This window comes from Gillisia xinjiangensis (assembly GCF_046298265.1).
Classification (GTDB): domain Bacteria; phylum Bacteroidota; class Bacteroidia; order Flavobacteriales; family Flavobacteriaceae; genus Gillisia; species Gillisia xinjiangensis.
In genome coordinates this window covers 346,029-461,371 of the sequence record NZ_JBKAHK010000003.1, presented here as the reverse complement: position 1 = coordinate 461,371, position 115,343 = coordinate 346,029, and the positions used below count along the sequence as shown (strand labels likewise).

Annotated in this window: 103 protein-coding genes, 5 tRNA genes and 1 other RNA gene (1 of these 109 only partly in view); 87 read left to right on the top strand and 22 right to left on the bottom strand. The window is 37.5% G+C overall.

Going from position 1 to position 115,343, the window contains the following annotated elements; genetic code table 11:
- The 17 genes from ACKGJN_RS07110 to ACKGJN_RS07030 all read left to right on the top strand — a co-directional run.
- Positions 1-103: the final stretch of an FkbM family methyltransferase gene (locus tag ACKGJN_RS07110; RefSeq protein ID WP_409538762.1), read on the top strand. 629 nt of this gene lie to the left of the window's left edge; 103 of the gene's 732 nt are visible here — the last part of the coding sequence; its start codon lies off the left edge, out of view; its stop codon occupies positions 101-103.
- The gene (locus ACKGJN_RS07105) at positions 100-894 is read left to right on the top strand and encodes a glycosyltransferase (protein WP_409538761.1); all 795 of its coding nucleotides are present in this window, start codon (positions 100-102) and stop codon (positions 892-894) included. Before ACKGJN_RS07110 ends, ACKGJN_RS07105 begins: the two co-directional genes overlap by 4 nt.
- 48 nt (positions 895-942) lie before the next feature.
- Complete coding sequence (locus tag ACKGJN_RS07100; protein ID WP_409538760.1) at positions 943-2,229, top strand: ABC transporter ATP-binding protein; 1,287 nt, start codon at positions 943-945, stop codon at positions 2,227-2,229.
- The gene (locus tag ACKGJN_RS07095; protein WP_409538759.1) at positions 2,211-2,945 is read left to right on the top strand and encodes an FkbM family methyltransferase; all 735 of its coding nucleotides are present in this window, start codon (positions 2,211-2,213) and stop codon (positions 2,943-2,945) included. Before ACKGJN_RS07100 ends, ACKGJN_RS07095 begins: the two co-directional genes overlap by 19 nt.
- Positions 2,942-4,642, top strand: coding sequence for an FkbM family methyltransferase (locus ACKGJN_RS07090; protein WP_409538758.1), 1,701 nt, complete (start codon positions 2,942-2,944; stop codon positions 4,640-4,642). The genes ACKGJN_RS07095 and ACKGJN_RS07090 overlap by 4 nt, the downstream gene beginning before the upstream one ends.
- Before the next feature lies 1 nt (position 4,643).
- Positions 4,644-5,933: a glycosyltransferase gene (locus tag ACKGJN_RS07085; protein WP_409538757.1), complete on the top strand. Its 1,290-nt coding sequence runs from the start codon at positions 4,644-4,646 to the stop codon at positions 5,931-5,933.
- A 13-nt stretch (positions 5,934-5,946) separates the two neighbouring features.
- Entirely contained in the window at positions 5,947-7,059 is a 1,113-nt protein-coding gene (gmd, locus tag ACKGJN_RS07080) for a GDP-mannose 4,6-dehydratase (RefSeq protein WP_409538756.1), read from the top strand.
- Between the two features lie 139 nt (positions 7,060-7,198).
- Positions 7,199-8,152: a GDP-L-fucose synthase family protein gene (locus ACKGJN_RS07075; RefSeq protein WP_409538755.1), complete on the top strand. Its 954-nt coding sequence runs from the start codon at positions 7,199-7,201 to the stop codon at positions 8,150-8,152.
- On the top strand, positions 8,145-9,005 hold the full coding sequence (locus tag ACKGJN_RS07070) for a glycosyltransferase family 2 protein (RefSeq protein ID WP_409538754.1): 861 nt from the start codon (positions 8,145-8,147) through the stop codon (positions 9,003-9,005). Before ACKGJN_RS07075 ends, ACKGJN_RS07070 begins: the two co-directional genes overlap by 8 nt.
- Before the next feature lie 18 nt (positions 9,006-9,023).
- On the top strand, positions 9,024-9,920 hold the full coding sequence (locus ACKGJN_RS07065) for a glycosyltransferase family 2 protein (RefSeq protein WP_409538753.1): 897 nt from the start codon (positions 9,024-9,026) through the stop codon (positions 9,918-9,920).
- 131 nt (positions 9,921-10,051) lie between these two features.
- Positions 10,052-11,215, top strand: a complete 1,164-nt coding sequence (locus tag ACKGJN_RS07060) for a glycosyltransferase family 4 protein (protein ID WP_409538752.1) — start codon at positions 10,052-10,054, stop codon at positions 11,213-11,215.
- Positions 11,216-11,251: 36 nt separating this feature from the next.
- A complete protein-coding gene (locus tag ACKGJN_RS07055; RefSeq protein WP_409538751.1) occupies positions 11,252-12,097 on the top strand; it encodes a glycosyltransferase family 2 protein in 846 nt (281 codons plus the stop codon).
- A 46-nt stretch (positions 12,098-12,143) separates the two neighbouring features.
- On the top strand, positions 12,144-12,926 hold the full coding sequence (locus ACKGJN_RS07050) for a class I SAM-dependent methyltransferase (RefSeq protein WP_409538750.1): 783 nt from the start codon (positions 12,144-12,146) through the stop codon (positions 12,924-12,926).
- Between the two features lie 42 nt (positions 12,927-12,968).
- Entirely contained in the window at positions 12,969-13,784 is an 816-nt protein-coding gene (locus ACKGJN_RS07045; protein ID WP_409538749.1) for a hypothetical protein, read from the top strand.
- Positions 13,785-13,920: 136 nt separating this feature from the next.
- The gene (locus ACKGJN_RS07040; protein ID WP_409538748.1) at positions 13,921-14,709 is read left to right on the top strand and encodes a class I SAM-dependent methyltransferase; all 789 of its coding nucleotides are present in this window, start codon (positions 13,921-13,923) and stop codon (positions 14,707-14,709) included.
- 170 nt (positions 14,710-14,879) lie between these two features.
- On the top strand, positions 14,880-15,836 hold the full coding sequence (locus ACKGJN_RS07035) for an O-fucosyltransferase family protein (protein WP_409538747.1): 957 nt from the start codon (positions 14,880-14,882) through the stop codon (positions 15,834-15,836).
- Positions 15,837-15,900: 64 nt separating this feature from the next.
- The gene (locus tag ACKGJN_RS07030) at positions 15,901-16,836 is read left to right on the top strand and encodes a glycosyltransferase family 2 protein (protein ID WP_409538746.1); all 936 of its coding nucleotides are present in this window, start codon (positions 15,901-15,903) and stop codon (positions 16,834-16,836) included.
- Position 16,837: 1 nt separating this feature from the next.
- On the opposite strand, the gene wecB is transcribed toward ACKGJN_RS07030, so the two are convergent.
- Entirely contained in the window at positions 16,838-17,911 is a 1,074-nt protein-coding gene (wecB, locus tag ACKGJN_RS07025; RefSeq protein WP_409538745.1) for a non-hydrolyzing UDP-N-acetylglucosamine 2-epimerase, read from the bottom strand.
- 177 nt (positions 17,912-18,088) lie between these two features.
- Here wecB and ACKGJN_RS07020 point away from each other — a divergent pair, with 177 nt between their 5' ends.
- From ACKGJN_RS07020 to ACKGJN_RS06910, 23 genes are all read left to right on the top strand, one after another.
- The gene (locus ACKGJN_RS07020) at positions 18,089-19,339 is read left to right on the top strand and encodes a glycosyltransferase family protein (RefSeq protein ID WP_409538743.1); all 1,251 of its coding nucleotides are present in this window, start codon (positions 18,089-18,091) and stop codon (positions 19,337-19,339) included.
- Between the two features lie 5 nt (positions 19,340-19,344).
- Complete coding sequence (locus ACKGJN_RS07015; protein ID WP_409538742.1) at positions 19,345-20,490, top strand: glycosyltransferase; 1,146 nt, start codon at positions 19,345-19,347, stop codon at positions 20,488-20,490.
- A gap of 11 nt (positions 20,491-20,501) precedes the next feature.
- The gene (locus ACKGJN_RS07010; protein ID WP_409538741.1) at positions 20,502-21,653 is read left to right on the top strand and encodes a glycosyltransferase; all 1,152 of its coding nucleotides are present in this window, start codon (positions 20,502-20,504) and stop codon (positions 21,651-21,653) included.
- A 1-nt stretch (position 21,654) separates the two neighbouring features.
- Positions 21,655-22,731 (top strand): glycosyltransferase family 2 protein, encoded by a 1,077-nt coding sequence (locus ACKGJN_RS07005; protein WP_409538740.1) that lies wholly within the window; start codon positions 21,655-21,657, stop codon positions 22,729-22,731.
- Positions 22,732-22,782: 51 nt separating this feature from the next.
- Complete coding sequence (locus ACKGJN_RS07000; RefSeq protein WP_409538739.1) at positions 22,783-23,373, top strand: class I SAM-dependent methyltransferase; 591 nt, start codon at positions 22,783-22,785, stop codon at positions 23,371-23,373.
- A gap of 373 nt (positions 23,374-23,746) precedes the next feature.
- On the top strand, positions 23,747-25,285 hold the full coding sequence (locus ACKGJN_RS06995; RefSeq protein ID WP_409538738.1) for a glycosyltransferase family 2 protein: 1,539 nt from the start codon (positions 23,747-23,749) through the stop codon (positions 25,283-25,285).
- 230 nt (positions 25,286-25,515) lie between these two features.
- On the top strand, positions 25,516-27,384 hold the full coding sequence (locus ACKGJN_RS06990; RefSeq protein WP_409538737.1) for an asparagine synthetase B family protein: 1,869 nt from the start codon (positions 25,516-25,518) through the stop codon (positions 27,382-27,384).
- A complete protein-coding gene (locus ACKGJN_RS06985) occupies positions 27,374-28,378 on the top strand; it encodes a glycosyltransferase family 2 protein (protein ID WP_409538736.1) in 1,005 nt (334 codons plus the stop codon). The genes ACKGJN_RS06990 and ACKGJN_RS06985 overlap by 11 nt, the downstream gene beginning before the upstream one ends.
- 67 nt (positions 28,379-28,445) lie before the next feature.
- Positions 28,446-29,507 carry a glycosyltransferase family 4 protein gene (locus ACKGJN_RS06980; RefSeq protein WP_409538735.1) on the top strand — a complete coding sequence of 354 codons (1,062 nt, stop codon included), beginning with the start codon at positions 28,446-28,448 and terminating at the stop codon, positions 29,505-29,507.
- Between the two features lie 59 nt (positions 29,508-29,566).
- Positions 29,567-30,376, top strand: coding sequence for a class I SAM-dependent methyltransferase (locus ACKGJN_RS06975; RefSeq protein ID WP_409538734.1), 810 nt, complete (start codon positions 29,567-29,569; stop codon positions 30,374-30,376).
- 154 nt (positions 30,377-30,530) lie between these two features.
- Positions 30,531-31,346, top strand: coding sequence for a glucosamine inositolphosphorylceramide transferase family protein (locus tag ACKGJN_RS06970; RefSeq protein WP_409538733.1), 816 nt, complete (start codon positions 30,531-30,533; stop codon positions 31,344-31,346).
- Entirely contained in the window at positions 31,337-31,522 is a 186-nt protein-coding gene (locus tag ACKGJN_RS06965; RefSeq protein ID WP_409538732.1) for a hypothetical protein, read from the top strand. Before ACKGJN_RS06970 ends, ACKGJN_RS06965 begins: the two co-directional genes overlap by 10 nt.
- Before the next feature lie 5 nt (positions 31,523-31,527).
- The gene (locus ACKGJN_RS06960) at positions 31,528-32,754 is read left to right on the top strand and encodes a glycosyltransferase family 4 protein (RefSeq protein ID WP_409538731.1); all 1,227 of its coding nucleotides are present in this window, start codon (positions 31,528-31,530) and stop codon (positions 32,752-32,754) included.
- Positions 32,755-33,197: 443 nt separating this feature from the next.
- A complete protein-coding gene (locus ACKGJN_RS06955; RefSeq protein WP_409538730.1) occupies positions 33,198-33,605 on the top strand; it encodes an endonuclease domain-containing protein in 408 nt (135 codons plus the stop codon).
- Between the two features lie 764 nt (positions 33,606-34,369).
- Entirely contained in the window at positions 34,370-35,440 is a 1,071-nt protein-coding gene (locus tag ACKGJN_RS06950; RefSeq protein ID WP_409538729.1) for a glycosyltransferase, read from the top strand.
- Positions 35,433-36,797, top strand: coding sequence for an O-antigen ligase family protein (locus tag ACKGJN_RS06945; RefSeq protein ID WP_409538728.1), 1,365 nt, complete (start codon positions 35,433-35,435; stop codon positions 36,795-36,797). Before ACKGJN_RS06950 ends, ACKGJN_RS06945 begins: the two co-directional genes overlap by 8 nt.
- A complete protein-coding gene (locus tag ACKGJN_RS06940; protein ID WP_409538727.1) occupies positions 36,754-37,767 on the top strand; it encodes a glycosyltransferase family 4 protein in 1,014 nt (337 codons plus the stop codon). The genes ACKGJN_RS06945 and ACKGJN_RS06940 overlap by 44 nt, the downstream gene beginning before the upstream one ends.
- Positions 37,767-38,780 carry a glycosyltransferase family 4 protein gene (locus tag ACKGJN_RS06935; RefSeq protein ID WP_409538726.1) on the top strand — a complete coding sequence of 338 codons (1,014 nt, stop codon included), beginning with the start codon at positions 37,767-37,769 and terminating at the stop codon, positions 38,778-38,780. Before ACKGJN_RS06940 ends, ACKGJN_RS06935 begins: the two co-directional genes overlap by 1 nt.
- A gap of 36 nt (positions 38,781-38,816) precedes the next feature.
- Positions 38,817-40,214 carry a sugar transferase gene (locus tag ACKGJN_RS06930; RefSeq protein WP_409538725.1) on the top strand — a complete coding sequence of 466 codons (1,398 nt, stop codon included), beginning with the start codon at positions 38,817-38,819 and terminating at the stop codon, positions 40,212-40,214.
- 505 nt (positions 40,215-40,719) lie between these two features.
- Entirely contained in the window at positions 40,720-40,941 is a 222-nt protein-coding gene (locus tag ACKGJN_RS06925; RefSeq protein WP_409538724.1) for a DUF433 domain-containing protein, read from the top strand.
- Between the two features lie 12 nt (positions 40,942-40,953).
- Positions 40,954-41,283 carry a DUF5615 family PIN-like protein gene (locus ACKGJN_RS06920; RefSeq protein WP_409538723.1) on the top strand — a complete coding sequence of 110 codons (330 nt, stop codon included), beginning with the start codon at positions 40,954-40,956 and terminating at the stop codon, positions 41,281-41,283.
- 655 nt (positions 41,284-41,938) lie between these two features.
- Positions 41,939-42,151: a DUF2683 family protein gene (locus tag ACKGJN_RS06915; protein WP_409538722.1), complete on the top strand. Its 213-nt coding sequence runs from the start codon at positions 41,939-41,941 to the stop codon at positions 42,149-42,151.
- A complete protein-coding gene (locus ACKGJN_RS06910) occupies positions 42,136-42,414 on the top strand; it encodes a Txe/YoeB family addiction module toxin (protein ID WP_409538720.1) in 279 nt (92 codons plus the stop codon). The genes ACKGJN_RS06915 and ACKGJN_RS06910 overlap by 16 nt, the downstream gene beginning before the upstream one ends.
- A 271-nt stretch (positions 42,415-42,685) precedes the next feature.
- On the opposite strand, the gene lnt is transcribed toward ACKGJN_RS06910, so the two are convergent.
- The 4 genes from lnt to ACKGJN_RS06890 all read right to left on the bottom strand — a co-directional run bounded on the left by lnt (position 42,686) and on the right by ACKGJN_RS06890 (position 47,686).
- Entirely contained in the window at positions 42,686-44,272 is a 1,587-nt protein-coding gene (gene lnt / locus ACKGJN_RS06905; protein WP_409538719.1) for an apolipoprotein N-acyltransferase, read from the bottom strand.
- A 527-nt stretch (positions 44,273-44,799) separates the two neighbouring features.
- Positions 44,800-45,489, bottom strand: coding sequence for an acylneuraminate cytidylyltransferase family protein (locus ACKGJN_RS06900; protein WP_409538718.1), 690 nt, complete (start codon positions 45,487-45,489; stop codon positions 44,800-44,802).
- 540 nt (positions 45,490-46,029) lie between these two features.
- On the bottom strand, positions 46,030-47,187 hold the full coding sequence (gene neuC, locus ACKGJN_RS06895) for a UDP-N-acetylglucosamine 2-epimerase (protein ID WP_409538717.1): 1,158 nt from the start codon (positions 47,185-47,187) through the stop codon (positions 46,030-46,032).
- Between the two features lie 214 nt (positions 47,188-47,401).
- Positions 47,402-47,686: a GIY-YIG nuclease family protein gene (locus ACKGJN_RS06890; RefSeq protein WP_409538716.1), complete on the bottom strand. Its 285-nt coding sequence runs from the start codon at positions 47,684-47,686 to the stop codon at positions 47,402-47,404.
- A 128-nt stretch (positions 47,687-47,814) separates the two neighbouring features.
- Between ACKGJN_RS06890 and arsD the strand changes: the two genes are divergently transcribed.
- The 7 genes from arsD to ACKGJN_RS06855 all read left to right on the top strand — a co-directional run bounded on the left by arsD (position 47,815) and on the right by ACKGJN_RS06855 (position 55,793).
- The gene (gene arsD / locus ACKGJN_RS06885; RefSeq protein ID WP_409538715.1) at positions 47,815-48,381 is read left to right on the top strand and encodes an arsenite efflux transporter metallochaperone ArsD; all 567 of its coding nucleotides are present in this window, start codon (positions 47,815-47,817) and stop codon (positions 48,379-48,381) included.
- 31 nt (positions 48,382-48,412) lie between these two features.
- The gene (gene arsA, locus ACKGJN_RS06880; protein ID WP_409538714.1) at positions 48,413-50,200 is read left to right on the top strand and encodes an arsenical pump-driving ATPase; all 1,788 of its coding nucleotides are present in this window, start codon (positions 48,413-48,415) and stop codon (positions 50,198-50,200) included.
- Position 50,201: 1 nt separating this feature from the next.
- Entirely contained in the window at positions 50,202-50,537 is a 336-nt protein-coding gene (locus tag ACKGJN_RS06875) for an ArsR/SmtB family transcription factor (RefSeq protein ID WP_409538713.1), read from the top strand.
- A gap of 326 nt (positions 50,538-50,863) precedes the next feature.
- The gene (locus ACKGJN_RS06870; protein ID WP_409538712.1) at positions 50,864-51,742 is read left to right on the top strand and encodes an arsenite methyltransferase; all 879 of its coding nucleotides are present in this window, start codon (positions 50,864-50,866) and stop codon (positions 51,740-51,742) included.
- Positions 51,743-51,776: 34 nt separating this feature from the next.
- Positions 51,777-52,412 carry an arsenate-mycothiol transferase ArsC gene (locus tag ACKGJN_RS06865; RefSeq protein WP_409538711.1) on the top strand — a complete coding sequence of 212 codons (636 nt, stop codon included), beginning with the start codon at positions 51,777-51,779 and terminating at the stop codon, positions 52,410-52,412.
- Positions 52,412-53,467 carry an ACR3 family arsenite efflux transporter gene (gene arsB, locus ACKGJN_RS06860; protein WP_409538710.1) on the top strand — a complete coding sequence of 352 codons (1,056 nt, stop codon included), beginning with the start codon at positions 52,412-52,414 and terminating at the stop codon, positions 53,465-53,467. Before ACKGJN_RS06865 ends, arsB begins: the two co-directional genes overlap by 1 nt.
- Positions 53,468-54,107: 640 nt before the next feature.
- Positions 54,108-55,793, top strand: coding sequence for a formate--tetrahydrofolate ligase (locus ACKGJN_RS06855; RefSeq protein ID WP_409538709.1), 1,686 nt, complete (start codon positions 54,108-54,110; stop codon positions 55,791-55,793).
- Between the two features lie 229 nt (positions 55,794-56,022).
- Here ACKGJN_RS06855 and ACKGJN_RS06850 read toward each other — a convergent pair whose 3' ends face one another.
- Positions 56,023-56,250, bottom strand: a complete 228-nt coding sequence (locus ACKGJN_RS06850) for a GIY-YIG nuclease family protein (RefSeq protein WP_409538708.1) — start codon at positions 56,248-56,250, stop codon at positions 56,023-56,025.
- 308 nt (positions 56,251-56,558) lie between these two features.
- On the opposite strand from ACKGJN_RS06850, the gene ACKGJN_RS06845 reads away from it, so the two are divergent.
- Both ACKGJN_RS06845 and ACKGJN_RS06840 read left to right on the top strand, forming a co-directional pair.
- Positions 56,559-56,822, top strand: a complete 264-nt coding sequence (locus ACKGJN_RS06845) for a helix-turn-helix transcriptional regulator (RefSeq protein WP_409538707.1) — start codon at positions 56,559-56,561, stop codon at positions 56,820-56,822.
- A gap of 3 nt (positions 56,823-56,825) precedes the next feature.
- Complete coding sequence (locus ACKGJN_RS06840; RefSeq protein WP_409538706.1) at positions 56,826-58,097, top strand: type II toxin-antitoxin system HipA family toxin; 1,272 nt, start codon at positions 56,826-56,828, stop codon at positions 58,095-58,097.
- A gap of 332 nt (positions 58,098-58,429) precedes the next feature.
- Here ACKGJN_RS06840 and ACKGJN_RS06835 read toward each other — a convergent pair whose 3' ends face one another.
- Complete coding sequence (locus tag ACKGJN_RS06835; protein ID WP_409538705.1) at positions 58,430-59,995, bottom strand: Fic family protein; 1,566 nt, start codon at positions 59,993-59,995, stop codon at positions 58,430-58,432.
- An 84-nt stretch (positions 59,996-60,079) separates the two neighbouring features.
- Between ACKGJN_RS06835 and ACKGJN_RS06830 the strand changes: the two genes are divergently transcribed.
- A complete protein-coding gene (locus ACKGJN_RS06830; RefSeq protein ID WP_409538704.1) occupies positions 60,080-60,307 on the top strand; it encodes a hypothetical protein in 228 nt (75 codons plus the stop codon).
- Between the two features lie 176 nt (positions 60,308-60,483).
- On the opposite strand, the gene ACKGJN_RS06825 is transcribed toward ACKGJN_RS06830, so the two are convergent.
- Positions 60,484-60,978, bottom strand: coding sequence for a DsrE family protein (locus tag ACKGJN_RS06825; RefSeq protein WP_409538703.1), 495 nt, complete (start codon positions 60,976-60,978; stop codon positions 60,484-60,486).
- Between the two features lie 418 nt (positions 60,979-61,396).
- Positions 61,397-61,795: a transfer-messenger RNA gene (gene ssrA, locus ACKGJN_RS06820) on the bottom strand.
- A 192-nt stretch (positions 61,796-61,987) separates the two neighbouring features.
- On the opposite strand from ssrA, the gene ACKGJN_RS06815 reads away from it, so the two are divergent.
- The 3 genes from ACKGJN_RS06815 (at position 61,988) to ACKGJN_RS06805 (ending at position 65,500) form a co-directional block, all read left to right on the top strand.
- Positions 61,988-63,214 (top strand): NAD(P)-dependent oxidoreductase, encoded by a 1,227-nt coding sequence (locus tag ACKGJN_RS06815; protein ID WP_409538857.1) that lies wholly within the window; start codon positions 61,988-61,990, stop codon positions 63,212-63,214.
- Positions 63,207-64,040 (top strand): endonuclease/exonuclease/phosphatase family protein, encoded by an 834-nt coding sequence (locus tag ACKGJN_RS06810; RefSeq protein ID WP_409538702.1) that lies wholly within the window; start codon positions 63,207-63,209, stop codon positions 64,038-64,040. The genes ACKGJN_RS06815 and ACKGJN_RS06810 overlap by 8 nt, the downstream gene beginning before the upstream one ends.
- A gap of 152 nt (positions 64,041-64,192) precedes the next feature.
- Positions 64,193-65,500 (top strand): hypothetical protein, encoded by a 1,308-nt coding sequence (locus tag ACKGJN_RS06805; RefSeq protein ID WP_409538701.1) that lies wholly within the window; start codon positions 64,193-64,195, stop codon positions 65,498-65,500.
- A 74-nt stretch (positions 65,501-65,574) separates the two neighbouring features.
- Here the strand turns inward: ACKGJN_RS06805 and ACKGJN_RS06800 are convergent, their stop codons facing one another.
- The 4 genes from ACKGJN_RS06800 to kdsA all read right to left on the bottom strand — a co-directional run bounded on the left by ACKGJN_RS06800 (position 65,575) and on the right by kdsA (position 70,327).
- On the bottom strand, positions 65,575-66,432 hold the full coding sequence (locus ACKGJN_RS06800; RefSeq protein ID WP_409538700.1) for a universal stress protein: 858 nt from the start codon (positions 66,430-66,432) through the stop codon (positions 65,575-65,577).
- 11 nt (positions 66,433-66,443) lie between these two features.
- Positions 66,444-68,066 (bottom strand): BCCT family transporter, encoded by a 1,623-nt coding sequence (locus tag ACKGJN_RS06795; protein ID WP_409538699.1) that lies wholly within the window; start codon positions 68,064-68,066, stop codon positions 66,444-66,446.
- A 71-nt stretch (positions 68,067-68,137) separates the two neighbouring features.
- Positions 68,138-69,289, bottom strand: coding sequence for a hypothetical protein (locus tag ACKGJN_RS06790; RefSeq protein ID WP_409538698.1), 1,152 nt, complete (start codon positions 69,287-69,289; stop codon positions 68,138-68,140).
- A 219-nt stretch (positions 69,290-69,508) separates the two neighbouring features.
- On the bottom strand, positions 69,509-70,327 hold the full coding sequence (gene kdsA / locus ACKGJN_RS06785) for a 3-deoxy-8-phosphooctulonate synthase (RefSeq protein WP_409538697.1): 819 nt from the start codon (positions 70,325-70,327) through the stop codon (positions 69,509-69,511).
- Positions 70,328-70,483: 156 nt separating this feature from the next.
- On the opposite strand from kdsA, the gene ACKGJN_RS06780 reads away from it, so the two are divergent.
- Positions 70,484-70,969: a DinB family protein gene (locus tag ACKGJN_RS06780; protein ID WP_409538696.1), complete on the top strand. Its 486-nt coding sequence runs from the start codon at positions 70,484-70,486 to the stop codon at positions 70,967-70,969.
- Positions 70,970-71,428: 459 nt separating this feature from the next.
- Positions 71,429-73,228: a translational GTPase TypA gene (gene typA / locus ACKGJN_RS06775; RefSeq protein ID WP_409538695.1), complete on the top strand. Its 1,800-nt coding sequence runs from the start codon at positions 71,429-71,431 to the stop codon at positions 73,226-73,228.
- Between the two features lie 166 nt (positions 73,229-73,394).
- Here typA and ACKGJN_RS06770 read toward each other — a convergent pair whose 3' ends face one another.
- Complete coding sequence (locus ACKGJN_RS06770) at positions 73,395-74,078, bottom strand: cell division ATP-binding protein FtsE (RefSeq protein WP_409538694.1); 684 nt, start codon at positions 74,076-74,078, stop codon at positions 73,395-73,397.
- Between the two features lie 164 nt (positions 74,079-74,242).
- On the opposite strand from ACKGJN_RS06770, the gene ACKGJN_RS06765 reads away from it, so the two are divergent.
- From ACKGJN_RS06765 to ACKGJN_RS06750, 4 genes are all read left to right on the top strand, one after another.
- A complete protein-coding gene (locus tag ACKGJN_RS06765; RefSeq protein WP_409538693.1) occupies positions 74,243-77,263 on the top strand; it encodes a tetratricopeptide repeat protein in 3,021 nt (1,006 codons plus the stop codon).
- Positions 77,264-77,295: 32 nt separating this feature from the next.
- Positions 77,296-79,023: a TonB-dependent receptor gene (locus tag ACKGJN_RS06760; protein ID WP_409538692.1), complete on the top strand. Its 1,728-nt coding sequence runs from the start codon at positions 77,296-77,298 to the stop codon at positions 79,021-79,023.
- Positions 79,024-79,360: 337 nt separating this feature from the next.
- A complete protein-coding gene (locus tag ACKGJN_RS06755) occupies positions 79,361-80,488 on the top strand; it encodes a hypothetical protein (RefSeq protein WP_409538691.1) in 1,128 nt (375 codons plus the stop codon).
- Between the two features lie 75 nt (positions 80,489-80,563).
- Positions 80,564-82,195 (top strand): amidohydrolase, encoded by a 1,632-nt coding sequence (locus ACKGJN_RS06750; protein ID WP_409538690.1) that lies wholly within the window; start codon positions 80,564-80,566, stop codon positions 82,193-82,195.
- A gap of 244 nt (positions 82,196-82,439) precedes the next feature.
- Here the strand turns inward: ACKGJN_RS06750 and ACKGJN_RS06745 are convergent, their stop codons facing one another.
- Complete coding sequence (locus tag ACKGJN_RS06745) at positions 82,440-83,219, bottom strand: hypothetical protein (RefSeq protein WP_409538688.1); 780 nt, start codon at positions 83,217-83,219, stop codon at positions 82,440-82,442.
- A gap of 73 nt (positions 83,220-83,292) precedes the next feature.
- Positions 83,293-84,030, bottom strand: a complete 738-nt coding sequence (locus ACKGJN_RS06740; protein ID WP_409538687.1) for a class I SAM-dependent methyltransferase — start codon at positions 84,028-84,030, stop codon at positions 83,293-83,295.
- Positions 84,031-84,041: 11 nt separating this feature from the next.
- Between ACKGJN_RS06740 and ACKGJN_RS06735 the strand changes: the two genes are divergently transcribed.
- The gene (locus ACKGJN_RS06735) at positions 84,042-84,536 is read left to right on the top strand and encodes a YkgJ family cysteine cluster protein (RefSeq protein WP_409538686.1); all 495 of its coding nucleotides are present in this window, start codon (positions 84,042-84,044) and stop codon (positions 84,534-84,536) included.
- A 9-nt stretch (positions 84,537-84,545) separates the two neighbouring features.
- On the opposite strand, the gene ACKGJN_RS06730 is transcribed toward ACKGJN_RS06735, so the two are convergent.
- Both ACKGJN_RS06730 and ACKGJN_RS06725 read right to left on the bottom strand, forming a co-directional pair.
- Positions 84,546-84,686 (bottom strand): PLDc N-terminal domain-containing protein, encoded by a 141-nt coding sequence (locus tag ACKGJN_RS06730; protein WP_409538856.1) that lies wholly within the window; start codon positions 84,684-84,686, stop codon positions 84,546-84,548.
- 93 nt (positions 84,687-84,779) lie between these two features.
- Complete coding sequence (locus ACKGJN_RS06725; protein WP_409538685.1) at positions 84,780-86,045, bottom strand: exo-beta-N-acetylmuramidase NamZ family protein; 1,266 nt, start codon at positions 86,043-86,045, stop codon at positions 84,780-84,782.
- A 10-nt stretch (positions 86,046-86,055) separates the two neighbouring features.
- Here ACKGJN_RS06725 and ACKGJN_RS06720 point away from each other — a divergent pair, with 10 nt between their 5' ends.
- Positions 86,056-87,291, top strand: a complete 1,236-nt coding sequence (locus ACKGJN_RS06720; protein WP_409538855.1) for an ABC transporter permease — start codon at positions 86,056-86,058, stop codon at positions 87,289-87,291.
- Positions 87,292-87,372: 81 nt separating this feature from the next.
- On the top strand, positions 87,373-88,353 hold the full coding sequence (locus ACKGJN_RS06715) for a PLP-dependent cysteine synthase family protein (RefSeq protein ID WP_409538684.1): 981 nt from the start codon (positions 87,373-87,375) through the stop codon (positions 88,351-88,353).
- Between the two features lie 10 nt (positions 88,354-88,363).
- Here ACKGJN_RS06715 and ACKGJN_RS06710 read toward each other — a convergent pair whose 3' ends face one another.
- The 3 genes from ACKGJN_RS06710 to ACKGJN_RS06700 form a co-directional block, all read right to left on the bottom strand.
- Complete coding sequence (locus ACKGJN_RS06710; protein WP_409538683.1) at positions 88,364-88,744, bottom strand: hypothetical protein; 381 nt, start codon at positions 88,742-88,744, stop codon at positions 88,364-88,366.
- A 119-nt stretch (positions 88,745-88,863) separates the two neighbouring features.
- Complete coding sequence (locus tag ACKGJN_RS06705) at positions 88,864-89,094, bottom strand: hypothetical protein (protein ID WP_409538682.1); 231 nt, start codon at positions 89,092-89,094, stop codon at positions 88,864-88,866.
- 169 nt (positions 89,095-89,263) lie between these two features.
- The gene (locus ACKGJN_RS06700; RefSeq protein ID WP_409538681.1) at positions 89,264-89,827 is read right to left on the bottom strand and encodes a hypothetical protein; all 564 of its coding nucleotides are present in this window, start codon (positions 89,825-89,827) and stop codon (positions 89,264-89,266) included.
- A gap of 78 nt (positions 89,828-89,905) precedes the next feature.
- Between ACKGJN_RS06700 and ACKGJN_RS06695 the strand changes: the two genes are divergently transcribed.
- The 25 genes from ACKGJN_RS06695 to ACKGJN_RS06575 all read left to right on the top strand — a co-directional run bounded on the left by ACKGJN_RS06695 (position 89,906) and on the right by ACKGJN_RS06575 (position 113,265).
- A complete protein-coding gene (locus ACKGJN_RS06695) occupies positions 89,906-90,598 on the top strand; it encodes an SGNH/GDSL hydrolase family protein (protein ID WP_409538680.1) in 693 nt (230 codons plus the stop codon).
- A gap of 80 nt (positions 90,599-90,678) precedes the next feature.
- Positions 90,679-91,962 (top strand): DUF2851 family protein, encoded by a 1,284-nt coding sequence (locus ACKGJN_RS06690; protein ID WP_409538678.1) that lies wholly within the window; start codon positions 90,679-90,681, stop codon positions 91,960-91,962.
- A gap of 16 nt (positions 91,963-91,978) precedes the next feature.
- The gene (locus ACKGJN_RS06685) at positions 91,979-92,209 is read left to right on the top strand and encodes a PspC domain-containing protein (RefSeq protein WP_409538677.1); all 231 of its coding nucleotides are present in this window, start codon (positions 91,979-91,981) and stop codon (positions 92,207-92,209) included.
- A gap of 213 nt (positions 92,210-92,422) precedes the next feature.
- On the top strand, positions 92,423-94,501 hold the full coding sequence (locus tag ACKGJN_RS06680) for an amino acid carrier protein (protein ID WP_409538676.1): 2,079 nt from the start codon (positions 92,423-92,425) through the stop codon (positions 94,499-94,501).
- Between the two features lie 13 nt (positions 94,502-94,514).
- Complete coding sequence (locus tag ACKGJN_RS06675) at positions 94,515-95,393, top strand: ComEA family DNA-binding protein (protein ID WP_409538675.1); 879 nt, start codon at positions 94,515-94,517, stop codon at positions 95,391-95,393.
- A 154-nt stretch (positions 95,394-95,547) separates the two neighbouring features.
- The gene (locus tag ACKGJN_RS06670) at positions 95,548-96,705 is read left to right on the top strand and encodes an acyl-CoA dehydrogenase family protein (protein WP_409538674.1); all 1,158 of its coding nucleotides are present in this window, start codon (positions 95,548-95,550) and stop codon (positions 96,703-96,705) included.
- Positions 96,706-97,005: 300 nt separating this feature from the next.
- Complete coding sequence (rpsU, locus tag ACKGJN_RS06665) at positions 97,006-97,200, top strand: 30S ribosomal protein S21 (RefSeq protein ID WP_409538673.1); 195 nt, start codon at positions 97,006-97,008, stop codon at positions 97,198-97,200.
- Between the two features lie 183 nt (positions 97,201-97,383).
- Positions 97,384-98,271, top strand: coding sequence for a tyrosine-type recombinase/integrase (locus ACKGJN_RS06660; protein ID WP_409538672.1), 888 nt, complete (start codon positions 97,384-97,386; stop codon positions 98,269-98,271).
- Positions 98,272-98,304: 33 nt separating this feature from the next.
- Positions 98,305-98,610 (top strand): ribosome hibernation-promoting factor, HPF/YfiA family, encoded by a 306-nt coding sequence (gene hpf / locus ACKGJN_RS06655; RefSeq protein WP_409538671.1) that lies wholly within the window; start codon positions 98,305-98,307, stop codon positions 98,608-98,610.
- 94 nt (positions 98,611-98,704) lie between these two features.
- A tRNA-Thr gene (locus ACKGJN_RS06650) sits at positions 98,705-98,778 on the top strand.
- Positions 98,779-99,009: 231 nt separating this feature from the next.
- Positions 99,010-99,094 (top strand) — tRNA-Tyr (locus ACKGJN_RS06645).
- A gap of 64 nt (positions 99,095-99,158) precedes the next feature.
- Positions 99,159-99,234 (top strand) — tRNA-Gly (locus ACKGJN_RS06640).
- 224 nt (positions 99,235-99,458) lie between these two features.
- A tRNA-Thr gene (locus ACKGJN_RS06635) sits at positions 99,459-99,530 on the top strand.
- A gap of 60 nt (positions 99,531-99,590) precedes the next feature.
- Complete coding sequence (gene tuf / locus ACKGJN_RS06630; protein WP_409538670.1) at positions 99,591-100,778, top strand: elongation factor Tu; 1,188 nt, start codon at positions 99,591-99,593, stop codon at positions 100,776-100,778.
- Between the two features lie 58 nt (positions 100,779-100,836).
- A tRNA-Trp gene (locus tag ACKGJN_RS06625) sits at positions 100,837-100,909 on the top strand.
- Between the two features lie 16 nt (positions 100,910-100,925).
- Positions 100,926-101,123: a preprotein translocase subunit SecE gene (secE, locus tag ACKGJN_RS06620; RefSeq protein WP_409538669.1), complete on the top strand. Its 198-nt coding sequence runs from the start codon at positions 100,926-100,928 to the stop codon at positions 101,121-101,123.
- 10 nt (positions 101,124-101,133) lie between these two features.
- On the top strand, positions 101,134-101,685 hold the full coding sequence (nusG, locus tag ACKGJN_RS06615; protein ID WP_409538668.1) for a transcription termination/antitermination protein NusG: 552 nt from the start codon (positions 101,134-101,136) through the stop codon (positions 101,683-101,685).
- Between the two features lie 77 nt (positions 101,686-101,762).
- Complete coding sequence (gene rplK, locus ACKGJN_RS06610; RefSeq protein WP_409538667.1) at positions 101,763-102,200, top strand: 50S ribosomal protein L11; 438 nt, start codon at positions 101,763-101,765, stop codon at positions 102,198-102,200.
- Between the two features lie 19 nt (positions 102,201-102,219).
- Entirely contained in the window at positions 102,220-102,918 is a 699-nt protein-coding gene (gene rplA, locus ACKGJN_RS06605; RefSeq protein ID WP_409538666.1) for a 50S ribosomal protein L1, read from the top strand.
- An 11-nt stretch (positions 102,919-102,929) separates the two neighbouring features.
- Positions 102,930-103,451, top strand: a complete 522-nt coding sequence (rplJ, locus tag ACKGJN_RS06600; protein WP_409538665.1) for a 50S ribosomal protein L10 — start codon at positions 102,930-102,932, stop codon at positions 103,449-103,451.
- A gap of 56 nt (positions 103,452-103,507) precedes the next feature.
- Positions 103,508-103,882 carry a 50S ribosomal protein L7/L12 gene (gene rplL, locus ACKGJN_RS06595; RefSeq protein ID WP_409538664.1) on the top strand — a complete coding sequence of 125 codons (375 nt, stop codon included), beginning with the start codon at positions 103,508-103,510 and terminating at the stop codon, positions 103,880-103,882.
- 130 nt (positions 103,883-104,012) lie between these two features.
- On the top strand, positions 104,013-107,825 hold the full coding sequence (rpoB, locus tag ACKGJN_RS06590) for a DNA-directed RNA polymerase subunit beta (RefSeq protein ID WP_409538663.1): 3,813 nt from the start codon (positions 104,013-104,015) through the stop codon (positions 107,823-107,825).
- A gap of 82 nt (positions 107,826-107,907) precedes the next feature.
- On the top strand, positions 107,908-112,209 hold the full coding sequence (gene rpoC, locus ACKGJN_RS06585; protein ID WP_409538662.1) for a DNA-directed RNA polymerase subunit beta': 4,302 nt from the start codon (positions 107,908-107,910) through the stop codon (positions 112,207-112,209).
- A 212-nt stretch (positions 112,210-112,421) separates the two neighbouring features.
- Positions 112,422-112,736 (top strand): DUF3467 domain-containing protein, encoded by a 315-nt coding sequence (locus ACKGJN_RS06580; RefSeq protein WP_409538661.1) that lies wholly within the window; start codon positions 112,422-112,424, stop codon positions 112,734-112,736.
- Positions 112,737-112,803: 67 nt separating this feature from the next.
- Positions 112,804-113,265, top strand: a complete 462-nt coding sequence (locus ACKGJN_RS06575) for a GNAT family N-acetyltransferase (RefSeq protein WP_409538660.1) — start codon at positions 112,804-112,806, stop codon at positions 113,263-113,265.
- A 388-nt stretch (positions 113,266-113,653) separates the two neighbouring features.
- On the opposite strand, the gene ACKGJN_RS06570 is transcribed toward ACKGJN_RS06575, so the two are convergent.
- The gene (locus tag ACKGJN_RS06570) at positions 113,654-115,240 is read right to left on the bottom strand and encodes a peptide chain release factor 3 (RefSeq protein ID WP_409538659.1); all 1,587 of its coding nucleotides are present in this window, start codon (positions 115,238-115,240) and stop codon (positions 113,654-113,656) included.
- Positions 115,241-115,343: the final 103 nt, after the last annotated feature.

The following is a 115,343-nucleotide window of genomic DNA, read 5'->3' as shown; positions in this document are numbered from 1 at the left end:
TTTAATTGCCTCTAAGAAACTTTTAATTGACCAGGGATATTCAATATTTAAGGAAGGAATTGATACATTAGGAATAGATTTGCACCGAATTAAATTAATATGAGCATCCCTAAGCAGATACACTATTGTTGGTTTGGAAATAAAAAAAAGCCTCAATTAGTAAAAGATTGTATTTCCAGCTGGAAAAAATATCTTCCGGAATATGAAATTAACGAATGGAATGAAAGCAATACAGATTTAAATCATCCTTTTTTAAAAAAGACATACAAACTAAAAAAATGGGCTTTTGTTTCCGATTTTGTTAGACTTAAAGTATTATATGATTTTGGCGGTATTTACTTAGATACAGACATGTTAATACTCAAACCATTAGATAGTTTTTTAGGGGATAGATGTTTTTTTAGTGCTGAAAATGATACGTATATTAATGCAGCTATTTTTGGAACAGAGAAGAGCCATCCTTTTATAAAAGAATGTCTTCTAAAATATGAAGATATAAAATTGAAGAATGAAACAAATTGGGAAGCGATTTGCATTCCAAGAATAATAACGCAGGTGTTTCGTGAAAAATATGGTTTTGTACTAACTTTAAATAAAAAAATAGAATTTAAAGATATTGTAATATATCCATCCCCCTATTTTTATCCCTTAAATTATTTCGACAGGAAAGATATAGGAAACTATAAAAATTATTTAAAAATGGAAAGTCATGCAATACATTTATGGAATTCATCCTGGATTGAGCCTTATGAGTTTCATTATTTAAGAAAAAGACAGTATGTTAAAGGATTAAAAATAGTTATTAATAATGTAGCTACTCATCGAAAAATTAGTTATTTCTATTTTAGAAAAATATTAAGCTCTATTAAAGAATCTTTTTTTATTTCCGGTTAAACTGACCAAAACTAACGCCCCTCCCAAGGGGATTATTATCTTCGAAAAATGAGTGCTATTTTAAAAGCTGAAAATATTTCAAAACAATACCGCCTGGGTATGGTTGGCACCGGCACGCTTAGCCACGATCTAAACCGTATTTGGGCATCAATTCGCGGGAAAGAAGATCCCTATTTAAAAGTAGGTGCGGTAAACGATCGCAGCATAAAGGCTACTGAGGATTATGTTTGGGCTTTGCGTGACATCAATTTTGAGGTAAAGCAGGGCGAGGTTTTGGGAATTATTGGTAAAAATGGTGCGGGGAAAACTACCCTGCTTAAAATATTATCAAGGGTGACTTCCCCTACTACAGGCAGTATAAAAACAAAAGGTCGAATAGCTTCCCTTTTAGAAGTAGGTACCGGTTTCCACCCTGAACTTACCGGCCGGGAAAACATCTTCATGAACGGGGCGGTACTCGGAATGACCAAAAGTGAAATTAAAAGAAAACTGGATGAGATCATAGATTTTTCGGGCTGTGAGATGTATATAGACACGCCGGTAAAACGTTATAGCAGCGGGATGACGGTACGCCTTGGGTTTGCGGTGGCTGCGCACCTTGAACCGGAGATCTTGGTGGTAGATGAGGTGTTGGCCGTGGGCGATGCCGAATTCCAGAAAAAAGCCATTGGTAAAATGCAAGATTTATCTATTGGCCAAGGCAGGACGGTGTTGTTTGTTAGCCATAATATGGCTAGTGTGAAGAGTTTATGTTCCCGTTCCATTGTTTTGGAAAACGGAATATCAGTTTATGATGGAGCTACAGAAGATGCAATTAATTATTATTTGTCAAATGAACAAGAAATAATTCCTGAAGATCTAATATCAATTAAGGATAGAAGTGGAACAGGAATTGTGAAATTCCAAAGTTTTCATATTGAACATTCCAACGGACAAATAATTGCAAATATATTAAATGGAGATCCTATTAAATTTTCTTTTAAGGTTGATGTAAGTAATCTCACTAATATTTCAAATATTGACTTGGGCTTTTCTATTCATACCCCGGACGATGAATTAATAACAGTACTCTATAATTCTTATCAGAATAAAACGATACAAGTTAGAGAGAATGGTGAATATATAATTCAATGTGTTATTCCAGATTTATCCTTAAATGAGGGACATTATATTGTGAAAGGACGTATTGAATGTGATAAAGTAGAATCTGATTGGCCAAAGGTGCCATTGGGTAAATTTAATGTTGTAAAAGGTGATTTTTACAGGACTGGAAACCTAGGTTTTAATGGGAAATCAAAACTTCTAATCAAAGGAGAATGGGATTTAAAAAAGTAAAAAAATTTATTTTAAGGATCACGCCTAAAAAGGTTTTAAATCTTTATCAGGAACCGATTAAGAATAAACATAGAGAAATAGATATATATTCCACTCTTTCTTACTCACAGGAAGGTGAAGATCTGATTTTAAAAAGAATCTTTGAAGGTCAAAAAACCGGTTTTTATGTCGATGTTGGCGCTCATCATCCAAAACGGTTTTCTAATACTTACCTATTTTATAAATTAGGTTGGCGAGGCATTAATATAGATGCAATGCCTGGCAGCATGAAACATTTTAAAGAAATTCGACCTAATGATATTAATTTGGAAGTAGCAGTTTCAGATAAAAAAGAGAAACTAAAATATTACATGTTTAATGAGCCTGCCTTAAATACTTTTTCCAAACAAGAAGTAGAGAAAAAGGATGGAAGGGGTAACTATAAGGTTATTGATGAAGTTATAATTGATACAATTCCTTTATCTGAACTTTTAAATAAACATTTAAAAGATAATGAGCAGATTGATTTTCTGAATATAGATGTTGAAGGCCTGGATCTTGATGTTTTGCATTCGATAGATTGGTCAATACATCAACCAAAAACCATTTTGGTTGAAGAATTAAATAATCAAATTGAAAAAATATATGGAAGTGAAATCTTTAAATTTTTAAAGTCGAAAGATTATATTCTTATTGCTAAAACTTTTAATACATTGATTTTTCTCAAAAAAGGATGAACAAATCATTAGCCCCCATCATATTATTCGTTTATAATCGTCCCTGGCATACGGAAGAGACGCTGGAGGCTTTAATGAATAACGAACTTGCAAATCAAAGTACATTATATATTTATTGTGATGGCCCTAAAGCTGATGCTTCGGAAGAATATTTAAATAAGATCAAAGAAGTTAGAAATTTAATTCGTAAAAAGAATTGGTGTAAAGAGGTTGTAATCATTGAAAGGGACTCAAATCTTGGTTTAGCGAATTCTGTTATTAAAGGAGTTTCTGAGGTTATTGAAAGGCACGGAAAAGTTATTGTGTTGGAAGACGATATTTTAACAGGGAAGTATTTTCTTAAATTCATGAATGATGGACTTGAGATTTATGAAAACGATGAACTAGTTTATGGTGTTTCTGGGTATTGCTTCCCTCATTCAAAAAAAAATCAAGAGAAAACCTACTTTTTACCTATAATGAGCTCCTGGGGTTATGGTACATGGAAAAATCGTTGGAATAAGATAAATTTTAGTGGGGAGGAACTTTTAAATGAAGTAGTTTCCGAGAAATTAGTAAATCAATTAGATTTTGGTGAAATACAATTTTATCGAATGCTTCAAGATCAGGTGTCAGGTAAAAATGATTCCTGGGCGGTACGATTTTATGTTTCAATGTATTTGAATAACGGGGTTTTTCTATACCCAAATTCAGCGCTATTAAAAAATATAGGCTTTGATGGTTCTGGGGTGCATTGCACATTTGATTCTTCAAAAATTCACGAAGGCCCTTTTGATAATAACATTGATATTCCAGTTAAAAGAGAAAAGGTGGAGGTGAAAAGAAAAATTTCGCAAAATTTTCTAGACAAGGACAAAATTAAGGAAAAAAAAATTCGTCGTATTGGAAGAAAATTCCGAAGATTAATAGCACCAGAAATAATTCAACTTTTAAAGCGCAAATCTAATATTCTAAAAAAAGAAACGAAGGTGTTAGAGATACCCCGGTATACAAAAACATCTGTTCAATTAGAAGGAAGGCGAATTTATATTCCTGATATTGCTTCTTTTCGTTTTATGCACAAAGAAATTTTTGAACAAGAAATTTATAAATTCAAAACTTCTACCCTTGAACCATATATAATTGACGGAGGGGCTAATATTGGGTTAGCAACTATTTACTTTAAAAAATTATACCCATTATCAAAAATCGTCTGCTTCGAACCAGATCCGGAGATCTTTAAAACGTTAAAACAAAATATTGGTGTTTTTAACTTTAGGCAAATAGAATTGATCCAAAAAGGACTTTGGAATGCCAACTCAAAACTATTTTTCAAATCGGAAGGTGCGGATGCTGGATTAATTGCTGAAATTGATAAAAATAATTCTACTCCTGAAAGTGAGATAGAAGTAGTCTCCCTAAAACCTTATTTACAACAACCGGTAGATTTTTTGAAGTTGGATATTGAGGGGGCGGAAACGGTTGTTCTGAGGGATATTCAAGATGATCTTGGTAACATCAAAAGAATTTTTGTGGAGTATCATTCTTTTGTTGGTCAATCCCAAACATTAAATGAAATTATAGAAATTCTTACAAAAGCAAAGTTTAGGTTACATATTTCTTCACCAGGTCTTGCAAGTATATCGCCATTTATGAATCTAAATGTGTATAATAATATGGATATGCAATTGAATATTTACGGATATAAAGAAAATTGAATTGAAAATTTTAATTGTAAATACTTTTGATAATGGCGGAGCAGCCAATTCGTGTAAGAGATTACATCTTGGTTTACTTTCCAAAAATATTGAATCAAATGTCTTACTCAAATCAAGACAAAACAACTGGCCCAATTCTTTTATTTATAAATTCAAGTTACCTGCAAAATGGTCTTCAACTTCTGATAAAATTAAAAATAAAATAAAAAGGATTTTAAAGGAGTTAAAGCTTTATGATCCCAAACAAGTTCATAAAAATGAAAATCAAAAATTTTTAAATAGAAGACCAAAAGGTCTTGAAATGTTCAGTTTTCCTAATTCAGGAATTGATATAACTCAAACAGATTCATACAAAGAAATAGACATCATCAATTTACATTGGGTGGCCAATTTTTTAGATTATAACTCTTTCTTTGAAAAAAATATTAAGCCGGTTGTTTGGACTTTACACGATATGAATCCTTTTAGCGGTGGAGAGCATTATGAAGAGAAATATTTAGGAATTGATAACTTTGGATCTCCAATAAGAAGGCAAGTTTCGGAAGAAGAAAAAACAGTTGCGAAGAAAAACATTAAAATAAAAAAACAAGCGTTATCAAAGGTTAATAATTTGACAATAGTGGCTCCTTCTGAATGGTTAGCAGAAGAAGCAAGAAAAAGTGAAGTATTCAAGAACTACCCTGTTCTTTGTATCCCTTATGGCTTGGATGCTGAAATATATACACCGAGAGATCAAGATTATTCAAGAGATTTGTTAGGTATTCCAAAGGATAAGAAGGTTGTATTATTTGTTGCAGATTCTATCAGCAATAATAGAAAGGGATTTGTCTATCTTAAAAGGGCGTTGCAACAATTATCAAATAAGAATGTTGTTTTGTGCGCCATTGGCCAAAAAAACAGTGAATTGGAATCAATGGATAATATTCTCGAATTAGGACCTATTTATGACGAAAGATTGATGAGTGTTGCGTATTCTGCCGCTGATGTATTTGTGATACCTTCATTAATGGATAATTTACCAAATACCGTTTTAGAATCCATTATGTGCGGTACGCCAGTAATTGGATTTCCGGTGGGAGGTATTCCTGAAATGATTATCGATGGGAAAAACGGATTATTAACTAAGGAAATAAGTATTAATTCATTCGTTGAAACTTTGACAGATTTTCTGGATAAACCGGAAAGGTTTGACAAGGATGAAATAAGAGCTGATGCTTTAAAAAAGTATGACCAGAAAATTCAAGCTGAACGATATATAAGTTTATTTAAGGAAATTAATGGACAAGTATAAAGAAAACAATTCAATGAAAACAGCCCTTATTACAGGAATCACAGGACAAGACGGTGCGTATTTAGCGGAATTCCTGCTAAAAAAGGGCTATACAGTTCACGGAATAAAAAGGAGAAGTTCTTCTTTTAATACAGACAGGATAGACCATTTGTACCAGGACCCGCACGAGAAGGATATCCGCTTCAAACTGCATTATGGAGATTTGAGTGACGCCATGAACCTTACCCGAATTATCCAGGAGGTGCAACCCGATGAGATCTACAACCTGGGAGCCATGTCTCACGTAAAGGTGAGTTTTGACACCCCGGAATATACCGGGAATATCGATGGTTTGGGAACTTTGAGGTTGCTTGAAGCTGTCCGCCTGTTAGGGCTTGCCAAAAAGACCCGGATTTACCAGGCATCTTCATCAGAATTATACGGCAAGGTGCAGGAAGTGCCACAAACCGAGAAAACGCCTTTTTATCCGCGAAGTCCGTATGGAGTCGCAAAATTGTATGCCTACTGGATCACGGTGAATTACCGGGAAGCTTATGGAATGTTCGCCTGCAACGGGATTTTGTTCAATCACGAATCGCCCTTGCGTGGAGAAACCTTCGTAACCCGAAAGATCACCCGGGCCGCGGCCAGGATCGCATTGGGAATGCAGGAAACTTTGTTTTTAGGAAATCTCAACGCAAAACGCGACTGGGGTCACGCCAAAGATTACGTGGAGGCAATGTGGTTGATGCTGCAGCAGGAAACACCTGAAGATTACGTGATCGCCACCGGGGTAACCACTTTGGTACGGGATTTTGTGAGGTTGGCTTTTGCTGAGGTTGGGATCAACCTGACTTTTAAAGGAGAAAATGAAAATGAAACAGGATCGGTGAAAGCCTGTTCAAATCCTGAATTTCAGTTGCCCATTGGGAAAGTGGTGGTGAAGATAGATCCAAAATATCATCGGCCAACAGAAGTGGATCTGCTGATAGGCGATGCAAGCAAATGCAGGAAAAACCTTAACTGGGCACCAAAACACACCCTTGCTCAATTAGTGCAGGAAATGATGGAAGCAGATATGAAGTTGTTTCATAAGGAGAAGTATTTAAGGGATGGAGGACATGATACGTTGAATTATAATGAATAAAAAGTTTAGTGTTTAACGTTCAACGTTCAAAAAAACAAAAAACAAAGTCCAAATCAGTGTAATTCGTTTTTAATTCGTGAAATTTGTGTTTTTGAAAATCCGCGTAATTCGTTTTAATTCGTGAAATTCGTGTTTTCCCATGGAGAAAACTTCTAAAATATACATCGCAGGTCATACGGGAATGGTTGGGTCTGCCATTTTTAGAAAGTTGAATTTGGAAGGTTACTCTAATCTAATTTTGAGAACCTCTAAGGAACTCGATCTAATAAATCAGCAATCTGTAATTGATTTTTTCGAAGAGGAAAAACCGGAATATGTGTTTTTGGCGGCGGCGAAAGTGGGGGGAATAGAAGCTAATAATACCTATCGGGCGCAGTTTTTATATGAAAATATGATGATCCAGAACAACGTGATCCATCAAAGTTATGTGCACGGGGTTAAAAAATTATTGTTTTTGGCATCTTCGTGTATATACCCAAAACTGGCGCCACAACCCATAAAGGAAGCTTATTTACTCACCGGAGAGCTGGAATTCACCAATGAACCATATTCCATCGCTAAAATTGCCGGGGTAAAAATGTGCGAAAATTACAACCGGCAGTATGCCTGTGATTTTATTTCGGTAATGCCAACCAACCTATACGGCCCAAATGATAATTACGACTTTGAAACCGCGCACGTTTTGCCCGCTTTATTGCGTAAATTCCACGAAGCTAAGGTGGAGGAAGCTAATACAGTTGAAGCCCGCAGTGAGCCTGTCGAACTGTGGGGAACTGGCACTCCAATGCGGGAATTTTTACACGTAGATGATCTGGCCTCAGCCTGTTTTCATTTAATGCAGACTTACCATGGAAATACAAGCCTGAACATTGGGACAGGAAAAGACATTTCGATAAAAGAACTCGCGGAACTTATCAAAGAGCTCGTGGGATATAACGGGGAAATAGTTTGGAATAAAGACAAGTCCGATGGCACGCCACGGAAGCTGCTGGATGTTTCATTAATTCACGGGTTGGGGTGGAAACATAGAATTGAGCTGGAAGATGGGATACGGGAGGTGTATAAGAATAAATTCATAAATCAATATGCCTGAAAAGCCTTTAATATCAATAATAACTGTCAATCTAAATGATCTTGAAGGTCTCAAAAGAACGATGACCAGTGTGTTTGAGCAAACTTTCAAGGAGTTTGAATACATCATTATTGATGGGGGGTCCACTGACGGAAGTAAGGAATATATTGAAAGGCACAGCAATAAAATTGATACCTGGGTAAGCGAAAAGGATTCCGGGATTTACAATGCCATGAATAAAGGGATTAAAGCTGCTTCCGGGGAATATTTGTTGTTTTTGAATAGTGGAGATACTTTTTATAATATGAAAGTGCTTTCGAAAGTAAATGAATATGTTAAGGACGATTGGGACATACTTTTTGGAAACGTACAGCTTTATGGGCATTCAAAGAAGGAATTGAATAAATTAGTAATTTATCCGGAGAAACTAACTTTTAGTTTTTTCTTCAGCAACACTATCATTCATCAGGCAGCTTTTATAAAAAGGGAATTGTTTGATGAAGTTTTTTATTATAATGAAGATTTAAAATTTGTGTCCGATTGGGAATTTTTTTTATGTGCGATATGTAAATTTAATTATTCTTATAAAAAACTTGACTTTACTGTCACCAATTTTAATATGAATGGATTTTCTAGTGATCCGGTTAATAAAAAAAGTCTGAATAAAGAAAGGGAACTTTGCCTAAAAACCCATTTTCCATTAATGTTGGAAGATTATAAAGAATTATTTCAATTAAGATTACAGCTAAATATTCCCAGTGTCAAGGCATCTTTGGAATTAGAGGATTTTATAACCGCAAGGAAAATTAACCGTACAATAGTCCATTTCTTATTAGGGATTTCAAAGTTAAAGAATGGAAAATTTGAATTGTAATGAATAATGGGAAGTCTTGTGTCAATAATAATCCCCACATATAACAGAGCTCATTTTTTAGGAGAAACTCTGGAAGCGGTAATCGCCCAAACCTACCAGAATTGGGAGTGTATTGTGATAGATGATGGTTCTTATGACAATACGGAAGAAATTATTAGTTCATATTCTGATAAAGATCAGCGAATTAAATTTTATCCTCGTCCGGCAACCAGGAAAAAAGGTGCGAGTGCCTGCAGGAATTTCGGTCTGGAAAAATCTAAAGGTGAACTTATTCAGTTCTTAGATTCAGATGATCTACTGGCAAATGATAAGTTGGAAAAACAAGTGAAATTATTCAAGCCGGATGATTTAACTTTATTAACCTGTAAATGGGGCGGATTTGAGGAGAGTTCCAATTTAACCAAACGCTTTAAGTATAAATATAATTCCTATAGAAATTTTAAAAAAGGAGCGAATCTACTCAATTCATTTGGAAATTATAATGAATATTTCCCCTCACATGTCTATTTAACTCCTAAAATCCTTATTGAAAAATCAGGATTATGGAATGAAAGTTTGACCAATAATGATGATGCTGAATTTTTTTCCCGGGTTATTTTAAATGCAACCAAAATAATTTTCTCTCCTGAAGCATCTGCTTATTATAGATATGATAGTGCGGATAAATTAAGTGAACTTAATAGCGAAGAAAAAGTTAAAAGCGCCATTACCAGTTGGAAGTTGATCGAATCTCATTTAAGGGAGAAATATCCTTATGGCAATATTAAATATGTTAGAACTGGAAAACTTATTTTATATAATGCCATTATAAAAGCTTTCCCGGCTATGGTGTCCACAGAAAGGGAATTTTTTGCAGGCAGAAAGGATTATAATACATACTTTTATCAATTTTTAAAGAAATTCAAAGTTAAATAAAAGCGTCAAATTCCCTTATATTTAGATTTTTACTATTTCTTATCATTCAATTTAATAATTTATCTCAGTCATTGAAAAAATCTATTCTCTTTAAAATTTGGAAATTCCCTCAGCTTTCTGAAACTTTTATAGTGAACCAGATAGTTATGGCTATTAAAATGGGTTATGGAGTAAGGATTTTAACAGGGGAACTCACCGATATTTCCGTAAATGCCAACTTTAAACTTTTTGAGGAATATAAACTGAGTGAAAAAATTATTATTGAAGATTATAAAATTCCACAGCAAAAATCAACTCGTATTTTTAATGCAGCCTGGCTTTTGATAAAAAATGTTTCCTTATTGCCACATTTTATAAAGTATTATAAGCAATCGGATAAAAAAGGACTATTACCGCTTTACGAATTCTTTTTTTATAAGGACTTTCGAAAATTTGACACAATTCACATTCAGTTTGGCACAAACAAACACCCGGTGGATATTATGAAAAAAACCGGCTATTTAAAAAGTCGAATAATTGTGAGTTTTCACGGGCACGACCTGTATTTCCCAATAAACAACCGTATTCCTAATAATGGTTATTATGACCGGTTGTTTGAGGCAGCTGATTATTTGGTTGCCAATACAGCTTTTTTAAAGGAAAAATTATTGGCACTTAGCGCCCCGGAAAAGAAAATTGAAATTATTCCGGTTGCTGTAGACACCAGCATTTTTAAGCCTGGTAAACCTGATAATAATAAATCAGGAATTACAAGAATTCTTAGTGTAGGTCGTTTAGAAATATTTAAAGGACATCATTTGGGAATAGAGTGTATATCCAAATTAGTGAAAAGGGGATATGATCTTCAATATTCAATTGTTGGCTCCGGTAGTCAGGATGAAGTGTTAGAACAACTAATTCAAAAATCTGGTCTTACCAATCATATAAAATTGTTAGGAAGCAAATCTCAGTCAGACATTAGTCGATTGCTTCCAACACAGGAAATCTTTTTAATGACTTCCATTACCGATCCCAATTATGGAGTAGAAAGCCAGGGGCTTGTTACCGCTGAAGCACAGGCTTGTGGGCTTCCGGTTGTTGCCTTTGACTCGGGTGGAGTTAGATATACCTTGATAGATGGGGAGACCGGTTTTCTATGTAAGGAAAAAGATCTTGATTGTTTTACAGAGAAAATCGAAATCCTTATAAGTAACGATGTATTAAGGAAAAACATGGGTTTAAATGCAGTTGAGTTTATTGAAAGAAAATATTCAGAAAATTCAGTTTTAGATAAATGGAGAAACATTTACGTTTAAAAGCAGTTCCCTATTTTAGCACTAAATTCACTACAGATGCATTCTGAAAAAATATCCATAGTAATTGCTTGTTACAATGATCATATATTTATTGAACAAGCTATACAATCTGCACTGGATCAAACTTATGAAAATAAGGAAATTATTGTGGTAGATGATGGGTCTAATCAGAAAACGAAAGCAGTTTTAAAAGAACTTGAACCTAAATTAGATTTGTTAATCACTCAGAAAAATAAAGGGGTGAGTGCGGCAAGAAATAAAGGAATTGAAGCAGCTACCGGAAACTATGTTCTAATATTGGATAGTGACGATTTTTTTGAAGCAAGCTTCTGTGAAAAAGCAATGCAAGTTTTTCAAAAGAATTCAGCTTTAAAAATTGTTACTTGCTATGCAAATTGGTTCAGTTCAAATAATGATTCAATCAAATTTAAACCAGACGGCGGGTCTATTAAGGATGCATTAATAAGTAATGTTGCTATGGGTTCATCTATGTTTAGAAAACATGACTGGAAGGTAGTAGGTGGTTATGATGAATGTATGCTAAAGGGATATGAAGATTGGGAGTTTTACATAAGATTATTGAAATCTGGCGGGGAAGCAAAAGTAATTCCGGAAGTTTTATTCAATTACAGAAACAAAAAAAACTCAAGAAATAAAAAAGCAAATTTAGCCAAATACCAGTTGCTTGAATATATCTATATAAAGCATGCAGATGTCTATAAAGAACACTTTAACTTTTTTGTGCAGGATTGGTTAGAATCAAACAGGAAAAGTGAAGCTTTTAAGAAACAGGTTATGGATAGTTTAGATTATAAGATTGGTCATAAATTACTAAAGCCTTTTAGGTTAATGGGATTTTTTAAAATGAAAAATAAATTATAAATGTTGTTCTACATTATATGGAACAGTTCTCATAAGATCATTTAAGTTGAAAAACATTAAAAAGTATATTAAGAAAAGTTTACCAAAACCAATGGTTACTTTATTGCAAAGGCAAAAATTAAAATATTGGTCTAATTATAATCGAAACAACCTTAATAAACTTGCGGAAATCTATTCTTGCGATAAATGGGGAAAACATTTTTATACACCTCATTATACAACACACTTTAAAAGATTCCAAAAGAAAAATATTAATTTGCTTGAAATAGGAATAGGTGGATATGATGATCCAAATATTGGAGGTGCTTCCCTTCGGATGTGGAAAAAATATTTTAGGAAAGGCAATATTTATGGAATTGATATTCATGATAAATCCTTACTTGAGGAAAAAAGAATCAAAACATTTCAAGGTAGCCAAACAGATAGTACATTTTTATATAAGATAGCTGAACATATTGGGAAAATAGATGTTATCATTGATGACGGAAGTCACATAAACGATGATATTATAAAAACCTTTAATCATCTTTTTCCTTTTCTTAATAAAGGTGGAATTTATGTTGTGGAGGATCTTCAAACTTCGTATTGGAATTGGTATGGTGGAAATAGTGAAGACTTAAATGATTCTAAAACGGGGGTGAATTATTTCAAAAATTTAATTCACGGTTTAAATCATAAAGAATTTTTAAAAGAAGGTTATGAACCTAATTACTTTGACAAGCATATAATCTCGATGCATTTTTATCATAATATGGTTTTTATATATAAAGGTGATAATATAGAGGAGTCTAATCATTTAATCAATAATCAAATACCTGGCTACAATTAAGTTTAATTAGATTAAAGGTATACAATATATAAAAATTAAATAGTGAATATTGAAAAGGATAAAATAGCAATTGTAACTACCGTTGGTAATTTTGATTTATATAACCGTACTATTAATTTTTTTCCTACTGGAATAAAAATTTATATGGTAGATGGTACCAAAGGGTTTTATGGAATAAGAAGTTTATTGTTTTTTATTGAGAAATTAAAAAATTCGGGTATTGATTGGTTAATAATGGCTGATGAAGACGTGGTATTCAAAAAACCAGAATATGTATTCGACCTCATATCCTATATGAAAGCAAATAGCTTTACAACTTGTGGGATGCGAGATGGTGGTACCTTGCAATGGAGAGGTGAAAATCCTTATTCTATAAATACCTTTTTCAGTATTTTAAACCTTAAAGAAATTTCTTCCATTTATAACCGGAAGAAGATTCTTGCTAATCAATATATTGATAAAACTGAAAATCTTGGAGCGCTAAATTGTTTAAATTCAGATAATTATAAAACTGAATCCTTATTTGAACCATATTATTGTTTTTATTTTTGGCTTCTTAGGAATAATAAAAAAATATTATACTTAGACGTTAGCAGCCCAAACAAAGATGAAACAACCCTAGTTTTGGATCATGAAGGGAGAGAATTATTGTATCATGCCTGGTATTCCAGATTCTACAATATAGAACATAGACATACAGCTCGTATCAATAAAGTCTTAAAATTTGGGATAAATCCTTCAACAGAAAAGCGCAAACCCATTTTATTGAAAAACCCTTTATTTAATTTTAAATTAATTTTTTATACCTTCTTCCAGAGACTAAAAAGATTTTTTATAAAGAGGAGTAAGAAAAAGTGATTACTTTAGTTTTCAAGCCGTTCTCCCAAATTTAAATAAAATGCGAATGACAGTAATTATCAATTTCCAGATCGATAATAGTTAACTCTAAAACTTTAGCCGCATTAAAATTAATCTGAAACCAAACCTTTTTATAATGATATCATTTCCATATAAAATAAAAATTAAAAAATTTTTGTCGAGAATAAAACTGATAAAAATATATTATTTGATGGGGAAGGGTTTTTTAAATGACCAGCATTTTTTAGAGGTAAAGAAAAAATCTTTTCAGGAGAATTCTAAAAGACCATTTCGAAGTGGTATTATTAATTATTTACTGTCATTGAGTCAAAAACCAACTTTTTATCTTGAAATAGGTGTTCGAAATCCCGATCACAATTTCAATCTTATTAATTCAACACATAAATACAGTGTTGATCCCGGATTAGAATTTGAAGCTAATCCAGTTGATTTTAAAATGACTAGTGATATCTTTTTTAAAAAACTTTCGAATGGCGAAATTTTATCCAATAGCATCAAATTTGATGTAATATTTATCGATGGATTGCACCTTGCAGAACAAGTGGATCGCGATATTATGAATTCTCTGAAGTTTATTAAAGATGACGGATTTATTGTTCTTCATGATTGTAATCCACCAACTGAATGGCATGCTAGAGAGAGCTTTAGATATAGATATACTCCAGCGCAGCATTTATGGAACGGAACAACATGGAAAGCTTTTCTAAAATGGCGTTCCAGCTCTCTTGTTAAATCTTGTTGCATTGATTCTGACTGGGGAGTTGGTATATTATCAAAACAACAACCAATAGGTGAGCCTACAGAATTTATCAATCATTTCTTTGAATATAATTCCTTTAATAAAAACAGGAAAGAAAGTTTAAATTTAATTGATTTTGAAAATTTCAAAAAGCTAAACATTTAGAAAGGGGGTGATTTTTTGTACCGGTTGGTCAGGATATTTAATGTCTTTAAATATTTTCTGCCAAGATTCAAGAAGATTTTATGTAAAACTTGAAAGACAAGGTTAAGAATTTTCTATAATAAATTAGAAGTTTTTCGAAGTGGAAATTTAAAATATAATTTTAAAACGAAATGAATATAAACTCTTTTAAAAAGAGAATAAAAAAAGACATAAAAAAACTTTTATATCATAATTTCAATTGGTACAAAGGGAAATTTTTAGGTATTCATTTGCAAGGTGGACTATGTAATAAATTGCATTGTTTATTTAGCGCCTGCGATATTGCAATTAACGAAAAATCAAGAATTATAGAACCATATTTTGGTTGGGAAAAGCCTATACTTTTTTCAGAAATTTATGACCTCGATTATTTTAATTCTAAAATGAGCGAATTTAATAATGGTAAAAATTTAATAATCTCAAGAGATAAACTTAATACTAAATCTGCAAAATTAAATTCTATTGAAAATGTCGTAGATCTTTGGAAGTATTCCGAAAGAGAACTATTTAAGCAAAGAAATACCTTCAGCATCAATATAAACTCAACAAAATTAAGAGTTTTAAATGCACTAAAATTAAGACCAGAATATCAAAGCATTGTGGACTCATATACTAATGATAAAAGTTTTACTGCTATACAAATTAGAACAGAATCTGATTGGGTTAGACATGCGGGAACTAATAAAGTAAATGGGAATGAGAAAATATTGGTAAGTCTTGATGAAATTTTAAAAATGGTTGCTGACTTTGAGATTGTAGGCGATCTGTTTTTTACATCAGGGCAAAACCATAGTAAGATATCAGAAAATATTAAAAAATTAGATATTCAACCCCATCATTTCTACCAACCAAATTATGAGTATGAAATAAATGCAGCTATAAACTTTGAAATATGTTGTAGGTCTCATTACTTTATTGGTTTATCCAGGAGTAGTTATTCTAATCTAATTTCTTTGAAAAGGGCTGGCCTTTTAAATAATGATAATTCGTTTATATATAATTATCGAGATAAAATTTTAAAAAGGCAGGATATGGGAATTCAATATGTTGCTGAATTAAGTGTAAATAACAAAACAGTAATTAAATAAATGAGAGCAATGAATTCTCTTACCTTGTTTAAATAGTAGAGAAAAAATTATTATATAAATTATAATGAATAAAAGAGGAACTAGTATTTCAATAATTATGGCTACTTACAACCGTAGCCATTTAATTTGGGAAACAATATATTCCATTATAGCACAATCATTTAAAGATTGGGAATGCCTTATTATAGATGATGGAAGCACAGATGGTACAAAGGAAATTCTTCAGCCATATTTACAAAATGATTCCAGGTTAAAATATATTGAGCGCAATAGACATCATAAAAAAGGACTTCCGGGTTGCCGTAATCAAGGCCTGGAATTAGCAAAAGGTGAGTATGTGATTTTTTTTGATGATGACGATATCGTCCATCCTTACTTATTGGAATTATGCTTTAAAGAAATACAATTTACTCAAGTTGATTATTGCAGGTATTTAAGGACCACATTTACCGGCAACTTTCATTATAATTTTGATAATGATCTAAATTTTGATGTTCAGCATTTAAATATAAACCATCTGGATGATATTATAATGAATATTATTCCATTCAACTCGTGTCAGGTTTTATGGAGGAAATCAAATTTTATAAACAATAATTTTAATGAAGAATTGATGTATGCCGAGGAGTGGGAATGTTATTCACGTATTTTATCTACTGGAGCCAGAGGAATTTCTATAGATAAGATTCTTTTTTATGGAAGAAAACATGCTAATTCCAACACTGGAGAATTCAGAAAAAATGATCCAATTCGAAGAGATTCAAAAATAAAGGCAGTAAAATTGATAATAGATAATTTATCTACTAAAAGATTGTTATCACCAACCTTGGTCCAACATTTTATTAGAACGGGATTTATATTAAAAGAAAATTCAATTATCTACCACGCTTTAAAATCCTCTGGGGCCGGCTTCCCTACAAAATTAAAATACAATCTTGGATTTCAATTTTACCCTTTAATTAGGCCGGTTTTAAAATTAAAGGGAAGATTGAAAAGATAATTTAGGAAATTAAAATTTCAATTATTCTTTTTCCTGTTTTGCCATCCCATTTTAATGGAATTTTTCCTTTTTTCCAATTGCCTTTAAATAATTTTTCCATTGCGGGAACAAGTGCAGCTGGATCTGTCCCTAACAATTCATTAGTGCCCAATGTAACTGTTTCGGGCCTTTCAGTGTTATCTCTAAGGGTCATACAGGGAACTCCCATCACCGTAGTTTCTTCCGTTATGCCACCGGAGTCTGTGATCACCACTTTCGATCTTTCTACCATATAATTAAATTCCAAATAACTAAGTGGATCAATTAGATAAAGGTTGCTTGCAATTAATTCGAATTTACTTAATACTTCGGCTGTTCTAGGGTGAACTGGAAATATAATGGGGAGGGCATTTGAGTTTTTTATAATTTCTTTCAAAAATAATTTTAGTTGATCTGCTTTGTCTACATTCCCCGGGCGATGTAGGGTTAGCATTATGTATTCTTTTTCACGAAGTTTTTGATCTAACCATATACGAGGCTGTATAAACGAGGCTTTAAATCTTAATAAGGTATCAATCATAGTATTTCCTACAAAAAAAACCTGCTGCTTGGATTTTCCACTTTTAATCAAAAGTAGGGATGCTTCCTTGGTAGTGGTGAAAAAGTAATCGGAAATACTATCAATTAAAACCCGGTTAATCTCTTCCGGCATAGACCAATCACTAGAGCGAAGGCCGGCCTCAACGTGTGCCACCTTTACCTGCATTTTTTTTGCTGTTACAGCACATGCCATACTGGAGGTGACATCGCCAACGACCAGACAAACATCAGGTTTGTTTTTCTTCAGTACTTTTTCGTAGGCTATCATTATTGCCGCAGTTTGTTCCGCCTGGCTACCGCTTCCTATTCCAAGGTGAATATCAGGATTGGGCAATTCCAATTGTTTGAAAAAACTCCCACTCAAGGCTTCGTCATAATGCTGTCCTGTATGAATTAAACGGAAATCTATTTTCGATGATGATTGTTGGATCGAATGAATTAGGGAAGCTATTTTTACGAAGTTGGGCCTTGCGCCGGCAATTAGATCGATTTTCATAATTTGTATTAATTTGTAATCTGTAAAAACAAATCTAATGGAAATTATAGTATTTGGGTTTTACCAGGTTACTTATATTTGTTTGAGGTCTTGCTTAACAAATTTGATTAATTGTTATTTAATGCTTCCTTAAAATTAAATTCATAGTTTTACAACAAACAAATAAAACCTCTGAGTTTGTCTACCCAAAAGAAAATTTTAGTTGTTGCAGAATCCATCGATGTAGAGGACAGCAGTGGCACCAAAGGGCGAGTTGCTTTAATAAGAAATTTACATAAAAGTGGTTTTGAGGTAAGGGTGTACCACTACACGCGAAAGGAAATTCAGTTAAAGGGAATAGCCTGTGTTGCCATAAAAGAAAAAAGATGGAGTGCTCTATTTTTCCTAAGTCGGCTGGAAAGATATATGAGGGTTTATTTTAAAATATCCCTGAGTAAACCCCTTGAAAAAGTATTTGGATTTTCATTTACACTTTTTAACGATAGGAATAGTATAATTGCCGCTTTGGAAAAAATTGAGGATTTTAATCCTGATTTAGTATTAACTCTAAGTAAAGGAGGAAGTTTTCGACCGCATCACGCCCTACTTAAAATGCCTAACCTTCATAAGAAATGGATTGCTTATATACATGATCCTTACCCTATGCACCTCTATCCGAGACCATATAATTGGGTAGAAGCCGGATATCATAAAAAATGGAGGTTCATGAAGAATGTCTCAGAAAAGGCTGCTTTTACAGCATTTCCAAGTAAATTATTAATGGAATGGATGGGAAGCTATTTTAAGGGTTATATAGAAAAGGGTATGGTGATTCCCCATCAAATTAGTTCAGATGAAATCCCTAAATCTACAATCCCGGATTATTTTGATTCGGAGAAATTCAGTATTCTTCATGCCGGAAATTTGCTTTGGGGACGGGATCCCGAAGGTTTAATACAAGGATTTATTCAATTTTTAAAATTGAATCCTGAAGCCGAAAAGGATAGCCAACTTCTGTTTCTAGGTGGGCAAAATCATTATTCTTCAATTCTTTCTGAATGGAAAAACAAAATACCACAATTTTATGTAAGTGAAGATTATGTTCCTTTTAGCCAGGTGCAGACACTGCAGAAGCGATGTGCTGTTAATGTAATTTTAGAAGCAAAATCAGAGATAAGTCCTTTTTTACCAGGAAAGTTTCCGCATTGTGTTATGGCAGATAAACCAATTTTATTATTAGGGCCTTATTACAGTGAATCCAGAAGATTGTTGGGAGAGGATTATTCGTATTGGGCTGAAATAGATAAAGCAGATCTGATTTCAGGAATTTTAAAAGATTTATATTCCCAATGGAAAAAGGATCCATTGAAGTTAAAACTAAACAGACCGGATTTGGAAGAGTATCTTTCTGTAAATTACCTATCGAACCTTATTTATAAAACTTTATAATAATAATGAGAATACTAATTGTTTCAGTTTTTTCTAATCATCTATTCAATTGGGTTCTTCAACTCAAAGAATCTGGACATGAATTGTATTGGTTTGATGTGAATGATGCCACTACATACGTAAAAAAGATAGATTTTATTCATCAAACGGTTAATTGGAAAAGAAAATTTGATTATCCCGGAAGGCATTGGATAAAAAATAATTCACCATTAATTTATGGAATTATAGAAAAATTTAATCAAAACAAATTTTTAGATGTTTTTCAACAAAAAATTGATGAGATTCAGCCGGATGTAGTGCAAAGTTTTGAGATGCATTCTGCTTGTGTTCCCATTTTGGAAATAATGAGAAAAAACCAGGGTATAAAATGGATTTATTCAGCCTGGGGGAATGACCTTTTTTATTATCAAAATGAACCAGATAAGTTAAAAGGAATGAAAGCCGTCTTTAATCGTTTGGATTATATGTTTGCCGACTGTACACGGGACTATCTGATAGCTAAAAAATATGGTTTTATTGGGGATTATTTAGGAACTTATCCTACCGGAGGAGGATATGATTTGAATGTTTCAGATTCAAAAGTCAAAGAGTTTGATGAAAGAAATATCATTTTAGTCAAAGGTTATCAACATAAATTTGGGAGAAGCCTTAATATTTTAGAGGCTCTTTTGGAAATTAAAGAAGAAATTAAAGATTTAAAGATTGTAGTATTTGCAGCAAAAAAGGAAGTTATAAACTTTATGAACCAGTCAAAGTGGGTAAATCCAGATAATGTGGAGGTTAGAGGGCAAATTGGACGTTTTGAAGTTTTAGATTTAATGGGACAATCATTAATTTCTATAGGCAATAGTACGTCGGACGGAACACCAAATACACTATTGGAAGCCATAATAATGGGATCCTTTCCAATTCAGTCTAACCCGGGTGGTGCCACCGCAGAAATTATTGAGCATGGTAAAAATGGTTTTCTAATAGAAAATCCGGAAGATATTACAGAGATAGCATTATTGATTAAACGAGCAATTCAAGATTTTGAATTATTAAGATCGGGAATTGCCTATAATACTGCAAATGTTAAACCTATGTTGGAAAGAAATTATGTTAAAGATCAGGTTTTAAAAAAATACCAACTGGTAGAGCAAAACCTATAAATTCTGATTAGATGAAAATACTAATGGTATCTATGTTTTCTAATCATTTTTTTAATTGGACGGAGCAATTAAAAGGATCTGGATATGACATTTATTGGTTAGATGTGTTCGATTCTAATACTTATGTGAATAAAATTAATTTTGTACATCAAATTATCGGATGGAGAAATAAGCTGGATTATCCAGGCAGATATTGGATTAAAAATCACTTGCCTGGATTAAACAGGATTATAAATAGATTTAATCAAAGAAAGCTTGAGGAAATGGTAGATAGAAAGATTCAGGAAATTAGGCCAGATGTTGTTCAGAGCTTTGTTCTTTTTTCTGCAGCTTATCCCATTATTCCAGTCATGGAGAAATATCCAGAGATAAAATGGATCTATTCAGCATGGGGGAATGATCTTTACTATATGCAACAAATACCTGAAGAGCTGAATAAAATTAAGGATAGTTTACCTTTATTCGATTATATGTTTGCAGATTGTAAAAGAGATCGGGAATTGGGAGCAGAACTCGGCTTTAAGGGGAAGTATTTGGGGACATTTCCTGGCGGAGGAGGTTATGAGAGTGCAAAATGGAAAGATTCTATGATAGCCTTCGAAGATCGAAAAATAATCTTAATAAAAGGTTATGAAGGAATGCTTGGAAGAGCAAGTTATGTAATTGAGGCAATTAGTAAAATGCAAGATTCTCTCAAATCATATGAAATTATAATTTTTGGTTGTAGTACAGAGTTAAAACCTCATTTAGAAGAAAAGGGAATTATAAGATGGGATAATGTAAAAGTTTTGGAACAGATTTCACATACAGAAGTTATGAAAGCAATGGGTTCTGCTTTTTTATATATAGGCAATTGTATTTCTGATGGTATGCCAAATACCCTATTGGAAGCCATTGTTATGGGAGCTTTTCCAATCCAGTCTAATCCGGGTGGTGCATCAGCAGAAATAATTGATCATGGAGTTAATGGTTTTCTGATTGATAATCCCGAAAATAGTCAGGAGATCCAGTCACTTATCCAAAGAGCTTTGAGGGATTGTCTTTTTATGAAAAGCGCTACAGCCTATAATTTTGAGCATATCCTCCCTAAGTTAGAAAGGGAGTATATTACAGGTCAGGTTCTTGCTAAGTATTGCCAGGTGGAATTAGAATTAGATAAATAAAGTGTTAAGTATTATATACCCATATCGCAATAGGGATTTAAACCATGTTCAAAATTCCTTAGAATCGTTAAGAGCGCAAATTAGCAAGGAGTTTGAGGTTTACTTTGTGGATTATGGTTCCGATCTGGAGATTTCTAAAATGATTAAAAATTTATGCAAAAAATATTCTTTTATAAATTACAAATATTATTCAGTTCAAGACCAACCCTGGAATAAGAGTAGGGCACTAAACTCTGTAATAAAAAATTTAAGTAAAGGATTTTGTTTTGTTGCTGATGTTGATATGATCTTCGATCCTAATTTCATTAAAAAAGCGGTTCAACTACAGGAACCTAATAAAAGTGTTTATTTTCAGGTGGGCTTTTTAAGCCCCCAGGATATAGCTAAGGATGGAAAATTTAAAGAATTTCAGACATACAGGAAGAGCTCTAATGAGGCCACAGGTTTAAGTATGTTTCCGGTAGAAGTACTACATGATTTAAGAGGTTTTGATGAATTCTACCATTTCTGGGGTGCTGAGGATACCGATATTCATGAACGCATCAAAAATGCTGGTTACCAATTGGAATTTTATTCCGAGGAGATATTGATGTTACATCAATGGCATCCATCATATAGGAGTAAAGAAAGTTCAGAATTAACTTCTGAATTGCAGTTAGGTGGAATAGTGGCACTCAATCATCAGCATTTGAAATCTGTGATAAACAATAAAACAACAATGGTTAATCCCAATCATTGGGGGGAGATAATGTCGGATACCCAATTTGAGGAGCTTCAACAAGCTGAGGTTGATCTTGAATTAACAAATGAAAAAAACGTTATTGATGATTTGTTATATGGCCAATTACCTTCAATTAGTAACAGAGTTATTAAAATTAGAATAAACCAATCTTTAGCGCAAAAATCCTATAGATATAAGACAAAAAAGTTACTTAATAAGAAAGTATCAGTTTATTATAGCTTTAAGGAAGTAAATGATTCGCTATTGTTGCAACTTATCTCTTTTTACAGGGATCATCCATACTACTATAAAGTAATTGATTCAGGGAAAATTATTGAATTGGCAATAAAATTTTAAATGAAAAAGTTAATTATTTTTTTAAATAATAGGTTAAGAAAACTTTTGCATATGCGGAAAATAGCAAAACAGGTTAATTCCACCAGGCAGTTAAGAAAGGAAAAGCAATCTGATCATGTACGTTGGAACAAACCTGATCAATTATTTGAAGACTGGAATGAACGTACCGGGATACTAGCTTCTATGGTTCGATCTGGTTCAGTTGTGATTGAATTCGGTGCCGGTAATATGGCATTAAAGAGCTTATTACCCCAGGGCTGCAGATATACCCCATCGGATATAGTGAAAAGAAATCCGGATTTTCTGAAATGTGATCTTAATGAAGAAATTCCATTTGATCTTTCTGCTTACGATACTGCTGTTTTAAGTGGAGTATTGGAATATGTATATGATATAGATAATGTTTTTAAACAATTTCCCGAAAACATGAAAAACATTTTGTTATCCTATTCGTGTAAAGACATTTCACATGCTAATCGGCTGGAAAACGGATGGTTGAGTGATTATTCCAAGAAAGAAATGGACGCTGTTTTTGAGAAATATGATTATCAAATAGTTGAATATAAGGAATGGAGAAATCAGTCTTTATTTAGTTTAAGGAAAGCTTTGAAGAAGAGATGTTGTGATGGGGCTACCGAGTGACAGAGTGATGAAAATCTCATTTGAAATATGCGTGGCTTGGACCCCCAGATCACTATGGGGACCTATAATTTTTTAATTCAAAATTAATTCGAAATGACTCAGCAGTCATTTCGAGCGAGCGAATTTTAATTTGAAAATGTTGCTCTAAGGATTAATTTAATCCGGATTTTCATAGTAATATAGTAATAAGGATAAAGCCAAGGGAAATCTCTTGTTTTAGGGCACGAGATTTCAAGGGAGTTTAGAGATGAAGATTTGAGATTTCTCAATCGCCGGATTACTTCTCCCTCCAAAATCGGGAGCGCAATGACTAGGTAGGTGGTTGTTCATTATCGATGAATGAATTACATTTGTTCAAAGCCAACTCCATTTAATGATAATCCTGATCCATCAGAATGCCCAACAAGTAGTCAAGGTATTGAAGGGGAAAACAGAAATAAAAATCTCTGCCACTCATTGTACAATAGCTTTTTGGGAACTGGCAGAAAAATATCCGGAGGAGATCATCGCCTGGTGTGAGGAGAAATATAGCGCTGATCTGAATTTAGCGCAGTGGCCAAAGGTATTTTACCAGGATCTTATTATGGCATCATATGCTATTGAAAATGTTTTTCTTCCGGACAGTATAGGCTATATTGACCAGTTGCCTTTTGTAAACGTGAAAAGAGAGGTATTGTTTCCCACCTGGCAAATGAGTAGTGATGTGGGGGGAATAAAAGGGGAATCACTTCTTAAATTCAAACCTCTTTTTGAAGGTATAGATGAATTTGATTATTTACTGAATTCCATAGCAAAGATCGGGCAGCAAAACGGACTCTTTTGTTATAGTGCACCGGGCCTGGTGATCCAGATTTCTGATAAAAAACTTAAAAATACTGCGACTTCCAGTCAGTTATTTTCCTTTATCTATCAATATTACAACACAATCTGGCTTTCGGTTTTGTTCTGGTGTTACTGGAGATATGAGAACAAGTTACCGATAAAGGCTTATTTACAGGCATTCTTTGAGAAAAAGTGCTTTTTGCAAAAGGTAGATCTTTCTGGAATTAAAATTCAATCCAATAAAATTCCCAAAACCTCAAATTCTATAGATGTGATCATCCCAACTATGGGCCGTCCAAAATACCTGATGCAGGTAATTGAAGACCTGAGCCTTCAAAGCCTGCTCCCAAAAAAGGTAATTGTGGTGGAGCAGAACCCGGATGTGAATTCCATTTCTGAATTTCCTGAACTGGAATCTAAAATTTGGCCTTTTGAAATTATACATCATTTTATCCATCAAACCGGAGCCTGTAACGCTAGAAATATTGCTTTGGAAGAGGTAGATGCCGATTGGGTATTTTTTGCAGATGATGACATAAGATTGAAAACGGACCTGCTGGATACTGGAATTAAAGAGCTTAAAAGACTGGGTGCAGATTGCTTGAATTTGAATTGTAAACAGGAAGGGGAAGGGGTCGTATTTCACAAAATCAAGCAATGGGGCAGTTTTGGTTCGGGAACAAGTATGGTTAAAAGTCACTTTACCAAAAATTGTGAGTTCTCGAAGGTCTATGAACACGGTTACGGGGAAGATGCCGATTTTGGGATGCAGTTGCGACAGTTGGGGTGTGATATTATTTATCATCCCGAAATTGAGATCCTGCACTTAAAAGCCCCCATGGGAGGCTTTCGGGAAAAACCGATTTTGGCCTGGGAACAGGAAAAGCCGCTGCCCAAACCTTCCCCCACCTTGATGGCTTTTGCTTTAAAATATTACACTCCGCAACAAATCAAAGGTTTTAAAACTTCCTTGTTTTTGAAATTCTATAATATACAGAAGATAAAAAATCCTATAACCTATATTCGTGAAATGAATAAACGCTGGAAAAAAAGTGAGGAATGGGCCCTGGATTTAATGAAGGAAGAGTGACTTTGGGAAGGATGAAGGGAGAATTGGGGACTAGAGGAAAGAGTAAAGTAGGAAAAATAGAGAAAAAAATAATTGCGAAGATGAATTAGAAATCATGAGACAGGAACCAAGAGTCAAAAATGAAGAATTAATTGGAAAGAGGAAGGTTGACACCAGAAAGCTTTAGGTTAAAAAATGCTTTGTTATTACTCTAATAATTTATATTTCTACATCCTTATTGAAACACATTAATGAAATTCCTAATTACAAATATCGAGATAAGAAGTGAGACATCTAAAAAGCTGCCTTTTGATTTATTCAGTAAAGAAACCGGCCCTTTTAATATCCTTGTAGAAAACCGAGATAAAATAATCGAAACAGTTTCACATTATAGCATTACAGATGGATATCTCAGAGATTTAAATAAATCTATTGAAGATTTAAAGGGGCAGGTGGAAAGTGCCATTTTTGAAATCACATATAATTGGCCTGTTCCAGATAATATCACAGGCTCTTTTTCATCTTGTATTATAGATAAAAATAATTTTGAAATTACAGTATGCAATGATTTGATAGGGGTTTATCCATTATATTATTTAATTAATAATACGGGGTTTTATATTTCCAATAGCATTATATTATTAGGAGCAGCCTCCAAATGTGAATTTGATGAAGCCGGGATCATTCAAAGATGTCTGGGTCCGGAATTCTCGAATATTGGTTCAAGAACCATCCTGAAAGACTGTAAACGGTTGTTACCCGGAGAACATTTAAAATTTGATCCAAACGGAAATGTCTTATCAAAAAAATATGATAATTCATTATATCAGAACATTTCCAAACCTGATCAGAACCACGATTTACATCATCATTTTTGGAAGGCATTTAAAAAAGAAGTCGCATATTGTCTTAATGATTCTAAAACCGTGAATATAGCATTGAGCGGCGGTATTGACAGCAGAGTGGTACTTGGTGCCATCTCAAATGATAAAGACGTCACCGGTTTAACATTTGGGGGAAAGGAAAACTACGAGACCAAAATAGCTTCTCGTCTGGCCAAAATTAAAAAGGCGAACTTTAAAAGCTTTTCACAACCCAATCTATATTTTCCTCCAGTCGAAATTTTAAAACAATACACACTTGAAACAGAGGCAGTTAATTTATGTTCCTGGTTAGAGATTTTGGAAAACACTGAAAGAAATAAAGAACCAATATTGTTAGGTGATATGGCTGAAGTTCTAAACGGAAGAAATATTAAAAAATTTTCGTCTAAGGAGTTTAGACAAACTAAATTTATTGAACACCAGATATTAAATAAAGATTATAATTTCGGAAACTCTTCAAAGGAAAGCTTTGAAAATTGGAAGGAATCATTATCATATTCTCATTTGCGTTGGTATACTGAAGAGAGATTATCACAATTTAATGTATCCATAAGTAGGGAGAATCTTCTCGAGGCTTTACTGTCTGACCTTAATGAACTTTTTCTGAGAATAGAATCTCATCAGTTACCTTACGTTGAATTGTATGTTGAATTATTTTCCTGGTTCACACATTCCCGAATGCCAATGGGAAAACAAATCCTGATTTGTAATAGTAAATTTAAAAGTTATTGTCCTTCAATGTCTGTTCAAATTATTAGGTTGGCGAGTTCAATTCATCCAAATCTTAGGCTTAACTCCCGGTTTATGAATAAACTTTTTAAAGAATCAATAGAACTAAAAGAGTTAAATAAAATCCCTACAAATCAAGCACCTATAATTCCTCAAAATTATCCTGATATAATTAAATTTCCAATTTGGGGTTTAAGATCTAAAATTGATCAATACTTAATTAAAAGATTAGTAAAAAGCAAGGATATTACAAAGCGCTATAGGTTATTTAAAAGCATAAATTGGGCGGAGATTTATCAAAATCCCAATATGGAAAAAAACCTTAAAGCGTACTATGAGTATAACCATTTAGGAGAAGAATTTTTTCAAAGTATTTTAAATCAGTGTGTTCAACGAAAACAATTAAAGCAATGGCCATTTGCAAATATTGATATAATGACAGCTGCCAGTTTAAATACGGAAATTGACTTAATCAAATCTTTAAGACAAGGGGTAAATGAAGTTTAGCCTAATAATTTGTACTTATAATAGACCTGACGCAATGATCCATTTAATGGAATCAGTAAAGGAACAAAAGTTGGTTCCTGATGAAATTTTAATAATTGACAGTTCTCCCAATGATAACACCAAAAATGCCTTGGAGGAAAAATTTTATCCGGGTTTAAAATATTTTAAGGTCGGGGTTGAAAATAGCGGATTGACAAAACAGCGAAATTTCGGAATCCAAAAGGTAACTGAAACTTCTAAAATAGTTTGTTTTCTGGATGATGATATAATATTAAATCCGGAGTATTTTGAAAAGTTAATCGGGACTTATTACAAATACCCAGAGGTGCTAGGAGTAGGGGGTTATATCCTGGATGAGGTAGAGTGGAAGAGGAATTCGGTTGGAAAGGCAGTTCAATTCGACGAATTTGAAATTGATGGGTATGTTCGAAAATTAGGAAGTCGGAATGTATTGCGCAAAAAACTCAAACTTTTGAGCGACCAACCACCCGGATTTATGCCCGAATTTTCCAATGGCTTGTCCATAGGTTTTTTTCCTCCTTCAGGTAAAACATATCCGGTGGAATTTTTTATGGGAGGGGTTTCTTCCTATCGGAAAGAATTATTTGAAAAAATAAGCTTTTCCACCTATTTTGAGGGTTACGGACTTTATGAGGATATGGATTTTTGTTTGAGGGCCTCAAAAATTGGACAATTATACGTTAATACAGCTGCTCAATTATACCATTATCATGAGGAAGCGGGAAGGCCAAATCAATTTAACTACGGGAGAATGGTAATTAGAAATGGATGGTATGTTTGGCGGGTAAAATACCCATACCCTACTTTTAAAGTCCGACTTAAGTGGCACAGCATCGCTTTTTTGTTAACTTTAGTGCGGCTTGGGAATGTGATCAATACCAGTCGGAAAAAAGAAGCGTTTACGGAAAGTTTAGGTAGGATTGCTGGTTGGTGGAGTATAATCTTCACCAAAATTGTCACAAGGGAAGAGTAAGTTTTAAGGCGGAGTAAAATATTTTAATCGCATAAATTTCAAGACCTTCCCTAAATGGGATGTTAATATGAAAACTATATTTCTTTCTTTTACTATAAAAAATTCTTCAGTGGCTGAGTTTTTTCTGGAGTTATCCAATCAGCTTGCACTTAATTATAAGGTGATTATTATTACATACGCGGTAGAAAAAAGTGATTTTCATATTTCACCCAGGATTGAAGTAATTAAATGGCCATCAAAAAGGCCAACAAAATTCAAAGACTTTATATTTCTAAGTAAATTAATCATTAAGCATAAACCCGAGGTGATGATTGCTAATTTTGGAGCGGTAAACATGTTTTTACTAGCAGGTTATTTATTAGGAGTGAAACAAAGAATTGCCTGGTATCACACTCTATCTGCTCAATTGGAAAAACGTAAAATATTACAATATCGAAAAAAAATATTTTATAAAATGGCCACCCAAATAGTAGCCAATTCTAAAGCTACACAAGATGATCTTATCAAGAATTTTGGAGTGGAGAAAAGTAAGGTGAAGGTTATTTATAATGCAGTTAAAAAATCCGTATTATTAAATAATGTCATTCCTTATAAACTGGTTTATGCGGGGAGAATGCATAAAACAAAAGGAGTAGATACTTTGATTCAGGCAATTCCATTTGTAGTCAAAAAATTCCCTTTGGTTAATTTGACATTATTAGGTGATGATTTAAAAGGAGAACAAATAAAAAAATATATTGAAATAGTAAACAAATTAGAAGTTCAAAATAATGTAAACTTTATTGGAAATCAAAATAAGGATAAGGTATTGGAGCAATTTTCTTCTGCTTATATAACCATAGTTCCATCTGTAGTAGAAGCTTTTGGATATGTAGTAATTGAAAGTTTTTCAGTTAAAACTCCTGTAATAGGATCTAATACTAGCGGAATTGCAGAGATTATAAGAAATGATCGCGATGGTTACCTTTTTGAAGTAAATAATCATAAAGATCTTTCAGATAAAATCAATCATTTACTTGGAAATCCACGGCTTAGAGAGCAGTTTAGCAATAATTGCTTTGAACGTTTCCTGGAGAATTTTGAAGTTAAAGGAGTAGTAAATAATTTTCGTGAAGAATTTAAATTATGAATTTGAAAGACCTTTAATTATAAGAAGAAGGAAGAATTAGAGATAAGAAAATACAATTAATGAAAAAAGAAGATAATTTTCTTGAAATTAATCAGCGCCAAAAGGCTTTCTATGATAAAAAGAAAAAGAACTTTGCCACAAAAATTTGGTTTTCCCTTCGGAATGGGATACTGCAAAAAGTCCGAAAAAGTATAGGGGTAGAAAAGCAGATCCATCTTCTTCACCTGGAATGGTGTGGTGACTTATCCAATAAAAAAGTATTGGATTTGGGTTGTTATGAAGGCAATTCATTGTCGATATATTTAGCCCAAAATTCAAAAGAATATATAGCGATTGATCTAAGTGAAAAGGGAATCTCGCATCTTAGAAACAGATTGAAAAATATAGAAAACGCAGATGCTTTTGCTACCGACTTCCTTTCTGAAGAATTTACAGAAAAAGATTTTGATCTTATTTATGCTTATGGTGTCCTTCATCATTTTAAAGATGTGGAGATGTTGATCAACAGATTAAAAGAAAAGCTAAATGCCAATGGAACCATTATAAGCAATGATCCATTGGAAACAAGTTTGCCAATAAAGTTGATAAGAACGATTTACAGGCCTTTTCAATCGGATAAGGACTGGGAATGGCCGTTTTCAAAGAAGGTTTATTATCAATTTGAGAGTGCGTTTAGAATAAAGGACCGAAGGGGTATGCTAGGAAAGGCCAAATGGTTTTTTATAGTTAATTTTCTACCATTCCCGCCAGAAAAGAAAACTGAAATCGTACAAAAATGGCATTGGGAAGATTGGGAGAAATCCCGGGTTTCCGATTCGCATATGTTCAGATGTATGCATTTAACCATGTTAATGCAAAAAAAGGATTAGACCTGAATTATAGAAAATAAGAAAGTTTGTTCTGATCGATATTTATTTAAAGAACCAGCAATGCACATTCATTTGCATTGTTCCGAAAAACTAGGGTTAATTATCTGTTTCAATCAAAAGTTTAATCTGAAGAAACCGAAAGTACAGAGTTAATATGAAGAAGAAGATCTATTTTATTTTTGGAATCATAGCTCTTATAGTGATTTTAATCCTGATAATTTTCAATTACCGATACCCATTTGTAACTCCTTCTGTGGGTAATTGGTCTGTTGGTTTTTCAGGTTCTTCTGAGTTATTCTCGACTATAGATGTAAAACCTGAAAATATAATTACCTATAAATCCTTTGACAGTCTCATACCTGAAGGAATTGATTATATAGCAGATCCTTTTTATATCAAGGAGGATGGTGTGTTTTATCTTTTTGTGGAACTGAAAGGAGAAGGAAATGCAAATATTGCCTTGTTGACCTCCACCGATGGGGAAAATTACCGATACAAAGGAATTGTTTTGGATGAAGATTTTCATCTTTCCTTTCCGCAGGTTTTTAATCACAAAGGGGAATTTTATATGTTGCCGGAAACCAAGGGTTCCAACCAGGTTTTGTTGTATAAGGCAGAAAATTTTCCCTATGATTGGAGAATCAGCGATACCCTTATTAAAAACAGGGGTTTAAAAGATCCTTCCCTGCTGTTAAGCGAGGAATTAAATTTGATCGTGGCCGTTGATAACGATCTAAAACAATATATGTTTACAGCCGATTCCCTGAACGGCAGCTGGACCGAAGCAAAAAATTACAAACAGCGATGGGCAATGAGACCCGGCCGGGTGGCCGGTTTTTTAAAGTGGACGATAACTGGTACCTTCCCCTGCAAAACGGAACTTTGGGTTACGGCACGGGGATCTCCCTTTATAAACTGGAAACCCAAAACGACCGGCTGGAATTTAAGATTTCGGAAAAGATGTATTTAGGTCCGCAACAGGAAATTCAATGGTTTAACAGGGGAATGCATCATCTGGATATACAGGAACTAGATAACGGATATTACTTTGTTTATGATGGTGATAGAAATTACGACGAAAGGGAGTTTCAATATAAAAGGACAATAAAGTTCAATCTTTTAGATATCTACAATTATTTTAGATAAATCAAATGAATTTTGGAGTTATAACTTATATTTTGCATAAGGATCATAAGGGTAAATATTACTCTTATGAACCCTATATAAGGGAAATGAATATCTGGTTGAAATTAACCTCAAAATTTCTCTTACTGGCACCTCGGAAGGATAAAATTCCGAGTCCTATAGAGAGTGCTTATTATATAGCTCCAGCAGAATTCCACGAGATTCCGGAAACGTCTTTAACCACTTTTAAAGAAGCACTTAAGACACTAGTTTATTTACCCTTTACTTTTTACAAGATCGCTAGAGTAATGAAACGGGCAGACCATATCCATTTACGGTGCCCGGGAAATATTGGATTATTAGCGTGTTTAGTACAGATCTTTTTTCCGCAAAAACCAAAAACCGTAAAATATGCCGGGAACTGGGATCCTAATTCCAAGCAACCCTGGAGTTACAGAATGCAAAAGTGGATATTAAGCAATACTTTTCTCAGCAAAAATATAAAGGTGTTGGTATACGGGGAATGGCCAAATCAGTCAAAGAATATTCTGCCATTTTTTACAGCGAGTTTTTCTGAAACTGAAAAAATAAAAATAGAAAAAGATTTTACTTCCCCGTGCAAATTCATTTTTGTAGGCAGTTTGTCGGCTGGGAAAAGACCATTATTTGCCATTAAATTCATTGAAGCCCTTATGGGAAAAGGCATTCCGGCAAAACTAGAGATTTACGGTAGCGGGGTGCTGAGAAACGAGTTGCAGGAATACATTAACACAAAAAACCTGGAGCCGTTTGTAAGCCTTATGGGAAGTATTAAGCTGGAAGAACTGAAAGAAGTTTATAAGGCCTCGCATTTTTTGATCCTGGCATCACAATCGGAAGGCTGGCCAAAGGCGGTGGCGGAGACTATGTTTTTTGGGTGTGTTCCGGTTGTAACTTCTGTTTCCTGTGTGCCGTGGATGCTCAAAGCCCCCCCCGCCCCCGATGGGGGAGCTAGAGTTGTTACTATTACCGAAAGAGGAATTCTTATTCCGGATTTAGAAAAGGGAGAAGAGTTGAAAATGTACAATGGGATGAGGCGAAAGGATAGTCGGGATGTGTTAAATGAGACAGTGGAAAAAATACTCGAACTAATAAAAGATCCGGAGAAGATGAAACGGATGTCTTTGGCTGGGCAGGAGTGGAGTCAGGAGTATACTCTTGAAAAATTTGAGGAGGGGATAAAGAAAATTTTATACGACTCAAATAAGGAATAAAAAGGAAAAGGGTTGAGTATTAAGTTTTTGGTTCACCCCTGCGCCCCTAAAGGGGAATTAGGATTCCGGTTAAACTGAATACTTTTTTCCGCCGCCCTTTAGGGAGGGGTATAGCGGAAAAAGAGTAAAGAGGTGTAACATTATTTTGGTTCACCCCGGCACCCCTAAAGGGGAAGGAGATTTTCGGAGAATTTCAGATTAGAATCGAAGTTAGAATTTTTCTGCACCCTTTAGGGCGGGGGGTAAAGCACAATAAAAATACTAAATCGGAGTGAGAATTAATTAAGGTTTGCGGTAAAGCGGAAAAAAGAGTTGAGTATTATGATTTCGTTTGACCCCTGCGCCCCTAAAGGGGGAATAAATATTCCGGTTAAACTAAATACTTTTTCCGCCTCCCTTTAGGGTTGGGGTAAAGCGGGAAAAGAGTAAAAAGTTAGGCGTTAATGAAGAAAGACCACTTATATCACGATGAAAGTATGTTTAAGGGAGCTCCTTTAGATAGTTTTGCAAAGGCAAAATTTTTAAGGGATAATATGACTGATGCTGAAAAATTACTTTGGGAAAAACTAAAAAATAATCAACTAAAAGGATTCAAGTTTAGAAGACAACACCCTATTCATATTTATATTGTAGATTTTTATTGTCATAAATTAAAATTGATAATTGAAATAGACGGCGGTTACCACGATTCAAAGGAGCAAAAGATACTGGACGAAGAGAGGAGTGAAATATTAAAATTTCAGGAATTAGAAATAATTAGATTTACCAATGATGAGGTGTTTGAAAATATCGAATTTGTAGTTAGGAGAATTGAGGAAAAAATAGATCTCGGCTCACCCCTGCACCCCTAAAGGGGAACTGGATCTTTAGAAGTAAAAAGAAATACAAAGTTAGAATTTTTCTGCACCCTTTAGGGCGGGGGGTAAAGCACAATAAAAATACTAAATCGGAGTGAGAATTAATTAAGGTTTGCGGTAAAGCGGGAAAAAGAGTTGAGTATTATGATTTCGTTTGACCCCTGCACCCCTAAAGGGGAACTGGATCTTTAGAAGTAAAAAGAAATACAAAGTTAGAATTTTTCTGCACCCTTTAGGGCGGGGGGTAAAGCACAATAAAAATACTAAATCGGAGTGAGAATTAATTAAGGTTTGCGGTAAAGCGGGAAAAAGAGTTGAGTATTATGATTTCGTTTGACCCCTGCACCCCTAAAGGGGAACTGGATCTTTAGAAGTAAAAAGAAATACAAAGTTAGAATTTTTCTGCACCCTTTAGGGCGGGGGGTAAAGCACAATAAAAATACTAAATCGGAATGAGAATTAATTAAGGTTTGTGGTAAGGTGGAAAAGAGTTAAGAAATATGATTTTAGTTCACCCCTGCACCCCTAAAGGGGAAGAAGGTTTCCGGTGAAATTGAATGCTTTTTTTCGCCTCCCTTAAGTCCCGAATGGTCGGGAGGGGTAAAGCACAATAAAAATACTAAATCGGAATGAGAATTAATTAAGGTTTGCGGTAAATCGGAAAAGGTAGTTTGATCAACAAATTTAATTATATTGGAATCTGGTAATAAATTAAATAAAAAAAGTTCCTTTCCCTTTGGGAGAGGCGGGGGTGTGGGATGAGAGTACTACAATTAATAGATAGTTTACGTCCCGGCGGGGCAGAGAAGATGGCGGTGAATATTGCCAACGGGTTGCTGCCTTACGTGGAAGGTTCTTATTTGTGTTGTACAAGGCGTGAGGGAATGTTGAAAGCCCAGCTGAAACCGGAAGTGGGTTATGTTTTCCTGAATAAGAGATCCAGCCTGGATCCCAGGGCGATTTTAAAATTGAGGCTTTATATTAAAGAAAATAATATAACTATTGTACACGCGCACAGCACTTCTTATTTCCTGGCAGGTTTGCTTAAATTGAGCGGAGGGAGCTTTAAACTGATATGGCATGATCATTACGGAGAAAGTGAGTTTCTTGAGAAAAGGGAGTTTAAGGTCTTGAAGAGATTTTCCCGTTTATTTGCCGGGATCATTTCGGTAAATACAGCTTTAAAAAATTGGGCGGTTGAAGAATTGCAGTGTAAAAATGTTATTGAATTAAAGAATTTTATTCCGAAGGTGGAAAACACTGGCCTTGTTGCTATAAAATTAAAAGGCAGTTCCACAGCTTTCAAAATAATTTGTGTAGCCAATTTACGACCACAAAAGGATCATTTAAATTTATTGAGGGCATTTGAGCTTTTAGATAAGAATCTGGCGGTTAGTTTACATCTTATTGGTGAAGACCCGGGAACTGATTATTCAGCTTCTGTTTTAAAAGAAATTGAAAGCTCCCCTGTTAGTCATAAAATTCATTATTATGGAAGTCAGCCGGAAATAATACCTTTACTTCAGCAGGCGGATCTTGGGGTGCTTCCATCCCGATCTGAAGGTTTAGCTTTGGCATTGCTGGAATATGGAATTGCAGGCTTGCCGGTGCTATGCACAAATGTTGGACAATGTGCAGCTGTGATCAATAATTATGGTAAAATTGTAGGGAAGGAAAATTCAAAAATGCTCTATCAAGGGATTTCAGCTTATCTTGATGATAGGTTGAAAATGAAAAAGGAAGCTAAACTGTTTCAGCAAGAAGTGAAAAAGAATTATTCTGAAAAAGGGGTGCTAAAAAAATATATGAACTTTCTGGAAAGTGATTAATAAAGAACACAACACGAACAAATTATATATCAACCTCCTGGTTATCCATTTTGGGTTGGCATTTCTTATCTATGTATACCGGCCAGCTTCAACTCTTATTATGTTTGGTGCGCTGGCCTATTTTCTTTTTATCACCATTCAAAATGAGAACCGGAATAATGAAGCTTTAATGGGAGCTGCCTATATTGCGGGTGCCGAAGTATATTTCAGGATGACCGGAGGGATGGTTTTTTATGAAACAGGGAAATACATGGTGATTGTTTTCCTGGTGATCGGGATGTTTTTTAAAGGCACGTCTTCTAAAACCGTTCCATTCTGGACGTATCTTATGATACTTATTCCCGGAATAATCGTAGCTTCCATTACAATGAGCCTTGAGACAGACTTCCGCAAGGCTATTGCGTTTAATCTCAGCGGTCCGGTAGCATTGGGTATTACTGCGCTTTATTGTTATTATAAAAAGATCAAAAAGGAAGATTTTCAAAAAGTGCTGTTAATGTTACTGCTGCCTCTAATATCCCAAATGTTTTACCTGTATTTATATACCCCTACTTTACAGCAAGGACTTATAAGTCTGTCCGGAAATTATGCAGCAACGGGAGGATATGGTCCTAATCAGATCTCTACGGTTTTTGGACTCGGAGCTTTTTTGCTGGTAACGCGCCTGTTCACCGTCAAAAATAAACTCATCAATATCATTGATCTTGTTCTATTGGGGATGATGGGTTACAGGGCGGTGATCACATTTTCCCGGGGAGGGGTTTTTACAGCATTAATTTGTATAACAGCTTTTCTGGTGTTATTTTATTACAAACAGGACAGAAAAGAGCAAACCAGGACCAATTTTAAAATGATCCTGCTTGTGGTTTCGGTTTCTTTGATCTGGATCTTCTCCTCGATAAAAACTTTTGGTCTTATTGAAAACAGGTATGAAAACAGGGATGCAGCCGGAGTATTAAAGGACGATATCACAACAGGAAGAGTTGAGTTGGTTACTACCGAATTAATTGCGTTTTATAAGCATCCTTTTATTGGAATTGGAGTTGGTAAGGGTTATGAATACCGGCAGGAAAATTTAGGTATTGACATTGCCTCCCATAACGAAATAAGCCGTTTATTATCGGAACACGGATTGCTGGGTGTTTTTGCTTTACTTATACTTATATTTGTCCCTGTATTATTCTGGTCCAAGTTTAAAAATAACTATTATTTCCTGGCTTTTGTGGCCTTCTGGTTTTTAACCATCAACCACTCGGCTATGAGAATTGCCTTGCCAGCCTTTGTGTATGGGCTGGCATTATTATATATTGTAGATGAAAAAAAGGATCCTGTACATAGGAAACGACTTAGTACTTAACAGTTTTACGGCCACCTATATTTCCTTTTTCAGCAAGGTGCTTAAAAAGGAGGGGTATGCGGTGCGCACGGCTTCCAACAAGAGCAACAAAGCCCTGCGGCTGCTGGAGATGCTGGGAATGATAGTAAAACATCATAAAGCCACCGAACTCGTCCTGATAGATACCTATGGGGCGATGAATTTTTATTATGCCTACCTGGTAGCCAAAGCCTGCCAGTTCTACAAGCTGGATTATATTCCCATCCTTCACGGCGGAAATTTGCCGGAGCGGCTTCAGGAAAATAAAAAACTGAGCAAAAATCTCTTCGGAAAGGCTAAAATGAATGTAGCTCCTTCCAATTATCTCTACAGGATTTTTAAAAATGCCGGATTCACCAACCTGCAAATCATCCCGAATTCCATAGAATTAAAAAAATACAGCTATAAACCCAGAACTGTTTTTGCTCCCAGGTTATTATGGGTGCGGAGGTTCCAGGGGAGGTACAATCCTATGCTGGCACTAAAGGTCTTAAAGTTGCTAAAGGCGGAATATCCGGAAGCAGCATTGTGTATGGTAGGCCCGGAAAAAGACGGTTCTATGGCCCGATGTAAAGCCTATGCAGAAAAGCATGAACTTAATGTCAGTTTTCCGGGGAAACTTAAAAAGAAGGAATGGGCGAAGCTTTCTGAGGAGTATGATATTTTCCTGAATACCACCAATATAGATAATACGCCAATTAGCGTGATAGAGGCGATGGCTTTGGGGCTTGGCGTTGTTTCCACCAAAGTGGGAGGGATGCAGGATCTTGTGGAAGATGGAAAAGACGGGCTTTTGGTTCCTCCCGCAGACGAACAGGCGATGTTCCTGGCGGTGGAGCGCCTATTAAAAAATCCTGAAAGAACGCTGGAGATCACAAAAAATGCCAGGGAAAAGGTGATGGCCTTCGACTGGGAACAGGTGAAGGAGAAGTGGAATAGTTTGCTTCGGTGATGAAGAACCGGCTTTTATATATCGGCAATAAACTTTCAGATCGCAGGAGCAATCCTACGGCGCATAATGCATTAAAAAAAGGCCTTCAGAAAGAAGGATTCAAGATCTACTCCGCTTCGCATTTCAAAAATAAATTACTTCGCCTGGGGCATATGGTAGGTTCTTTCATCTGGCATTTCCGAAGCGTGGACCTGGTGCTTATAGATGTTTACAGCACCCAGAACTTCTGGTATGCGGTTGTTGTAAGTCGGCTGGCGAAATTATTTAGAAAAAAATACATCCCTATCCTTCATGGCGGGGATTTGAAAAACAGATTTAGAAGCTCCCCGGAGGCTATAAAGAAGTTATTCGGGAATGCCTATATGGTTATTTCCCCTTCCCTGTATTTAAAAGAGGAAGTGGAGCAACTCGGGTTTTCCAATGTGCGGTATCTCCCCAATCCGCTTTATATAAACACCTACAGGTTTAAAACGCGAAAGCACCTGAGGCCTGAACTTTTATGGGTGCGTGCTTTTGATGCGATATACAACCCCATGCTGGCATTGCAAACCCTGGAGATCCTGTTGAAAGATCACCCGGAAGCAGCTTTGAAAATGGTGGGACCGGATAAGGATGGCAGTTTAAGCGATTGCCGGAAGTATGCCGAAGAACGCAATTTGCCGGTGAGCTTTACCGGGAAGCTGAAGAAGCAGCAATGGAAAGCCCTGGCTTCAAACTGTGATATTTTCCTGAATAGCACGCATATCGACAATACGCCGGTGAGCGTACTTGAAGCTATGGCACTGGGATTGCCGGTGGTTTCCACCAATGTGGGCGGGATCCCTTTTCTAATTGAAGACGGAAAGACCGGAATGCTGGTGCCGCCAAATGATGCTGAAGCTATGGCAAAGGCGGTGGAATACTTGATGAACAATGCCGAGGCTGCACTAGCTATAGCAGCGAATGCAAGGGAAACTGCAGAAAGTTTTGACTGGGAGGTGATAAAACGTCCATGGAAGGAACTTCTTTCCTGAAAATTTTTACCTTTAGAGCTCAATTTCACCAAAGAAATGTCTAAAAAATCCATCCTACATTTTGATATTTCTGAACGTAAAGTCCTTTTGCGGTTTATGGATATGTTCGTGGTGGTTTTTCTGCTTAGTCTGGTCGGGATTATTTTTGACCTGAGATATTTACAGATCAATAACTATAACTTAGTCTGGATCGCAGTATTGGTGACCTATCTGAGCGTTTTCGCCAGTATCTTCGAACTTTATCACCTTCAAAAAGCCGGAAAATTTGAGATCGTGGTTAAGAATGTGATACTCACTTCTTCGGTCACCGTGCTGTTTTTTATGCTGACCCCGTTTTTTACGCCCAGCCTGCCGGATAACCGGGTGCAACTGCTGTTCTTTTTTATTACTATAACCGCCGCGCTGTTGCTATGGAGGTATGCCTATATCACCCTGATCTCTTCGGCGAGATTTCATAAACGCGTATTGCTGATTGGTGATGCCGCAGAACTGATCCTGATGGTTAAAGCCCTTCAGAAGTCGGATCCAAATTATGCGATCATCGGATTCGTAAATACCGGAAACGGGGATAATTTCTCGATAGCTGCAGGCCTTAAGGAATATCCTTCCGAAGAAATAAGAAAGGTCCTGAAAGATGAACATATCAACGAAATCGTGGTAGCGGGCTCCAATTCCCGAAACCGCGGCCTGACGCTTGATCTTCTGAAAGAGCTGAATAATCTCTTGATAGAGGGCTTTTCCATAAAAGATTATACGCAGGTATATGAAGATATTACCTACCGTGTTCCCGTGCATCACGTGGGCAAGGATTTTTATAAATTTTTCCTTTTTAACCGAAGCAACCAGAACAAGTTTTACCTGTTCTTTAACCGGGTGTTCGATGTGCTTTTTAGTCTGATTGGTTTGATGATGTGCATCCTGTTCATCCCCTTTATCTGGTTAGGAAATTTATTTGGGAACCGGGGAAGTTTGTTTTACTCGCAGGAGCGGATAGGTCAGAATGCGCAAAGTTTCAATATTCTGAAATTCAGGACGATGCCGAAGAATTCAGAATTAAACGGTCCGCAGTGGGCAGAGAAGAATGATCCCCGTATCACGAGATTCGGAAGATTCCTTCGCCGCACCCGGCTGGATGAATTTCCGCAGTTCTATAACATCTTAAAAGGCGAGATGAGCATTATAGGCCCCAGGCCGGAGCGGGAGGTGTTTGTGAAGGAGCTTTCAGAAATAATCCCCTTCTATAAAACCAGGCATATCGTGAAACCCGGACTTACCGGCTGGGCGCAGGTTATGGCGAATTATGGGTCGAGCCATGATGACAGCATGGAAAAGCTGCAGTATGATCTTTATTATATCAAACACCGTGGGCTTTTCCTGGATTTGAATATTCTGGTTAAGACTTTTAGTACGGTGCTGTTTTATAGGGGGCAGTGACGAAGTTGGAAAGTTAAAAAGTTAAAAAGTTAAGATTGCTGCGCTGCGCTTGCAATTACGTTCGCTACGCTCCGTTTGCCGCGCCGGTGAGAACAGTTATTGCGAAGGAGCTTTTTCAGCGACTGAAGCAATCTCATGTTGGCGGGAGGTTTAATCATGTAGGGGGTTTCATTTGCCTACCACGATCCAAAAATCGGGGTCGCAATTATGTTCGCTACGCCACGGTTGCTGAGCTACGCCATTGTTGAAAACTGTCATTTCGAGCGAGCGGTTTTGAAATTGAAATTAGGTTGCCTCAAGGATTTAATTTTTATGCTGAATTTTTTAAAGTATAGGAATAAAGCGACGAGAAATATCACGTATTACCTCGGCTCTTCCTGTGATAAACTCAGATGACAGGGAGAAGGAGATTTACTTATTTCCTGATGACTGGTTCTTGTTACTTAATTTTTTTTCGCTTTCCACTTGTCTAAATTTTGTAACTTTAGCAACAATAGATGAAAAAATGATAGACTATAAAAAATATATCTCAATAGACCCTAATGTGAGGTTTGGAAAGCCTTATTTGACCGGAACCAGAATTTCTGTTTATGATGTTCTTAGCTGGTTTGCCAATGGAATGAGTGCTCAGGAAATACAACTTGATTTCCCGGAACTCACAGAAATACAAATTCAGGCTTGTCTGGCTTATGCTGCTGATAGGGAGCACAAGATTAGAGTGGCCTGATGAAATTATTATTTGACCAAAATATCTCCTTTCGGCTTCTTCGAAAAATTGAAATTCAATATCCTGAAGCAAAAACAGGTAAAGGAACTAAACCTGGAGAATTCAACTGACTTACAAATCTGGGAATATGCCAGGGTTAATTACTTCACCATAGTTACTTTTGATGCAGATTTTTTTGACATTGCAAACTTAAAAGGGCATCCGCCAAAAATAATTTGGTTAAGGACAGGGAATACAACCACCATAAACCTCGAAAAATTATTTATCGATAAACGGGAACTTATTGCAGATTTTATCTTAAATCCTGTTCTTAAAAATATTGCATGTTTAGAAATTGATTAACATTCCGAATTGTTAATTTTTTAAATTCCACCCAATCCGGACGTTTCGGGATCATAGTTAAAATCCTCCCCTCGGCCCCCTCCGAAGGAGGGGGATTGTCACGAACGTAATGACGTGGGATTGCTTCGCTTCGCTCGCAATGACGGGGTTGGAACTGTCATTGCGAAGGAGCGTTTCAGCGACCAAGAATGGAGCACACTCATTTGGATGTGCTTACCTTTCATCAAACAAATCGCATAAAGCACGGTGTGGTGTTTATTGGTAGTTATGTAGACCCAGTATTTTTTCATAATTGAAATTACGGAAAGAAAATGAGATTGCCACGCTGCGCTCGCAATGACGTGAGATTGCCGCGCTTCGCTCGCAATGACGTGGTAGTTTTTATCATGTTTTGGGGTTCCGATTGCCTCGCTTCGCTCGAAATGACGTGTGAGGAGCTGTCATTGCGAAGGAGCGTTCAGCGACTGAAGCAATCTCATGTTGGCGGGAGGTTTAATCATGTTGGAGATTTCTCAATCGCCAGATTGCTTCTCCCGAACCAAAAATCAGGGTCGCAATGACAGGCTCATTTCGAAATGACTGCGTCAGATTTCTCAATCGTTCTCCACGGTTTTTTACGCACGATTTTTGCTATATTTGTGAAAAAGGCATCAATATGATAACCATAGAGATAAATGAACGTACAAAGGCAGGAAAAGCCCTGCTCGAGGTTGCCCGACTGTTTTCAAAAGAAGAAAAAGGTGTTAAAATTATAGAAGAAAGCCCTTACGATAAAAATTTTGTAAAAAAAATAAAAGCCAGGGAAAGAAGTGCCAGTGGTGCTAAATTACCGAGGCTAAACCCTGATAATGTATGGGAAAATTTATAGTAGAGCTTGCGCCTCTCGCTATAAGAGAACTTAAAGCGCATAAAAAGTCCGGGAATAAAACCAGTATTAAAAAGCTTGGAAAAATACTTAAGGAACTCTCTACAACGCCTTATGAAGGTACCGGCAAACCAGAAGCTTTGAAGTATGACCTTACCGGGTATTGGTCCCGCCGCATTAATAAAAAGGATCGCCTTATTTACAAGGTTTATCAGGAAAAGGTAACCGTGCTTATCCTCTCTGCAATGGGACATTATGAAAAATAACCACTACAAATTCTGTTTTCAGTTTTAATTCCAAAAGGTTTTTTTACCATCACAAATAAAACTTGATCGCAATGACGGTTGGCCACGTTGCGCTCGCAATGACGTGGGGTTGCCGCGCTGAGCTCGCATTGACGTGTAAGGAACTGTCATTGCGAAGGAGCGTTTCAGCGACTGAAGCAATCTCATGAATGAAGCACACTCATGAAAGCGCACCCCGAATCCCAAATCCCGAATCCCGATTTCACGAATTCACGAGTCAACGAATCCCAACCTAGCTTCTTCTCTTATACTTAACCACTGCGAATAAAAACAGGAACAATGCAAGCAGCTGCGAAATACGCGCTATGTAATCGCCATATTTCACATAAAAGGTTTCTCCTGTGTTCAGGGTGACATTGTTTTTTATGCTTCCCTGTTCTTCATAGCCCAGACTTTTAACGATATCTCCCTTTTCATTAATGAAGGCAGAGATGCCGGTATTGGCGCTTCTGACGATGGACCGGCGGGATTCTATCGCGCGTAGCTTTGCGTAGCTGAGGTGTTGCTTATGGCCCTGAGAATCTCCCCACCAGGCATCGTTGGTGATGATGGTGAGGAAGTTGGCGCCATTGCGAACATATCCGGTTACATATTCCCCGTACACCGACTCATAACAAATAATCGGGGCTGTGGCGTAGGAATTATTGAGCTGAAATACGCTCCTGTCCTCCTGAGTGGTTTTCATGGCCACGGTTCCGCCAAGGTCGATCATGATATCGCCCAGGATGGGTTTCAGGATATCCTTATACGGAAAGTTCTCTACCCCAACTACCAGTTTGGATTTATGATAGAGTTGTTTCGGAATTTCAGCATTCATCATAAATGCCGAATTGTAATCATTGTACCAGTCATTCGGCCCTATAAAATTGCTTTGTTTTCTTACCAGTTCGGGATCCTGAAAGCGTTCGAAAAAGGAGATTCCGCTAAGGAAATTTATCGAAGGATATTTTTCGATGTGTTGCCTTCCGTAGAACGCAGCTTCAGATCTGGGAAAATTGGAAAGCACGGTGCCATCGGCAAAGACGGTTTCCGGAGCTACGAGGATATCGGTGGTTTCAGTGACCTTTTCAGCGCTTAGCTTCAGCAGCAACTCTCCAATGCGGGTGTCGTTGGTGTTGTATTTTTCGGTGTAGGGATTGATATTTGGCTGCAGGATAACCGCCTCCAGGGTTTGGGTGCTTTCGGTATAATTTGAACGGATAAGATAGGAGATGGCGATGGGTATCGCGATAAAAGCGGATATTTTCAGGAGTCCCCGAAGGAGGATCTCTTTTTTTCCGAATTCTTTCCAGGCCAGTATGATTTTAAAAATAGCAACATTTACCAGCAATACCCATAGAGTTCCCCCGAAAGCGCCGGTATATTCATACCATTGCACCCAGTTGTGATAGTCGGAAAAGGCATTTCCAAGGTTAAGCCAGGGCCAGGAAAATTCCCATCCCAGGTGGACTTTTTCAAATACGATCCAGATAGCGATAAAAAAGGCAGAAGCTGCTTTAAAATCGCTTCTTTTTGCTACTATGTGATAGAGCAGAAAAATCCCGGCCATCAGCAGGGAGTTCACCAAAATGGCAAAAGCGCCGCCAAAAGGGGTGGAGAAATAAAGCCAGTAGGTGGTGAGCAGGTTCCAGAGAAAAAAGCTGAGGTAAGAAGCTGCGAAGATCTTCAGTTTTAAATATTTTTTTTTGGAATTCCTTATTTTGAATTCGGCATACATCAAAGGCACAAAAGCTGCAAAAAGCAGGAGCGGAAATCCGAAGGTTGGCCAGGCTGCCGCGAGGAGGATTCCGGTTAAAATCGCATATAAGAGGTTCTTCATGTTTTAAAATCTCCTCAAAAATAGGAAACTGTTTTTTATTAGCCATATTTTTTTGAATTCCTTCCCCCGGCCCCCATCTTCGGCATTCAGGGTAAGAACATATTTTGTTCATTTTTTTGCTTGTCCAAAAAAACGAACCAAAAAAAGGACACTTTTTTTGAAGGTGTTTTTTCGGTGTTGCTTCCCGCACCACCAAAAAACCGAAAACCTTCTGCTAAATTTTCTCCAAGGCTTCGAAAATTTTTAACGCAGAAGGTTTTCTACACTGGCAAAAAAAGGGGAAAAATGCCTCCCCCCGGCCACCTCCTAAGGAGGGGGGATTGCTGTGCTTCGTTGGTGAGGACGGGATTGCTTCACTGTGCTCGCAATGACGTGAGATTGCCGGGCTTCGCTCAATGACGTTTGGTTGCCGCGCTACGCTCGCAATGACGTGTTTGCTGCGCTACGCTCGCGAGGAGTTGGGATTGCCGTGCTTCGCTCGCAATGACATGAGATTGCCGCGCTGCGCTCGCAAAGACGTTCCCGCTTTAAAGAAACTTAATCAATTGTTCCGCTTCTTCCCAATCCTTGGGAATATCGATATTTACATACGGACTTCCGGTGGTATTTATAAAGCCGATATGCTTTCCATAAAGGGAATTTTGATTGGTTAGAACGGAAGTTTTTGTGATGTAGATCGCTCCATCCCTGTGGTAGGTCTTTGGTAATTCCTGCCTACGGGGAATGATTTCCTGTTCTCCGGTTGCGATTTGGAGTTTTCCATCTTTCTCCTCAAAAACCCAATGCGGATTGAAATCGGCCGGGACTTCCCGAACCGAGATCAGGGAATCAAAATTTCCTTCGGTGAATTTCTTGATGGCAGAATCGATCAATCCCTGATGGCGGAACGGGGTAGTGGGTTGCAGCAAACAAACGGCATCATATTCATCTCCATTCAGTTTCAAAGTTTCCAGCGCGTGTTTTACCACTTCCAGACTTGTGGTTGTGTCTTCGGCTAAATTTCCGGGTCTGATAAAAGGAACTTCCAGACCAATTTTTTCTGCTGTGCGGATTATTTCAGGATCATCCGTGCTCAGGATCACCCGGGAAAGTAAAGCAGAGGCTTTAGCCGATTCAAAAGTATATTCCAGCAGCGGTTTCCCCGCCAGGAGTTTTATGTTCTTTCCGGGAATTCCTTTGCTGCCTCCTCGGGCAGGGATAATACCAAGTATCCTCATTTTTGGTTTTCTGTTTAGGGTTTTCTGCTTAAACTTTAATATTCAATGGTGCTTGTTTTTTTTATCTCCCGCAGATCTCGCTGAACTTCGCAGAAAACAAACTGTTTTTTAGCCACAAATGCACGAATGTTTCTTTTGTTTTTTCTCTATTTTAATTTTCAATAGTACTTGTTTTCTATCCCCCGCAGATTTCGCTCCTGATAGTCCGGGATTTGCAGAAAACAACCTGTTTTTTAGCCACGAATGCACGAATGTTTCTTTTGTTTTTTCTCTATTTTAATTTTCAATAGTACTTGTTTTCTATCCCCCGCAGATTTCGCTCCTGATAGTCCGGGATTTGCAGAAAACAACCTGTTTTTTAGCCACGAATGCACGAATGTTTCTTTTGTTTTTTCTCTATTTTAATTTTCAATAGTACTTGTTTTCTATCCCCCGCAGATTTCGCTCCTGATAGTCCGGGATTTGCAGAAAACAAACTGTTTTTTAGCCACGAATGCACGAATGTTATTTTTGTTTTTTCAATACTCAATACTCAATACTTTAATATGAAATTGTCTTGCTGTAGGTGAGGTTCACTGTTGCCAGGATCCCGGCAATTTTAACTCCCGCATCTCCATTTCCGTATATCGTTGAACTTTCAAATTTTTCGGTAGCAATCGCATTTTTCACTGCCTGTTCTATTTCAGCCTGATTATAGGCTACATCGGTTACATTTCCTGCACGGCTCCTTCGGAATTGTCGGTTCCCTATGTTTATTACCGGTAATCCAAGATAGGCGCATTCCCGAAGGCCAGCGCTGGAATTTCCAATCAAGGCTTTTGAGCTATTCAGCAGTTTCAGGAAGTCTGTGGGTTCCATATTTTTAAAAAAATGGATGTTTTCCGGTTGTTCCAGTTCGCGGAAGGCTCTTATTCCGTTGGAAGTGCCGTCAGATCCGGCATCTACATTGGGCCAGAACCAGAAAGCCGGGTAATTAAGCGCTTTTACAGCTTTCAGGGTTTCCTGAATGTGTTTCTTTGATTCTTTATATTCTGTGGTAACCGGGTGTTGCATCACCACGATATAGCCATTTTTCCAGTCCAGTTTAGCGCCCACACCACCGTATTTTTGCAGCGGATCAAAATCCAGATAAGGATATTCTGAAATTTCTTTTGCCAGGTCGATAGATGGGCAACCGGTGTTGATCACGTGCTCCGGGATTTCTCCGAGTTTGATCACCCTTTCACGTGCATCTTCACTACACACTAAATGGAGATCGGCGAGCTTGGTGTTTGCATGTCGTACTTTCTCGTCTATGCTACCGGTCACTTCCCCGCCCTGAATATGCACCAGTGGGATATTTTGATACGCAGCAGCGATGGAAGTTGCGATGGTCTCAAACCTGTCGGCGATGGTGATCACCGCATCGGGCTTTAAATTGTAAAAAACGTTGGTGAGTTCCATCACTCCCAGTCCGGTGGTTTTTGCCATAGTGGTAGGATTTTCCCCTTCCAATACCATAAAAACTTTAGCGGCAATTGGAAACCCGTCCTTTTCGATAAAATCTACCGCATTTCCATAGCGATCCAGCAAAGCCGAGCCAGCGATGACAAGTTGTAATTCAAGATCGGGATGCTCCTGAATGGCGGTTAAGGCAGATTTTATCCGGCTGTAGGAAGGGCGTGCAGTAACAACTACACATATTTTACGTTTGCTCATGCGTTTAAGGTTTGCTGACTTTCGCTGTTAAAGGTAGCGGATTAACAAATAAAGGAAAAAGATCTTACTTGAGAATAATTGGAGGTTGATTAGTAGAAAAAATGTGGAGATTGCCGCGCATTGCTCACTATGACTTGTGAGGAACTGTCATTGCGAAGGAGTGTTTTAGCGACTGAAGCAATCTCATGAATGAAGCATCCTCATGTGAGTATGCTCACCATCCATCAAACAAATCCTTCCATTGTGGGTTCATTTCATTAATGAGTTTTTCTTTTTTCGCCCTGCTACCTGCTTTTAAATTTTTCTCATATTTGATTGCTTCTATAATGCTTGTAAACTCCTTATAATAAATCAATTTATCAGAATTATATTTAGAAGTAAATCCTTTAAAGTGCTTGTTTTTATGTTGATGAATTCTTTGGGTAAGGTTGGAGGTAACCCCTGCATAAAGCACGGTGTGATGTTTATTGGTGGTTATGTATACCCAGGATTTTTTCATAATTTAAATTACGGAAAGAAAATGAGATTGCCACGCTTTGCAATGACGTTAATAACTTATAAAAGTTTTGAATATTCAATCATTATATCGTAATATTGCAATGTTATAAAATAATAAATATTTTTCAAATGAAAATAACCATATTAGATCCCGCTTTATGCTGTAGTACAGGAGTATGCGGTCCCGATGTAGATGATGCTTTGGTGCAAACCGCAGCGAATGTAAAATGGCTGAAATCCCTTGGATATGAAGTGAACCGCCATAATATCTCCAATGATGGTGCTGCTTTTAAGGAGTATCCTGCGGCTATAGAAAAATTACAAAAAGAGGGCGTGGATTCCCTTCCCTATATCCTGGTCGATAATGTACTGGTAAAAACGGGAGATTATCCTTCAAAAGAGGAGTGGCCGGAGCTTTTAGAAGGCTCTGAATTACATGAGCAATCGGCTGGAAAAACAGCCATTCTTATAGGGATAGGTGCTGCCATTGCTGTATCCAATGAAAGCTCCCTGAAAGCGTATGTTGCCCAGGCAAAGGCGCTGGGTATTGAAATTCAGGAGATTGCAGACGCCATGAATATTGGGAATGATGCAAGGAATTCCCTTAGTCAGAAAGTGATCCAGCAAGCCAACAGCCTGTTGGGAGAACTGCAGCCTGCTGCCGGTTCATGCGCGCCCAATTCGGGTTGTTGTTAGAGCGGACGGGTTAATTTTAAAATGCCAGAATATGAAAATGCACACACAATATTTGTTTTTTACCGGCAAGGGCGGGGTAGGGAAAACTTCACTATCCTGCGCCACCGCTGTAAAAATGGCCGATGAAGGGAAGCAAGTCCTTCTTGTAAGTACCGATCCTGCTTCCAACCTTCAGGATGTGCTCAACAGTCCTGTAACCGAAAAAATAGCTCCGGTAAACTTACTTGAAAATCTTTCGGCCATCAATATCAATCCGGAAATTTCAGCAGATGAGTACCGCAACAGGGTAACCGAACCTTTAAAGGATATACTTCCCGAAGCTGAAATAAAGAAAATGAAGGAAGAGCTTTCCGGAGCCTGCACCACCGAGATCGCTTCATTTGATGAGTTTTCACGCTTTATTTCGGGGGAAAGCGAAGGCGGAAATTTTGATGTGATCATCTTTGACACCGCTCCTACAGGGCATACTTTAAGATTGCTGGAGTTACCCGCTGCCTGGGCATCTTTTTCTGAAGAAAATCCCGACGGGGCTTCCTGCCTTGGGCCAACTTCAGCCTTAAAGAGCAGTCAGGACCGCTATAATAAAGTGGTGGAGACTTTAAGAGATGCTAACCAAACTACTTTTTATCTGGTTTCCCGGGCAGAACGCTCTTCTCTAAAAGAAGCTTCCCGAACCAGTGAAGAGTTGAAAGAACTGGGGTTGAACAATCAGAAATTATTGATCAACGGCGTTTTTAAGGCACTGGACCACAGCGATGATTTTGCGGTTAAAATGGAAGAAATTGCAGAAAAACAACTGGAGTCTATTCCGCAAAACCTTAGAGATTTAGAACAACAGCAATTTCCGCTATTGCCGTATAATGTGCTGGGAATTCAAAAACTCCGCTCCCTGCTCGATGAAAAACTGCAGGAAAAAGTTGTGGAGGAAAAACTTTCAGAAGCAAAAGAAACAAATCCGTTTTTAAAAGGGATCGATGAACTGGTAAATGATCTTACCGCAGCCCAGGATCACGGACTAATAATGACGATGGGCAAAGGAGGAGTTGGTAAAACCATCACGGCCTCGGCACTGGCTATCATGATAGCGCGGAAAGGTTTTGAGGTGCATCTCACCACTACCGATCCTGCTGCCCATGTTCAGGATTTTATAGACCAGTTGGGAGAATTGCCTGCAAACATTACAATAGACCGCATTGATCCGAAAGTGGAAACCCAGCGCTACACCGATAAGGTGCTAGGACAAAAAGGAGGCAACCTGGACGAAGCAGGAAAAAAACTGCTTTTGGAAGACCTGAAGTCTCCATGTACCGAGGAAGTGGCTGTTTTTCACGCTTTTTCCAAAGCCATACAGCAGGCCAAACGAAAATTTGTGGTAATTGATACCGCTCCTACCGGGCATACCCTATTGCTGCTGGACACCGCGGGAAGTTATCATCGCGAGATCATGCGAAATACAGAAATGAATACTGCCGGGATACGGACTCCTTATATGTCCTTGCAGGATGGCAGTCTCTCCAAAGTTATACTGGTATCACTTCCTGAAACTACTCCTATGCGGGAGGCTGCGGCTTTACAGGAAGACCTGAAAAGAGCCGGAATCACTCCTTATGCGTGGGTAGTGAACCAAAGTTTGTCCATGCAGGCAGCGATTAAAGATCCCTTGCTAAGGAGCAGGGCGCGGGCCGAAGGGGAAGTAATTCGAACGATTGAAAATTCTCTGACCCAAAGGATCTATGGGATCCCATATTTGCCAAAAGAGGAATTATTACCCGCTTTACTGAATTTTTACAGCGAGAATCAACTTGAAAAAACACATTAAAATGGGCGTAACCAAAACCGATCTTTTTACAGAAAAACAAAATGAACTGGCCAATATTGCCAAGGTTTTTGCACATCCGGCACGGGTAGCTATCATTGAATATTTGCTGAAATCCAATACCTGTTTCAACGGACATTTAGTGGAGGAACTCGGCCTGGCACAAGCTACGGTTAGTCAGCATTTAAGGGAGCTTAAAAACAGCGGGATCATACAGGGAACCATAGAAGGTGTTTCTGTAAGTTATTGTATCAATCCTGAAAGATGGGCGGAGATAAGAGGCCTTTTTGGTGATCTTTTTGAAAGCTTTCAGTCACCCACCTGCTGTACAGATTGTTGATTTATTGAAATCAGTAATATCCGGGAAAGAGTCAGGATCGTTCCTCATTTGGCGTAACTGCAGGAGCCAAGAAAAAAGTTTTGATTTAATTAACTGATAAACATATAGTTGAATATCTGTAAGGAGACCCAAAAGGCAAAATTGAACTAAACATGTCACGTCGAGCGCAGTCGAGACGTTTTTGTTTGACCCTTCGACAGAGCCTGTCTTGAGCCAGTCGAAAGGCTCAGGGGGACAAAAACTGTTTTTAGGTTTTAAAACGGATAAGTATAATATTTAAATGTGATTTTCATTTTTTCAGAAGACTTTATTAAAAAAAAACAAATATGAAAACTTCAGAAGAACTTAAAAAGATTGTTCAGGAAAAATATGCTGAGATTGCACAGGGAGAAAATATTTCCTGCTGCGGAAGCGCTCCGGGTGTTCCCGAAGTCTACAATATTATGACTGATGATTATTCGGAAGTGCAAGGTTATACTTCCGATGCCGATTTGGGGTTAGGTTGTGGCCTTCCAACCCAATTTGCTAAAATTCAAAAAGGCGATACAGTGATAGATCTGGGATCTGGTGCCGGAAATGACTGTTTTATTGCCCGGCATGAAACCGGCGGAACAGGGAAAGTGATCGGTATAGATTTTACGGAAGCTATGATCAACAAGGCCCGGAGCAATGCGGAAAAACTTCGCTTCAACAATGTGGAATTCCGCCAGGGAGATATTGAAAATATGCCTGTTTCCAATGATGTGGCCGATGTTATTGTTAGCAACTGCGTGCTCAACCTGGTGCCTGATAAGGAAAAGGTGATCAAAGAAATATACCGCAGTTTAAAACCCGGAGGACATTTTAGCATTTCTGATATTGTGCTTGTGGGAGATCTTCCCGAGAAATTAAAATCTGATGCCGAAATGTATGCAGGTTGTGTTGCAGGGGCGATCCAGAAAGAGGTGTATCTGGATCATATCAGGAAAACCGGGTTTCAGAACATCAGCATTCAAAAGGAAAAACCCATCATAATACCAGATGAATTATTGGATCGCTACCTGGATCCTACTGAAAAGGAAGATTTCAAAAAAGGGACAACGGGAATCTTCAGCATTACGGTTTTTGCACAAAAACCGGGAATAAAACCTTTAAAATCCGTAACCGATGCAATTGAAATTCAAAGCAGTTGCTGCGGTCCGGTGAATACTTCAGGCTGCTGTTAAACAAATTATTGACTATCACTAACTTCCAAAAAAAATGACCGAAACCAATAATGATCTCTTCGGAAAAATTGAAGAAAGCATCACAGCTTTAGATTTCAATTCTATTTCAGAAGAAAGAAAGAATATCCTTCAACCCCTTGTTGAATATATTCAGGAAAAAATAACAAACCAACAGCAGGTGAGGCTGAATTTCATTTGCACCCACAATTCCCGCAGAAGCCATCTGTCCCAGGTGTGGGCCCAGGCTTTGGCGGCGCATTATAAGATTCCGAATGTATTCTGCTATTCGGGAGGCACAGAAGCAACCGCACTATTCCCTAAAGCTGCAGAAACTTTGGAACAACAAGGTTTTAAGATCACAAAACTTTCCGAAGAAAAGAATCCGGTGTACAGCATAAAATTCGCCGAAAATGCCCATCCTGTCATTGGCTTTTCAAAAACCTTTGACAATGCCTTTAATCCGGCATTTGGATTTGCAGCTGTTATGACCTGTTCCCAGGCTGATGCCGGTTGTCCGTTTATTGCCGGAGCCGAAAAGCGAATCCCGGTTACTTATGACGATCCGAAAGCTTTTGATGGAACAGCAGAGCAAAACCAAAAATACCTGGAGCGCAGCACACAGATCGCAACCGAATTAAAATATGTTTTTTCAGAAATTAAATTAAACTAATGGCAACTAAAAAGGAAATCGCATTTTTTGAAAAATACCTCAGTTTATGGGTGGCACTGTGTATAGCAGGCGGAATTTTTATCGGATATATTGCCGGGGATGCGATGCAGCTTATGAGCACCTGGGAAATTTACCAGGTAAACATACCCATAGCAATCCTCATCTGGATGATGATCTACCCTATGATGCTTCAAATAGATTTTACCAGTATAAAGCAAATTGGGAAGCGACCAAAAGGGATTATTTTAACATTGGTGATGAATTGGCTGGTAAAACCTTTTACCATGGCATTTTTTGCCTGGATCTTTTTCACCAAAATATTTGCGGCATTTATAGAACCGGCCCTTGCGGGAGAATATATTGCCGGGGCTATTATATTGGGAGCGGCGCCCTGTACCGCCATGGTTTTTGTGTGGTCTTATTTAACCGATGGGGATCCTAATTACACCTTAATGCAGGTATCTGTCAACGATCTAATTATTTTGGTGGCATTTGTACCCATAGTAGGCTTGCTGCTGGGAATTACAGATGTTGTTGTGCCTTATGAAACCCTTATTCTTAGTATCCTGATTTATGTGGTGATTCCTTTGATAGCAGGAATACTTACCAGTAATTTACTCATTAGAAAACGCGGGGCAGATTGGTTTAAATCAGATTTTTTGCCAAAATTGAAGCCACTGAGTATCATTGCCCTTTTACTTACCCTGGTGTTGCTTTTTGCTTTTCAGGGGGAGAATATTCTTAATAATCCGCTGATTATTTTTCTGATAGCGGTGCCTTTGATCATTCAAACCTACGTTATCTTTTTTGCCACCTGGTTTGCCGGGAAGAAACTAAAATTAACTCATCCCGTATGCGCACCGGCTGCGATGATTGGAGCCAGTAATTTCTTTGAACTTTCTGTGGCGGTGGCAATCGGCCTTTTTGGGCTGCAAAGTCCTGCGGCTTTGGTTTGCGTGGTAGGCGTTTTAGTAGAAGTGCCGGTTATGCTTTCCCTGGTGGCTTATGCAAATAAAAACAGGTATGAGGTAGATGCTAAAGAGCAGGAGGTATGAAAAGCGGATAGTTTTTGTACAGAAGTTAGATGAATTACCTAAACATGAATAGCCTCGTAAACATTAAGCTTACGAGGCTAATTATATGAGGAAAGTCCAAAATTTATAAACTTGGGCATTGCAGGAAGGGAAAAATATGCTGCCCGAATTTGTCGGCTTTTAACAAATTAAATAAGAATGATTTTATCGATTTTTTCTAAAAGCATCTTTAAAAAGTTTATAAAAAATTAATGAAGCTGTATTATTAATCTGGCACACTCCCATTCTGCAAATGGAATTTCCCGATTGCTTTGCGCCGGCGATGTCTAAAAATAAAATTCCCGTTCAGTTGAAAATAACTGACGGGATTTTTTGATTTGGATGCAGCATTAATAATCTGAATTTCTAGTGAAAATGCGCCAAGTGTTAGCAAACGCTTTAATAAAAGTATAGATATCTATGCCTTACAGCGATATCTTGCTGAAAAAGTTATTTAAGAGTAAAGTGCAATTAATAATGCTAAGCAAAATAACCTGCGAAAACTGGATTCCAGGCAATGTGAACTTCCGAAAACGTTTGAATAATTTAATATAACCTGATACCTATCATTTTTCAAAGTAGGTATAGAATGTAATTTTGAGTAATTAAAAGCAAGAAATAAATGATAACCACTACGCCACTTTCCGACCTTGAAATTGCCCAAAAAATCGAATTAAAACCCATTACTGAAATTGCCCGAAAACTTGGACTTGATTCCGAAGAAATTGAAATGTACGGAAAATATAAAGCCAAGCTTCCGCTTTCAAGAATTGATAAGGGAAAGGTGAAGAACAGCAACCTGATCCTGGTATCTGCTATTTCACCCACGCCGGCAGGGGAAGGAAAGACAACCGTTTCCATAGGACTTTCGGAAGCCTTAAACCGGCTTGGAAAGAAGACCACAGTAGTTTTACGTGAACCCTCTTTAGGTCCGGTATTTGGAATTAAAGGAGGTGCTACAGGAGGAGGTTTTTCTCAGGTACTTCCCATGGAAGATATCAATCTTCATTTCACAGGAGATTTTTCGGCAATTGAAAAGGCACACAACCTGCTTGCTGCTTTAGTTGACAACAATATTCAATCAAAAACCAATAATCTGGGAATAGACCCCCGTACTGTTACTTTAAAAAGAGTGATGGACATCAATGACCGTTCACTGAGGAATATTGTTATAGGCCTTGGAGGAACAGGTTCGGGAATTCCAAGGGAAAGTGGTTTTGATATTACCGCAGCTTCAGAGATCATGGCGATCATGTGTCTCACAGAAAACCTGGACGATCTAAAGGGGCGTTTAGGAAATATTTTTATTGGTTATACATTCAATAAAAAACCAATTTATGCCCGCGATCTTAATGCCGAAGGTGCTATGGCAACTTTGCTTAAGGATGCGCTTAAGCCTAATCTGGTACAAACCATTGAAGGAAATCCTGCAATAATTCATTTAGGTCCTTTTGCAAATATCGCGCAGGGAACCAACTCGGTTATTGCAACCCGAATGGGGATGAGTCTTTCAGATTACACCGTTACCGAGGCTGGTTTTGGCTTTGATCTTGGTGCAGAAAAATTCCTTGATATTAAATGTCAGAGTGCCGGGCTGGCTCCAAAGGTAGTCGTAATGATCGCCACGATAAGGGCTCTCAAATATCACGGAGGAGCAGCCTTAAATACGCTCACTATTCCTAATGTAGATGCTTTAATAAAAGGGCTTCCTAACCTTGAGAAACATCTGGAAAATGCAAAATTATATAATATCACTCCGGTTATCGCCATCAATAAATTTTACAGCGATAGCGATGAGGAGATACAGGTGATTTTTGATCTGGCCAGGAAACTAAATGTAAAAGTGGCGCTTTCTGATGGTTGGGCTAATGGAGGTGAAGGAGCTCTTGACCTGGCTTCTAAAGTGATAGAAGCCATTGAAGAAAACAATTCTGAATTTAAACCCCTATACCGATGGGAGCAGGATGTGGTAACCAAAATCGAAACTATTGCAAAAAAGATATATGGTGCAGAAAAAGTAGATTTTTCTCCAAAAGCCAAACGAGATCTTAAGACTATTTTAGATCTGGGTCTGGAAGGCTTGCCAATATGTATTGCCAAAACTCAGAAATCTTTGTCTGATGATCCTCTTCTTTTAGGAAGACCAAAAGGATTCACCCTAAATGTTAGAGAAATTGAAATAGCTGCCGGTGCCGGATTTCTTATCCCTATAACCGGAGATATGATGCGAATGCCGGGATTGCCAGCGCACCCTGCTTCAGAAAATATAACAGTAGATTTGGGGGGAAATATTTCGGGGCTAATTTAAAGGCAGGATCTATTTACTATTACTTATTATTAATTGTCACAGATATTGTAACCAAAAAAATAGCCTCGTGATTTAGGATTATGGTCCTGTTTTGTGAAATTTCAGGGTTTGCAGAACCTCGGGAGCTACCAGGTTGGAAATGCCGCTATGCTTTGCCGTCCATTTGCTCCGGACGGATTAAAGCAAAAAAATCCGCTCAAAAAGTGTTAAAATTGAGCAATCTTTTGTTTCAAAAAGCTATTCCGGATCCTGTTTTTAAATAGCGTTCAAAATCGCAGGCTTTTTTCTTATCTGGAAATAGAGATAAATGTACCAGAGTTACCGGTAATCTTGTTTTGGGGTAGTTAACTTCTCCTTTATTATGTGATTGAATTCTTTGCTGAATATTTTCAGTATAACCTGTATCGTATTTTCCATCATGACACAATAAGATGTAAACAGCGAAAGGTAAGGTCATGTTAAAAACTTAAGATCTGCAATTGAAAAAGAAGATAAATCAAAATACTGATTTTAAGTTTTTTACTGGATTTCAAGAAAATAATTCATAAATGTACCTGCATTCACCGTCTACATGCCACTGAAGTTTTAGCGGAGGGGGCAAGGCCTTGATAAAAACCCATTTTTGATTCTAGGTAAGAAAACCAATTGGAATATAATTTCCGATCTAAAATTCAAGTAGCGAAAAATAAACATTTAATAATTTAGCCGTTATATTGGTTATTATGTCAATTTTTGACTACATTTAACCAATATAATGGTATTAATATGTTGGAAATTACCACAATAAAAGACGTCAAAGTTAAGATTGGTGAGGCTTGTAAACAATTTCGTAAATCACACGATTTATCCCGGGAACAACTCGCAGAAGTATTAGATATTTCAAGCACAACCATTCAAAACATTGAGAACGGAAAAAATGCTACGCTGGATAATGTATTAAAAGTAGCAAACCACTTTGGACTATTACAGCTTATTACTAAAGAAATTGATAAAGCTATTACCAATCAAGACAACATTTCATTGTATTAATAAATGGCCAGAGATAAAATCATAGATATAATCGCTTTTGGCCTGGAGATCGGTAAATTAGGTTACGACCCGGATCAAAGAAAATCTTTTTTTCAATATAATCCGGGATTCTTAGATTCTGGAAAGTATTCAAAGCTATTTCCTTTCATTTTTAAACGCATAAAATCAGCCCAGGTATTCACCGAATATCAACAAGACACCTTTCAGGGTTTACCACCGTCGATTGCAGATTCATTACCAGATACCTTTGGTAATATCATATTTCAGGAATGGTTAACAGTACGAGGTATTCAAAAAGTTACACCTCTGGAACAGCTTGCATATGTTGCTGACCGTGGTATGGGAGCTCTGGAATATAGACCTATTAAAGAATTGCCCAGCACCTCTAATGTCAATATTGAAGAAGTTATTACTATTTTAGAAAAAGTTCTAAAACTGAAGGAAGATACAACAGGTAAAGACCTCAGTGAATTATCATTATTAAATGTATTTAAAATTGGAACTTCTGCGGGTGGTGCCAGACCAAAAATATTGATCTCTGAACAAAAGGAAACAGGAGAAATTATTGCTGGAGATAGAGAAACCAGCGAGGACTACAATCATTATTTGGTTAAACTTCATATAGATGATAGCGATGGCTACAATAAGGAAAAAGTAGAATATGCCTATTACCTGTTAGCGCGAGAAGCAGGAATTGAAATGATGCCTTCTAAGTTAATTGAAAACAAACATTTCGCAACATTAAGATACGACAGACAGCACGGAGAAAAACAGCACGTATTAACCGTTACCGGTCTAACAGGTTGGGACTTTAATAGTCAACCCGAAAACTCTTCCTATGAAAATGTTTTTAAAGTGGCTATAGGATTAAAAGTGCCACATAAAGATTTACAGCAGCTGTACAAACGTATGGTGTTCAATCTTGTTTTTAGAAATATTGATGACCACTTAAAAAATCATAGTTTTATTTATAATAAAAATAGTAACAGCTGGAATTTAAGTCCTGCTTATGATTTGACTTATGCATTGAACCCATTATTCACATTCAAAGCAACCTCAAGAGCCTTATCAATTAATGGTAAGCGTGCAGAAATTAGAATTAAGGATCTCCTAAAAATTGCCGAAGAATTTGCGATAAAAAATCCTAAAGGAATTATTGAAGATGTACAATCCATAATTCCCAGATGGAAAGAGGTGGCTAGTGAATTAGAAATACCAGAAAATATAATTTATAAAATAAATAATGATCTGGACACATTTAGCGCCCGAAAATAACCAATCCATATCGATGCATTATGGCACATATTCTCCATTTCTAATCAGCAATTTAAACTTTATCTCGAGCCTTATCCCTTCTGGATGTCCCGAGAATTAGGTTGGGTACTTGCTTTCTGTTTAGGTGATCCCATTTGAATTTGAAAGATCATAGGCATTATTGGTCCGAAGGGTATACTCTATTTATCCAATTCGTCCCGATCACGGCTACTTACATTCAATAGAAAAAGATAAAATATAAGTCTTACGAAGTTTCAAATACAATTATCCAGTATTCCGATATGGAATAAAAAGGTTTTGTGTGGTAGGAATGGATTAGATACCTGATTTTTCTAAACATCTTTGAAAAGTTCCTGGAAAGCAATTTCAATATCAGAGACTTCCTCAGGCTGAAGATTGGAAAACTCATTTTCCCGGGATCTTTTGGACAACTGCCCGTTATTTTGTTCCAGAAATCGTACCAGCTGGGCTGCCATTTTGTCAGGCATTTCAAATTCATCATCCAATAATCTTTTAAACGCGTCATAGGCTGTGAGGTATTTGATTTCCTGAGGAATAATATTATCGATGGTATCATTTACACAATCATATAAAAATTCCGCCTGTTTAGTAGCATCAAAGAATCGATAATAATCAAAGGTTTCATTCAGCACCTGGACATTATGATCTGAAGTTTCCTGCCATTCAATGTGGTCCAATAGGGGATGTGAGTAAGATTCCAGAACCCTTCTATAGTCATCGATATGGTCAAGTATTGAAGCTGAAACCGGAAATATGAAACCTTGTGGAGAAAATTTTTTCTTTGCCAGGAGATGATGGATGATGTACCGGTGAATTCGTCCGTTCCCGTCTACAAAGGGATGGATAAATACAAATCCAAAGGCGATATTAGACGCAGCCAGGACCGCATCAAAATCACTCTCAAGGAGTAGTTGATTTGTGGCGAGAAGTCCTTTCATTAGCATTGGTAAATCTTCAGGTTTTGCTGAAATATGGTCAGGTATAGGTTCCCCGCTGCTGCGATCATATTCTCCAACAAAACCTCCTTTTTTTCGAAAGCCCATTTCTGTAAATCGGCTGTTTTCGATCACGACCTGCTGTAATCTTTCAAGTTCTTCTTCGGTCAGATCCTTTGTACCGGCTTGTCCTATTGCCTGACTCCATCGTGCAGCTCTTTTACCACGAGGGCTTTCTCCCTCAATAGTAAACGAAGCTTTGGAATCTTTTAAAAGAAGAAAAGCCGAAGCCCTTTGAATGGTATCTTTATGAATTCCCTTTAGATAATTATTTTTTTTCTCCTTTATGGATGCTTTGGAATCCTCAAGTTTCTTTGTTTTTCGAATTAAAGGACAAAATTGATTTATGCCCGGAAGGTTATTAAGTACCAGATGACGTTTGGATTTTGTTCCGCTAATGGAGTATTGTAAATCTGCATCGATAGCGGGGACATAGCTTTTTTTTGTTAAGGCTTCTTTTCCAGGAATCTCTTTTCCCATGATCCATTCCAACAAAAACCAGATCCGTCGGCTATATTGTCCTGTAGGTTCAATATTGGTGAGTTTGTATAGATCTTCATCTGAAAAGTATTTGGTAAGCGCGCTGAATACCAATAAATTGACACCTTCATATTTTAACGAAAATACTAAGTGTTTATAAAGTGCTTCGATTTGTGTAAGTTTTTTATGATCCTCAGGTAAATAACTGGATGGAAAAACCCTCCAGTCTTCAGTTTCATAGGATTTATTTTGATCACAGATCAGGATGACTGGAAGTTGGATCGGAATAGGTAAGGATAGCTTGTCAATTACCGCGGCATATCCTACGATCGTTCCTTTCTCCGGTGTTTGCTTACCGTGAAAAACAGGTGCGAATGAATAAAAATGAGCGCTTTTGGACATAAGTAATAAATTACAGGCGCAATATATAATAAAATATAGGGGCATCCTATAAAAAATGAGCGCTATGGGTGAAATTTGAAATTAATGAGCGCACTAAGTCTTGCTGATTTTAGAAAAAGAATTGTTTATTCTTTTATCTCGACCCTTATCCCTTTTGTATGTCCAGAGAATTCAGGCGCGTACATACTTTCAATCCATAACTGGAGTAAGGATGGTATTTTGAAGGCTTATAAAATAGGAATTAGGCTTAGGTTTAAACGTGCAGATATTGAACAGACGCTATTAAGTTCCAATAAAAAAGCATCGGAATAGGATCCATAAACCGCGAAGGTTTTTTGCAGAAAACGGATTTCAAACTGAAATAAAGAAAAGACGTTTTTGAAAAAAAACCGAACGTTAAAGCTTATGGGGAATAATGAATGAGATGAAGCTCAAAAAATCCTGATTTTGAGCTTCTTCTCACAAATGCAAAGCAGCATTAGTTCCCGTTAGAAATCAGCAATCATTGAATAGCCATTTTGTTGGTATCCGATCAAGGATATCCAGCCGTTTTCCACCTGCACAATCTCGGGTAGAATGGAATCGGCAGAAAGGTCGAAAGCATGCGCGGCGGTCATACAAATCTCAAACCTAATGCCGTCTGAATCCATGGCCGAGATCTTTTCGGCAATTTCATTTTGCGATCCCGAAGCACTTTTCATTTTATCAATTGATACAAGATTTACGGAGGGGCCAATTAACACAATAATAATTTCTGGTTGCTCGCCTTCTATCACCAAGCTCGGATCTTCTATCATTTTATGAATGAGGTTCAGGTGGGCCATAGCTTTATCTGAATCACCAATCCTAAAGTCGAAGACAGTCTTTACTGAGGTAACCCCCTCCATAGCCTCATAGGAACTTTCAGTCTGTGCTTGTACCATTTCCTGTTGCATTAAGCCCAGAAAAGATAATACTACAATTAAAAACATTGATTTTTTCATAACGAACTAATTTATTAATTAAAGAAATAACTTATTTAATTTTGCCATATTCTGCTCCTTAATAGTTCTTCAATAGGTCGGTTTTTTTTGCTACTAATCCATCGATCATTCCTTCTCGAGTTTTTACTCACCTGAAATATTTCCTTGGTTTTAGATAAATTGACCTGGTTGTATTCTGCCTGTTAAAACCATTAATTTGTCCATATATAATTTACATAACTTATTTAATTTTCACAAGTTCTGTACACCCAAATAATAGTTCTTCCATATGCTTGTTTTCAGCGCGGTTAATAAAGAGATAGGATTGGTAGAGATGTCACGTGGATGGGTAGAGAAAATACAATTCTATGGGTAATTCACTCCATAATTGTCACCTTAAAACAAAAAACCCAGTAAACATAGTGCTTACCGGGCTATCTGGTGGAGTCGGAGGGTTTCGAACCCTCGTCCAAACAAGCAATTAAGAAGCTTTCTACACGTTTAGTTTTCGATTGATTGTCGATGCAAGACCGGCCGAAAACCACCAATCTTACACGTATCCTCATTTAGTTTTCAGAAGAACATCAAGGCCCTGTCCTTCCTATATTTACTTTTTCGGTGTCTCTGGTGTGGCCGCCGTAAATCAAGGCTTCCACGAGACATCTCAGCTCCCTACCTGGTAGGGATTAAGTATAACCTACTATAATTCGGTTATGCAGCCAAGGCGTAGTTATTCTCGCCGTTTAAAAAGTGTGAAATATGAGATTTAAGAGCTATATCCCAGCGCTCTACGTGCTTACAACCCAATTTGACCCGCTGTCAAATCCAAGTCGACCCCATAATGTAATGAACTTTTGTGCGTTCCCAACTTCGTAAAAACTCAGTCGGGACGGGCTATCCGTTTCAATCCGTCTAAATTTTTAAAATTTAGACGGGATTTTCACTTCTATCCCTAACGCGGCTGCAAAGATACAGTTTAAAATTTATATCTTTGGGCAACACCCTAAATAAAGCAAAACCTATACCAAGAATGATAAAATTTGCCCTCATTAAAGAACGCAAAACCCCACCAGACAGAAGGGTGGTATTTTCCCCCGAAAAACTAAAAGAAGCAGTGAAACTATTACCTGAGGCAGTTTTTGAGGTGGAATCTTCTGATATTCGCGTGTTTACAGATGCCGAATATCTTGAGGCAGGATTCGAGGTTTCACAGGATGTTTCAAATTGTGATGTGTTGCTGGGGGTGAAGGAAGTGCCAATCCCGTCCTTAATTCCAAACAAGAAATATTTCTTCTTCTCCCATACCATCAAAAAACAGCCATATAACAAGGACTTGCTAAGTGCAATCTTAAAAAATAATATCGAACTCTACGATCACGAAGTCATTGTAAAGGAAAACGGTCACCGACTTATAGGTTTTGGCAGATATGCAGGTTTGGTAGGAGCATATAACGGTTTTAGGGCAATGGGATTAAGAGATGGTTTATTCGACCTTCCGAAAGCAGAAAATTTGGCAGATCTTAAATCCATGTTGGCAGAACTGGATAAAATCAGCATTCCGCCCATTAAAATTTTGCTCACCGGAAGCGGAAAAGTAGCGCATGGCGCAAAGGAAATTTTGGATCATTTGAAGATCAAAAAAGTGGATGTGTCTGCTTATTTAAATCAGGAATTTAAAGAACCTGTTTATTGCCTTATTGACGTACTGGATTATAACAAGCGTTTGGATGGAACAAAAGGAAGCAACAAGGAATTCTATATTCATCCGGAAAAATACACCTCCAATTTCATGCGATTTGCAGGCGTGAGCGATATGTTTATCGCCGGGCATTTTTACGGAGATGGCGCACCGGTATTTTTTACCCGGGAACAGACCAATTCTCCCGATTTTAAAATAAAGCTGATAGCAGATATTTCCTGCGATATCAATGGCCCAATTGCCAGTACAATCCGTCCTTCAACAATTGCATATCCGTTTTATGGGTATAATCCCAAAACAGGATCGGAAGTGGATTTTCGGCAGGAAGGCGCAATTACCGTGATGGCGGTAGACAATTTGCCGTGTGAGCTTCCCAAAGATGCCAGTGAAGGTTTTGGAGAAATGTTCCTGAAACACGTAATCCCTGCATTTTTTAATGATGATAAAGACGGAATATTGAGCCGTGCAAAAATGACGGAAAACGGAAAACTCACACCACGATTTCAGTATTTACAGGATTTTGTAGATGACAATCCTAAAATCGATGAATATGTTTAAATTAATTGCTTCTGCATTATTTACAGTGATATTCAGCTTTTCCCTGAATGCTCAAATTGAGTTGATGTCCTACAATATAAAATATGCCAATGAGAACGATGGTGAAAACAGTTGGTCCTTGCGAAAAGATCATCTTGGCAGTCAGATAAAATTTTATCAACCCGACATTTTTGGCGTTCAGGAAGCGGTATTAGAGCAGCTTGAATTCTTTGAAGATATCCTGCCGGCATACAGCTATGTTGGAGTTGGCAGGGATGACGGGAAAACCAAAGGAGAATTTAGTGCTGTCTTTTACGATAGCAATAGGTTTGAGGTACTCAAAGAGAATACCTTCTGGCTTTCAGAAACACCTGAAAGAGTTTCTGTGGGTTGGGATGCAGCTATGGAAAGGGTATGCACTTACGCGTTATTTGAAGATAGGGAAAGCGGCGAAAAATTCTGGGTTTTCAATTCCCATTTCGACCATATAGGTGAAAAGGCGAGGGAAGAAAGCGCCAGGTTGATTTGGAAAATGATTCAGCAATTAAATTCAGAAGATCTACCCGTTGTTTTAATGGGAGACTTTAACCTGGAGCCCAATGCACCCGGAATCAAATTTCTTTCTGAAAAACTAAACGATTCCAAAACTATTGCTGAACTTGATTTTGGTCCGGAAGGAACTTTTAATGGATATAACTTTAAAGAACCTGTCACCCGCCGAATCGACTATATTTTGACCAGTAAAGGCGATATTGAGGTTAAAAAATATGCGGTTTTAAGCGATTCAAAAGACCTCAAATACCCTTCAGATCATTTACCGGTTTTTGTCCTACTTCAGATTGAATAATTAAAATATTTTCTTTTTTCTGAAAAAAAATCAGATGGGTAGGGTGAAAATAGATGTTAAACCTCACAGTCTCGAAGATCTGTGAGGTTTAACAGAATTTTGATGTCGTTCTCAATATTTTAAAGTTATTTTTAATTCTTCAAAAAAATACAATGTTTAGTAAAAATAGGATTAACGGATTTGGGATGAATTTCCCTCATTTCTTTCTGATAAAGATCTTTTTTGTTTTTATTTTCGTTATTCCTCCTGCTTATGGCCAGGTGGTCACCAAAAATGATAGTATCCCTGAGGTTTTAGTGCAACAAGGGGAACTGCTTTCCGTTTTTTTGGATTGCAGCAGGTGCGATAATTCTTTTATACGTCAGGAAATAAATTATGTAAATTTTGCCCGTGATCCACAATTGGCCCAAATACATCTTTTTATAACAGACAATTCCACCGGCAGCGGAGGAAGACTATTTACTTTATCTTTTATAGGTAAAAAAGAATTTGAAGGAACCGAAAACACCCTTTCCTATACATCTTCTCAATTAAACACACAGCAGGAAGAAAGGAGAGGGCTAACTGCTATGATAGAGCTGGGATTGATCCCTTTTATAGCTCAAACCTCCCTTGCTGACTATATCAATATAGAAGTTTTAAACCGGCCTGTGCAGGAGGTAGAAATAGAAGACCCCTGGAATAATTGGATATTTGAAGTATACGGAGGGCTATCATTTAAAGAAGAAACCAGTCAAAGTTCTCTGGATATTAGATACGGTATTTATGCCGATTATGTAACAGAAGTATGGCGTATTAGGCTGCGCCCATATTTTAATTATAATCAACGGGATTACGTTCGTAATGAGGAAGAGATAAGGAGTGTTATAAACAGGGATGGATTCCAGGGCAGGGTGGTGCGAAGTATAAGTGATCACTGGTCTCTAGGAGTATTTACAAATATCAATATTAATACATTCGAAAATATTAAATTTGAATATAGGGTAGCTCCGGCTATAGAGTATAGTTTACTGCCCTATAAAATGGCCTTGCGGAAAGAATATACGATTGCTTATAGCATAGGATACCTGGATCGCAAGTATATTGAAGAAACCATTTTTAATAAAATGGAAGAATCTTTATATAATCAGTCCCTTGAACTTGGGGTTCGGGTGCTGGAGCCGTGGGGATCTGTGAGAGCAGGTATTGAAGCTTCCCACTTTTTGCACGATTTGAGTAAATACAGAGTTTCTGTTAATGGCCGACTTTCATTGAGGGTTTTCAAAGGATTTTCGGTAGATTTTTCTTCCAGATATGATTATGTAAAGGATCAATTATCCCTGCCTAAAGTAGATGCCTCCCTGGAAGATGTATTACTGCAGCAAAGACAATTGGCTACAACTTATGGTATCTCTTTATCTCTGGGTCTTAGTTACAGTTTTGGGTCTGTTTTTAATAATGTTGTAAATACAAGGCTGTAAATCTTGCAAATTAAACCTCACAGTCTTAAAGGCCTGTGAGGTTTTTATTTTGGTGAAAGTTAGGTTTGAATCTGCTACTTTACGATCCATAAAGGCACATCCATATCCTGATTAAAAAGCTCTTCGGTAACGCTTCCTACAAGTAAGGAAGAGAACACATTATGACCTTTGTCGCCCACAATAATGAGATCTACTTTGGAAGTTTCAGCTTTGATTCGTAGCTTTTCTGCAACCCCGCTTTCTCTTCCCGGAATAATTTCTGTAGATAAGTCACTTTTGTATCCAATCTTTTTAATGAATTTGTCACATTTTTCCTTTAAATGATTTTCTATCTTCAGGTCGAGATTTTCTTTTGGAATATAAGGAGAGAATTGTACGGGCACATTGTAAACGTGAACCGCTTTTACCTTAGCCCCTGTATTTCTCTGTAAATTTTCAGCTACTTCAAAAACCTTTTTGGAAGCACTTGAAAAATCTGTTCCAGCCCAAATATTGGTAATAACCGGTTTCGCATCTTTAGGAATAGATAGAAGACTGCATTTAAGCATGCGCAGTAATTTTCCGCTAACAACTCCGGTACCATTTATCTTATTTTTATTTCCGATTAAAGCGAGTTGAATATCATATTTGTTGACAATATAATTGATGAGGGATTCAGAATAAGGATCTTCGGAAATAAGGACCTCCCATTTTGCTGAAGATGTGAATTTTTCTTCCACCTTATCATTTAACTCATCCCCAATTATTTCATCAAGGTTAAGGTCTTTTAACTGCTCATCAAATAATTCTGAGATCTCATATTTTTTAATATTATGTACAAAGTACACTTTTTTGACCTGAAGCGTTTCCGCGATAAATGATGCATACTCAATTAATGTGCTATCGATTTCTGAAAGGTCTAAGGCAACCAGGATATTTTTTATTTCAGTCATTATAAGATTATTTAAGGTTGTTTTTGCTGATTAACATTTCGTTTTTTAACGATGGAAGCAATTACTTCCTCGTAATTTTCAAGTTCTTTTTGGGATTCCCGCTTTTTTAGTTTTTGCAGGTCTTCATTTAAACCTTTATAAAGTGAAAGGCACATGATTATTAAAATCAAGGCAAAGGGCAATCCTGTTACTATAGTTGCTGTTTGAAGTGCCTGCAATCCGCCACCTATTAAAAGAACCGCAGCAATACCACCTTCGGCAAAGGCCCAAAAGATTCTTTGGCCTACAGGAGCATCTATTTTCCCCCCGGAGGTTAAGTTGTCTACTACCAGAGATCCGGAATCTGAAGAGGTAACAAAGAATCCTGCAATTAAAATTATAGCAATAATGTTTAGAATAAATGCGAAAGGATAATCTTCAAGAAAAACAAACAGGGCAGTGGCTACATTATCATTCACAGCATTTATAATAGTATCGTCTCCAAGAAGCGCCTGGTGTATCGCTGAGCTTCCAAAAGCTGAGATCCAGAAAAAAGTTACAATAGAAGGGACTAATAAAACACCCAAAATAAATTCACGTACGGTACGTCCTTTAGAGATACGGGCAATAAACATCCCTACAAACGGTGACCAGGCAATCCACCATCCCCAATAAAAAACGGTCCAGGCATTTTGCCAATTGGAACCGGTGTAGCTTTCTGTCCAGGTTGCAACTTCAAGAAAACCGGATAAATAATTCCCTGTATTTTGAACGAAGGATTTAAAAATAAAGATTGTGGGTCCTAATACCAGTACAATAAGAAGAAATAAAACCGCTATCCTCATATTCCATTCACTCAAAACCCTTACCCCTTTATCTACTCCCAAAACCACCGAAACAGTGGCAATTAAGGTTATGCCTCCAATTAGCATAATTTGAGTTTGTACACCACTATCTATTCCGAAGAGGTGATTTAGACCTGCTGCAATTTGTTGAACGCCCAGTCCTAAAGAAGTGGCAAGACCAAATAAAGTGGCGAGTACAGCAAAGATGTCTATGGCATCTCCAATTTTTCCATAAATTTTATCTCCCAAAAACGGATAAAAAATCGATCTTATTGTAAGTGGAAGTCCCCGGGAATAAGTGAAATACGCCAGGGATAATCCTACCAATGCATAAACGGCCCAGGCGTGAAAACCCCAGTGTAAAAAGGTAAACCTCATAGCTTCCTTGGCTGCTTCGGCAGTTCCGCCTTCGGCCATCGGTGGACTCAAAAAATGATAAATCGGTTCGGAAATACTCCAAAACAATAATCCAATTCCCATTCCAGCACTAAAGAGCATCGCAAACCAGGAAATAGTTTTAAATTCAGGTTTCGCGCCTTGTCCTCCAATTCTTAATTGTCCAAATTTGCTGAAAGCCAGATAAATCATAAAAATCAGAAAAATATTTACGCTTAAAATGAAAAACCATCCCGCCTTATTTGCGACAAAATCCTGGGTTGCTGTAAAATATTCTTCTGCCCCGCTTTTAAACATCAGGGTTAATGTTATTATTATGATGACAGTAATAGCTGATGTGAAAAACACGGGGCCATTTACCTGCAATCCAAAAATGGATTTTTTCTCATCACTTCTTATAATCTTCTTAGCCATAAAACTTGTTGTTTATTGTTGTGATTTTAATTCTTTGAGGGTTTTAAAAACCTCTGTATTATATATAAATTCTAAAAATAATAGCCAATATTTATATTAAACCTTGCTTCCCATTTGGCATCCGGATTTCCTTTGGAGAAATCGTCCACAAAATTCCCGCCTAACCAGGAATGATTGTATCCTGCGGCATAATCAATATATGTATATACACTTCCCGCCGAGACTAAAACTCCGGTAACATTCATATAGGAATCTGTAAATCCGGGTGCTTTTTTCTGCATAAAAGCAAAATCATTATAAAACTGCAAATTTGAAACAGGCCCCCAGGTTACCGGAACATTTCTGGAGATCGCCAAAGAATACATATTAAAATCGGCAGCAACTTCATATGGAGCTCCATAAGCAGCCATCTTAACAACATCTGTAGATTCTCCTTCGGCATTCTCCGGGTTATGGGAGGCGCTAATAAATTGTGCTTTTCCATTCCATTTCCCTTTGGTTATCTCATAATGAGCGGCAAAAGCAGCGTGATCTCCCATTTCTTCGGTATCCAGATTATACAGGCCGCCATATTGCAGGGAAACACCCAACCTGTTTGCAGACGCTTCTCCAAATTTATAAATAAATTTTCCATTGAATTGATTTACTTCTTTGTTCCTTCCTGTGATATCATAAGAATATCGGTTAGGAGAAGTTTCGGTATTGTTGCCAAACCTTAATTCTTCCGCATTTTTGAAGAATGCCAGTTGATATTCAAATTTTTCTCCTGAATGCATATATTTCACACCCATATCATGGTCGTCTTCCATTCCCATGTAATATGTAAGATTGAAAAACCAGTTGTGGGAGTTGTATTGCTGAATTCCAAAAGGAACCTGGGTTAAACCAATATGGATTTGATCCAGTTCATTGAAATTGTAACCTAACCATCCCTGCTTCAGGAATCCACCACCAAAACCTTCAGAATATAATCTGTATTCTACATTCAGAAATATTCCTTTATAAGCAGCTTCGGCATTCATACGGAACATGTCGTATCCAAAATCTCCACCGCGATTTTTCTGACCTTCTTTCCAGGAAGATAAGTTATAGTTGAAACGTAAAGCTCCGCCAATTTTGAGTTCCGGTTTTTCCTGAGCCATCAAAGGAAATGCGAGCAGTAAAGCCAAAACTGCAAGACAAGCAGTTTTAGAGATTTGTAATTGAGTAATTTTTTCGAACATATAGTGATTTAAATTAAACAAGGGTTTATTTATTAATAAAAAATAAAATTTCAGAAATTTAACAAATGATGTTCTAACAGAATTTTCGATTTTCTCAAAGAAATCATGTGACACAAGAATAATATATAATAAAAGCAACAAACAGGGGGCTTGGGCCTTTGAAGGAAACCAACAAATTATATCGGAATCCTGGGTTATTAAGACCCTGTGAGATTCGAGTTAAAATGAATTAACCGTCTTCCTGATTGCAGTCAAATGAATTAGTAATTTTTCCAGATATTTCAAATCCAGCATATTTGCGGCATCACTTTTTGCCACCCCCAAATCATAATGTGTCTCTATGAACAATCCATCCACATTGTTCACGATTCCCGCTCTGGCAATTGTTTCTATCATATCCGGTCTTCCGCCTGTTACCCCGCTGCTTTGGTTGGGTTGCTGAAGGGAATGCGTAACGTCAAGGACAACAGGAGCATATTCCCGCATCGTAGGAATTCCGCGAAAATCCACGATCATATCCTGGTACCCGAACATCGTGCCGCGATCTGTGATCATTACCTGTTCATTATGACTATCGGTTACTTTGGCCACGGCGTGTTTCATGCTTTCAGGACTCATAAACTGCCCTTTCTTAAGGTTTACCACTTTTCCGGTATTTGCTGCTGCTACAACAAGATCGGTTTGGCGCACCAGGAAGGCCGGGATTTGCAGGATATCCACATATTCGGCTGCCATAGCTGCGTCACTTACCTCATGAATATCTGTAACGGTTGGGATTTTAAAGGTTTCCGAAACTTTCCGAAGAATTTTTAAGGCTTTTTCATCCCCAATCCCGCTAAAACTGTCAATCCGGCTTCGGTTTGCCTTTTTAAAGGAACCTTTAAAAACATAAGGGATTTGCAGTTTATCGGTGATTTCCAGAACTTTTTCAGCAATTCTCAGCGCCATTTCTTCGCCTTCAATGGCGCAGGGACCTGCTAAAAGGAAGAAGTTATTGGAATTGATATGTTGAATTTGTGGGATTTTTTCGATTTTCATAGGTTGTCGTTGATGTGCGCAAAGATAAAGGAATTCAATATGTAAAGACATTCAAAAATACGGGAATTCAAGTAGAAAATAAAAAACCGTTTTAAATTTTAAAAAATAAATTAATTGTATCTTAAATCACCAGCTAACTTAAAACACCATAATATTATGAGAATTCAAGAGTTATTAGTGCCCGAATTACAACATGAAGTAATGCTTACCGAGAAATTTTTAAAGAGAATCCCTGAAGATAAATTGGGTTGGAAACCTCACAATAAATCCATGAGCCTTTTAGAGCTTGGGAATCATTTAGCAGAAATCCCTGGTTGGATCACAGGAGCTATGGAGATGGAAGAGATGAATATGGATAGTTATGAATCACCAAAGTTAAAATCGGTTGAAGAGTTAATAGCGACTTTAAAGAAAAATGCTTCGGAAGCCCAAGAATCCTTGAAAAAAGAAGATTCCGAATATCAAAAGAACTGGAAAATGATCGTGGGCGGAGAAACGGTAATGGACATGCCACGGATTGAAGTTTTGCGAACCATGGTTTTAAATCAATTACCACATCATAGAGCACAAATGGGTGTTTATTTTAGATTGTTGGATATTCCTGTGCCTTCTACCTACGGGCCTTCTGCAGATGAAAATTAAAACAGAAGACATTTTACCTGTTTAATGCAAAATCCATTTCGGAGGCGGGTTAAAATATTTTTGCTTCCCATTATTTTTTATCTATGATATTATTATATAATGAGGGAAATTAATAGCATCAATAGACCTTCTAAATTTCATTGTTTCCTTGTAATCTTCTGGTACTAACAGAACTGAAACTGTATTTTACATGGTTTGTAAATCTATTTTTTGGTGATGTAAAAATGGCAGTTGAATAAAATTTTTTATAATTATTTCCATAATAGAGAAAAATCAATCTGAAAATGGTTTTGTTGGTTAGTTGAGCAATTTAAAAGATTATTTCCCCGACACTATTTTGTAACATCTTCATTGTTAGTTGTGTACGTATTTTTGATGTAAATCAAGAATATTTAAGAAGTATGGTATTTTCGAGAAAAATAGGAGTACCTTTGCAGCCTTAAAAATGAGGCGTTTATTATGAAAGCTACTAAAAATATCGCGATTATCGCACACGTTGACCACGGTAAAACTACCCTGGTTGATAAAATCATGTACCACTGTCAACTTTTTCGTGACAACGAAAATACGGGCGATCTAATTCTGGATAATAATGATCTTGAAAGAGAACGTGGTATTACAATTACTTCTAAAAACGTTTCTGTAGTATACAAAGACACAAAAATTAATATTATTGATACTCCTGGTCACGCCGATTTTGGTGGAGAAGTAGAGCGGGTGTTAAATATGGCAGATGGTGTTCTTCTATTAGTTGATGCTTTTGAAGGGCCAATGCCACAAACACGTTTCGTGCTTCAGAAAGCGATCGATCTTGGGTTGAAGCCTTGTGTAGTTATCAATAAAGTAGATAAAGAAAACTGTACTCCTGAAGAAGTTCATGAGAAAGTTTTCGATTTGATGTTTGAATTAGGGGCTGAAGAATGGCAACTTGATTTTCCAACCGTTTACGGTTCAGCTAAAAATAACTGGATGAGTGACGATTGGAGAAATCAAACAGAGAATATTGAACCATTATTAGATATGGTTTTGGAACATATTGAATCTCCAAAAATTGAAGAAGGAACCACTCAAATGTTGATCACTTCCTTAGACTTTTCATCTTTTACAGGACGAATTGCTATTGGGAGATTACAAAGAGGTATTTTGAAAGAAGGAATGCAGGTTTCATTGGTGAAACGTGATGGAAGTATCAGGAAAACCAGAATTAAGGAACTTCACACCTTTGAAGGATTAGGAAGAAGAAAGATAGAAGAAGTTGAAGCGGGAGATATTTGTGCGATCGTTGGTTTGGAAGGTTTCGAAATTGGAGATACTGTTGCCGATCTTGAAAATCCTGAAGGATTAAAAACTATCGCTATAGATGAGCCTACTATGAGTATGCTTTTCACAATTAACGATTCTCCATTCTTTGGCCAGGACGGAAAATTTGTAACATCCAGACATATTAGAGAGCGTTTGGCTAAGGAACTGGAAAAGAACCTTGCATTAAAAGTTGAACCTACAGACAGTGCTGATAAATTTATGGTATTTGGTCGTGGGGTACTTCACTTATCTGTTCTTATTGAAACAATGAGAAGAGAAGGATACGAACTTCAAATTGGTCAGCCACAGGTTATCATCAAGGAAATAGATGGTGTTAAGTGTGAGCCGGTTGAAGAGATGACGATCGATCTTCCGGAAACTGTTTCAGGAAAAGCTGTTGAAATGGTTTCAATTAGAAAAGGAGAGATGACAAGTATGGAAGCTAAAGGTGACCGTATGACTATTCAATTCATGATCCCATCTCGTGGAATTATAGGATTAAGAAATAACTTGCTTACAGCAACTGCAGGTGAGGCTATTATGTCACACCGTTTTAAGGAATACCAGCCGTTAAAAGGAGGGATTCCGGAACGCCAGAATGGATCTTTAGTTTCTATGGAAAGAGGAAAAGCGATTCCTTATTCTATCGATAAATTACAGGATAGAGGAAAGTTCTTTGTGGATCCGGGTGAAGATATTTACGAAGGTCAGGTTATTGGTGAAAACTCACGTCAGGATGATATGGCCGTGAATATTACCAAGACAAAGAAAATGTCGAACGTACGTTCTTCTGGGGCAGATGATAAAGCGAAAATTGTTCCGGCAATAAAATTCTCTTTGGAAGAAGCTTTAGAATATATTCAGAAAGATGAGTATGTAGAGGTAACTCCAAAACATATTCGTTTGCGTAAGATCTATCTTACCGAAAATGAACGTAAGAGAAATAAAATAAATTAATACTTAAAAGCATTTATATAAAAATCCCGGACTTTAAGTTCCGGGATTTTTTGTTTTATAGAATGTTATTTTCAATGTTGTTTTACCGGTGAAAGATAAAAATTGCCCGGGATTCTAAAATTCTCTGGGCTTCTTCAAATAGTTATCCTGAAAAGAAAGAAAGGACTTATAGCGATTTCTGCACTACTTCAAAAACCCGCTCACCGTCACATTTTAATGTTTTGGAAGGATATTTCAGTAACAATGCATAATCATGCGTAGCCATTAAAATTGTATTTCCGTTTTTGCTTATTTCCTGAAGTACTTCCATGACCTCTACAGAAGTTTGTGGATCGAGATTTCCCGTAGGTTCATCGGCAAGGATCAATTCGGGATCGTTCAGCAACGCCCTGGCAATTGCAATTCTTTGCTGTTCTCCACCCGAAAGCTGATAGGGGAATTTGAAGCCTTTGGTTTTCATCCCCACTTTGTCCAGGACATCATCTATGCGTTTATCTATAGATTGCTTTTCCTTCCATCCCGTTGCCTTTAATACAAAGGCTAGATTCTCACGAACATTCCGGTCGTTTAAAAGTTTGAAATCCTGAAAAACCACTCCAAGTTTCCTTCGCAGGAATGGAATATCTTTCTCTTTCAAGGTCCGCAAATTGTAATCTACAATAGTTCCTTCGCCTTCGGTTAAGGGAAGATCCCCGTAAAGGGTTTTCATAAAACTACTTTTTCCGGTTCCGGTCTTTCCTATTAAATAAACAAAATCTCCTTTGTAGATGGTGACATCAACTTCAGATAAAATAAGGCTTTCCCGCTGGTAGATCGCAGCATTTTTTAATTCCAGAACAATTTCAGACATAGGGTGTGGGGTTTCGGTTTTAAAAGGATAAAATTATGGGTAAATATACAGTTTTCATAAAGTGCGTTGCTACTTTTTTCTACATTAACATAATTATCACGTTGAATTTGCGTTATGAAATGAGTGTTTAAGTATCTTTGATTGATCAACCTAAAAATTATTTAATGACACAGAATAAAGCCCCACTATTTGTTGTTTTTTTTCTTGCTATAACGTCTCTTTTTGCCCAACAATCGGCAATTTACACCAACAGTCTGGTTAAATTTAACCGTGCGCTGGAGCTCTACAACAATCAGCAATATCTGGCTGCACAAACTCTTTTTGGTGATGTGAAAGATGAGACCAATGATGAGAAAATCGAATCAGATTGCGCGTATTACATCGCAAATGCTGCGGTTAGATTGGGTCAACCCGGAGCAGATGACCTGATGCAGAATTTTGTAGAGCGCTATCCTACCAGTACCAAAAGAAATTCAGCTTTTGTAGATGTAGCCGATTATTATTTCCAAACCGGAAAATATTCCCGGGCCAGACAATGGTATGACCGGGTTGATGAAAAAGCGATGAGCCGTGCTGAGCGCGAACGTTTTTACTTCAATAACGGGTATGCCTATTTTACATCCAAACAATTTGAGGAAGCTCAAACCTATTTTAACAGGGTTAGGGATTCCAGGGAATATGGTGCGCAGGCAAAATATTATCTTGGATACATGGCCTATGAAGGTGACGATTATGAGGAAGCCAACGTGTTATTTGAAGAAGTAAAAGGAAATGACCGCTATTCTGAAAATCTTTCCTATTTCCAGAGCGATATGAATTTTAAGCTCGGAAATTTTGAAAAAGCGATTCAGTTAGGCCTGGAACAACTTCCGAAGGCCAACAGAAATGAGATATCCCAGCTTAATAAAATAATAGGGGAGAGTTATTTCAATTTAGAGCAATATGAAAATGCGATTCCTTATTTAAAGGAATATAAAGGGCTTCGTGGAAAATGGACCAATACAGATTATTATCAATTGGGATATGCCTATTACAAACAAGGGGACTTCCAAAGTGCTATTTCTGAATTCAATAAAATAATAGACGGGAACAATGCAATTGCCCAAAATGCCTATTATCATTTAGCGCAGTCCTATCTTAATTTAGACCAGAAACAACAGGCTTTAAACGCGTTTAAAAATGCAAGTGAAATGGATTTTGATGCCAAGATCCAGGAGGATGCGTTTTTGAATTATGCCAAACTTAGTTATGAAATTGGGAACAGTTATACCAGTCCGTCCCGTGTTTTGCTTTCATATCTTGAAAAATATCCGCAATCTCCTGTCAGGGATGAGATGGAAACCTTGCTGATAGATTCTTTTATCACTTCTAAAAATTACGAGGAAGCTATGAACCTGTTGGAAAATAACAGGAATTTCAGCGATAAGGTGGCTTATCAAAAAGTGGCTTATTATTATGGTCTTGAGCTTTACACCGAAGGGAAATACGCAGAAGCAAGCAAAAATTTTGATAAATCCCTAACCGAACGCCGGGATCCCGTGATCACCGCAAAAGCAACATTCTGGAAAGCTGAAAGCGATTTCAATGTAAACCGGATGAAAGAGGCTTTAATAGGATACAGGGAATTTGCAGGAATGAGTGCTGCCCGGGGAACGTCAGAAATGGAAAACCTGGATTACAATATTGCATATTCTTATTTCAAGCAAAAAGAATATGACAGGGCCATCGAATATTTTAACCGATTTGCCGGAAATGCAGATAAGGATAAAGCCAGAAGGAATGATGCTTACACGCGACTGGGAGATACTTATTTTGTGACCAGTAAATATTGGCCAGCTATGGAAGCCTATGATAAGGCTATTCAAATGAATCTTGGAAATACCGATTATGCCGCGTACCAAAAGGCCATCAGTTATGGTTTTGTAGACAGAAATGACAGCAAAATTCAGGACCTGAGCGGATTTATCAACAAATATCCGCGCTCCTCCTATCGTGATGATGCCTTATATGAACTTGGGAATACCTACCTGGCCATGGAAAATACCACCAAGGCCCTGGAAACCTATAACAGGTTGATACGCGATGTACCCGGAAGCGCTTTCGTTCCTGCAGCCATGCTTAAACAAGGTTTGGTACATTACAATGCGAACCAATCTGACAAAGCTTTGGAACGATTTAAAAAAGTAGTTGCCGATTTTCCTAATTCTCCCGAATCTATGCAGGCTGTTTCTACCGCAAGGCTGGTTTATATAGATATGGGAAGAACAGATGAGTATGCTGCCTGGGTTAAAAATGTGGATTTCGTAGAGGTTACCGATGCCGATCTTGACAATACTTCTTTTGAAGCTGCAGAAAAACAATATTTAAACAACAATACAGCTGCAGCTAAAACCGGATTTGAAAAATATCTTAAGAGTTTTCCTAAAGGATTAAATGCGCTAAAAAGCAATTTCTATTTGGGACAGATCTATTTTAGGGAAGACCAAAAAGATAAGGCCGTTAGTAACTACAGATTTGTGGTGGAGAAACCCAGAAATGAATTTTCAGAACAGGCACTAGCAAGATTATCTCAAATTTATCTTGAAAAAAGAAATTATAAAGATGCCATTCCATTGCTGAAAAGATTGGAAAATGAAGCAGATTTTGCACAAAATGTTATTTACGCACAGTCTAATTTGATGAAGTCTTATTATGAGCTGAAAGATTATAACCAATCTGTGACCTATGCTGAAAAAGTTTTAGCCGATAAAAGCATTGAAAACAACGTACGAAGCGATGCCCAAATCATCATCGCCCGCTCTGCATTTGAAACCGGAAATGAAAGCCGTGCTAAAACTGCCTATGCCGAAGTATTAAAAATTGCCACCGGAGAAATGGCTGCAGAGGCGCTTTATTATGATGCGTATTTTAAAAATAAGGCCGGCAACTTTAAAGCTTCCAATGAGTCTGTTCAAAAACTGGCGAAGGATTATTCCGGATATAAATTTTACGGAGCAAAAGGCCTTGTTCTAATGGCCAAGAATTTCTACGCTTTAAAAGATGCTTATCAGGCAACCTATATTCTGGATAATGTGATCAAGAATTTTACGGAATTCCCCGATGTAGTTCAGGAAGCTAAAACCGAATTGAACAAGATCAAAGCCATGGAAGCTAAAACTAATGCTTCCGTAGAGACCAAAAACTAATATTTTTCAAACCAATTTTTAAGAACATCTATATGCAAATTCTTTCATACAAAAGAAGTCTGTTTTTAATTTCATTTTTACTTACATCAGCGGTGTTTGCCCAGGATAAACCTTTGGGCAGCGAAACGGTGATCGTGGTAAAACCTTACACCCCTTCGGTAAGTGATGCGTTCAAAATAAAAGAAACCCCAAAATTAGGCGATTCTGTAAGTCTGGAGAAAAAACCTGTTAAATACAGTATCTTCTCGGTTCCGGTAGCTTCCACTTTTACACCTTCCAAAGGGCAGGCAACAAAGGTAGAGCGCGAAAAGAGAGTGAAACTTTTCAATAATTATGTGACTTTGGGCTTTGGAACCTATTCCAATATCCTTGCAGAATTTTACAGCAATCTTGAAGTGAACAGAAGTGATAACTTCGGAATTTTCCTTACTCACAATTCATCTCAGGGTGGAATAGAGGAAGTGAAGCTGGATGATAGTTTCTATAATACAGAACTGAATTTGAATTATAATTCCAGAAACCGAAAAAGCTCCTGGAAGACAGAACTCGGATTGCAACATCAGTTATTCAATTGGTATGGGCTTCCTGAAGGAATGAATTATTCCAATGAATTTTTGAATAGCATAGAACCTACCCAAAACTATTATTCGGCATTGGTGGGAGGAGAGCTCGAACTTTATGATTCATTTTTGGAAAAAGCAAAGGCCAACTACCGTTATTTTGGAGATTCCTATAATTCAATGGAACATAACTTTAAGGCAGACGCTAATTTTGAGGTCAATATTGCAGATGAACTCATCAACACAGAAATTTATGCAGATGTCCTTAATGGACAATTCAACAGAAGCTTTAATGCTTCGGAAGAAATAAATTATACCCAGATGAATTTTGGGATCACACCCAGTTTAGTGATCTTAAGAGATGATCTTACATTAAATCTTGGAGCTTCCTTTGTATATGGGCTGGATGCAGAAAACTCTGACAATAACTTTTATATCTATCCACAAGTAAGTGCCAGTTACAGGTTGGCCGGAGATTATTTTATACCGTATACCGGTTTGGAAGGTGGGTTAACACAGAATACCTACTATAACTTCGCCCAGGAAAACCCTTATGTTTCTCCTACTTTGGAAATGCTTCCAACAGATAAACCATTTGATGCATATCTTGGGGCCAAGGGAAAGCTTACCAACAGTATGGCCTATAATTTTAGAGGAAGTTATATGTCTGAAATCAATAAAGCGCTTTATCAAAACAATTTAACCAGTGATCTAAATCCTGAGGATTATAGCTATGGAAATTCCTTCGGTGTTGTTTATGATGATGTTAAAACAGCTTCATTTTTTGGGGAGATCAATGTAGATGTTAAACGGAATTTTAGATTGGGATTAAATGCAACTGTTTTTAGTTATAGTTCACAATTTGAAGAAGAAGCCTGGAATTTGCCAAACTTTAAAGCTTCCATTCTTGCAGATTATCAGATCACTGAAAAATGGTTTGCCGGTGCTAATTTGTTTTTCACCGGAGAACGTAAGGATAGGAGACCGTTTTTAACGGGTCTTGATGGCCTAAGTTCACAAACAATAACCTTAGACAGTTTTGTAGATCTTAATGCTAATTTGGGTTATAGGTTCAATGAACAACTTTCAATCTTTGCCCGGGGTAATAATTTATTGGGAGAGAGTTATCAGCGCTGGTCAAATTTTCCCGTGCAGGGAATTCAGGTAATGGCAGGTGCAACCTATAAATTCGATTTTTAAGCATTTTTTTCATTTTTAAAGTAGAAGGCTGTTCTTAATAAGACAGCCTTCTGCTTTTAATCCCACCAGTGATTTTAAATTCCAGATGTTTACCCGTCGCGTTCCAGTAAGTTTTCTGCAAAATTAAGATATTTCTTGCTTTGAAATTTCTCTTGAGTTTTTCCTGAGATAAGGTCCTGTAAACTAATAGACTAAAAATGTTCCTTCTATGAAAAAGAACTGTGTTCTTTGCAATACTGAAAGTTAGGAAGGATCTATTTTTAGGAATCATTTAATTAACTTAATATTGCTGCTTAAATTTTTCATTATAATTTTGAAACCAATTTAAGCTTTCTAGATGGCAAAATATAATCGTAGTGACCGCTCACGTCCGTATCTCAATGTCCTGGATTTTATGGTTCAGGAAAAAACATTCCTGGCAATAGTTATAGGTGGTTTGGTACTGGCTGGAATATTTACAGGAAATACCCAGGCAGCGATGTGGTTGGGATTCTTATTTGCAGCTTACGCAACAGTTGCCAATGATAGTATCCAGTCCCTGGGGACTTTTATTGAAAGCAATAAAGCGCGTCCGTGGTGGATCATGTGGCTGTTTATTGGAGGTGTGTTTGTGCTGGTTGTTACCTATAGCTATATACAATATGATGGGGATGTTACCTATCAAAGGCTTCTCAAACCCGATGGAACTACACCCTATCCTCATCCTGTTAATTTCAGTTTTTTTCAGATAATAGCGCCGCTAGTTCTGCTTATACTGACCAGGTTAAGAATGCCGGTTTCAACAACCTTTCTTATTTTAAGTGTTTTTAGTGCCGATACTTCCGGGATAACTTCAGTAGTATGGAAATCCTGGACTGGTTATATTTTAGCCTTTATCCTGTCTTTTCTGGTGTGGTATCTTTCCTATAATACCATTAAAAAGTATTTTAAAAGCCGTAAATATCATAAAGCCTGGCCGGTAATTCAGTGGATTGTAAGCGGAACACTGTGGGGAGTTTGGGTGATGCAGGATGGAGCAAATATCGCTGTGTTTTTACCAAGACAATTGGATATTTTTCAATTTATAATATTTGCCTCAACAATTTTTGCCGGATTAGGAGTGTTATTTTACTTAAGGGGCGATAAGATTCAAAGCGTTGTTAGTGAAAAAGTACGAATTTCAGATGTTCGTGCAGCAACCCTTGTAGATTTAACCTATGTGATCTTGCTAATTTATAAACTCTTTATTAGTACGGTTCCTATGAGTACAACCTGGGTTTTCTTAGGGATTATTGGTGGTAGGGAAATTGCGATCAGCCTTTCCAGAAATAAAAAAGGTAAGAAACATCGCAAAAAAGCCGGAAGAATGATCTTTAAAGATTTCTCCTATGCAATGATAGGTTTAGCAGTTTCAATTGCGCTTGCAGCCGGAGCGAATAAAAGTATTAGGGACGCCATTTGGGAGGCTGTTACAGGGATATTATAGAAAGATTTCATTAAATATTAAAAATGTGCTCCAGTTGTGGGGCACATTTTTTATTTTTAGCAAAAAAATAGTAAGATGTTTAAAAATATACTAGGAGCTTTTTTACTTATTGGCTTATTTTCAGCCTGTAATTCCAATAAAAAACCAGCGGCAGATCTTTTGGTTTTCAATGCGGAAGTTTATACCGTAGATGATGATTTTACTTCCACAGAAGCTTTTGTGATTAAAGACGGTAAATTTCTGGAAACAGGTACGGCCGAATATTTAAAGGATAAATACGATTTTAAAGAAAAGCTGGATGCAGGTGGAAAGACCATTATTCCCGGGATTATTGATGCGCATGCTCATTTTTACCGACTTGGGTTACAACAGCAAAAAGTTGATTTAACAGGAACCAAAAGCTTTAGGGAAGTAGTACAACGCATTGTGGATTTTCAGGAAGCCAGAAATGTTGATTTTATAACAGGACGTGGTTGGGATCAGAATGACTGGGAAGTAAAGGAATTTCCTAATAAAGATACTTTAGACCTGCTTTTTCCGGATATTCCTATCGCCATTACACGTATAGACGGACACGCCCTTTTGGCCAATCAGGCCGCTCTGGATCTTGCCGGTATCACAGTAAACACTCCGGCAGATGGTGGTGCTATTGAAATTAAAAACGGCGAATTAACAGGAATCCTTATCGATAACCCAATGGATTTGGTTGCCAAAGCACAGGAGGAACCTTCTTTGGAGGAGCAAACCACTGCTTTACTTGAAGCCCAGAAAATCAGTTTTAGTTTCGGACTAACAACAGTAGTTGATGCTGGAATAGATAAAAATACCATCCAGTTAATGGATAGTTTGCAAAAGGAGGGAAGCCTGAAGATCAGGATTTATGCAATGATTAGCAATACCCCCGAAAATTTAGATTTCTATCTGGATAAAGATCCGATTAAAACAGAACGTTTGAATGTGCGTTCGGTCAAGTTTTATGGAGATGGCGCATTAGGTTCCCGCGGAGCTGCATTAAAAGAACCATATTCAGATAAAGCCGGGCATTACGGAGCCTTACTTTCTCCAATAAAAGATTTTAAGGAAACCGCAAAAAGGGTTGCGAATTCTAAATTTCAGCTAAATACACATGCTATAGGAGATTCTGCAAACAGCGTGGTTTTAAAAACTTATGATGAACTTTTATCTGCTTCAGAAGACAGACGGTGGAGAGTGGAACATGCTCAGGTTGTTGATGAAGCAGAGTTTAAGTATTTCAGTAAAAATATAATCCCATCGGTTCAGCCTACGCACGCAACCAGCGATATGTATTGGGCGGAAGACAGATTGGGAGCAAAACGTATCGAAGGAGCTTATGCCTTCAAGAAATTATTGGATCAGGCTGGTATCATAGCCCTGGGAACAGATTTTCCGGTAGAAGAGGTGAGTCCGTTTTATACTTTTTATGCTGCGGTTGCCAGAAAAGATCTTGAAAATTATCCTGAAGGAGGTTACAAAATGGAGCAGGCATTGTCACGCGAGGAAACCTTAAAAGGAATGACAATATGGGCGGCTTACAGCAATTTTGAGGAAGATGAAAAAGGAAGTATCGAACCGGGAAAATTCGCCGACTTTATCATACTTGAAAAGAATATCATGACAGTTCCGGAAGATGAAATCCCTAACATTAAAGTTTCACAAACCTATGTGAACGGGGAGCTGGTTTTTTAATTCCTATTGAGGGTTTAATTCCCCGAGGCTGCCTCGAATTTTTAAAAGTATTTTCCAATTCACACCTCGTGGGCTTGCTCCGAGGTTTTTGATTCATTCTAAATTTTAAAAGATGCCGTCTGAATGTTTTTTTAATCGTCATTCTGAATTTATTTCAGAATCTCAGATGATGATAACTAAAAAATAAGTTAGAAGCTGATACCAGTTCAGCTTGACGAAATTATACTTTTAGAAACCCTCTTTTTTATCTCCCTCCATTGGCCTGCAGATCACGAATACAAAGATCTTCAAGTTGGGGTATTTCATTATGATCGGTCATATCTAAAATCCCGCTTCCAAAAGAAACATTTGCCAACATCAGGCAGTCATCCACATTACAATGAGCTGCGCTTTCGTTATCCTGATGATTTACCTGCATTGGTGAGCCAACGTCTACCAAACCAAAAAGATGACCAAACTCGTGATTTACAACAGTGCTTTCCACCATGCTTTTATCTGGAGCATTTGTCCTGCTTGCGATGGCACGAAGGGTTTTTCCATAGATTACCATTGAAGTATTCCTGTATGCAGATCCTAAGATCACCTTAGTATTGTTGTCATCTTCATGACTTCCATCGGCGAAATAGATGTAGACGGTAATTTCATCTCCTGCATTAAAAAGCAGGCGTTCGTCTGCCTCAATTTCTACAATTTCGTCGATGTTAAAAGGAGCTTTTCCGGAAGTTGCAACAGCTCTGGTTGTAATGGAAACTCCATCTGGCTTGAAAGTTCTTTCCTTTAAAAAATCGATGAGATTATCCAGGGTTATTTGGGATGGCTCAAATCCGGGAACATACACCATTTCAATACGGATGGATGTAAATTTTTCGTCGCTAAGAAGTTCGTTGGCCGAGGCTCCAAGAGTCTTTAAATTTGCGCTTTTGTCGATTCCGGAATTTCTTTCATCAAAAGAAGAATCATCTTTAGAACATCCAAGGAATACTAAAACAAGAAGGCAAATGGACAGGGTTTTTTGAAAGTTCATCAATGAGGGTTTTACCAAGGTCTAAAACTAATAAATTTTACTTTAATGATGATTATGTTGTGAATTTTAGAATCTAATTTGGAGATAATTCTGCCAGATAATCGTAATGTTCTCCTTTTTTCAACATTTTACAGGTAAAGCCGTTTTTTGCAGCTGCCAGTTCAAGGGTGTCAAAATCAAGATATAACCAGTTAAATTCTGTTGAGGTTTCTCCTTTGTAACTTATGCTGAATTGCAACTCACCATAATAAGGAGCTTCCAAATCAATCCAAATTCCTCCATCTTCATCTTTATCGAAAAGATAACTGAGATCTGAAGAATCGATCAAAACCTTTCCGCCTTTATTTAAAAGCTTTTTAGTTTGCTGAAAAAAGTCATCCAGATTGCTAAGTTTACCAATAATTCCGGTACCATTCATCAACAACAAAATAGTGTCGAATTTTTCATCCTTCAACTGGAAGTAATCAATATTCCTCACATCTTTAATCCCCCGTAATTCACATATTTCAACAGCTCCTTTTGAAGTGTCTATGGCGGTTACATTCAAATTTCTTTCCTTTTGAAGGTAGTGCGAATGGCTTCCTGCACCGCAGCCGGCGTCCAGCACCTTTCCGGTACAGTTTTTCAGGGCTTCCTTTTCCAAAGGAGGCATTTCCTTAAAACTTCGGAAAAGATAAGGTACAGGGATTTCATCATCATCAAAATCGGGGGAATGGACGATTATCGGGGTTTCGTCTTTTCGATGGTAAAATTCCGTGATCGCTTTCCCGAACACATCAATATCTTCCTTGTGGCTGTCCTGCTTCTTCATATATTTGCACTATGGAAGAAATCTTGAAAAATCTCCCTGAAAAGGCCAAAGATAAGCATAAGGAAAATAAAAAATTCTTCGCGAAACTGCATAAAAAGCCGCCGAAACATTTAGATACCCAAATGATGGATTTCCACGAAGAAGAGTTTGCCAGAACCAATTGTTTGGAATGTGCAAATTGTTGTAAAACCACGGGGCCGCTTTTTACCAACAAGGATATTGAAAGGATCTCCAAATATTTTAAATTAAAACCTGTTCAGTTTATTGAAACCTACCTTCGGGTGGATGAAGATAATGATTTTGTGTTGCAAAGCGTTCCCTGTACGTTCCTTGGAGTCGATAATTATTGTTCCATCTATAAGGTACGCCCTAAAGCCTGCCGCGAATACCCGCATACAGATCGTAAAGACTTTCATAAAATCTCCAAATTAACAATAGAAAACACTTTTATATGTCCGGCAGCTTTAAATATTGTTGAGGCTATGAAAAAGCGGATAAAGGTTTAGACAAGCCGTCTATGGATTTTCTCTTCGGTACCTTTTGTTTAAAATAAAATATAGAATTGAACCAAAGAAGGGTAAGAAAATAATTATCAGGATCCAGATGAGTTTGTTCCGGGGATTAAATTCATACTGGAGCATATGAATTATTGCCATAACAGGCAATATGAGCAGTGCCAGATAAAAACTTTGCAATAAATAATTTGATGCAGCCAGTAACATTGGAAATCCGTTTAAATATTTCTACCATTAATATAGTAAATATTCTGCACGAACTGTTTTAAATTTTTCTAAATTTTTTTGCCAGCTTTCCCTTATTTCTTCTTCTGAAAGTCCGTTTTCAATTTGTTTTTGTAGGACTGTTTCGCCTGCAAGTTTGGTGAAAAATGAGTTAAAGAACTGAGATTTATCTGATGTGTTGTTATATGCCTCGATTAGCCAGGATAAATTAATTCTGTCTGTTTTAGGGTAGTTTTTAAGATATCTTCCATAACATAGTTTTCCCAGATGCTTCGGATTTTTAGCACCTTCCATGGATTGTGGAGTATAAGTATAATCAAAAACAGCTTTATTCAAAAAAGGAGATCCAAAAACCTGAAACTGGGTTTTTGTTCCCCGTCCTGCATTTACATTGGTTCCTTCAAAGAAACATAAGCTTGGATATAAGTTGATGGCCTGATCGTTTGGTAAATTTGGAGATGGTTTTACCGGAAGACTGTAGGATGTCTTATGATCGTAATTCGTCAATTTAATCACCTCCAGATCACATTGCATTCCGCTTTTTAGCCATTTTTCTCCGTTGATCATTCGCGCATATTCCCCCATTGTCATGCCGTGCACCACAGGAACAGGATGCATTCCTACAAAACTTTGATGTTTGGGATTTAAAACCGGCCCATCTACATAATGTCCGTTTGGATTTGGCCTGTCCAAAACGATGAGCGGAATTTTGTTTTCGGCACTGGCTTCCATAACATAATGTAAAGAGGAAATATAGGTGTAAAAGCGCGCTCCCACATCCTGAAGATCAAAAACCAAGATATCAATATCTTTCAGTTGTTCCGGTTTGGGTTTTTTATTATCTCCATAAAGAGAAATAATAGGTAAGCCGGTTTGAGGATCTTTTCCATCTTTCACGGTTTCCCCGGCATCTGCGGTTCCGCGAAAACCATGTTCAGGAGCAAAAACCCGAACAATATCAACCTCCAGTGCCAGTAAGGAATCAACCAGATGTGTGTGTTTTTTTTCTTCGGAAGAAGAATCGGTGGAGTTTAAGATCACTGAAGTTTGGTTTCCTATGATTCCTATTCTCTTATTCTTCAGCAAGGGTAAATATTCCTCAATTCTTTCGGCACCTATCAGTATTCTTTTGGGAACTTCAGAAGAAATCGAATCAGATTGGGTACTTATTTGCGGTTTCTGATTTGAAATTTCGTTCTGGCCTGTGCTCCTTCCGCAGGAAACAATCGTGATAAGAACGAATAAAAATGTATTTTTGAATAATCTATTAATCATTGAGATCGTATTGAATTTTGAGTTTTTTATAGCCAAAAGGCTTATCAGCACTAAAAAGTATAAAAGTAGCATTTCGGCTCCGATAATAAAAATCGCGATCGCTGCCATTGCCATTGGGGTGATCATGATGTTGGTTTCCTTTGCCACGGGAATGGGTTTACAGATGAAGATACAGGAGAAAATCGCCGCTTTTAATGGCCATATTATCATTTCAAATTACGATAATAACAGTTCCCAGGTTTCCCTGATGCCGGTTTCCCTGAACCAGGATTTTTATCCGGAATTTAAAAGTGTGGAGGGGATAACCCATGTGCAGGCAGTTGCTTCAAAAGCAGGGATTATTAGAACCGAAACCGATTTTGAAGGAATTATCGTAAAAGGGGTAGGAGCAGATTATAAATGGGAGAATTTTGAGGATTTCATGGTGGAAGGTGAACTTTCGGATTTTAGCCAGAATTTAAATGAAGACATCCTTATTTCAGACTACTTAGCCCGGAGAATGGGATTTAAAATTGGGGATAAAGTGATCACATATTTCCTCAGGGAAGATGCGAACAGGCCTCCGTTGCTGAGGGCTTTTGAAGTGAAGGGGATTTACAGTTCCGGATTTCAGGAATTTGACGAATTGTACATACTTGCAGATATACGTCATATTCAGCGGCTCAATAACTGGGAAAAAGATCAGGTTGGCGGGTTTGAGGTTTTTATAGATAACTTTGATAAAATTGACGAAAAGGGAGGAGAGGTGTATGAGAATACCGGCTCCCTGCTCGATACCCAAACAATCAAACAAAAGTATTATTCCATTTTTGAATGGCTCTCGCTGTTCGATTTTAACATTGCGCTCATAATTGGGATAATGATCCTGGTGGCAGGAATTAATATGATAACAGCCCTATTGGTGCTTATTCTGGAGCGAACCCAAATGATTGGGATATTGAAAGCTTTGGGAAATGGAAATTGGAGCATTCGGAAGATCTTTCTTTATAATGCTGCGTATTTAATAGGATTAGGGTTATTCTGGGGAAATTTGATAGGTCTGGGAATGCTTTTTATTCAGAAATATTTTAAACTTTTTCCATTGAATCCGGAAACTTATTACGTCACTGAAGTTCCGGTCTATATAGGATGGGAATATATTGTAGGCGTCAACCTGGGGACCTTAATTTTATGTCTTTTAATGCTGTTGATCCCTTCTATTGTGATCACCAAAATTTCTCCCGTGAAGGCGATGAAATTTGATTAGAAATTCTCATTTCACGCTATTCTTTCATTTCCTTGGAAAGGTTTTAAGATAGGATTACCTTTGCCCTTTCAAAATTAAACTATGGATTACGCTGAAAATATATTAGGTACTATTGGGAACACCCCTATGGTTAAGATGAATAAATTAACCGAGGACATAGATGCCCTGGTGCTTGCTAAATATGAAACTTTCAATCCCGGAAATTCTGTAAAAGATAGAATGGCGGTGAAAATGATAGAGGAAGCCGAGGCGGATGGCCGTTTAAAGCCGGGAGGAACCATTATAGAAGGCACGTCCGGAAATACAGGGATGGGACTTGCCCTTGTAGCAATTATAAAAGGCTATAAAATGGTGTGTGTTCTTAGCGATAAGCAAAGCAAGGAGAAAATGGATATTCTTCGTGCGGTGGGGAGTGAAGTGGTGGTATGCCCAACAGATGTTCCTCCGGAAGATCCAAGGTCTTATTATTCTACCTCAAAAAGACTGGCTGAGGAAACACCAAATTCCTGGTATGTGAACCAATACGACAATTTGTCCAATACGAAAGCCCATTATGAAAGCACTGGCCCGGAGATATGGAAACAAACCGATGGTAAAGTTACTCACTTTGTGGTTGGAGTAGGAACTGGAGGAACTATTTCTGGAGTTGGAAAATATTTGAAGGAACAGAACCCGAATATTAAAGTATGGGGTATCGATACCTATGGATCTGTATTTAAGAAATATCACGAAACGGGCATTTTTGATAAGAATGAAATCTATCCCTATGTAACCGAGGGAATTGGGGAGGATATTTTACCGAAAAATGTGGATTTTGATATCATAGATGGGTTTACAAAAGTAACCGATAAAGATGCTGCAGTTTATACGCGACGTCTTGCCCAGGAGGAAGGTATGTTTCTTGGAAACAGCGCAGGAGCCGCAATTAAGGGTTTACTGCAATTAAAGGAGCATTTCACGAAGGATGATGTTGTAGTGATCTTATTTCATGATCACGGCAGTAGGTACGTAGGTAAAATCTACAACGATGAGTGGATGCAAAAAATGGGATATTTAGATTAAGCTTTGTAAATTAATATTGAAGCGTCCGGTTTGGGCGCTTTTTTTTTGTAGAAATAAATTGTAACGAATAGAATAACAAAGCTCCGGAAAAATACATAATAACATCTACCCAGTCTGCAGTATACCGCGTCTCAACCTGTGGCATATACCACTCAAAAAAGATTGAATAAAAGGAAGTTAGGGTAAGTATTGGCAATAAAGGAAGCAGGACAGCATTATCCTTTTTTATGTATTGCACGGTTTTCAAACATACGGTAAGAACCACCGGCATACAAAGGAAATCATTTACGTAGGAAGTGATCCAGTTTGGCAGATTAACTTTGGCCGCAAGAATACTTATACTTAGGAAGATAAAGACCGCATTAAAAAAGAAGACATTCACAGGTTTCATTTGTGTTTTTTATTGCTTTTCATTGGTCTCCCGGATAGCTATCGGGAGTAATTCGCATATCCCTGCCCGATTGCAGGCGGGTTCATTGGTGTTTTTATCCAATTTCCGTTATGCTCATGTCATACCAGGAAAATTGCAACGACAAATGCCAGAATTATTCCCACAACCATTACCACGATCCAAATTGTATAACCTGTCCTGGCAAACCCCCTTATTATGGGATTTTTATGGTCTTTTAAAGGGGTTTTAAAGCCTATGTTAAGAGGGTCGGTTTTTCGATTCCTTTTCTTTTTATAAGGAATGGAATCCTGATTTTCTTTGTTTGCATGAGCATCTTCTTCGGGTTTCATGTTTTTGGTTCCGGCGACAAATTTGTAATATTTCTTATTAAAGGAATAATATAACTAAAAAGCTTCCTATTCCCTATAAAAAATACTTTAACAAAAAATCCTGCAAGGAAATGTCTAAGTATCTTCGGTTTTAATAGGAAAGCTGGGAGTACGTCCAAATTGGGCGTGATTACTCCCAGCCCCATTGAGCTCCCGGAGCTTCCACTGGTTTTGTGAGATCAAAAGTCACATTGAACTCAGGATTTGGAGAACCTAATCGTTTAAGGTTGTAGGTGAAGCTTTTTTCATCCAGGGTTATCCACCAAACATTTGTAGAAGCATACGGAATCAAATCTGCAGTTTCCTGATCGGCCGGGAAAAACTGGATGGTATCCAATCCCGAATTTGTACCTGTACCCCCATATTGTGTGATTTTATCTTCACTTCCATCTTCGTGACGGTGATCATGTTTAAGTTTTATCCTGTCGTCTTCATAAGTGAGTACCCAGGTTCTGGATTTGTCATCTCCCACATAAAATGGAATGGTAATACGGCCATCTTCACAGGAACGAACATACATCGTTAAAGTTTTTCCGCTGAAATCATCATTTTTTATATGTGCTGCTAATTTGCCTTCATAAGCTTTATCGCAGTGAGATCTAAGGTTTTCCCAGAATTGGGCTGCTCCCGATTTTTCCTGGGAAAAGACCATAGTTCCGGAGAGAATAAGAACTGTTAAAAGAATTTTTTTCATGGTGGTATTTCTAAGATTATTGTAAAATTGTTTTCAGATGGACTAAAATACGTTAATTTGAAAACAAAAGTCATTTTTATGAAAAAATTACTATTTCTATTAATCCTTATTGGAACTTTAACGGGATGCAATTCCACTTCAGAAATAGTTAATTCCAATGATGCAGATTTCAGCTATCTCGCTTTAGGGGATTCCTATACCATAGGTGAAAGTTTACCTGTAGAACAACGTTGGCCGGTCCAGCTTGCTGAAATGCTGCGAGCACTTGGCTATAAAATGGCGGCACCAAAAATAATAGCAAAAACAGGCTGGACCACCGGGAATCTTTTGGATGCCATGGAAACCAATCTCAATGTGCAGCAGGACTTTGATCTTGTTTCAATTTTAATAGGAGTAAATAACCAATATCAGAGCAAAAGTATTTCAGAATATGAAGCCGAATTAAATGAACTTTTCAGAAAAGCGATCAATCATTCCCGAACCCGTGAAAAAGGGGTTTTTGCAGTGAGTATCCCAGATTATGGAGCCACACCTTTCGGGGAAGAAAACTCGGAGGTTATAGGTAGGGAAATCAATGCTTTTAATGCTGTTTTTAGAAAAGTTGCCGAAGCTTATAATGTAGCTTTTTATAATATTACTCCTATCTCCAGGGAAGCTAAAAACAATCCTGAACTAACCGCAGGGGATAGCCTTCATCCCAGCGGACTTATGTACAGGTATTGGGTAGATTTGATAATTGAGGATGTAGCGAAGCAACTTCCAGAAAAGTAAAACCGGAATTTTTCAGGGGATTTTTAAATCGTAATAAATTATTAGTCAGTTTATTAACTAAAAAGGTTTATTTTTAGTTAATGCAGGAAGATTTTCTACATTATATCTGGCGCTTTAAGAAATTTGATTTTGGCAGTGCCAAAACAGTTTCCAATTTGCCGGTAACCATCATAAGTACCGGAACTCCAAATCTTAATTCCGGCCCCGATTTTTTTAATGCAAAGATGGATATTGGGGGGCAGTTGTGGGCAGGAAATGTAGAGATTCATTTAAAATCTTCAGATTGGTATGTTCATAATCACGAAACCGATCCTAATTATGACAATGTTATACTTCACGTGGTTTGGAAGGATGATGTGGAAATATTCAGAAAAGATAATTCCCCTATTCCAACGCTGGAATTGCAGGATTTGATCCCGGAAAACACACTTCAAAATTACAGGAAATTATTAATTGCCCCCAACGATAAATGGATTAACTGTGAAAGGGATTTTCATAAATTTGATGGTTTTGAAATGAACAACTGGCTGGAGCGAATGTACTTTGAACGCCTGCAGGATAAATCGGAAATCATCCTGGAACTCTTGAGGAATTCGGGAAATAACTGGGAAGAAGTATTGTTTAAATTGCTTGCAAGAAACTTTGGCCTTAATGTTAATGGCGGGGCTTTTTTAAATATGGCACAAAGCATTGATTTTAAAATTATTCAGAAAAACCAGAATTCCCAACTTGCATTGGAAGCGCTTTTTTTAGGACAGTCTGGCTTACTGGAAGAACGCATAGAGGATATTCAATACCGCAAATTTAAGAAAGAGTATGAATTTCTTAAACATAAATATAGTTTGGAAAATGAGTATGTGGAAAGGGTAAAATTTTTCAGATTAAGACCCGATAATTTTCCCAATATCAGGCTCTCACAGCTGGCTGGTTTATATCATAAGGTGCCGCATCTTTTTTCAAAGATAATATCAGCAAAAGACAAATATCAACTCTATGAAATCTTTGAAATAGAAACTTCTGATTATTGGAAAACCCATTATTCCTTTGATAAACCCCACCCTTCAAAGAGAAAATTCCTCACAAAATTTTTTAGGGATCTATTGATTATAAATACCTTGATTCCTTTAAAATTTTGTTATTCAAAAAAAACAGGAGCAGGAGCGAGTGAGGATGTACTGGAATTAATGGAAGAGATAATTTCAGAAAAGAACGGGATAACAGCAAAATTTAATAAATTAAGAGAGAACACTTCCATAAATGCGTTGCAGTCCCAGGCATTACTTCATTTAAAATCTCAATATTGTGATAAAAATCTATGTTTGGATTGTAATTTAGGAATAAAATTAATTCAGGGCTTTAGGTAATTCTTATATTTGTGCTATGCTTAAATTTATTTATTCTATCCGTCATTATTTTGAACGAAATGGCTTCTATGTGTCTTCCAGGTTGGCAGATAAGATTGGTATTAGAGCCAAAAGCATACGTTTATTCTTCATCTACTTATCATTTGCCACAATGGGATTTGGATTTGCCATCTATTTGACCCTGGCTTTCTGGTTAAAAATAAAGGATCTCATCTATACAAAGCGAACTTCGGTTTTTGACTTGTAAGTGTGTTATGATTCTGTATTTCAATTAATTGCATTTCAATTGTTGTTGGATTCACTGTGATTTATCTGAAAGTTATTTGTGAATCAGAATCTGAGTTATTATTTAAATTAACAAATCATTTACATTTTAACTTGTAAAAATTTGAAAAAGGCTATTTTTTTAGCAACTTGCTACGCTGTAAAAACAACCTTAATTAACAATTAATAAATCTTTATGAGAAAGTACTTACTTTCATCGCTTTTATTCTTTTCCATGTTTTCCTTATTTGCTCAGGAACTTGAGGTAGAGGCAAAAGTTGGAAATCCATCCAAATTAATTAATGACGGTTTTATAGATCTAGAGGTTACCGGGGGTACTCCGCCTTATACCTATAAGTGGGATAACCAAGATACGCCATTATCTTCCCAACGATCTGAAGGATTAGCAGAAGGTATTGCCAATACGGTAATTATTTCTGATGCTGCCGGTACATCCATTACAAGATCCTATACCATTAAAGCCGAAGCCATTACTGAACATTTTAACGGTACTTTCATTCCGCTTGTGGCCAGTATTGAAAAGGTTCTTTTCTGGGATTTGTTTTCTGCAATTGGGATTTATGATCCCGTTAGTTATGCAGATCTTAAAAATGTTCCGGTCACCGGCTGGACAGCTTCTGTTGAAGACAGGTTTATTTTGAAACAATGGTTGAAGCCTGAAGGTACCTCTGTAGATGAAGGGGAGGAAATAGCAATAGTATCTTCAGATAAAGGAGAGGATATTACCGTGGTGGCAAATGCCGCAGGAACACTCCGTTATTTGGTTGATGAAGGAAAGGTGATATACAATTCTGAAAATAAAAAACACGTTATAGAACAAGGAGCTCATAATCTTGCTCAAATAGAATACGAGGAGGACATCCCTTTGCTTCATCCTAACGGGGACCCAGTAACTAAGAATATTCCTTTTATTGTAGTTTGGTTATTGTTTGGAGCTTTATTTTTCACCCTAAGAATGGGCTTTATCAACATTAAAGGATTCAGGCATTCCCTGGATCTTGCCAGGGGTAAATATGATGATCCTAATGCACCCGGACAGGTTACGCATTTTCAGGCATTGGCAACGGCTGTTTCCGGAACTGTAGGTTTAGGGAATATAGCAGGGGTTGCTGTGGCTATTTCACTGGGAGGTGCAGGAGCTACCTTCTGGATGATCCTTGCCGGATTGTTGGGGATGTCTTCAAAATTTGTGGAATGTACCCTTGGTGTAAAATATAGATTTATTAATAGTGAAGGTCGTGTTTTTGGTGGTCCGATGAATTATTTAAGATACGGACTTGAAAAACGCAATAAAAAAGGCCTTGGAAAAGTGCTTGCCGCTATGTTTGCGGTTCTGGCAATTGGAGCTTCTTTTGGAGGTGGAAATATGTTCCAGGCAAACCAATCTTTTGAACAACTTGAAGGTATGTTTCCGTTCCTAGTAGGAAATGGCTTCTGGTTTGGTGTAGTAACAGCTTTATTGGTTGGAGTTGTTATCATTGGAGGAATTAGCAGTATTGCAAAGGTTACAGGGAAAATTGTGCCTGTAATGGCCGGAGTTTATATCCTTGGATGTTTAACCGTAATTGGAATAAACATAGAGAATATTGGGCCTGCATTTACTGCAATAATAGATGGAGCTTTTAGTCCAAGTGCCTTAAAAGGTGGAATTATTGGGGTATTGATCGTAGGTTTCCAGCGTGCGGCATTCTCGAATGAAGCAGGAGTAGGATCGGCAGCGATTGCGCATAGTGCGGCAAAAACGAACCATCCACCCTCTGAAGGTTTTGTGGCTCTTTTGGAACCTTTTATAGATACCGTTGTGGTTTGTACGCTTACTGCTTTGGTGTTGATCTTTACAGGAAAACATGAAGTGGTGGGAATAGCCGGAGCGCAGTTAACATCAGATGCTTTTGGAAGCGTAATCTCCTGGTTCCCGTATGTTCTGGCAGCTGCAGTATTCTTATTTGCATTCTCTACCATGATTTCCTGGTCTTATTACGGAATGCGGGCCTGGACATACCTGTTTGGGAAAAGCATAAAAAGTGAAATTGTTTATAAAGTATTGTTCCTTGTGTTTGTAGTTGTAGGAGCCTCAGTAAGCCTTGGTGCTGTACTGGATTTTTCAGATATGATGATCCTGGCGATGTCTTTTCCTAACATTATTGGTTTATATATAATGTCCGGAGAAGTGAAGAAAGATCTTCGTGATTACGTTAAGAAGCTTAAAGCCGGCGAACTCTATAAATCCCCGGAAAAAGCTAAGGCCTCTTAATGAATTAGAACTGATGAGAAATTTAAAATCCCATTTTGTTTTCACAAGAAGTGAGCGAAATGGGATTTTTTTATTTGTGCTCATCATTATAATCCTTCAGTTGGTTTATTTCTTTGTAGATTTTACTCCCACGGAAAAGAGATCTATGACCCATGAGAAAGAGCTTTCTGGGTTTCAGAAAACAATCGATTCTATTAAAGCTTCTGAAGAACAAAATTTTGTAGCCGAAATCTTTCCTTTTAACCCGAATTTTATTACAGATTATAAAGGATATACCCTGGGAATGACTCCTGAGGAGATCGATAAGCTACATTTTTTCAGGGCAGAGGAGAAGTGGGTGAATTCTGCTGAAGACTTTCAGAAGGTAACAGGTATTTCCGATTCTCTTCTCAATGAAATCTCACCCTATTTCAAATTCCCGGATTGGGTAACTTTAGAAAAATCCTCATCTTCAGAAAGAAAACCTGCCCCGGATAAAATCCACCCTAAGAACAAAAAGGATATCAATCTGGCTACCCTCAAAGATTTAACCGGTATTTATGGAGTTGGAGAGGTGTTGGCTGGAAGGATTATTAATTACAGGAATAAAATTGGCGGTTTTCTGGATGATATTCAGCTTAAAGATATCTACGGGCTTAATTATGAAGTTCGGGCGGAACTCCAAAGTCAGTTTACGGTTCTTACAATTCCTTCTCATACCGTTTATGATATTAATGAAGCGACCGTTCTTGAGCTAGCAGCTGTTCCATATATTGGATATGAATTAGCCAGGGAAATAATTAATTATAGATTGTTGAACGAAAAAATCTATAATTTTGAAGAATTGGCAAAAATTAAGGACTTTCCTTCAGAAAAAATAGACCGAATTGCATTATATTTGTCCGTAAAATAAAGATTTTTAAATTGGCTGGTTAAAAGCTAAATTAATCCTGGCTAAATCATTCTAAAAATCCTGATCTTTTTTATGGAACAGGAGTCTTCCGGGCAGGATTCACTTGTCTTTATTTAAAAACCAGTCTTGTATTAAGTATTAAATTTTAAAGAATATGTATTTTACAGAAGAGCATGAACTTTTCAGAAAAAGCTTCCAGGAATTTTTGCAGAAGGAAGTTGTTCCTCATATTGAAAAATGGGAGGAAACAGGAACTATAGAGCGTTTTATCTGGAAAAAATTCGGAGATATGGGATACTTCGGTTTGAATTATCCGGAGCAATACGGAGGACTGGATCTGGACCTTTTTTATACCACAATATTTTTAGAGGAATTACAAAAGATTAATTCCGGTGGATTTGCGGCAGCTATGTGGGCTCATGCCTACCTGGCAATGACACATTTGCTGAAGGAAGGAGATGACAGGGTTAAAGAAAAATATCTGGCTCCAAGTATTGCCGGTGATAAAATAGGATGTCTTTGTATTACGGAGCCTTTTGGAGGATCGGATGTTGCAGGGATGCGAAGTACCGCTGTTAAAAAAGGAGATGTCTATATTCTTAATGGATCCAAGACCTTTATCACCAACGGAATTTATTCAGATTATTTAATAGTTGCGGCCAAAACAGCTCCTGAAAAAGGAGGAAAAGGAATGAGTATTTTTGTTGTCGACCGGGATACTCCGGGAATTTCTGCAACAAAATTGAATAAATTAGGCTGGAGAGCTTCAGATACAGCTGAAATCGCTTTTGATAATGTTGAGATCCCCGCAGAAAACCTGATGGGAGAGGAAAATCTTGGGTTTAACTATATCATGCAGCATTTCGCACTGGAGCGACTCATCATGGGTATAAATGCACATGCCCGCGCAGAATTCGCACTGGATTATGCTATTAATTATATGGGGGAACGCGTGGCTTTTGGGAAGACGATAGATCAATTCCAGGCGCTACGGCATTCTGTTGCAGAAATGGCCAGTGAAGTTGAAATGTGTAAAGAATTCAATTATTCAATAGTTAAAAGAATGATCGATGGGGTTTACGTGGTGAAAGAAGCCAGTATGTCTAAGCTTTTATCTACCAAGATCGCAGATGAGGTGATTTATAATTGTCTTCAGTTCTTAGGCGGTTATGGGTATATTGAAGACTATCCAATGGCGAGAATGCTTCGGGATAGCAGATTGGGCCCCATTGGCGGTGGAACTTCGGAAATCCTAAGGGAGATTATCGCTAAAATGGTGATCGATAAAAAGGAATACAAGAAGGCAAGATAGAGTAAGATAAATTGAGATCAGGATTTTAGCGAAAATTCTATTTTTTACCACTAAAATGGTGATCGATAAAAAGGAATATAAGCAGGCCGCGAAATGATTTTAAATCGGGATTTAGTGAAAATTTAATTTTCTATCGCTAAAATGATAATCGATAAGAAGGATTACAAGAAGATTTTCAGATAGTTACAACAGTTCTGAATATCAAAAAAATAAAATAAATAATAATAATTAAATAAAGGTTGCAGGTTCCTTCAATTGAATTATATTTGCACCTTAATTTTAATGAAAGGAGGTGACACTATGTTAATTATACCAGTTAAAGACGGAGAAAATATCGACAGAGCGCTGAAGCGTTTTAAAAGAAAATTTGATAGAACCGGAACAATGCGCCAGCTGAGAAGCAGGCAAGCATTCGCAAAACCGTCTGTTGTACGTAGGGCTCAGGTCCAAAAAGCTGAATATATTCAGAATTTAAGAGACCAGGAGGAAATTTAGATTTACTGTTTAAATTTTTTTATCGAACCATTTTAGGTAGATCAAAAAGTTATTACAGATTTTAAGTTTTCTTTATTTCGCAAGTTTTATTACTAAGAATAAGAAGCCCTGCTTCAAGGGTATTTAAATAAACCACTGTTGGTAAGTCAAAGTTTTATAACTTTGTTTACCAACAGTTTTTTTATGCCCATCAATCAATTTTTGGATTACCTGTTACTTGAAAAAAAATATTCACCAAATACGGTGAAAGCGTATGAAGCAGATCTTGGCACCTTTGAAATCTTCATAAAGGAAGAGTTTAAGGAGGAAGATCTCAAAAACATTCACTACAATCAAATCAGGAATTGGATCATAGCCCTGGTTAATTTGGGTTTAACCAACCGTAGTGTTAACCGTAAGATCTCCTCGTTAAAAGCGTATTATAAATTTCTTCTGCGTACAGGTCAAATAGAGGCAACTCCTCTTGCAACACATAAATCCTTAAAGATCAAAAAAAATATACAGATCCCTTTTTCTGAAAATGAAGTAGGGCAGGTAATCAACTCCATTTCCCCCAACAGCTTCAAAAATTCAAGGGACCTCTCTGTTATAGTATTGCTTTACTCCACAGGAATACGTAGGGCTGAACTTATTGGAATTACTGTCCGGGATCTGGACCTGAAGAATAATGTGCTGAAAGTTCTTGGGAAACGAAACAAGGAAAGGTTTGTGCCGCTTCTTCCGGAAATAGTTTCGCTTCTTGGGGTTTACCTTAAATACCGGGAGGAATTGGTGAAGGAAGGAGCTCCTAATTTATTTATAACAGAACGCGGCGTTAAATTATATGAAAATCTTGTTTATAGGATTATTAATAATTACTTTAGTCTTGCATCCAAAAAGGTAAAAAAAAGTCCTCACATTTTAAGGCATTCATTTGCCACACATCTTTTAGGACAGGGTGCAAATTTAAACGCAGTAAAGGAGTTGTTAGGTCATTCCAGTTTGGCGGCAACACAGGTTTATACTCATAATAGTATTACAGAATTAAGTAAGGTTTATGAAAAAGCCCACCCCCGCCAAAATAAAAAGTGATTTTAAATTAATGTTTAATTAAATTTTTAGGAGATGAAAGTAAATGTGCAATCAGTAAACTTTAACGCAGATCAAAAATTAATCGATTTCGTCCAGGGCAGATTGGATAAGTTGGAGCATTACTACGACAAAATTATTTATGCTGATGTTTTTCTGAAAGTTCAGAATACAAGTATAAAGGAGAATAAAGTCACCGAAATTTTATTGAGTATACCGGGTGGGGATGTGATAGTTAAAAAAACCTGTCGGAAATTTGAAGAGTGTGTAGATGAGTGCGTTGGTACTTTGACGAGGCAATTGAAAAAGAAAAAGGAAAAAATGAGCGCCAAAGTATCATAATTTTTTACAGAATTGTTTTGTGAAATGAATTAAATGTATACATTTGCAGTCCGTTAGAAATAGCGGACTTTTTTATGCTAAAAAAGTAGTAAAGGCCGATGTAGCTCAGCTGGCTAGAGCAGCTGATTTGTAATCAGCAGGTCGTGGGTTCGAGTCCCTCCATCGGCTCTGAAATTTTGAAAGAATACCGCTTAGGTTTTGTAGTGTTGAGATTAATTTAACATTATATAAAAAAAGGATAAAAAGTTCATCCTGAGCAAAGTTGAAGGGAGTTTCCTGATCGACTTTAAAGTTTTGAATGAAAAGCTTTGTTAATGGTGAAATTTATAATTAAATTTGCCCCTCGAAAAAAACAAGCCAGAGTGCAAAATGGTTCTGTGAAATATTGAAGTTTTATTTGGGGAGATACTCAAGCGGCCAACGAGGGCAGACTGTAAATCTGCTGACTACGTCTTCGCAGGTTCGAATCCTGCTCTCCCCACCAATAGATTCAAAATTCAGAATTCAAAATTAATTTTGAATATTGAATTCGAAATCTTGAATTAAACGCGAAAGTAGCTCAGTTGGTAGAGCGTCAGCCTTCCAAGCTGAATGTCGCCGGTTCGAACCCGGTCTTTCGCTCCAGGAGAAAGTCGTCGCGCCCGAGGCGTGATCTTTCGCTCTAAAAGAAGGTTTTTAGGCCCGAGGCGTGAACTCCTATTCTAAAGAAGAATAATGCGTAAGTTTTATTCTTTTGAGCAGATCATCACCCCAGAGGTTAGATCGCTCGTTTAAATTATAACAGCGTTTTTTAGAGCAGCTGTTTAAATTATCTCCATAAGTGTGACTTAGTGGGGATAGTCTTTTTTGCCGACGTAGCTCAGGGGTAGAGCGTTTCCTTGGTAAGGAAGAGGTCACGAGTTCAATTCTCGTCGTTGGCTCTTATAATTTTGCATTAAATTGAACACTAATATATAACTAAGATTAAATAATTATTAATTATGGCAAAGGCAACTTATGATCGTTCCAAACCGCACCTAAATATTGGAACGATTGGACACGTAGATCACGGGAAAACAACATTAACTGCAGCTATTACTAAAGTAATGGCTGATGCTGGTTATTCAGAAGCGAGTGCTTTTGATCAAATCGATAATGCTCCCGAGGAAAAAGAAAGAGGTATAACAATTAACTCATCGCACGTTGAATATGCAACGGCTAACCGTCACTATGCACACGTTGACTGTCCTGGTCACGCGGATTATGTGAAGAACATGGTTACCGGTGCTGCTCAAATGGATGGAGCTATCCTTGTGGTGGCTGCTACCGATGGTCCTATGCCACAAACTCGTGAGCATATACTTTTAGGTCGTCAGGTTGGTATTCCAAGAATCGTAGTTTTCTTGAATAAAGTCGACTTGGTTGATGATGATGAACTTTTGGAATTGGTTGAGATGGAAGTAAGAGATTTGCTTTCTTTCTACGAATATGATGGTGATAATGGACCTGTAATTTCAGGATCGGCTCTTGGAGCACTTGAAGGTGATGAAAAATGGTCTAAAACTGTTTTGGATCTAATGGAAGCAGTTGATTCCTGGATTGAATTACCGGAACGTGATGTTGATAAGCCATTTTTGTTGCCTATAGAGGATGTATTCTCTATTACTGGTCGTGGTACTGTTGCTACCGGTCGTATTGAAACTGGTATTGCAAATACTGGAGATCCTGTAGAGATCATTGGGATGGGAGCTGAAAAAGTGACTTCTGTTGTAACTGGAGTTGAGATGTTCCGTAAGATCCTTAACAGGGGTGAAGCTGGAGATAACGTAGGTATCCTATTAAGAGGTATTGAGAAAACTCAAATCTCCCGTGGTATGGTTATTTGTAAGCCAGGTTCTGTGAAGCCTCATAAAAAATTCAAAGCTGAAGTTTACGTTCTTAAGAAAGAAGAAGGTGGACGTCATACTCCATTCCATAACAATTACCGTCCACAGTTTTACGTACGTACAACTGATGTAACTGGAACTATTACTTTGCCAGAAGGTGTTGAAATGGTTATGCCAGGAGATAACTTAACTATTCATGTTGAGTTGTTACAAACAATTGCAATGACTGTTGGTTTGCGTTTTGCTATTCGTGAGGGTGGTAGAACAGTAGGTGCTGGTCAGGTAACTGAGATTTTAGACTAATTAAATTTATATGAAATTAAGGTATCCTGCCAGAGGTGGGATGCCTTAATTTATATTTACGGGTTTAGCTCAGTTGGTAGAGCACTGGTCTCCAAAACCAGGTGTCGGGAGTTCGAGTCTCTCAACCCGTGCAAATAGTAAAATACAATGGCAGGAATCGTTAATTATATTTCAGAGTCTTATAGCGAATTAAGAAATCACGTTACCTGGACCACATGGCCAGAGGCTCAAAGGCTAACAATTGTTGTAGCCGTTTTTTCAATTATATTCTCCTTAGCTATTTGGGGTGTGGACACAGTATTTAGCTCTTTGATAGAGCAATATTTTGAATGGATCAAATCTTAAATAAATGGCTATGGCAGAGGTAAAGGATAAAAAATGGTATGTTGTTCGTGCCGTAAGTGGTCAGGAAAATAAGGTTAAGGAATATATTGAGCGTGAGGTTTCCCATCAGGGAATGGAAGATTATGTTGGTGAAGTTCTGGTTCCTACAGAAAAGGTGGTCCAGGTTAGAAATGGAAAAAAAATTACCAAGGAGCGTGTTTATTTTCCTGGTTATATTATGGTTTTGGCCAATTTGGGAGGGGAAGTACCTCACATGATCAAAACTATAAATGGAGTTATAGGATTTCTTGGTGAAACCAAAGGTGGTGAGCCGGTTCCGTTAAGGAGATCAGAAGTTAATCGTATGCTTGGTAAGGTTGATGAATTATCGGTTAAGGCAGATAATGTTGCTATTCCTTTTACCATTGGGGAAACCATCAAAGTAATTGATGGTCCTTTTAATGGATTTAATGGTACAGTTGAGAAAATAAATGAAGAGAAACGCAAGCTTGAGGTAATGGTGAAAATATTCGGAAGAAAAACACCATTGGAATTGAGTTATATGCAAGTTGAAAAAGTTTAATAGTAAATATTGTTACATATATTTTTGATAGTTTTTAAAGCTTCCACTCGTAAAACTATCACTTAAAAATTATAAAAATGGCAAAAGAAATAAGTAAAGTTGTTAAGCTACAAGTTCGTGGAGGTGCTGCTAACCCATCACCACCAGTTGGACCTGCTTTAGGTGCTGCCGGAGTAAATATAATGGAGTTCTGTAAGCAATTTAATGCCAGAACTCAGGATAAACCTGGTAAAGTTTTACCGGTTCAAATTACTGTCTTTAAAGATAAGTCTTTTGATTTCGTTATTAAAACTCCACCGGCCGCTGTTCAGTTATTAGAAGCAACAAAGGTTAAGAAAGGATCTGGAGAACCTAATCGTAAAAAGATTGCGAGTGTATCCTGGGATACGGTAAGAGCAATTGCTGAGGATAAAATGCAGGATTTAAATGCATTTACATTAGAATCGGCTATGAAAATGGTTGCGGGAACAGCTCGCTCAATGGGTGTAACTGTTAAAGGGCAAGCGCCGTTTTAATCCAAAATAGAATTTAAAAATGGCAAAAGTAACTAAAAAGCAAAAGGAAGCTCAGTCAAAGATCGAAAACGGTAAAATGTATTCGGTAACTGAAGCCTCTGCTTTAATAAAAGAAGTTGCAAGTGAAAATTTTGATGCCTCTGTAGATTTGGCAGTTCGCTTGAATGTAGATCCACGTAAAGCCAACCAAATGGTAAGAGGTGTTGTAACCCTTCCTCATGGTACTGGTAAAGACGTTAAAGTGCTTGCTTTGGTAACTCCGGATAAAGAGGAAGAAGCTAAACAAGCGGGTGCAGATTATATTGGTCTTGATGAATACCTTGATAAAATAAAAGGTGGTTGGACAGATGTTGATGTAATTATCACTATGCCTAGTGTAATGGGTAAATTAGGGCCTTTAGGTAGAATATTAGGGCCGCGAGGTTTGATGCCTAATCCTAAAACCGGAACTGTAACTATGGATGTTGCCAAAGCAGTATCTGATGTGAAAGCCGGTAAAATTGACTTTAAAGTTGATAAAACAGGAATTGTGCACGCAGGAATAGGAAAAGCATCTTTTGATGCTGAGAAAATTGCTGGAAACGCAAGGGAATTATTAACCACTTTGGTAAAATTAAAACCTACGACTTCAAAAGGTATTTATATTAAGAGTATACATATCTCTTCTACAATGAGTCCTAGTGTTGAAATTGACACTAAAAGGTTCACTGAGCAATAATATTATAGATTATGACAAGAGAAGAAAAATCATTAGTAATTGAAGATTTAACTGCGCAGTTATCAAATAATTCTATTATTTACCTTGCAGATATTTCAGGTTTAAACGCCTTGAGTACTTCAAATTTACGCAGAGCCTGTTTTAAGGCAAACGTAAAACTAGCAGTAGTTAAAAATACATTGCTTGCAAAAGCTATGGAAGCTTCCGATAAAGAATTTGGAGAACTTCCTGATGTTTTGAAAGGCAATACATCTATTATGATGTCGGAAGTTGGAAACGCTCCAGCCAAAATCATCAAAGAATTCAGAAAAAAATCTGATAAGCCCTTGCTTAAAGGAGCTTTTATTGCAGAAGCGATCTATGTAGGAGATGACTATCTAGATACCCTGGTCAATATCAAGTCCAAAGAGGAGCTTGTTGGAGAAATTATCGGATTATTGCAATCACCTGCTAAAAACGTTATTTCAGCGCTTAAGTCAAGTGGCGGTAAATTAGCCGGAATTCTTAAAACTCTTTCTGAGAAGGAAGAATAAGCACGTACGCACTTTTTAACAAATATAAATTAAAGAACATTTTAAAACGATAGAAAATGGCAGATTTGAAAGATTTCGCAGAACAATTGGTTAGTTTAACCGTAAAAGAGGTTAATGAGTTAGCCGGGATATTAAAAGATGAGTATGGCATCGAGCCTGCTGCTGCAGCTGTAGCTGTTGCTGCTGGTGGAGGTGGTGGTGAAGAAGCCGCTGAAGAGCAAACCGAATTTGATGTTATCCTTAAAGCTCCGGGTGGTGCTAAACTAGCCGTAGTTAAATTGGTAAAAGAATTAACTGGATTAGGTCTTAAAGATGCTAAGGAATTAGTTGACAACGCACCGAGAGCAGTTAAAGAAGCAGTTTCTAAAGATGAAGCTGAAGCATTAAAAGCACAATTAGAAGAAGCAGGAGCCGAGGTTGAGCTTAAATAAGCTTAACAAGCATATTTATTTAGGTTTAGACCGCAGGATTCGCTCCTGAAGGTCTAAACCCTTTTGCGTATATAAAGCTTAAAGCCTATAGCGCACACACTTTTTATATAAATTATAATTCCGTCCATTGATGTTAGCAACGCAAACTGAAAGATTGAATTTCTCTTCTGTAAAGAACAAACCTGATTATCCAGACTTTTTGGATGTCCAGATTAAGTCATTTCAGGATTTCTTTCAACTAGAAACAAAATCAGAAGAAAGGGGAGATGAAGGTCTCTATAATACCTTCATGGAAAACTTTCCCATTACAGACACCCGTAATCAATTCGTTTTAGAATTTCTTGATTACTTTGTGGACCCACCAAGATATTCCATCCAGGAATGTATCGAGCGTGGATTAACTTATAGCGTACCGCTTAAAGCCCGTTTAAAGCTTTATTGTACAGATCCGGAACATGAGGATTTTGAAACCATCGTACAGGATGTTTATTTGGGAACTATTCCTTATATGACTCCAAGCGGAACTTTTTGTGTGAACGGCGCAGAACGTGTTGTGGTATCGCAGTTACACCGTTCTCCTGGTGTTTTCTTTGGACAGTCTTTCCATGCAAATGGAACAAAATTATATTCTGCCAGAGTAATTCCTTTTAAAGGTTCCTGGATAGAATTCGCTACCGATATAAACAACGTGATGTATGCGTATATCGATAGAAAGAAAAAATTACCTGTAACTACGCTTTTCCGTGCAATTGGTTTTGAAAGAGATAAGGATATCCTTGAAATCTTTGACCTTGCAGAAGAAGTAAAAGTTTCTAAAACAGGACTTAAAAAAGTATTAGGCCGAAAACTGGCAGCCAGGGTATTAAATACCTGGTATGAGGATTTTGTAGATGAAGATACCGGCGAGGTGGTTTCCATTGAACGTAACGAGATCGTTTTAGATCGCGATACAGAATTGGATAAAGACCACATAGAAGAAATTCTGGAAACAGGAACAAAAACAATTCTTCTTCACAAAGAAGACAATTCTACAGGTGACTATGCAATTATTCATAATACGTTGCAGAAAGATCCAACGAATTCTGAGAAAGAGGCCGTAGAGCATATTTATCGCCAGCTGCGTAATGCGGAGCCGCCCGATGAAGAAACCGCACGTGGAATTATAGATAAATTATTCTTTTCTGACCAACGTTACAGCCTTGGGGAAGTAGGTCGTTACAGAATGAATAAAAAACTTGGTCTTGACATTGGAATGGATAAGCAGGTGCTTACCCGTGAGGATATTATTACCATTGTAAAATATTTAATCGAGTTGATAAACTCAAAGGCAGAGATCGATGATATTGATCACTTGTCTAACCGTCGTGTTAGAACAGTAGGAGAGCAGTTATCTCAGCAATTTGGAGTTGGTTTAGCCCGTATGGCCCGTACCATTCGCGAAAGAATGAATGTTCGGGATAACGAGGTGTTTACACCTATAGATTTGATCAATGCGAAGACCTTGTCTTCAGTGATCAATTCTTTCTTTGGAACAAATCAGTTATCTCAGTTTATGGATCAAACAAATCCATTGGCAGAGATCACTCATAAGCGTAGATTATCGGCATTAGGACCAGGTGGACTCTCAAGAGAACGCGCTGGATTTGAAGTGCGTGATGTTCACTATACGCACTATGGAAGGCTTTGTCCAATTGAAACTCCTGAAGGTCCAAACATTGGTTTGATATCTTCTCTAGCTGTTTATTCCAAAGTGAACAGTATGGGATTCCTTGAGACTCCATATCGTACTGTTACCGAAGGAAAAATCAACTTCAAGGATCAGCCTATTTATTTAAGTGCTGAAGAGGAGGAAGACAAAAAAATCGCTCAGGCCAACATTCCTTTAAAAGAGGATGGCACGATAGATTCAGATAAGGTAATTGCACGTATGGAAGGTGATTTCCCGGTAGTAGATCCTATTGAGATTCACTATGTGGATGTTGCACCAAATCAGATTTCCTCAATTTCTGCTTCATTAATTCCGTTTTTGGAACATGATGATGCAAACAGGGCTTTGATGGGATCAAACATGATGCGTCAGGCAGTACCTTTATTAAGAGCAGAATCTCCAATTGTTGGAACCGGATTGGAAAGACAAGTAGCTACAGATTCCCGTGTATTGATCAATGCAGAAGGCGCCGGAGAGGTTGAATATGTAGATGCCGATAAAATTACCATCAAGTACGATCGTACCGAAGAAGAGAGAATGGTAAGTTTTGACACTGATTCCAAAACTTATAATTTGATTAAATTCAGAAAAACCAATCAGGGAACTTCTATCAACCTTAAGCCAATTGTGCGTGTAGGTGATAGAGTAGGCAAAGGTCAGGTGCTTTGTCAGGGTTACGCAACCGAGGCCGGGGAACTTGCACTTGGTAGAAACATGAAGGTTGCCTTCATGCCCTGGAAAGGATATAACTTTGAGGATGCTATCGTGATTTCTGAAAGGGTTGTAAGAGAAGATGTATTTACATCTATTCATATTGATGAATATTCATTGGAAGTTCGTGATACCAAATTAGGTAATGAAGAATTAACCAATGATATTCCAAACGTTTCTGAAGAGGCCACCAAGGATCTTGATGAAAACGGAATGATTAGAATTGGTGCTGAAGTAAAACCCGGTGATATCCTTATTGGAAAAATTACTCCAAAAGGGGAAAGCGATCCAACACCTGAAGAAAAACTACTTAGAGCGATCTTTGGAGATAAAGCGGGTGATGTAAAAGATGCATCTTTAAAAGCACATCCATCGTTAAGAGGGGTTGTGATCAATAAAAAACTTTTTGCAAGAGCCGTAAAAGATAAACGCAAACGCGTTCAGGATAAAGAAGATGTAACCGCTCTGGAAAAGAAATATGATGCAAAGTTCGCTGTTTTAAAAGCTAATTTAATAGATAAGTTATTTGCTATTGTTGGTGGAAAAACCGCTCAGGGAGTTCAAAATGATCTTGGAGAAGAAGTTTTACCAAAAGGTAAAAAATATACTTTAAAGATGTTGAATTCTGTAGATGATTATGCTCACCTTACTCAGGGCACCTGGACTACAGATGACAACCTGAACAAACTGGTTGCAGATTTGATCCATAATTATAAAATTAAGGAAAACGATCTTCAGGGGAACTTAAGAAGAGAAAAATTCACCATCTCTGTAGGAGATGAATTGCCTGCAGGAATTATCAAATTGGCTAAGATTTATGTAGCTAAAAAGAGAAAACTAAAGGTTGGTGATAAAATGGCAGGACGTCACGGGAACAAAGGTATTGTTGCACGTATCGTTCGTCAGGAAGATATGCCGTTCCTTGAAGATGGAACTCCGGTAGATATCGTTCTTAACCCGCTTGGTGTACCTTCCCGTATGAATATTGGTCAAATTTATGAGACTGTATTAGGATGGGCCGGACAAAAAATGGGTAGAAAATATGCTACACCTATTTTTGACGGAGCAACACTGGATCAAATCAATGAACTTACAGATGAAGCAGGTGTACCGCGCTTTGGACACACCCACCTATATGATGGTGGTACCGGAGACAGGTTTGACCAGGCAGCAACCGTTGGGGTGATCTATATGTTGAAATTAGGACATATGATTGACGACAAAATGCACGCACGTTCTATCGGGCCATACTCTCTAATTACGCAGCAACCACTTGGTGGTAAAGCGCAATTTGGAGGTCAAAGGTTTGGTGAAATGGAAGTTTGGGCGCTGGAAGCTTATGGAGCTTCTGCAACCTTGCGCGAGATCTTGACCGTAAAATCAGATGACGTTATTGGTAGGGCAAAAACTTACGAAGCTATCGTAAAAGGAGAACCAATGCCAGAGCCGGGATTGCCGGAATCTTTCAACGTGTTAATGCACGAACTGAAAGGTTTAGGATTGGATATTAGACTAGAAGAATAAATTACTGCCATTAAAGTTGGGCACTCGTTTGCCCAACTTTAAAAAGCAGGATTTTCACAATAATTATATAGCAGCACTTATTATGGCTAGAAATAATGAACATACTACAGAAAAGAGATTTAACAAGATCTCTATAGGTTTAGCTTCACCCGAGTCCATTTTGGCAGAGTCTCGTGGGGAAGTGCTTAAACCTGAAACTATTAACTACCGTACACACAAACCAGAGCGTGACGGTTTATTCTGTGAGCGTATTTTTGGTCCTGTAAAGGATTACGAATGTGCCTGTGGTAAATATAAAAGAATTCGTTACAAGGGAATTGTATGTGATCGTTGTGGGGTAGAGGTTACCGAGAAAAAGGTGCGTCGTGACCGTGTGGGGCATATCAATTTGGTAGTTCCGGTTGCACATATCTGGTATTTCCGTTCTTTACCTAATAAAATTGGGTATTTATTAGGTCTTCCGTCCAAGAAACTGGACATGATTATCTATTATGAACGTTATGTAGTAATACAGGCGGGTATTGCAAAAAATGCAGAAGGAGAACAACTTAAAAGATTGGACTTCTTAACTGAAGAGGAATATCTTGATATCCTTGATACGCTTCCGCAGGAAAACCTATACCTGGAAGATAGCGATCCAAATAAGTTCATCGCAAAGATGGGTGCCGAATGTCTTATCGAACTTTTAAAAAGAATAGATCTTAATCAACTTTCTTACGATTTAAGACACAAAGCAAACCACGAAACTTCCAAACAACGTAAAACCGAAGCTTTAAAAAGATTACAGGTAGTTGAAGCACTTCGCGATTCCAACAAAAACCGTGAGAACCGACCTGAATGGATGATTATGAAAGTAATTCCAATCATTCCGCCGGAACTTAGACCTTTGGTGCCATTGGATGGTGGACGTTTCGCAACTTCCGATTTAAATGATCTTTACAGAAGGGTAATTATTCGTAACAACCGTTTAAAAAGATTGGTAGAAATAAAAGCTCCGGAAGTGATTTTGCGTAATGAAAAACGTATGCTTCAGGAATCAGTAGATTCACTTTTTGATAACACAAGAAAATCATCTGCTGTTAAAACCGATTCCAACAGACCGTTGAAATCCCTTTCCGATTCCTTAAAAGGAAAACAAGGGCGTTTCCGTCAAAACCTGCTTGGAAAACGTGTGGATTATTCAGCACGTTCGGTAATTGTTGTAGGACCGGAATTGAAAATGTTCGAATGTGGTATCCCAAAAGATATGGCAGCCGAGCTTTACAAACCTTTTGTAATCAGGAAACTGATTGAAAGAGGGATTGTGAAAACAGTAAAATCGGCAAAAAAGATAATAGACAAAAAAGAACCGGTAGTATGGGATATTTTAGAGAATGTTCTTAAAGGACATCCTGTATTGCTTAACAGAGCTCCAACCCTTCACCGTTTAGGGATTCAGGCATTTCAGCCAAAACTTATTGAAGGGAAGGCAATCCAGTTACACCCACTTGCGTGTACTGCATTCAACGCCGATTTCGATGGGGATCAAATGGCTGTTCACTTGCCACTTGGGCCAGAGGCAATTCTGGAAGCTCAGTTGTTAATGTTAGGTTCTCATAATATTCTAAACCCTGCAAATGGTTCCCCAATCACGGTTCCATCTCAGGATATGGTGCTTGGTCTTTATTATATGACCAAACCAAGGGTTTCTGAAGGAGATATAAAAATTAAAGGTGAAGGCCTTACTTTTTATTCTGCAGAAGAGGTTGTAATCGCTTATAATGAAAAGCAAGTTGCCCTAAATGCGGTAATTAAGATTAGAGCGAAAGATTTCAATGCGGAAGGTGAACTGGTAAATCAAATTATTGAAACCACTGTTGGAAGAGTTTTATTTAACGAAAGTGTTCCGGAGCAAGCTGGTTTTATAAATGAAGTATTGACCAAAAAATCGCTTCGTGATATTATTGGACAAGTATTAAAAGCAACCAGTGTTGCAGAAACTGCTGCGTTCCTTGATAACATAAAGGATCTGGGTTACAAATTTGCTTATACCGGTGGACTGTCCTTTAGTTTAGGTGATATTATTATCCCTGAAGAAAAAGGAGCTATGATTGCTGATGCCAATGAACAGGTTGAAGGAATTATAGGAAACTATAACATGGGTCTTATCACCAACAACGAACGTTACAACCAGGTTATTGATATCTGGACTTCTACCAATGCCGGTCTAACCGAATTGGCTATGAAGCGTATTCGTGAGGATAACCAGGGATTCAACTCTGTGTATATGATGCTTGATTCCGGTGCGCGTGGTTCCAAAGAACAAATCCGTCAGTTAACCGGAATGCGTGGATTGATGGCCAAGCCTAAAAAATCCAGTACCGGAGGAGGTGAAATTATTGAAAACCCAATCCTTTCCAACTTTAAGGAAGGTCTTTCAATTCTTGAATACTTTATCTCTACGCACGGTGCTCGTAAAGGTCTTGCCGATACCGCACTAAAAACTGCTGATGCCGGGTACTTAACCCGTAGGTTGGTAGATGTTTCTCAGGATGTAATTGTAAACCAGGAAGACTGTGGAACATTACGTGGTGTGGAAGTATCTCCGCTTAAAAAGAATGATGAGATCGTTGAATCTCTTGGAGAACGTATTTTAGGACGAATTTCACTAAATGATGTTTACAATCCTATAACTGAAGAGTTATTGGTTAAATCTGGAGAGGAGATTCTGGAAGCAGTTGTCACTAAAATTGAAAACGCCCCTATTGAAAGCGTAGAAGTGCGATCTGCACTTACCTGCGAAGCTAAAAAGGGTATTTGTGTGAAATGTTATGGCCGTAACCTTGCAACAGATAAGCTGGTGCAACGTGGGGAAGCAGTAGGAGTTGTTGCAGCGCAGTCAATCGGGGAACCGGGGACTCAGCTTACACTTCGTACCTTCCACGTAGGTGGTATTGCAGGAAACGTTTCCGAAGAAAATAAATTAATCGCCAAAGTTGGTGGTGTTGCAGAGATTGAAGATCTTAAAGTGGTTAAAGGAGAAGGACCGGATGGAACTATAACCGATATTGTGATCTCAAGAACTTCAGAATTGAAGATTAAAGATAAGAAATCGGGAGTGGTAATGACTACCAGTAACATTCCATACGGTTCGCAAATCTTTATCAACGATGGGGATACTGTTAAACGTGATGATATCATCTGCCAGTGGGATCCTTATAACGGTGTGATTATTTCAGAATTTGCCGGTAAGATCAAATATGAAAATATTGATCAGGGTATTACGTACCAGGTAGAAATAGATGAGCAAACAGGATTCCAGGAAAAAGTTATTTCTGAATCCAAGAACAAGAAGGTAATCCCTACTTTATTGATCCTTGGTAAAAAAGACGAAGTGATTCGATCTTATAACCTTCCCGTTGGAGCTCACCTTATGGTAGACAAAGACGAGAAGATCAAGGTTGGTAAAATTTTGGTGAAGATCCCACGTAGATCATCTAAAGCAGGTGATATTACTGGAGGTTTGCCTCGGGTAACTGAATTGTTTGAAGCGCGTAACCCATCAAATCCTGCTGTAGTAAGTGAGATTGACGGTGTTATTTCCTTCGGAAAGATCAAAAGAGGAAACCGTGAGATCATCGTTGAATCTAAATTAGGAGAAGTTAAAAAGTATCTTGTAAAACTTTCAAACCAGATCCTTGTTCAGGAAAACGATTATATACGCGCCGGAATGCCATTATCTGATGGTTCTATAACGCCAGAAGATATCTTGAGCATCAAAGGACCAAACGCGGTACAACAGTATCTTGTGAATGAGGTTCAGGAGGTTTATAGATTACAGGGTGTGAAAATCAATGATAAGCACTTTGAAGTTGTTGTTCGTCAAATGATGCGTAAGGTTCGTATTGTAGATCCGGGAGATACTATTTTCCTTGAAAATCAATTGATCCATAAAGCTGACTTTATCGAAGAAAATGATAATATTTTTGGAATGAAGGTAGTTGAAAGCGCCGGAGATTCTTCAAATCTTAAACCGGGACAAATTGTTAGTATCCGTGAGTTGAGAGATGAGAATTCTTCCTTACGAAGGGAAGATAAAGAACTTGCAACGGCAAGAGAAGCGATTTCTGCAACGGCTACGCCAATACTTCAGGGTATTACAAGAGCTTCGCTACAAACTAAATCCTTTATCTCTGCAGCGTCCTTCCAGGAAACTACAAAGGTTCTTAATGAAGCCGCTGTAAGCGGAAAAATTGATGATCTTGAAGGTCTTAAAGAAAATGTGATTGTTGGACATAAGATTCCTGCAGGAACCGGAATGCGTGAATATGACAATATTATCGTTGGTTCTAAAGAGGATTTCGAGGAAATGAAAGAAAGAAAACAAGAAGTTAATTACAATTAACGAGATTCCGGTTTACCGGTTATTGAAATAGTTTTAATCCCGTCCCTATTAAATGGGACGGGATTTTTTTGTACTTTTAAATGATCATTTTTTTGGAGCAGGCTCCAGAGGTGTTTCATAGAAAGAAATATTAGAAATTTCGATGAAATCCTGTCAAAAAGGGATGGCATCGAAGAATTAAACCCAATGCAGGGACAAAAATTAAAAAATAAATGAGCGAAGATAAAAAACCCAAAAAGGGGCAAATCAACATAGAGCTTGACGAGAAGGTTGCAGAAGGAACCTATTCCAATCTTGCAATTATCAACCATTCGGTTTCAGAATTTGTGGTAGATTTTGTGAGTATTATGCCGGGAACTCCTAAAAGTAAAGTGAAATCCAGAATAATCTTAACTCCGCAACACGCTAAAAGGCTTTTGAAGGCATTGGGCGATAATGTGCATAGGTTTGAAAAAGCCCACGGTGAGATAAAGGATTACGAGCAACCTCCAATTCCTCTTAATTTTGGCCCTACCGGCCAGGCATAAAATGACAAACCCGGAGTGAAAGCTTTGGGTTTTGTATTGAATAATAATTGCACTGGCATAGAAGAAAGTGATACTATTAAAAAGAACAAATTCTGAAGATCCCGATCTTCCCTTATTGGTAAAACAGCTTGATGAGGAACTTGCAGTGACCGATGGTGATGATCATGCTTTTTATGACCAGTTCAATAAACTGGACAGGATCAAAAATTTTATTATTCTATACCAGGATGACCTGCCCGTGGGTTGCGGGGCTATCAAAGAATATGAGTTGGGTATTGCAGAGGTAAAGCGTATGTTCGTAATGCCTGAAAGCAGAGGAAAGGGATTAGCTTCTTTAATCTTAAACGAACTGGAATTGTGGGCGGCAAAACTTTCTTTTAAGAAGTGTATTCTGGAAACGGGAATAAGACAGTCGGATGCTATCAAACTCTATAAAAAGAATGGGTACAAAATAATTCCTAATTATGGCCAATACGCAGGAATGGAAGAAAGCCTGTGCTTTGAAAAAGCCCTCATTCCTTCGGAATAAAAAACTTATTTTTTTCGGGAACCATTAAGAAATGGTTTTGATATAGGAAATTGTTGAAAGGTTCTTACTTCAAACAAAGGGCGCAAAGGGCACAAAGTGGCCGCAAAGATCACAGAGTTTTGCCATTCCATTCGGTACTTCTGTCAAATAGCACCTTTCTAATTTCCAATTCAATATTTAACTGGTTGATTTATTTTCAGTCATCATTTTTTTTCTATGCGCCCTCGGCGTTTTTTTTTCTTGGTGTGCTTAGTGGTTAAAAAGATAGGAAGCAAAACGGCATTTTTTAATTGAGATTTATAAAATCATCCATAATGTTCTAAAACATAACCAAAGAAATTAAAGTAAGAAGAACTTCAATTTCAAATTTCTCCGTTTTTCTGATTTCTTAAAATTCTGATGTAAAGTGAAACTTAATGTTCGGGTATTTTTGTTGAGTCATTTGAAGTGAAAACTGGGAATCGGCAAAGAAAACCAGTTGGCCACGTTTATCGTGCGCCAGGTATTTTGCTTTTACTCGTTTAAATTCCTTAAACTCTTCGCTTTTTATGTCTTTGGCCTCCACCCAGGTTGCTTTGTGGACATTCAGGTTTTCATAGGTACACTTTGCTCCGTATTCGTGTTCCAATCGATACTGTATAACCTCAAACTGTAAAGCTCCTACGGTTCCAATTACCTTTCTGTTGTTGAGTTCCAGGGTGAATAACTGTGCAACCCCTTCATCCATCAATTGATCTACACCTTTATCAAGTTGCTTGGTTTTCATTGGATCGGCATTGTTGATATACCTGAAATGTTCGGGAGAGAAGCTTGGTACTCCTTTGTAATTGAGGATTTCTCCTTCAGTTAAAGTATCACCAATCTTAAAATTCCCGGTATCGTGTAACCCTACAATGTCGCCGGGATAGGAAATATCCACAATTTCTTTTTTTTCAGCAAAAAAAGCATTCGGACTTGAAAATTTAAGATTTTTACCTAGCCGTACGTGGTAATAATTCTTGTTTCGTTCAAAGGTTCCGGATACTACCTTTATAAAAGCGAGTCTGTCCCGGTGTTTAGGATCCATATTGGCATGGATCTTAAAAACAAATCCCGAAAATTCCTTTTCATCTGGCTTTACATTTCTACTGTCACTATCTTTAGGCCTCGGAGTAGGAGCGATGGCTACAAAACAGTCCAGTAATTCCCGAACCCCGAAATTGTTTAAAGCCGATCCGAAAAATACAGGCTGAAGGTTCCCCTCCAGGTAAGCTTCTTTGTTGAATCTTGGATAAACCCCCTTAACAAGTTCAAGTTCTTCCCTTAAATCATCTGCAGATTTCTCACCTATCAATTTATCAAGTTCCGGAGAACTCAGGTCGCTGATCTCTATAGTGTCTTCAATGTCTTTTTTTGGATCTCCGGTAAAAAGATTCACGTTTTGTTCCCAGATGTTATAGATCCCTTTAAAATCATAACCCATTCCAATAGGAAAACTTAAAGGGGTAACGGTCAAATTTAGTTTTTGTTCAATTTCATCCAGCAATTCAAAGGCGTCTTTTCCTTCCCGGTCCATTTTATTTATAAATACGATCATTGGAATATTCCGCATTCTACAAACTTCTACAAGCTTTTCTGTTTGTTCTTCAACCCCTTTTGCAACGTCAATCACTACAATAACACTATCTACTGCGGTAAGGGTTCTAAAGGTGTCTTCAGCAAAATCCTTATGTCCCGGAGTATCGAGAATATTTATTTTTGTTCCTTTATATTCAAATGCCAACACCGAAGTAGCCACAGAGATACCTCTTTGACGTTCAATTTCCATAAAGTCACTGGTAGCGCCTTTTTTGATCTTATTGGATTTAACAGCGCCTGCCTCGTGAATTGCGCCCCCAAAAAGGAGTAGTTTTTCGGTTAACGTAGTTTTTCCTGCATCGGGGTGTGATATAATTCCAAAGGTTCTCCTTCGTTTGATCTCGTCGGTAAATTTCATAAGTGGATTCTTAGTGCTTTTATAGGTATTGTGTATTTCGATTTGATTTCAGCAGAAGTTTTTTAATTTCCCTTTATACTCATCCAGAATGCCTATTTAAGTG

What these genes read in the sequence shown, in the direction of transcription:
- ACKGJN_RS06840 (WP_409538706.1), top strand. Translation starts at nt 56,826, where the DNA reads ATGGCCAGAGATAAAATCATAGATATAATCGCTTTTGGCCTGGAGATC.
- ACKGJN_RS07070 (WP_409538754.1), top strand. Translation starts at nt 8,145, where the DNA reads ATGCCTGAAAAGCCTTTAATATCAATAATAACTGTCAATCTAAATGAT.
- ACKGJN_RS07015 (WP_409538742.1), top strand. Translation starts at nt 19,345, where the DNA reads ATGAGAATACTAATTGTTTCAGTTTTTTCTAATCATCTATTCAATTGG.
- ACKGJN_RS06830 (WP_409538704.1), top strand. Translation starts at nt 60,080, where the DNA reads ATGAGCGCACTAAGTCTTGCTGATTTTAGAAAAAGAATTGTTTATTCT.
- ACKGJN_RS06940 (WP_409538727.1), top strand. Translation starts at nt 36,754, where the DNA reads ATGAAAAAAAGGATCCTGTACATAGGAAACGACTTAGTACTTAACAGT.
- ACKGJN_RS06915 (WP_409538722.1), top strand. Translation starts at nt 41,939, where the DNA reads ATGATAACCATAGAGATAAATGAACGTACAAAGGCAGGAAAAGCCCTG.
- ACKGJN_RS06950 (WP_409538729.1), top strand. Translation starts at nt 34,370, where the DNA reads ATGAGAGTACTACAATTAATAGATAGTTTACGTCCCGGCGGGGCAGAG.
- ACKGJN_RS06875 (WP_409538713.1), top strand. Translation starts at nt 50,202, where the DNA reads ATGGGCGTAACCAAAACCGATCTTTTTACAGAAAAACAAAATGAACTG.
- ACKGJN_RS06890 (WP_409538716.1), bottom strand. Translation starts at nt 47,686, where the DNA reads ATGAAAAAATCCTGGGTATACATAACCACCAATAAACATCACACCGTG.
- ACKGJN_RS06990 (WP_409538737.1), top strand. Translation starts at nt 25,516, where the DNA reads ATGAAATTCCTAATTACAAATATCGAGATAAGAAGTGAGACATCTAAA.
- ACKGJN_RS07090 (WP_409538758.1), top strand. Translation starts at nt 2,942, where the DNA reads ATGAACAAATCATTAGCCCCCATCATATTATTCGTTTATAATCGTCCC.
- ACKGJN_RS06835 (WP_409538705.1), bottom strand. Translation starts at nt 59,995, where the DNA reads ATGTCCAAAAGCGCTCATTTTTATTCATTCGCACCTGTTTTTCACGGT.
- wecB (WP_409538745.1), bottom strand. Translation starts at nt 17,911, where the DNA reads ATGAAAATCGATCTAATTGCCGGCGCAAGGCCCAACTTCGTAAAAATA.
- rpsU (WP_409538673.1), top strand. Translation starts at nt 97,006, where the DNA reads ATGTTAATTATACCAGTTAAAGACGGAGAAAATATCGACAGAGCGCTG.
- ACKGJN_RS07035 (WP_409538747.1), top strand. Translation starts at nt 14,880, where the DNA reads ATGAATATAAACTCTTTTAAAAAGAGAATAAAAAAAGACATAAAAAAA.
- hpf (WP_409538671.1), top strand. Translation starts at nt 98,305, where the DNA reads ATGAAAGTAAATGTGCAATCAGTAAACTTTAACGCAGATCAAAAATTA.
- kdsA (WP_409538697.1), bottom strand. Translation starts at nt 70,327, where the DNA reads ATGAAAATCGAAAAAATCCCACAAATTCAACATATCAATTCCAATAAC.
- arsB (WP_409538710.1), top strand. Translation starts at nt 52,412, where the DNA reads ATGGCAACTAAAAAGGAAATCGCATTTTTTGAAAAATACCTCAGTTTA.
- lnt (WP_409538719.1), bottom strand. Translation starts at nt 44,272, where the DNA reads ATGAAGAACCTCTTATATGCGATTTTAACCGGAATCCTCCTCGCGGCA.
- ACKGJN_RS06970 (WP_409538733.1), top strand. Translation starts at nt 30,531, where the DNA reads ATGAAGAAGAAGATCTATTTTATTTTTGGAATCATAGCTCTTATAGTG.
- arsD (WP_409538715.1), top strand. Translation starts at nt 47,815, where the DNA reads ATGAAAATAACCATATTAGATCCCGCTTTATGCTGTAGTACAGGAGTA.
- ACKGJN_RS07055 (WP_409538751.1), top strand. Translation starts at nt 11,252, where the DNA reads ATGCATTCTGAAAAAATATCCATAGTAATTGCTTGTTACAATGATCAT.
- typA (WP_409538695.1), top strand. Translation starts at nt 71,429, where the DNA reads ATGAAAGCTACTAAAAATATCGCGATTATCGCACACGTTGACCACGGT.
- ACKGJN_RS06900 (WP_409538718.1), bottom strand. Translation starts at nt 45,489, where the DNA reads ATGAGGATACTTGGTATTATCCCTGCCCGAGGAGGCAGCAAAGGAATT.
- ACKGJN_RS06730 (WP_409538856.1), bottom strand. Translation starts at nt 84,686, where the DNA reads ATGGCAATAATTCATATGCTCCAGTATGAATTTAATCCCCGGAACAAA.
- ACKGJN_RS06755 (WP_409538691.1), top strand. Translation starts at nt 79,361, where the DNA reads ATGGCAAAATATAATCGTAGTGACCGCTCACGTCCGTATCTCAATGTC.
- ACKGJN_RS06925 (WP_409538724.1), top strand. Translation starts at nt 40,720, where the DNA reads ATGATAGACTATAAAAAATATATCTCAATAGACCCTAATGTGAGGTTT.
- ACKGJN_RS06695 (WP_409538680.1), top strand. Translation starts at nt 89,906, where the DNA reads ATGAAAAAATTACTATTTCTATTAATCCTTATTGGAACTTTAACGGGA.
- ACKGJN_RS06865 (WP_409538711.1), top strand. Translation starts at nt 51,777, where the DNA reads ATGACCGAAACCAATAATGATCTCTTCGGAAAAATTGAAGAAAGCATC.
- ACKGJN_RS06780 (WP_409538696.1), top strand. Translation starts at nt 70,484, where the DNA reads ATGAGAATTCAAGAGTTATTAGTGCCCGAATTACAACATGAAGTAATG.
- ACKGJN_RS06795 (WP_409538699.1), bottom strand. Translation starts at nt 68,066, where the DNA reads ATGGCTAAGAAGATTATAAGAAGTGATGAGAAAAAATCCATTTTTGGA.
- ACKGJN_RS07040 (WP_409538748.1), top strand. Translation starts at nt 13,921, where the DNA reads ATGATATCATTTCCATATAAAATAAAAATTAAAAAATTTTTGTCGAGA.
- ACKGJN_RS06855 (WP_409538709.1), top strand. Translation starts at nt 54,108, where the DNA reads ATGATAACCACTACGCCACTTTCCGACCTTGAAATTGCCCAAAAAATC.
- ACKGJN_RS06750 (WP_409538690.1), top strand. Translation starts at nt 80,564, where the DNA reads ATGTTTAAAAATATACTAGGAGCTTTTTTACTTATTGGCTTATTTTCA.
- ACKGJN_RS06675 (WP_409538675.1), top strand. Translation starts at nt 94,515, where the DNA reads ATGAGAAATTTAAAATCCCATTTTGTTTTCACAAGAAGTGAGCGAAAT.
- ACKGJN_RS06850 (WP_409538708.1), bottom strand. Translation starts at nt 56,250, where the DNA reads ATGACCTTACCTTTCGCTGTTTACATCTTATTGTGTCATGATGGAAAA.
- ACKGJN_RS06760 (WP_409538692.1), top strand. Translation starts at nt 77,296, where the DNA reads ATGCAAATTCTTTCATACAAAAGAAGTCTGTTTTTAATTTCATTTTTA.
- ACKGJN_RS06670 (WP_409538674.1), top strand. Translation starts at nt 95,548, where the DNA reads ATGTATTTTACAGAAGAGCATGAACTTTTCAGAAAAAGCTTCCAGGAA.
- ACKGJN_RS06690 (WP_409538678.1), top strand. Translation starts at nt 90,679, where the DNA reads ATGCAGGAAGATTTTCTACATTATATCTGGCGCTTTAAGAAATTTGAT.
- arsA (WP_409538714.1), top strand. Translation starts at nt 48,413, where the DNA reads ATGAAAATGCACACACAATATTTGTTTTTTACCGGCAAGGGCGGGGTA.
- ACKGJN_RS06955 (WP_409538730.1), top strand. Translation starts at nt 33,198, where the DNA reads ATGAAGAAAGACCACTTATATCACGATGAAAGTATGTTTAAGGGAGCT.
- gmd (WP_409538756.1), top strand. Translation starts at nt 5,947, where the DNA reads ATGAAAACAGCCCTTATTACAGGAATCACAGGACAAGACGGTGCGTAT.
- ACKGJN_RS06995 (WP_409538738.1), top strand. Translation starts at nt 23,747, where the DNA reads ATGATAATCCTGATCCATCAGAATGCCCAACAAGTAGTCAAGGTATTG.
- ACKGJN_RS06845 (WP_409538707.1), top strand. Translation starts at nt 56,559, where the DNA reads ATGTTGGAAATTACCACAATAAAAGACGTCAAAGTTAAGATTGGTGAG.
- ACKGJN_RS06965 (WP_409538732.1), top strand. Translation starts at nt 31,337, where the DNA reads ATGTATTTAGGTCCGCAACAGGAAATTCAATGGTTTAACAGGGGAATG.
- ACKGJN_RS06580 (WP_409538661.1), top strand. Translation starts at nt 112,422, where the DNA reads ATGAGCGAAGATAAAAAACCCAAAAAGGGGCAAATCAACATAGAGCTT.
- ACKGJN_RS06705 (WP_409538682.1), bottom strand. Translation starts at nt 89,094, where the DNA reads ATGAAACCCGAAGAAGATGCTCATGCAAACAAAGAAAATCAGGATTCC.
- ACKGJN_RS06810 (WP_409538702.1), top strand. Translation starts at nt 63,207, where the DNA reads ATGTTTAAATTAATTGCTTCTGCATTATTTACAGTGATATTCAGCTTT.
- ACKGJN_RS07095 (WP_409538759.1), top strand. Translation starts at nt 2,211, where the DNA reads ATGGGATTTAAAAAAGTAAAAAAATTTATTTTAAGGATCACGCCTAAA.
- rplA (WP_409538666.1), top strand. Translation starts at nt 102,220, where the DNA reads ATGGCAAAAGTAACTAAAAAGCAAAAGGAAGCTCAGTCAAAGATCGAA.
- ACKGJN_RS06570 (WP_409538659.1), bottom strand. Translation starts at nt 115,240, where the DNA reads ATGAAATTTACCGACGAGATCAAACGAAGGAGAACCTTTGGAATTATA.
- ACKGJN_RS06680 (WP_409538676.1), top strand. Translation starts at nt 92,423, where the DNA reads ATGAGAAAGTACTTACTTTCATCGCTTTTATTCTTTTCCATGTTTTCC.
- ACKGJN_RS06725 (WP_409538685.1), bottom strand. Translation starts at nt 86,045, where the DNA reads ATGATTAATAGATTATTCAAAAATACATTTTTATTCGTTCTTATCACG.
- ACKGJN_RS06685 (WP_409538677.1), top strand. Translation starts at nt 91,979, where the DNA reads ATGCTTAAATTTATTTATTCTATCCGTCATTATTTTGAACGAAATGGC.
- nusG (WP_409538668.1), top strand. Translation starts at nt 101,134, where the DNA reads ATGGCAGAGGTAAAGGATAAAAAATGGTATGTTGTTCGTGCCGTAAGT.
- ACKGJN_RS06770 (WP_409538694.1), bottom strand. Translation starts at nt 74,078, where the DNA reads ATGTCTGAAATTGTTCTGGAATTAAAAAATGCTGCGATCTACCAGCGG.
- ACKGJN_RS06910 (WP_409538720.1), top strand. Translation starts at nt 42,136, where the DNA reads ATGGGAAAATTTATAGTAGAGCTTGCGCCTCTCGCTATAAGAGAACTT.
- ACKGJN_RS06740 (WP_409538687.1), bottom strand. Translation starts at nt 84,030, where the DNA reads ATGAAGAAGCAGGACAGCCACAAGGAAGATATTGATGTGTTCGGGAAA.
- ACKGJN_RS06815 (WP_409538857.1), top strand. Translation starts at nt 61,988, where the DNA reads ATGATAAAATTTGCCCTCATTAAAGAACGCAAAACCCCACCAGACAGA.
- ACKGJN_RS06980 (WP_409538735.1), top strand. Translation starts at nt 28,446, where the DNA reads ATGAAAACTATATTTCTTTCTTTTACTATAAAAAATTCTTCAGTGGCT.
- tuf (WP_409538670.1), top strand. Translation starts at nt 99,591, where the DNA reads ATGGCAAAGGCAACTTATGATCGTTCCAAACCGCACCTAAATATTGGA.
- ACKGJN_RS07030 (WP_409538746.1), top strand. Translation starts at nt 15,901, where the DNA reads ATGAATAAAAGAGGAACTAGTATTTCAATAATTATGGCTACTTACAAC.
- ACKGJN_RS07000 (WP_409538739.1), top strand. Translation starts at nt 22,783, where the DNA reads ATGCGGAAAATAGCAAAACAGGTTAATTCCACCAGGCAGTTAAGAAAG.
- ACKGJN_RS06745 (WP_409538688.1), bottom strand. Translation starts at nt 83,219, where the DNA reads ATGAACTTTCAAAAAACCCTGTCCATTTGCCTTCTTGTTTTAGTATTC.
- ACKGJN_RS06660 (WP_409538672.1), top strand. Translation starts at nt 97,384, where the DNA reads ATGCCCATCAATCAATTTTTGGATTACCTGTTACTTGAAAAAAAATAT.
- ACKGJN_RS06985 (WP_409538736.1), top strand. Translation starts at nt 27,374, where the DNA reads ATGAAGTTTAGCCTAATAATTTGTACTTATAATAGACCTGACGCAATG.
- neuC (WP_409538717.1), bottom strand. Translation starts at nt 47,187, where the DNA reads ATGAGCAAACGTAAAATATGTGTAGTTGTTACTGCACGCCCTTCCTAC.
- ACKGJN_RS06765 (WP_409538693.1), top strand. Translation starts at nt 74,243, where the DNA reads ATGACACAGAATAAAGCCCCACTATTTGTTGTTTTTTTTCTTGCTATA.
- ACKGJN_RS07105 (WP_409538761.1), top strand. Translation starts at nt 100, where the DNA reads ATGAGCATCCCTAAGCAGATACACTATTGTTGGTTTGGAAATAAAAAA.
- ACKGJN_RS07100 (WP_409538760.1), top strand. Translation starts at nt 943, where the DNA reads ATGAGTGCTATTTTAAAAGCTGAAAATATTTCAAAACAATACCGCCTG.
- ACKGJN_RS06870 (WP_409538712.1), top strand. Translation starts at nt 50,864, where the DNA reads ATGAAAACTTCAGAAGAACTTAAAAAGATTGTTCAGGAAAAATATGCT.
- secE (WP_409538669.1), top strand. Translation starts at nt 100,926, where the DNA reads ATGGCAGGAATCGTTAATTATATTTCAGAGTCTTATAGCGAATTAAGA.
- ACKGJN_RS07075 (WP_409538755.1), top strand. Translation starts at nt 7,199, where the DNA reads ATGGAGAAAACTTCTAAAATATACATCGCAGGTCATACGGGAATGGTT.
- ACKGJN_RS06790 (WP_409538698.1), bottom strand. Translation starts at nt 69,289, where the DNA reads ATGTTCGAAAAAATTACTCAATTACAAATCTCTAAAACTGCTTGTCTT.
- rplK (WP_409538667.1), top strand. Translation starts at nt 101,763, where the DNA reads ATGGCAAAAGAAATAAGTAAAGTTGTTAAGCTACAAGTTCGTGGAGGT.
- ACKGJN_RS06735 (WP_409538686.1), top strand. Translation starts at nt 84,042, where the DNA reads ATGGAAGAAATCTTGAAAAATCTCCCTGAAAAGGCCAAAGATAAGCAT.
- rplJ (WP_409538665.1), top strand. Translation starts at nt 102,930, where the DNA reads ATGACAAGAGAAGAAAAATCATTAGTAATTGAAGATTTAACTGCGCAG.
- rpoB (WP_409538663.1), top strand. Translation starts at nt 104,013, where the DNA reads ATGTTAGCAACGCAAACTGAAAGATTGAATTTCTCTTCTGTAAAGAAC.
- ACKGJN_RS07010 (WP_409538741.1), top strand. Translation starts at nt 20,502, where the DNA reads ATGAAAATACTAATGGTATCTATGTTTTCTAATCATTTTTTTAATTGG.
- ACKGJN_RS06935 (WP_409538726.1), top strand. Translation starts at nt 37,767, where the DNA reads ATGAAGAACCGGCTTTTATATATCGGCAATAAACTTTCAGATCGCAGG.
- ACKGJN_RS06930 (WP_409538725.1), top strand. Translation starts at nt 38,817, where the DNA reads ATGTCTAAAAAATCCATCCTACATTTTGATATTTCTGAACGTAAAGTC.
- ACKGJN_RS06805 (WP_409538701.1), top strand. Translation starts at nt 64,193, where the DNA reads ATGTTTAGTAAAAATAGGATTAACGGATTTGGGATGAATTTCCCTCAT.
- ACKGJN_RS06825 (WP_409538703.1), bottom strand. Translation starts at nt 60,978, where the DNA reads ATGAAAAAATCAATGTTTTTAATTGTAGTATTATCTTTTCTGGGCTTA.
- rpoC (WP_409538662.1), top strand. Translation starts at nt 107,908, where the DNA reads ATGGCTAGAAATAATGAACATACTACAGAAAAGAGATTTAACAAGATC.
- ACKGJN_RS06700 (WP_409538681.1), bottom strand. Translation starts at nt 89,827, where the DNA reads ATGAAAAAAATTCTTTTAACAGTTCTTATTCTCTCCGGAACTATGGTC.
- ACKGJN_RS06800 (WP_409538700.1), bottom strand. Translation starts at nt 66,432, where the DNA reads ATGACTGAAATAAAAAATATCCTGGTTGCCTTAGACCTTTCAGAAATC.
- rplL (WP_409538664.1), top strand. Translation starts at nt 103,508, where the DNA reads ATGGCAGATTTGAAAGATTTCGCAGAACAATTGGTTAGTTTAACCGTA.
- ACKGJN_RS06715 (WP_409538684.1), top strand. Translation starts at nt 87,373, where the DNA reads ATGGATTACGCTGAAAATATATTAGGTACTATTGGGAACACCCCTATG.
- ACKGJN_RS06710 (WP_409538683.1), bottom strand. Translation starts at nt 88,744, where the DNA reads ATGAAACCTGTGAATGTCTTCTTTTTTAATGCGGTCTTTATCTTCCTA.
- ACKGJN_RS06975 (WP_409538734.1), top strand. Translation starts at nt 29,567, where the DNA reads ATGAAAAAAGAAGATAATTTTCTTGAAATTAATCAGCGCCAAAAGGCT.
- ACKGJN_RS06960 (WP_409538731.1), top strand. Translation starts at nt 31,528, where the DNA reads ATGAATTTTGGAGTTATAACTTATATTTTGCATAAGGATCATAAGGGT.